At 64.7% G+C, this 111,449-nt stretch carries 116 protein-coding genes, 1 tRNA gene and 1 other RNA gene (2 of these 118 cut by a window edge); 81 read left to right on the forward strand and 37 right to left on the reverse strand.

The genetic code is table 11. From position 1 onward, the window contains the following. Positions 1–646: the 3' portion of an AEC family transporter gene (locus DSD28_RS16970; protein ID WP_119257612.1), read on the forward strand. The gene continues 299 nt to the left of window position 1, outside the view; the window shows 646 of its 945 coding nt (coding positions 300–945); the start codon falls outside the window, past its left edge; it ends in the stop codon at positions 644–646. Between the two features lie 72 nt (positions 647–718). Here DSD28_RS16970 and DSD28_RS16975 read toward each other — a convergent pair whose 3' ends face one another. After that, positions 719–1,465: a c-type cytochrome gene (locus tag DSD28_RS16975; RefSeq protein WP_119257613.1), complete on the reverse strand. Its 747-nt coding sequence runs from the start codon at positions 1,463–1,465 to the stop codon at positions 719–721. Positions 1,466–1,617: 152 nt separating this feature from the next. Here DSD28_RS16975 and DSD28_RS16980 point away from each other — a divergent pair, with 152 nt between their 5' ends. The 3 genes from DSD28_RS16980 (at position 1,618) to DSD28_RS16990 (ending at position 3,559) form a co-directional block, all read left to right on the forward strand. Beyond that, on the forward strand, positions 1,618–2,373 hold the full coding sequence (locus tag DSD28_RS16980) for a 3-deoxy-manno-octulosonate cytidylyltransferase (RefSeq protein ID WP_119257614.1): 756 nt from the start codon (positions 1,618–1,620) through the stop codon (positions 2,371–2,373). 14 nt (positions 2,374–2,387) lie between these two features. Beyond that, the gene (locus DSD28_RS16985) at positions 2,388–3,239 is read left to right on the forward strand and encodes a prephenate dehydratase (protein ID WP_119257615.1); all 852 of its coding nucleotides are present in this window, start codon (positions 2,388–2,390) and stop codon (positions 3,237–3,239) included. An 83-nt stretch (positions 3,240–3,322) separates the two neighbouring features. Continuing rightward, positions 3,323–3,559 (forward strand): hypothetical protein, encoded by a 237-nt coding sequence (locus tag DSD28_RS16990; protein WP_119257769.1) that lies wholly within the window; start codon positions 3,323–3,325, stop codon positions 3,557–3,559. Here the strand turns inward: DSD28_RS16990 and nudC are convergent, their stop codons facing one another. Then, on the reverse strand, positions 3,560–4,534 hold the full coding sequence (nudC, locus tag DSD28_RS16995; RefSeq protein ID WP_119257616.1) for an NAD(+) diphosphatase: 975 nt from the start codon (positions 4,532–4,534) through the stop codon (positions 3,560–3,562). Then, a complete protein-coding gene (locus DSD28_RS17000; RefSeq protein WP_162911439.1) occupies positions 4,531–4,962 on the reverse strand; it encodes an HIT domain-containing protein in 432 nt (143 codons plus the stop codon). The genes nudC and DSD28_RS17000 overlap by 4 nt, the downstream gene beginning before the upstream one ends. A 138-nt stretch (positions 4,963–5,100) precedes the next feature. On the opposite strand from DSD28_RS17000, the gene ffs reads away from it, so the two are divergent. The 4 genes from ffs (at position 5,101) to DSD28_RS17020 (ending at position 8,115) form a co-directional block, all read left to right on the forward strand. Continuing rightward, positions 5,101–5,198, forward strand: an RNA gene (gene ffs, locus DSD28_RS17005) — signal recognition particle sRNA small type. A 44-nt stretch (positions 5,199–5,242) separates the two neighbouring features. Further along, positions 5,243–7,117 (forward strand): DNA polymerase III subunit gamma/tau, encoded by a 1,875-nt coding sequence (locus tag DSD28_RS17010; RefSeq protein WP_119257618.1) that lies wholly within the window; start codon positions 5,243–5,245, stop codon positions 7,115–7,117. A gap of 28 nt (positions 7,118–7,145) precedes the next feature. Next, positions 7,146–7,469 (forward strand): YbaB/EbfC family nucleoid-associated protein, encoded by a 324-nt coding sequence (locus tag DSD28_RS17015; RefSeq protein ID WP_119257619.1) that lies wholly within the window; start codon positions 7,146–7,148, stop codon positions 7,467–7,469. A 34-nt stretch (positions 7,470–7,503) separates the two neighbouring features. Further along, on the forward strand, positions 7,504–8,115 hold the full coding sequence (locus tag DSD28_RS17020) for a LysE family translocator (protein WP_119257620.1): 612 nt from the start codon (positions 7,504–7,506) through the stop codon (positions 8,113–8,115). Here DSD28_RS17020 and DSD28_RS17025 read toward each other — a convergent pair whose 3' ends face one another. Continuing rightward, positions 8,116–8,727, reverse strand: a complete 612-nt coding sequence (locus tag DSD28_RS17025) for an MOSC domain-containing protein (RefSeq protein WP_119257770.1) — start codon at positions 8,725–8,727, stop codon at positions 8,116–8,118. A 59-nt stretch (positions 8,728–8,786) separates the two neighbouring features. Here DSD28_RS17025 and recR point away from each other — a divergent pair, with 59 nt between their 5' ends. Next, positions 8,787–9,392: a recombination mediator RecR gene (gene recR / locus DSD28_RS17030; protein ID WP_119257621.1), complete on the forward strand. Its 606-nt coding sequence runs from the start codon at positions 8,787–8,789 to the stop codon at positions 9,390–9,392. A 189-nt stretch (positions 9,393–9,581) separates the two neighbouring features. Then, positions 9,582–10,787 (forward strand): lytic murein transglycosylase, encoded by a 1,206-nt coding sequence (locus tag DSD28_RS17035; RefSeq protein ID WP_245424862.1) that lies wholly within the window; start codon positions 9,582–9,584, stop codon positions 10,785–10,787. A gap of 19 nt (positions 10,788–10,806) precedes the next feature. Here DSD28_RS17035 and DSD28_RS17040 read toward each other — a convergent pair whose 3' ends face one another. Continuing rightward, positions 10,807–12,435, reverse strand: a complete 1,629-nt coding sequence (locus DSD28_RS17040; RefSeq protein ID WP_119257771.1) for an MFS transporter — start codon at positions 12,433–12,435, stop codon at positions 10,807–10,809. 347 nt (positions 12,436–12,782) lie between these two features. On the opposite strand from DSD28_RS17040, the gene rimP reads away from it, so the two are divergent. From rimP to DSD28_RS17095, 11 genes are all read left to right on the forward strand, one after another. Further along, entirely contained in the window at positions 12,783–13,397 is a 615-nt protein-coding gene (gene rimP / locus DSD28_RS17045) for a ribosome maturation factor RimP (protein ID WP_119257623.1), read from the forward strand. A gap of 114 nt (positions 13,398–13,511) precedes the next feature. Continuing rightward, positions 13,512–15,110 carry a transcription termination factor NusA gene (nusA, locus tag DSD28_RS17050; protein ID WP_119257624.1) on the forward strand — a complete coding sequence of 533 codons (1,599 nt, stop codon included), beginning with the start codon at positions 13,512–13,514 and terminating at the stop codon, positions 15,108–15,110. 75 nt (positions 15,111–15,185) lie between these two features. Then, positions 15,186–15,839 (forward strand): RNA-binding protein, encoded by a 654-nt coding sequence (locus DSD28_RS17055; RefSeq protein ID WP_119257625.1) that lies wholly within the window; start codon positions 15,186–15,188, stop codon positions 15,837–15,839. A 103-nt stretch (positions 15,840–15,942) separates the two neighbouring features. Further along, on the forward strand, positions 15,943–18,597 hold the full coding sequence (gene infB / locus DSD28_RS17060; RefSeq protein WP_119257626.1) for a translation initiation factor IF-2: 2,655 nt from the start codon (positions 15,943–15,945) through the stop codon (positions 18,595–18,597). Between the two features lie 72 nt (positions 18,598–18,669). Beyond that, positions 18,670–19,080 carry a 30S ribosome-binding factor RbfA gene (gene rbfA, locus DSD28_RS17065; protein WP_119257772.1) on the forward strand — a complete coding sequence of 137 codons (411 nt, stop codon included), beginning with the start codon at positions 18,670–18,672 and terminating at the stop codon, positions 19,078–19,080. A 12-nt stretch (positions 19,081–19,092) separates the two neighbouring features. After that, complete coding sequence (gene truB, locus DSD28_RS17070) at positions 19,093–20,025, forward strand: tRNA pseudouridine(55) synthase TruB (RefSeq protein ID WP_119257627.1); 933 nt, start codon at positions 19,093–19,095, stop codon at positions 20,023–20,025. 151 nt (positions 20,026–20,176) lie between these two features. Continuing rightward, complete coding sequence (locus tag DSD28_RS17075; protein ID WP_119257773.1) at positions 20,177–21,898, forward strand: sensor histidine kinase; 1,722 nt, start codon at positions 20,177–20,179, stop codon at positions 21,896–21,898. Positions 21,899–21,935: 37 nt separating this feature from the next. Beyond that, positions 21,936–22,262 carry an SH3 domain-containing protein gene (locus tag DSD28_RS17080; protein ID WP_119257628.1) on the forward strand — a complete coding sequence of 109 codons (327 nt, stop codon included), beginning with the start codon at positions 21,936–21,938 and terminating at the stop codon, positions 22,260–22,262. Positions 22,263–22,423: 161 nt separating this feature from the next. Next, positions 22,424–22,693: a 30S ribosomal protein S15 gene (gene rpsO, locus DSD28_RS17085; RefSeq protein WP_119257629.1), complete on the forward strand. Its 270-nt coding sequence runs from the start codon at positions 22,424–22,426 to the stop codon at positions 22,691–22,693. A 305-nt stretch (positions 22,694–22,998) separates the two neighbouring features. After that, positions 22,999–25,140: a polyribonucleotide nucleotidyltransferase gene (gene pnp / locus DSD28_RS17090; protein WP_119257630.1), complete on the forward strand. Its 2,142-nt coding sequence runs from the start codon at positions 22,999–23,001 to the stop codon at positions 25,138–25,140. An 89-nt stretch (positions 25,141–25,229) separates the two neighbouring features. After that, positions 25,230–26,246: a class I SAM-dependent methyltransferase gene (locus tag DSD28_RS17095; RefSeq protein WP_119257631.1), complete on the forward strand. Its 1,017-nt coding sequence runs from the start codon at positions 25,230–25,232 to the stop codon at positions 26,244–26,246. A 3-nt stretch (positions 26,247–26,249) separates the two neighbouring features. Here the strand turns inward: DSD28_RS17095 and DSD28_RS17100 are convergent, their stop codons facing one another. Continuing rightward, a complete protein-coding gene (locus DSD28_RS17100; RefSeq protein WP_119257632.1) occupies positions 26,250–26,708 on the reverse strand; it encodes an Lrp/AsnC family transcriptional regulator in 459 nt (152 codons plus the stop codon). Between the two features lie 130 nt (positions 26,709–26,838). On the opposite strand from DSD28_RS17100, the gene DSD28_RS17105 reads away from it, so the two are divergent. Then, positions 26,839–27,438, forward strand: a complete 600-nt coding sequence (locus tag DSD28_RS17105; RefSeq protein ID WP_162911440.1) for a LysE family translocator — start codon at positions 26,839–26,841, stop codon at positions 27,436–27,438. Positions 27,439–27,484: 46 nt separating this feature from the next. On the opposite strand, the gene fabI is transcribed toward DSD28_RS17105, so the two are convergent. The 3 genes from fabI to fabA form a co-directional block, all read right to left on the reverse strand. Then, positions 27,485–28,291, reverse strand: coding sequence for an enoyl-ACP reductase FabI (fabI, locus tag DSD28_RS17110; protein WP_119257634.1), 807 nt, complete (start codon positions 28,289–28,291; stop codon positions 27,485–27,487). A 5-nt stretch (positions 28,292–28,296) separates the two neighbouring features. Further along, positions 28,297–29,520, reverse strand: coding sequence for a beta-ketoacyl-ACP synthase I (gene fabB / locus DSD28_RS17115; RefSeq protein ID WP_119257635.1), 1,224 nt, complete (start codon positions 29,518–29,520; stop codon positions 28,297–28,299). 64 nt (positions 29,521–29,584) lie between these two features. Beyond that, positions 29,585–30,100, reverse strand: coding sequence for a 3-hydroxyacyl-[acyl-carrier-protein] dehydratase FabA (fabA, locus tag DSD28_RS17120; RefSeq protein WP_119257636.1), 516 nt, complete (start codon positions 30,098–30,100; stop codon positions 29,585–29,587). 337 nt (positions 30,101–30,437) lie between these two features. Between fabA and irrA the strand changes: the two genes are divergently transcribed. Further along, entirely contained in the window at positions 30,438–30,857 is a 420-nt protein-coding gene (gene irrA, locus DSD28_RS17125; RefSeq protein WP_119257637.1) for an iron response transcriptional regulator IrrA, read from the forward strand. A gap of 6 nt (positions 30,858–30,863) precedes the next feature. Here irrA and DSD28_RS17130 read toward each other — a convergent pair whose 3' ends face one another. After that, the gene (locus DSD28_RS17130) at positions 30,864–31,496 is read right to left on the reverse strand and encodes a trimeric intracellular cation channel family protein (RefSeq protein WP_119257638.1); all 633 of its coding nucleotides are present in this window, start codon (positions 31,494–31,496) and stop codon (positions 30,864–30,866) included. Between the two features lie 183 nt (positions 31,497–31,679). On the opposite strand from DSD28_RS17130, the gene DSD28_RS17135 reads away from it, so the two are divergent. Continuing rightward, entirely contained in the window at positions 31,680–32,153 is a 474-nt protein-coding gene (locus tag DSD28_RS17135) for a hypothetical protein (protein ID WP_119257639.1), read from the forward strand. A 1-nt stretch (position 32,154) separates the two neighbouring features. On the opposite strand, the gene DSD28_RS17140 is transcribed toward DSD28_RS17135, so the two are convergent. Together DSD28_RS17140 and DSD28_RS17145 are read right to left on the reverse strand one after the other, a co-directional pair. Beyond that, complete coding sequence (locus tag DSD28_RS17140; protein WP_119257640.1) at positions 32,155–32,946, reverse strand: YdcF family protein; 792 nt, start codon at positions 32,944–32,946, stop codon at positions 32,155–32,157. A 24-nt stretch (positions 32,947–32,970) separates the two neighbouring features. Continuing rightward, on the reverse strand, positions 32,971–34,140 hold the full coding sequence (locus tag DSD28_RS17145; RefSeq protein ID WP_119257641.1) for a TMEM43 family protein: 1,170 nt from the start codon (positions 34,138–34,140) through the stop codon (positions 32,971–32,973). Between the two features lie 121 nt (positions 34,141–34,261). Between DSD28_RS17145 and DSD28_RS17150 the strand changes: the two genes are divergently transcribed. Together DSD28_RS17150 and DSD28_RS17155 are read left to right on the forward strand one after the other, a co-directional pair. After that, a complete protein-coding gene (locus DSD28_RS17150) occupies positions 34,262–34,549 on the forward strand; it encodes a DUF2934 domain-containing protein (protein ID WP_245424867.1) in 288 nt (95 codons plus the stop codon). A gap of 101 nt (positions 34,550–34,650) precedes the next feature. Further along, complete coding sequence (locus tag DSD28_RS17155; protein ID WP_119257643.1) at positions 34,651–35,184, forward strand: acyloxyacyl hydrolase; 534 nt, start codon at positions 34,651–34,653, stop codon at positions 35,182–35,184. A gap of 57 nt (positions 35,185–35,241) precedes the next feature. Here the strand turns inward: DSD28_RS17155 and DSD28_RS17160 are convergent. Together DSD28_RS17160 and DSD28_RS17165 are read right to left on the reverse strand one after the other, a co-directional pair. After that, positions 35,242–35,317 (reverse strand) — tRNA-Ala (locus DSD28_RS17160). Positions 35,318–35,462: 145 nt separating this feature from the next. After that, a complete protein-coding gene (locus DSD28_RS17165; RefSeq protein ID WP_119257644.1) occupies positions 35,463–35,852 on the reverse strand; it encodes a TIGR02300 family protein in 390 nt (129 codons plus the stop codon). A 256-nt stretch (positions 35,853–36,108) separates the two neighbouring features. On the opposite strand from DSD28_RS17165, the gene aroA reads away from it, so the two are divergent. The 3 genes from aroA to rpsA all read left to right on the forward strand — a co-directional run bounded on the left by aroA (position 36,109) and on the right by rpsA (position 39,980). Beyond that, positions 36,109–37,476 (forward strand): 3-phosphoshikimate 1-carboxyvinyltransferase, encoded by a 1,368-nt coding sequence (gene aroA, locus DSD28_RS17170; RefSeq protein ID WP_119257645.1) that lies wholly within the window; start codon positions 36,109–36,111, stop codon positions 37,474–37,476. Next, positions 37,476–38,111 (forward strand): (d)CMP kinase, encoded by a 636-nt coding sequence (gene cmk, locus DSD28_RS17175; protein WP_119257646.1) that lies wholly within the window; start codon positions 37,476–37,478, stop codon positions 38,109–38,111. Before aroA ends, cmk begins: the two co-directional genes overlap by 1 nt. Positions 38,112–38,273: 162 nt before the next feature. Further along, on the forward strand, positions 38,274–39,980 hold the full coding sequence (gene rpsA, locus DSD28_RS17180; RefSeq protein ID WP_119257647.1) for a 30S ribosomal protein S1: 1,707 nt from the start codon (positions 38,274–38,276) through the stop codon (positions 39,978–39,980). A 66-nt stretch (positions 39,981–40,046) separates the two neighbouring features. Here the strand turns inward: rpsA and DSD28_RS17185 are convergent, their stop codons facing one another. Continuing rightward, positions 40,047–41,549: a hypothetical protein gene (locus DSD28_RS17185; RefSeq protein ID WP_119257648.1), complete on the reverse strand. Its 1,503-nt coding sequence runs from the start codon at positions 41,547–41,549 to the stop codon at positions 40,047–40,049. Between the two features lie 391 nt (positions 41,550–41,940). Between DSD28_RS17185 and DSD28_RS17190 the strand changes: the two genes are divergently transcribed. Further along, the gene (locus tag DSD28_RS17190) at positions 41,941–43,323 is read left to right on the forward strand and encodes a nicotinate phosphoribosyltransferase (RefSeq protein WP_119257649.1); all 1,383 of its coding nucleotides are present in this window, start codon (positions 41,941–41,943) and stop codon (positions 43,321–43,323) included. 58 nt (positions 43,324–43,381) lie between these two features. Beyond that, positions 43,382–43,717, forward strand: coding sequence for a DUF6665 family protein (locus DSD28_RS17195; RefSeq protein WP_119257650.1), 336 nt, complete (start codon positions 43,382–43,384; stop codon positions 43,715–43,717). A gap of 3 nt (positions 43,718–43,720) precedes the next feature. On the opposite strand, the gene DSD28_RS17200 is transcribed toward DSD28_RS17195, so the two are convergent. From DSD28_RS17200 to DSD28_RS17210, 3 genes are read right to left on the reverse strand one after another with little or no spacing between them, the layout of a single operon-like run. Continuing rightward, positions 43,721–44,959: a hypothetical protein gene (locus DSD28_RS17200; RefSeq protein WP_119257651.1), complete on the reverse strand. Its 1,239-nt coding sequence runs from the start codon at positions 44,957–44,959 to the stop codon at positions 43,721–43,723. Between the two features lie 51 nt (positions 44,960–45,010). Next, positions 45,011–45,883 carry a DUF817 domain-containing protein gene (locus DSD28_RS17205; RefSeq protein WP_205536211.1) on the reverse strand — a complete coding sequence of 291 codons (873 nt, stop codon included), beginning with the start codon at positions 45,881–45,883 and terminating at the stop codon, positions 45,011–45,013. An 8-nt stretch (positions 45,884–45,891) separates the two neighbouring features. Then, positions 45,892–46,518 carry a ribonuclease D gene (locus DSD28_RS17210; protein ID WP_119257775.1) on the reverse strand — a complete coding sequence of 209 codons (627 nt, stop codon included), beginning with the start codon at positions 46,516–46,518 and terminating at the stop codon, positions 45,892–45,894. A gap of 110 nt (positions 46,519–46,628) precedes the next feature. Here DSD28_RS17210 and DSD28_RS17215 point away from each other — a divergent pair, with 110 nt between their 5' ends. After that, entirely contained in the window at positions 46,629–46,913 is a 285-nt protein-coding gene (locus DSD28_RS17215; protein WP_162911441.1) for a hypothetical protein, read from the forward strand. Between the two features lie 21 nt (positions 46,914–46,934). Here DSD28_RS17215 and DSD28_RS17220 read toward each other — a convergent pair whose 3' ends face one another. Continuing rightward, positions 46,935–47,189 (reverse strand): GlsB/YeaQ/YmgE family stress response membrane protein, encoded by a 255-nt coding sequence (locus tag DSD28_RS17220; protein ID WP_119257653.1) that lies wholly within the window; start codon positions 47,187–47,189, stop codon positions 46,935–46,937. A 623-nt stretch (positions 47,190–47,812) separates the two neighbouring features. Between DSD28_RS17220 and DSD28_RS17225 the strand changes: the two genes are divergently transcribed. From DSD28_RS17225 to visR, 13 genes are all read left to right on the forward strand, one after another. Further along, entirely contained in the window at positions 47,813–49,396 is a 1,584-nt protein-coding gene (locus tag DSD28_RS17225; protein WP_245424863.1) for a globin-coupled sensor protein, read from the forward strand. Positions 49,397–49,513: 117 nt separating this feature from the next. Next, complete coding sequence (locus DSD28_RS17230) at positions 49,514–49,813, forward strand: STAS domain-containing protein (RefSeq protein WP_119257654.1); 300 nt, start codon at positions 49,514–49,516, stop codon at positions 49,811–49,813. Beyond that, entirely contained in the window at positions 49,810–50,175 is a 366-nt protein-coding gene (gene cheY1 / locus DSD28_RS17235) for a chemotaxis response regulator CheY1 (RefSeq protein WP_069059983.1), read from the forward strand. The genes DSD28_RS17230 and cheY1 overlap by 4 nt, the downstream gene beginning before the upstream one ends. Before the next feature lie 16 nt (positions 50,176–50,191). Beyond that, positions 50,192–52,468: a chemotaxis protein CheA gene (locus DSD28_RS17240; protein ID WP_119257655.1), complete on the forward strand. Its 2,277-nt coding sequence runs from the start codon at positions 50,192–50,194 to the stop codon at positions 52,466–52,468. Between the two features lie 3 nt (positions 52,469–52,471). Further along, positions 52,472–52,936, forward strand: a complete 465-nt coding sequence (locus DSD28_RS17245; RefSeq protein ID WP_119257656.1) for a chemotaxis protein CheW — start codon at positions 52,472–52,474, stop codon at positions 52,934–52,936. Continuing rightward, positions 52,933–53,838, forward strand: coding sequence for a protein-glutamate O-methyltransferase CheR (gene cheR / locus DSD28_RS17250; protein WP_119257657.1), 906 nt, complete (start codon positions 52,933–52,935; stop codon positions 53,836–53,838). Before DSD28_RS17245 ends, cheR begins: the two co-directional genes overlap by 4 nt. Continuing rightward, positions 53,835–54,893, forward strand: coding sequence for a protein-glutamate O-methylesterase CheB (gene cheB / locus DSD28_RS17255; RefSeq protein WP_119257658.1), 1,059 nt, complete (start codon positions 53,835–53,837; stop codon positions 54,891–54,893). Before cheR ends, cheB begins: the two co-directional genes overlap by 4 nt. Further along, a complete protein-coding gene (locus DSD28_RS17260) occupies positions 54,893–55,282 on the forward strand; it encodes a response regulator (RefSeq protein ID WP_119257659.1) in 390 nt (129 codons plus the stop codon). Before cheB ends, DSD28_RS17260 begins: the two co-directional genes overlap by 1 nt. Then, a complete protein-coding gene (cheD, locus tag DSD28_RS17265) occupies positions 55,279–55,833 on the forward strand; it encodes a chemoreceptor glutamine deamidase CheD (protein ID WP_119257660.1) in 555 nt (184 codons plus the stop codon). Before DSD28_RS17260 ends, cheD begins: the two co-directional genes overlap by 4 nt. Positions 55,834–55,916: 83 nt before the next feature. Then, complete coding sequence (cheT, locus tag DSD28_RS17270) at positions 55,917–56,306, forward strand: chemotaxis protein CheT (protein WP_119257661.1); 390 nt, start codon at positions 55,917–55,919, stop codon at positions 56,304–56,306. Positions 56,307–56,568: 262 nt separating this feature from the next. Further along, positions 56,569–58,263: a flagellar basal-body MS-ring/collar protein FliF gene (fliF, locus tag DSD28_RS17275; RefSeq protein ID WP_119257662.1), complete on the forward strand. Its 1,695-nt coding sequence runs from the start codon at positions 56,569–56,571 to the stop codon at positions 58,261–58,263. Between the two features lie 577 nt (positions 58,264–58,840). Continuing rightward, a complete protein-coding gene (gene visN, locus DSD28_RS17285; RefSeq protein ID WP_119257664.1) occupies positions 58,841–59,584 on the forward strand; it encodes a transcriptional regulator VisN in 744 nt (247 codons plus the stop codon). Positions 59,585–59,594: 10 nt separating this feature from the next. After that, positions 59,595–60,338 carry a transcriptional regulator VisR gene (gene visR, locus DSD28_RS17290; protein ID WP_119257665.1) on the forward strand — a complete coding sequence of 248 codons (744 nt, stop codon included), beginning with the start codon at positions 59,595–59,597 and terminating at the stop codon, positions 60,336–60,338. Between the two features lie 40 nt (positions 60,339–60,378). Here visR and DSD28_RS17295 read toward each other — a convergent pair whose 3' ends face one another. The 6 genes from DSD28_RS17295 to motA form a co-directional block, all read right to left on the reverse strand. After that, positions 60,379–60,822 (reverse strand): hypothetical protein, encoded by a 444-nt coding sequence (locus DSD28_RS17295; protein WP_119257666.1) that lies wholly within the window; start codon positions 60,820–60,822, stop codon positions 60,379–60,381. Between the two features lie 5 nt (positions 60,823–60,827). Next, positions 60,828–61,925 (reverse strand): flagellar biosynthesis protein FlhB, encoded by a 1,098-nt coding sequence (gene flhB / locus DSD28_RS17300; protein ID WP_162911446.1) that lies wholly within the window; start codon positions 61,923–61,925, stop codon positions 60,828–60,830. 102 nt (positions 61,926–62,027) lie between these two features. After that, positions 62,028–63,068 (reverse strand): flagellar motor switch protein FliG, encoded by a 1,041-nt coding sequence (gene fliG, locus DSD28_RS17305; RefSeq protein ID WP_119257668.1) that lies wholly within the window; start codon positions 63,066–63,068, stop codon positions 62,028–62,030. A gap of 30 nt (positions 63,069–63,098) precedes the next feature. Further along, positions 63,099–63,680, reverse strand: a complete 582-nt coding sequence (gene fliN, locus DSD28_RS17310; protein ID WP_119257669.1) for a flagellar motor switch protein FliN — start codon at positions 63,678–63,680, stop codon at positions 63,099–63,101. 63 nt (positions 63,681–63,743) lie between these two features. Beyond that, positions 63,744–64,688 (reverse strand): FliM/FliN family flagellar motor switch protein, encoded by a 945-nt coding sequence (locus DSD28_RS17315; protein WP_119257670.1) that lies wholly within the window; start codon positions 64,686–64,688, stop codon positions 63,744–63,746. A 3-nt stretch (positions 64,689–64,691) separates the two neighbouring features. Continuing rightward, positions 64,692–65,570: a flagellar motor stator protein MotA gene (motA, locus tag DSD28_RS17320; protein ID WP_119257671.1), complete on the reverse strand. Its 879-nt coding sequence runs from the start codon at positions 65,568–65,570 to the stop codon at positions 64,692–64,694. 170 nt (positions 65,571–65,740) lie between these two features. On the opposite strand from motA, the gene DSD28_RS17325 reads away from it, so the two are divergent. The 16 genes from DSD28_RS17325 to DSD28_RS17400 all read left to right on the forward strand — a co-directional run bounded on the left by DSD28_RS17325 (position 65,741) and on the right by DSD28_RS17400 (position 77,992). Next, on the forward strand, positions 65,741–66,520 hold the full coding sequence (locus DSD28_RS17325) for a DUF1217 domain-containing protein (protein WP_119257672.1): 780 nt from the start codon (positions 65,741–65,743) through the stop codon (positions 66,518–66,520). A 1-nt stretch (position 66,521) separates the two neighbouring features. Beyond that, entirely contained in the window at positions 66,522–67,247 is a 726-nt protein-coding gene (gene flgF / locus DSD28_RS17330) for a flagellar basal-body rod protein FlgF (RefSeq protein WP_119257673.1), read from the forward strand. 63 nt (positions 67,248–67,310) lie between these two features. After that, on the forward strand, positions 67,311–68,666 hold the full coding sequence (fliI, locus tag DSD28_RS17335; RefSeq protein WP_119257674.1) for a flagellar protein export ATPase FliI: 1,356 nt from the start codon (positions 67,311–67,313) through the stop codon (positions 68,664–68,666). After that, on the forward strand, positions 68,663–69,229 hold the full coding sequence (locus DSD28_RS17340) for a flagellar protein (RefSeq protein WP_119257675.1): 567 nt from the start codon (positions 68,663–68,665) through the stop codon (positions 69,227–69,229). The genes fliI and DSD28_RS17340 overlap by 4 nt, the downstream gene beginning before the upstream one ends. A 266-nt stretch (positions 69,230–69,495) precedes the next feature. Further along, the gene (flgB, locus tag DSD28_RS17345) at positions 69,496–69,876 is read left to right on the forward strand and encodes a flagellar basal body rod protein FlgB (RefSeq protein ID WP_119257777.1); all 381 of its coding nucleotides are present in this window, start codon (positions 69,496–69,498) and stop codon (positions 69,874–69,876) included. Positions 69,877–69,879: 3 nt separating this feature from the next. Next, positions 69,880–70,299: a flagellar basal body rod protein FlgC gene (gene flgC / locus DSD28_RS17350; protein ID WP_119257676.1), complete on the forward strand. Its 420-nt coding sequence runs from the start codon at positions 69,880–69,882 to the stop codon at positions 70,297–70,299. Continuing rightward, on the forward strand, positions 70,296–70,628 hold the full coding sequence (locus DSD28_RS17355; protein WP_119257677.1) for a flagellar hook-basal body complex protein FliE: 333 nt from the start codon (positions 70,296–70,298) through the stop codon (positions 70,626–70,628). The genes flgC and DSD28_RS17355 overlap by 4 nt, the downstream gene beginning before the upstream one ends. A gap of 9 nt (positions 70,629–70,637) precedes the next feature. Next, complete coding sequence (gene flgG, locus DSD28_RS17360) at positions 70,638–71,420, forward strand: flagellar basal-body rod protein FlgG (protein ID WP_119257678.1); 783 nt, start codon at positions 70,638–70,640, stop codon at positions 71,418–71,420. 20 nt (positions 71,421–71,440) lie between these two features. Then, a complete protein-coding gene (gene flgA / locus DSD28_RS17365) occupies positions 71,441–71,950 on the forward strand; it encodes a flagellar basal body P-ring formation chaperone FlgA (RefSeq protein WP_119257679.1) in 510 nt (169 codons plus the stop codon). Next, positions 71,950–73,062 (forward strand): flagellar basal body P-ring protein FlgI, encoded by a 1,113-nt coding sequence (locus tag DSD28_RS17370; RefSeq protein ID WP_162911447.1) that lies wholly within the window; start codon positions 71,950–71,952, stop codon positions 73,060–73,062. The genes flgA and DSD28_RS17370 overlap by 1 nt, the downstream gene beginning before the upstream one ends. Then, positions 73,059–73,592: a MotE family protein gene (locus DSD28_RS17375; protein ID WP_119257681.1), complete on the forward strand. Its 534-nt coding sequence runs from the start codon at positions 73,059–73,061 to the stop codon at positions 73,590–73,592. The genes DSD28_RS17370 and DSD28_RS17375 overlap by 4 nt, the downstream gene beginning before the upstream one ends. Continuing rightward, the gene (gene flgH, locus DSD28_RS17380; RefSeq protein WP_119257682.1) at positions 73,589–74,299 is read left to right on the forward strand and encodes a flagellar basal body L-ring protein FlgH; all 711 of its coding nucleotides are present in this window, start codon (positions 73,589–73,591) and stop codon (positions 74,297–74,299) included. Before DSD28_RS17375 ends, flgH begins: the two co-directional genes overlap by 4 nt. A gap of 35 nt (positions 74,300–74,334) precedes the next feature. Then, complete coding sequence (locus tag DSD28_RS17385) at positions 74,335–74,850, forward strand: flagellar basal body-associated FliL family protein (protein WP_119257683.1); 516 nt, start codon at positions 74,335–74,337, stop codon at positions 74,848–74,850. Further along, positions 74,847–75,593, forward strand: a complete 747-nt coding sequence (gene fliP, locus DSD28_RS17390) for a flagellar type III secretion system pore protein FliP (protein WP_119257684.1) — start codon at positions 74,847–74,849, stop codon at positions 75,591–75,593. Before DSD28_RS17385 ends, fliP begins: the two co-directional genes overlap by 4 nt. A 291-nt stretch (positions 75,594–75,884) precedes the next feature. Further along, complete coding sequence (locus tag DSD28_RS17395; protein ID WP_119257685.1) at positions 75,885–76,766, forward strand: flagellin; 882 nt, start codon at positions 75,885–75,887, stop codon at positions 76,764–76,766. 254 nt (positions 76,767–77,020) lie between these two features. After that, on the forward strand, positions 77,021–77,992 hold the full coding sequence (locus DSD28_RS17400; RefSeq protein ID WP_119257686.1) for a flagellin: 972 nt from the start codon (positions 77,021–77,023) through the stop codon (positions 77,990–77,992). A gap of 57 nt (positions 77,993–78,049) precedes the next feature. On the opposite strand, the gene DSD28_RS17405 is transcribed toward DSD28_RS17400, so the two are convergent. Then, entirely contained in the window at positions 78,050–79,207 is a 1,158-nt protein-coding gene (locus tag DSD28_RS17405; protein WP_119257687.1) for a UDP-galactopyranose/dTDP-fucopyranose mutase family protein, read from the reverse strand. After that, positions 79,204–81,249: a glycosyl transferase gene (locus DSD28_RS17410; protein WP_119257688.1), complete on the reverse strand. Its 2,046-nt coding sequence runs from the start codon at positions 81,247–81,249 to the stop codon at positions 79,204–79,206. The genes DSD28_RS17405 and DSD28_RS17410 overlap by 4 nt, the downstream gene beginning before the upstream one ends. Positions 81,250–81,587: 338 nt before the next feature. Between DSD28_RS17410 and DSD28_RS17415 the strand changes: the two genes are divergently transcribed. The 16 genes from DSD28_RS17415 (at position 81,588) to DSD28_RS17490 (ending at position 98,015) form a co-directional block, all read left to right on the forward strand. Further along, positions 81,588–82,550 (forward strand): flagellin, encoded by a 963-nt coding sequence (locus DSD28_RS17415; protein WP_119257689.1) that lies wholly within the window; start codon positions 81,588–81,590, stop codon positions 82,548–82,550. Positions 82,551–82,862: 312 nt separating this feature from the next. Further along, positions 82,863–83,516, forward strand: coding sequence for a hypothetical protein (locus DSD28_RS17420; protein WP_119257690.1), 654 nt, complete (start codon positions 82,863–82,865; stop codon positions 83,514–83,516). Further along, positions 83,513–84,775 carry a MotB family protein gene (locus DSD28_RS17425; protein ID WP_119257691.1) on the forward strand — a complete coding sequence of 421 codons (1,263 nt, stop codon included), beginning with the start codon at positions 83,513–83,515 and terminating at the stop codon, positions 84,773–84,775. Before DSD28_RS17420 ends, DSD28_RS17425 begins: the two co-directional genes overlap by 4 nt. A gap of 4 nt (positions 84,776–84,779) precedes the next feature. Further along, the gene (gene motC, locus DSD28_RS17430) at positions 84,780–86,105 is read left to right on the forward strand and encodes a chemotaxis protein MotC (protein ID WP_119257692.1); all 1,326 of its coding nucleotides are present in this window, start codon (positions 84,780–84,782) and stop codon (positions 86,103–86,105) included. Beyond that, positions 86,102–87,469: a flagellar hook-length control protein FliK gene (locus DSD28_RS17435; RefSeq protein ID WP_162911442.1), complete on the forward strand. Its 1,368-nt coding sequence runs from the start codon at positions 86,102–86,104 to the stop codon at positions 87,467–87,469. The genes motC and DSD28_RS17435 overlap by 4 nt, the downstream gene beginning before the upstream one ends. Further along, complete coding sequence (locus tag DSD28_RS17440; RefSeq protein ID WP_119257694.1) at positions 87,393–87,971, forward strand: transglycosylase SLT domain-containing protein; 579 nt, start codon at positions 87,393–87,395, stop codon at positions 87,969–87,971. Before DSD28_RS17435 ends, DSD28_RS17440 begins: the two co-directional genes overlap by 77 nt. Before the next feature lie 270 nt (positions 87,972–88,241). Next, positions 88,242–88,916: a transcriptional activator Rem gene (rem, locus tag DSD28_RS17445; RefSeq protein WP_119257695.1), complete on the forward strand. Its 675-nt coding sequence runs from the start codon at positions 88,242–88,244 to the stop codon at positions 88,914–88,916. A 99-nt stretch (positions 88,917–89,015) separates the two neighbouring features. Then, positions 89,016–90,257: a flagellar hook protein FlgE gene (locus DSD28_RS17450; protein ID WP_119257696.1), complete on the forward strand. Its 1,242-nt coding sequence runs from the start codon at positions 89,016–89,018 to the stop codon at positions 90,255–90,257. 41 nt (positions 90,258–90,298) lie between these two features. Beyond that, entirely contained in the window at positions 90,299–91,744 is a 1,446-nt protein-coding gene (gene flgK, locus DSD28_RS17455) for a flagellar hook-associated protein FlgK (RefSeq protein ID WP_119257697.1), read from the forward strand. A 2-nt stretch (positions 91,745–91,746) separates the two neighbouring features. After that, positions 91,747–92,799, forward strand: coding sequence for a flagellar hook-associated family protein (locus tag DSD28_RS17460; protein ID WP_119257698.1), 1,053 nt, complete (start codon positions 91,747–91,749; stop codon positions 92,797–92,799). Positions 92,800–92,837: 38 nt separating this feature from the next. Next, a complete protein-coding gene (flaF, locus tag DSD28_RS17465; RefSeq protein WP_119257699.1) occupies positions 92,838–93,188 on the forward strand; it encodes a flagellar biosynthesis regulator FlaF in 351 nt (116 codons plus the stop codon). Beyond that, positions 93,185–93,631 (forward strand): flagellar biosynthesis repressor FlbT, encoded by a 447-nt coding sequence (gene flbT / locus DSD28_RS17470; RefSeq protein WP_119257700.1) that lies wholly within the window; start codon positions 93,185–93,187, stop codon positions 93,629–93,631. The genes flaF and flbT overlap by 4 nt, the downstream gene beginning before the upstream one ends. Next, positions 93,625–94,041, forward strand: coding sequence for a flagellar hook assembly protein FlgD (flgD, locus tag DSD28_RS17475; RefSeq protein WP_119257701.1), 417 nt, complete (start codon positions 93,625–93,627; stop codon positions 94,039–94,041). Before flbT ends, flgD begins: the two co-directional genes overlap by 7 nt. Before the next feature lie 9 nt (positions 94,042–94,050). Next, entirely contained in the window at positions 94,051–94,317 is a 267-nt protein-coding gene (gene fliQ, locus DSD28_RS17480; protein WP_119257702.1) for a flagellar biosynthesis protein FliQ, read from the forward strand. Between the two features lie 197 nt (positions 94,318–94,514). After that, complete coding sequence (locus DSD28_RS17485) at positions 94,515–96,428, forward strand: glycosyltransferase family 41 protein (RefSeq protein WP_119257703.1); 1,914 nt, start codon at positions 94,515–94,517, stop codon at positions 96,426–96,428. A gap of 93 nt (positions 96,429–96,521) precedes the next feature. Next, on the forward strand, positions 96,522–98,015 hold the full coding sequence (locus tag DSD28_RS17490) for a glycosyltransferase family protein (RefSeq protein WP_119257704.1): 1,494 nt from the start codon (positions 96,522–96,524) through the stop codon (positions 98,013–98,015). A 114-nt stretch (positions 98,016–98,129) separates the two neighbouring features. On the opposite strand, the gene DSD28_RS17495 is transcribed toward DSD28_RS17490, so the two are convergent. The 9 genes from DSD28_RS17495 to rfbC all read right to left on the reverse strand — a co-directional run bounded on the left by DSD28_RS17495 (position 98,130) and on the right by rfbC (position 106,301). Then, a complete protein-coding gene (locus DSD28_RS17495) occupies positions 98,130–98,900 on the reverse strand; it encodes a TylF/MycF/NovP-related O-methyltransferase (RefSeq protein WP_119257705.1) in 771 nt (256 codons plus the stop codon). A gap of 63 nt (positions 98,901–98,963) precedes the next feature. Next, on the reverse strand, positions 98,964–100,190 hold the full coding sequence (locus tag DSD28_RS17500) for an acyl-CoA reductase (RefSeq protein ID WP_119257706.1): 1,227 nt from the start codon (positions 100,188–100,190) through the stop codon (positions 98,964–98,966). Next, positions 100,187–101,260: an acyl-protein synthetase gene (locus tag DSD28_RS17505; RefSeq protein ID WP_119257778.1), complete on the reverse strand. Its 1,074-nt coding sequence runs from the start codon at positions 101,258–101,260 to the stop codon at positions 100,187–100,189. The genes DSD28_RS17500 and DSD28_RS17505 overlap by 4 nt, the downstream gene beginning before the upstream one ends. Next, complete coding sequence (locus DSD28_RS17510) at positions 101,253–102,719, reverse strand: AMP-binding protein (RefSeq protein ID WP_119257707.1); 1,467 nt, start codon at positions 102,717–102,719, stop codon at positions 101,253–101,255. Before DSD28_RS17510 ends, DSD28_RS17505 begins: the two co-directional genes overlap by 8 nt. After that, positions 102,716–103,459, reverse strand: coding sequence for an SDR family NAD(P)-dependent oxidoreductase (locus DSD28_RS17515; protein ID WP_119257708.1), 744 nt, complete (start codon positions 103,457–103,459; stop codon positions 102,716–102,718). The genes DSD28_RS17510 and DSD28_RS17515 overlap by 4 nt, the downstream gene beginning before the upstream one ends. After that, positions 103,446–103,682 (reverse strand): acyl carrier protein, encoded by a 237-nt coding sequence (locus DSD28_RS17520; protein ID WP_119257709.1) that lies wholly within the window; start codon positions 103,680–103,682, stop codon positions 103,446–103,448. Before DSD28_RS17520 ends, DSD28_RS17515 begins: the two co-directional genes overlap by 14 nt. Positions 103,683–103,766: 84 nt before the next feature. Continuing rightward, positions 103,767–104,642, reverse strand: a complete 876-nt coding sequence (rfbA, locus tag DSD28_RS17525; RefSeq protein ID WP_119257710.1) for a glucose-1-phosphate thymidylyltransferase RfbA — start codon at positions 104,640–104,642, stop codon at positions 103,767–103,769. Between the two features lie 40 nt (positions 104,643–104,682). Beyond that, positions 104,683–105,738, reverse strand: a complete 1,056-nt coding sequence (rfbB, locus tag DSD28_RS17530; RefSeq protein WP_205536212.1) for a dTDP-glucose 4,6-dehydratase — start codon at positions 105,736–105,738, stop codon at positions 104,683–104,685. 2 nt (positions 105,739–105,740) lie between these two features. Then, positions 105,741–106,301, reverse strand: coding sequence for a dTDP-4-dehydrorhamnose 3,5-epimerase (rfbC, locus tag DSD28_RS17535; protein ID WP_119257712.1), 561 nt, complete (start codon positions 106,299–106,301; stop codon positions 105,741–105,743). A 187-nt stretch (positions 106,302–106,488) separates the two neighbouring features. On the opposite strand from rfbC, the gene DSD28_RS17540 reads away from it, so the two are divergent. After that, complete coding sequence (locus DSD28_RS17540) at positions 106,489–107,649, forward strand: DegT/DnrJ/EryC1/StrS family aminotransferase (protein WP_119257713.1); 1,161 nt, start codon at positions 106,489–106,491, stop codon at positions 107,647–107,649. On the opposite strand, the gene DSD28_RS17545 is transcribed toward DSD28_RS17540, so the two are convergent. Then, positions 107,621–108,136: a GNAT family N-acetyltransferase gene (locus DSD28_RS17545; protein ID WP_162911443.1), complete on the reverse strand. Its 516-nt coding sequence runs from the start codon at positions 108,134–108,136 to the stop codon at positions 107,621–107,623. The two genes, DSD28_RS17540 and DSD28_RS17545, sit on opposite strands and share 29 nt — an antisense overlap. A 283-nt stretch (positions 108,137–108,419) precedes the next feature. Here DSD28_RS17545 and flhA point away from each other — a divergent pair, with 283 nt between their 5' ends. The 3 genes in view from flhA to DSD28_RS17560 are tightly spaced (at most 1 nt apart) and all read left to right on the forward strand, a layout consistent with a single transcriptional unit that may run on beyond the window. Beyond that, positions 108,420–110,507: a flagellar biosynthesis protein FlhA gene (gene flhA / locus DSD28_RS17550; protein WP_119257715.1), complete on the forward strand. Its 2,088-nt coding sequence runs from the start codon at positions 108,420–108,422 to the stop codon at positions 110,505–110,507. Continuing rightward, positions 110,504–111,256: a flagellar biosynthetic protein FliR gene (gene fliR, locus DSD28_RS17555; RefSeq protein WP_119257716.1), complete on the forward strand. Its 753-nt coding sequence runs from the start codon at positions 110,504–110,506 to the stop codon at positions 111,254–111,256. Before flhA ends, fliR begins: the two co-directional genes overlap by 4 nt. A gap of 1 nt (position 111,257) precedes the next feature. After that, on the forward strand, positions 111,258–111,449 hold the 5' end (the start) of the coding sequence (locus tag DSD28_RS17560) for a hypothetical protein (RefSeq protein ID WP_119257717.1). 207 nt of this gene lie beyond the right edge of the window; only the first 192 of its 399 coding nucleotides appear in the window; it begins with the start codon at positions 111,258–111,260; its stop codon lies beyond the right edge, outside the window.

Raw genomic sequence — 111,449 nt, forward strand, 5'->3', positions numbered from 1 at the left:
CTCCTCCGCCTTCGCCAACACCATCTTCATCGGCCTGCCGCTCGTCTCGCGCATCGTCGGCAACGACGGCGTGGTGGCGCTCTCCGTCCTCATCTCCGTGCATCTGCCGGTCATGATGATCGCCGGCACGGTGCTGATGGAGCGGGCCGAGCGCAAGGAGCACACGCGCGAACCGCAGAGTTTTGCGGCGCTGCTGCTCGGCATCGGCCGGAGCCTCGTGCGCAATCCGCTGGTGATCGGCCTTGTCGCCGGCGCGCTGTTCCATACCGGCGGCGTTCCGCTCTCCGGCCCGGTGAAGGTGGTGATCGACCAGCTCGCGGCCCTTGCCGCGCCTGCCGCGCTCGTCTCCATCGGCATGGCGCTCAACAAGTACAAGGTCGGCGGCAATGCCGGCATCGCGCTCGCCATGACCGGCCTCAAGCTCCTCGTCCTGCCGGGCTCCGTCTATGTCGCCTGCCGGCTGCTCGGCCTTTCGCCGGAATGGACGGCGGCGATGGTGCTGACCTCTTCCGTGCCGACGGGCGTCAACGCCTGGCTGCTCGCCAACCATTTCGGCGTCGGCCACGCGCTCGCCTCCTCGACCATCACCATGACGACGGCGTTCGGCGTCTTCACCGTTTCCTTCTGGGCCTGGCTGCTCGGCTGAGATTCCCCTTCGCCGGCAACAAAAAACCCGGCGCGAAGGCCGGGTTTTCCAAATCCGTGGCTGGCGCTCTTTTTACTGAGCGGCCGGCTGTTCCGTCGTGGTGCCCTGCGTCGCGCCGCCTTCGGCCGGAGCTGCGCCCTCGGTCGTGGTTGCCGCGCCGCCTTCGGCCGGGGTCGCTGCGCCGTCCTGCGTTGCCGCAGCGCCGCCTTCGGTGGCCGCGCCGCCCTCAGCGGGGGCTGCGCCTTCCGTCGCGGCCGCGCCTTCGCTAGAAGCGGTCGGCAGCGGCGCCGGATTGTCGGAGAGCGTGCGCAGATAGGCGATCAGGTTGGCGCGCTCGTCGTCCTTCTTGAGGCCGGCGAAGCCCATGGCGGTGCCCGGAACGTGCTTCTTCGGCGCTTCGAGGAAGAAGTTCAGGTGGTCGAAGTCCCAGACGACCTTGTGGCCTTCGGAGAAGGTGGTCATGCCTGCGGAATAGCTGAAGCCCTCATGCGAGGCGATCGGGCGGTTGACGACGTCCCAGAGGTTGGGGCCGACCTTGTTCGGTCCGCCCTTCTCCCCGGTGTGACAGCTCGCGCACTTCTTGAAGACGGTTTCGCCTGCGCCCGCGTCGGCGCTGGCGAGCAGGGTCGCGATCGGAACGGCCTTCGCGGCTTCCTCGCCGCCCGCTGCCTCGCCGCCCGTTTCCTCGGCCACGATCGCGAAGCCTTCCTTCTCGGGAGCGCCCGAATGGAAAATGCCTTCAGAAGCGATCGACACGGACATCAGTACGAAGACGGTGCCCAGAAGGGCACCCACGCCCATGTTCACATAAGAGTTCATCCAAACGCTCCCCTAGCAACCGGCGGACCTGACACCGGCCAGTCTTGAAATCGCGCGGAACCTATGTCTTTTGCTGCTTCGTTGCAACAGTGATTGTAGCCCCCGCACTGAGACTTATTGACACTTTTCCAGGGGGTTTTGAAGGGCCTGAGATGAATCGCGCCAATTTTGACAAGAGCCTCGTCCTCATTCCTGCGCGCATGGCCTCGACCCGGCTTCCCGGCAAGCCGCTCGCCGACATTGCGGGCTTGCCGATGATCGTGCAGGTTGCGCGCCGGGCTGCCGCCGCCGATGTCGGCCGTGTCGTCGTCGCCGTCGATCACCAGGACATCTTCGACGCCGTCGTCGCGGCGGGCTTTGCCGCGGTGATGACCCGTGTCGACCACCAGTCCGGCTCCGACCGCATCCACGAGGCGTTGACCAAGAGCGACCCGGAAGGCCGCGCCGAGTTCGTCATCAACGTCCAGGGCGACCTGCCGACCATCGATCCGGAAACCATCCGCGCCGCCCTGCGCCCGCTGGAGAACGCCGCGACCGATATCGCGACGCTGACGACCGAGATCCGCGACGAGCACGAGAAGACCAACCCCAACGTGGTCAAGATCGTCGGCTCGCCTGTCGGCGAACGCCGCCTGCGGGCCCTCTATTTCACACGCGCGACCGCGCCTTACGGCAACGGCCCGCTCTACCACCACATCGGCCTTTATGCCTATCGCCGCAAGGCGCTGGAGACCTTCGTGACGCTGCCGCCCTCGACGCTGGAAAGGCGGGAATCGCTGGAGCAGCTTCGGGCGCTGGAGGCGGGCATGCGCATCGATGCGGAGATCGTTGACACCGTTCCGCTCGGTGTCGATACTCCCGCCGACCTCGAAAAGGCCCGCGCGATGCTCGCCGCCCATCCCATCTGATACGGATACCTGCCATGATCACGAAGACCAACAAGATCGCCTTCCAGGGCGAGTTCGGCGCGAATTCCGACATGGCGAGCCGCGACATGTTCCCGAACATGGAGCCGCTGCCCTGCCAGACCTTCGAGGATGCCTTCCTTGCCGTCGAGAACGGCGATGCCGATCTCGGCATGATCCCGATCGAGAACACGATTGCCGGCCGCGTCGCCGACATCCACCATCTCCTGCCGGAATCGCGCCTGCACATCGTCGGCGAATATTTCATGCCGATCCGCTTCCAGCTCATGGTGCTGCCGGGCGTGACGAAGGACGAGGTCCGCACGGTCCACAGCCATATCCACGCGCTCGGCCAGTGCCGCAAGATCGTCCGCCTCAACGGCTGGAAGCCGGTGATCGCGGGCGACACGGCGGGCGCGGCCAAGCTCGTCTCTGAGACCGGCGACCGCACCATGGCGGCGCTCGCCCCGCGCCTTGCCGCCGATCTCTACGGCCTGTCGATCATCGCCGAGAATGTCGAGGATACGGAAAGCAACGTCACCCGCTTCGTCGTGCTCTCGCGCGATCCTGTGCCGGTCGTGCGCGACGGCGACGAGACCATCGTCACCACCTTCGTCTTCAACGTGCGCAACATCCCCGCCGCGCTCTACAAGGCGATGGGCGGCTTCGCCACCAACGGCATCAACATGACGAAGCTGGAAAGCTACCAGATCGGCGGCAAGTTCTACGCCACGCAGTTCTATGCCGATATCGAGGGCCATCCGGACGACCTGCCGGTGCGGCGCGCGCTGGAGGAGCTGCGCTTCTTCTCGGAAAAGGTCCGCATCCTCGGCACCTATCGCGCGCATCCGATGCGCAGCGCGTTCTGAGCGATCCGCCGGGAACTTGACGATCGTCAGGCGGCGCGGAACCGCGCCGCCGCGCGGGCATTTTTCATGGAAAGGAGATGCCCATGCGCACGATCACCTATATTACCATTCTCGTATCGATGATGGTGAATGCCGTCGTCTTCGGTGCCGGCACCATCGCCATCCTCACCGTCCCGGTCCTCAACGAGCACGCGAAATACCTGCTGCCGGCCTGGATCGTCGTCACCTTCCTCGTCAGTCCGGTCATCGCGCGCTTCGTGGCGCCGAGCCTCAGGCTGCGCGAGCATCCCGGCGACCAGCCGCATCTCGGCCTGCGCTGATCAGCCGTCCCAGTCGAGCCAGTCGCGCATCAGCCGGTGCGCGATGGCGCCCTTCGGCGGTGGCGTGGTCATGCCGGGCGCGACGCCCGAAAGTGCGCCGCGCGCCACCATCGCCGCCGTCTCCTCGCGGGTGAACCAGCGGCAGTCCTCCAGTTCCGTTTCGTCGCGGCGGATGTCGAAGGAGATCGCCTCGCCATAGCAGCCGATCATCAGCGAATGCGGCATCGGCCAGGGCTGCGAGGCGTGGTAGCGCACGCGGCCGACCCGGATGCCGGATTCCTCGAAGGTTTCGCGGCGCACGGTATGCTCGATCGTCTCGCCCGGCTCCAGGAAGCCGGCGAGGCAGGAATACATGCCCTCCGGGAAATGCGGCGAGCGGCCGAGCAGGCACAGGTCCCGCTCGAGATCGATGACCAGCATGATGGCGACCGGGTCGGTGCGCGGAAAGATCGTGTGGCCGCAGGCCTCGCAGACGCGGCGGTAGCCGCCGATCTCCGAGCGGGTCGGCGAACCGCACTTGCCGCAGAAGCGGTTGTTGCCGTTCCAGGTCATCAGGCTGGAGGCCTGGGCAAACTGGCCGAGCAGGTCGTCGTCGAGCATCTGCTGGCGGTAGAGCGTGCGCCCGTCGGCTGCCTTCAGCGGCTCCTGCAGCGTATCGGGATCGGCCTTGACGGGGATCGCCAGCCGCGGCTCGCCGTTCTTCAGGTAGCCGAGCAGGATGGCGTCCTCCGGCATCGGGCCGAGTTCGGCGAGCTCGTAGGGGGCGAAGAGCGGATCGATGATCTTCTCGTCGTGCTTGACGACCAGCTTGCCGCCGGCCAGCGCGAAGGCATGCACGTTCTGCGCCCTGAAAGCCTGCTCCAGGCAGTCCGGCGCACGGTGCTCCGACTGGCGGTCGAGGCTGTTTTCCGCAAAGGCCACCATGGTGCTGGGTTCCGGATGCGGGCGGTAGAGATCGAAAAGCGATGGCTTCATGGGGTCAGTGCGTCCAGCAGCTTGGCGGTGAAGGCCTTGGTTTCCTCGGCCGAGCGCGGCTCGGCGGTGCCGTGGCCCCAGATGGGGCCGGGCCAGTTCGGGTCGCCCTCGCTGCGCGCGACGACATGGACATGGAGCTGGCGGACGATGTTGCCGAGCGCGCCGGTGTTGATCTTCGTCGCGCCGGTCACCGTCTTCAGCGCCTCGGCCACGAGATTGGTCTCGAAGGTCAGCATGGTCTGGTCGAGCGGCGTCAGGTCGAAGACCTCGCTGACATCCGCGCGCTGTGGCACGAGCACCAGCCAGGGCCAGCGCCTGTCCTTCATGAGGCGCAGCTCGCACAGGCCGATCCTCGTTACGAGATCGCTGTCGCGAACCAGCCGTTCGTCAGGTCGAAAATCGCTCAAGGGGTCCTCCCGAATGCTCATTGCAACGCACTACCAGCAAAAGCGTAAAGCGGATTTACGTCCGGTACAGACGATTCATGCCACGCACCCGATTTCGCTCCAACAGTTTTTTATCGCCTCCGCTTGCATTCGGATGGAATATTGCCGATATGGGGAGCGGGAGGTTGGTGGTGGACGAGCCACTCGCCAACCGGGTCAGGTCCGGAAGGAAGCAGCCCTAACGAGCCCCGGCACGGGTCATCGTGCCAGCCTCCCACCTTTCCGTCCTGTCGGGACAGACGTTCGATTAACGGCAGGGTCGATGAGCGACGCAACCTCAAATCCGTCCACCGAGAAGCCGGCCGCCTACCGGGTGCTTGCCCGCAAGTATCGCCCGAAGGATTTCTCCGACCTCATGGTCGGCCAGGAGCCGATGGTCCGCACGCTGACCAACGCCTTCGAGACCGGCCGCATCGCCCAGGCCTATATGTTGACCGGCGTGCGCGGCGTCGGCAAGACGACGACCGCCCGCATCCTCGCCCGCGCGCTGAACTACAAGGCGCCGGAGATCGACAAGCCGACCATCGACCTTCGTGTGCCCGGCGAGCATTGCCAGGCGATCATGGAAGGCCGCCATGTCGACGTCATCGAGATGGATGCCGCCTCCCATACCGGCATCGACGATATCCGCGAGATCATCGAGCAGGTGCGCTACCGCCCCGTCTCGGCGCGCTATAAAGTCTATATCATCGACGAAGTGCACATGCTCTCCACGCAGGCCTTCAACGGCCTGTTGAAGACGCTGGAAGAGCCGCCGGAGCATGTGAAGTTCATCTTCGCGACGACGGAAATCCGGAAAGTGCCGATCACCGTCCTGTCGCGCTGCCAGCGCTTCGACCTGCGCCGCATCGGCGCGTCGGATCTCGTCGGCCTCTTCACCACCATCCTCGGCAAGGAAGGCGTCGAGTTTGAGCCGGACGCGCTCGCCATGGTCGCCCGCGCGGCCGAAGGCTCGGCGCGTGACGGCCTGTCGCTGCTCGACCAGGCAATCGCCCATGGCGCGGGCCGTGTCGAGGTGGAGGCCGTGCGCTCCATGCTCGGCCTTGCCGACCGCGCCCGCATCGTCGATCTCTTCGAGCACATCGTGAAGGGCGACGCGGCGGCGGCGCTGGCCGAATTCGCCGCACAGTACGAGGCGGGCGCCAGCCCCTCGGTCGTGCTGACGGACCTTGCCGACTTCACCCATCTCGTCACCCGCATGAAATATGTGCCCGATGCTGCCGGCGACCAGTCGCTGAGCGAGATCGAGCGCACGCGCGGCGTCGAATTCGCCAATTCCATCGCCGTCACAGCGCTTTCGCGCATGTGGCAGATGCTGCTCAAGGGCATCCCGGAAACGGAAGCCTCCAGCCGTCCTGCGGGCGCCGCCGAGATGGTCATCATCCGCCTTGCCCACGCCGCCAACCTTCCCTCGCCGGAAGAGGCCGCGCGCCGCCTTACCGAGCTTTCGAGCGGCGAGGGCGGCGGCAATGGCGGCCGCGCGCCGCAATCCGGCGGTTCTTCCGGCCAGCCTTCCGCGCAGGCGTCCGTTTCCGCCGTCGCGCGCCAGCCGGATGCACCGCTGCGCGCCCAGTCGAACGGCGCGACTATGCTGCGCGCCGTGCCGCAGGCCGAGCCGGCGCCCCAGCCCGTCGGCCGCACCGAGGCCGCGCCTGCCGAACAGCCGGCCGTCACGCCGAAAGTGCCGGTCCAGTCGATCTCCGACATCGCCGATCTCTGCACGAAGAACCGCGACATCCGCCTGCGCGCCCTCGTGCGCGCCTTTGTGCGCCCCGTCAGCGTCGAGCCCGGCAAGCTGGAAATCGGCCTTGCTCAGGATGCCCCCAAGTCGCTTATCCCCGATCTCCAGAACCGGCTTCTGGAATGGACCGGCATCCGCTGGCTGGTGATCCTTTCGCGGGAGGCCGGCGGGCCGACCCTGTCGGAAGCCGAAACCATGGCGCAGGAAGCGCGTGTCGCCGATGCGCGCCAGGACCCCGACGTCGCCGCCATCCTGCAGCGCTTCCCCGGCGCCAAGATCACCGACGTGCGCATCAAGGTGCAGGAAACGGAAGACGAGGCCGAGACCGTCGAGGCCGTGGCCGCTGCCGAATCCGCCGAGGGCGACATCCTGCCCGGCGACGATATCGAACATTAAGATAGCTAGAGACGAAGAGGAGAGGCCGATGCGCGACATCATGGGCATGATGGGCAAGGTCAAGGAAATGCAGGCCAAGATGGAGAAGATGCAGGAGGAGATCGCCGCGCTCGAAGTGAGCGGCACCTCCGGCGGCGGCCTCGTCTCCGTAACGCTCGACGGCAAGGGCACGCTGAAGGGCCTGAAGATCGCCCCCTCGCTCTTCAAGGAAGACGATGTCGAGATCCTCGAGGACCTGATCGTCGCCGCCCACAAGGACGCCAAGGAAAAGGCGGAAGCTCAGGCCGCCGAGAAGACCAAGGCGCTGACCGCCGGCCTGCCGATCCCGCCCGGCTTCAAACTGCCGTTCTGATCCTGTAGGTTTAGGGCTCAGAGGAGGAATTCCCATGAGCCTGACGACCCTGCTTGTCTTTGCCGGCGCGCTGATGATGGCGGCCGGCTCGCCCGGCCCGAGCATCGCCGCTCTTGTCGCCCGCGTCTTGTCCCGCGGGCCGAGGGACGTGCTTCCCTTCCTCGCCGCCATGTGGATCGGCGAGGGCGTCTGGCTCACCTGCGCCGTGCTCGGCCTTGCCGCCATTGCCGAAACCTTCCAGGCCGCCTTCGTCGCCATCAAGTGGCTCGGCGTCGCATACCTGCTCTATCTCGCCTGGAAGATGTGGTCCGCGCCGACCGATACGGGCGAGGAGGCCTTGCCTGAGGCGCGCTCGGGCGTAAAGCTCTTCTTCGCCGGGCTGACGGTGACGCTCGGCAATCCCAAGATCATGATGTTCTATGTCGCGCTGCTGCCGGCGATCATCGATCTTGGCGCCGTCACGCTCGCCGGCTGGGCGGAACTGGTGGCGACGATGTTCGTCGTGCTCGTCGCCATCGATCTTGCCTGGGTCTTCCTCGCGTCGCGCGCCCGGCTGTTCCTGAAAAGCCCGCGCGCCGTGCGCATCGCCAACCGTGTCAGCGCCGGCACCATGGCCGGTGCCGCGGCCGCCATCGCCACCCGCTGATCAGCCGGTGAGCGCCGCGCGCAGCTTGTCGTTGATCGGCGCGGCGAGGTAGCGGAGGCGGTCCTCCTCGGCAAGGTTTCGGCCGTAGGTGCGCAGCAGTTCCGGCATGGTGACGGGCTCGCCGTCGAAGGGCGTGTAGGTCACGGCATCGCCGGCCTGGATGACGCCGTCGCGCAGGACGCGGCAGTAGAAGCCCGGCCGGCCCGCCTGCATGAAGCGTTTCGCAAAGGCCGGATCGCCCATCCGGGCGGTCAGCGTGTTGCAGGGAATGCGGGTGGAGGTCACTTCGAGGAGCACGCTCTCCGTCTCGAACCGGTCGCCGACGGAAACGCTGCGGCTGTCGACGCCCGAGATGACGAGGTTTTCGCCGAAGGTGCCGGGCGCGACGGTGCGGCCGAGTTCCTTCGACCACCAGTCGAGATCGACGGAGCCGAGGCCGTAGACCGCCTGTTCCGGCCCGCCATGGTGCTTGCGGTTGCAGATGGCGTCGCCCAGAAGGCCCTCGCGGTCGACGACCAGCGCCGCATCGGTCGGCGTCTTGAAAATGCCGGTCTTGTAGCTTTTGCCGGGAACCGGCCGGGCAAGGCCCGTGCATACCGCGACTATCCTGATCAGCGCTGCCTCCCGGGAGGTGGATTCCGTTTCTCCTTGATATGGGCTAGATACCGGCAATGGCAAAACGAGTCACCGGCCCCGAAATCGAAAAACTCATCCAGCTTCTGGCGAAGGTGCCGGGCCTCGGGCCGCGCTCGGCGCGCCGCGCGGCGCTGCATCTCGTCAAGAAGAAGGACCAGCTTCTCGGCCCCCTCGCCGAGGCGATGGGCGAGGCGCATCGCAAGGTGCGCATCTGCTCGTGCTGCGGCAATGTCGATACCAGCGATCCCTGCACCGTCTGCACGGATGTGCGGCGCGACCAGTCGGTCATCATCGTCGTCGAGGACGTCTCCGACCTCTGGGCGCTGGAGCGCGCGGGCGCGATGAACGCGGCCTACCACGTTCTCGGCGGCACGCTCTCGCCTCTCGACGGCGTCGGGCCGGACGATCTCAACATCCGCGGCCTCGTCGACCGGGTGGCGAAGGGGGACGTGCGCGAGCTGATCATCGCCGTCAACGCGACCGTCGAGGGCCAGACGACGGCGCATTATATCACCGACCAGCTCACCGGCCTCGACGTGAAGATTACACGCCTCGCCCATGGCGTGCCGGTCGGCGGCGAGCTCGACTATCTCGACGAAGGCACCCTGACGGCGGCGCTGCGCGCCCGCACGGCGATCTGAGGAAGGTTTTTGACGATGCTTGGATGGCTGCGGCGTTTCACCCCCCTCTGCCCTGCCGGGCATCTCCCCCACAAGGGGGGAGATCGGCTGGGGGTAAGGCGGTGCCACGATTCAATCTCCCCCCCTGTGGGGGAGATGCCCGGCAGGGCAGAGGGGAGTATCGCAACCCGCCTCGTACTCGCAATTGCCATGACCCTTGCCGCTCTCCCCGCCCATGCCGCCTCCAAGGCCGAGGTGGAGAAGATGTTCCGCACCTGGATCGACAAGGACCTCTGGCCGTCCGCGCAGAAGGCCGGCGTCGGCGAGAAGACTTTTCGCGCTGCGATGGAGGGTGCGACACTCAACTGGGACCTGCCCGACCTCGTTCCGCCCGGCTCCAGGCCGAAGAAGGAGCAGGCGCAGAGCCAGGCGGAGTTCTCCTCGCCGGGCGCCTATTTCTCCGAAAAGCGGCTACAGAGCCTTGCCGGCCGGGGAGGCAGCCTTGCCAGCACCCATGCCGCCACGCTGCGCAGGATCGAGAAGCGCTTCGGCGTGCCGGGCGAGGTCGTCCTTGCCGTTTGGGGCCGCGAATCCGGCTTCGGCAGCGCGAAGATCCCCTATTCGGCCGTGGACGTGCTGGCGACGAAGGCCTTCATGTCGACGCGCAAGGACATGTTCCGCAAGGAGCTGATCGCCGCCCTCCATATCGTCGACGGCGGCGACCGCACGGTGGACCAGCTCAAGGGCTCCTGGGCCGGCGCGCTCGGCCAGCCGCAGTTCATGCCGACGAGCTTCCTGAAATATGCCGTCGATTTCGACGGCGACGGCGTGCGCGACATCTGGGGCTCGGTGCCGGACAGCCTCGCCTCCATCGCCAATTACCTGGCGCAGAAGGGCTGGCAGGCCGGCCGCGGTTGGGGTTACGAGGTCTCCATTCCGGATGGCGTCTCCTGCGCGCAGGAAGGCCCGGACCTCGCCAAGCCGATCTCGGCCTGGGCATCGGGCGGCATCACGCGCATTTCCGGCAAGGCGTTTCCGGCCGGCGAGGCGAAGGCATCCGGCATGATGCTGGTGCCGGCCGGAACGCACGGACCGGAATTCATCGTCACGCCGAATTTCTACGTGATCAAGGAATACAACAATTCCGACCTCTACGCCCTCTTCATCGGCAATCTCGCCGACCGCATCGCCTTCGGCAGCGGCCCGTTCCGGGGCGAATGGGGCGATGTCGGCAAGATGCTGCGCTCGGACGTGCTGGCCATGCAGAAGGCGCTCGTCGCCAAGGGCTACGATGTCGGCAAGGTCGACGGCCTGCCCGGCTACAAGACGCGCCGTTCGCTCGGTGACTGGCAGGCCAAGAGCGGGCTTGCGCCGACCTGCTATCCCGATGCCTCGCTGAAATCCCGGCTTCGCTGATGCTTGAGGCGGCTCCGCCTCAATGGATTTCCATCTGCTGCTTGAACCGCTCGTATTGATGCGGAACGATCGTCTGCCGCTCGATCATGCGGTGGACGCGCGGCGGCTCGGTGCCGCGATGCAGGAGGCTCAGCTTCTCGCCGTTGGCGGCGTCCGCATGGGTGCGGCGCTGGTTGTGGCGCACATATTCCACCCAGGTCGGCACGTGGTAGGTCTCCGTCCAGACCGTCGGGTTCTCCAGGTCGCGCATCAGCGCCCATTGGCCGGCGCCGTCGCGGATGCGGATGCGCCGCCGCTCGGTCATGGTCTCCAGGAATTCGGGGATGTCCGCTTCCGCGATCTCGTAGTCGATGAGGATGACGATAGGCCCGCTGCGCGGCTTCAGGTCGAGCGGCAGGTCCGGTTCGCTGAAGCGGCCCAGCGGGTCGACATTGAGGCTCTGCAGTTCCGGCAGGCCGTAGCGAAGGCCGAGCGCCGCACCGGCGATCATGACGACGGCGGAGGCGAGAAGCGCGGCCTGCGCGCCATGCGTGTCGGCCGTCGTGCCCCAGATCCAGCTTCCGGCGGCGATGCCGCCGAAGGTCGTCGTCTGGTAGAGCGAGAGCGCGCGGGCGACGACCCAGCGCGGCGTCGAGAGTTGCACGGTCGTGTTGAACAGAGAGAGCGCCATCACCCAGGAGGCGCCGGCGATGAGGAGCACCGCGCCGGTGAGGATGGCGGACGAGCTGAGCGCGCAGACGCTCGCACTCACCGCAAAACCCGCAAAGGCAAGGCGCGCGATGGTCTCGCTGGTCAGGCGCTCGCGCACCGCGGCATTCATCAGCGCGCCGCTGATGGCGCCGAGCCCGAAACAGCCGAGCAGCACGCCGAAGGTGAGCGGCCCGCCCGCCACGAGGTCGCGGGCGATCAGCGGCAGCAGCGAGAGGATGGAGCTGGTCGCAAGGCCGAAGGCGAAGCCGCGCAGCAGCACCTTGCCGATGTTCGGCGACATGGAGACGTAGCGCAGGCCCGCCGAGATGGCGCGGCCGAAATCCTCGCGCGGCAAGGCGCGCGGCGAGATGTTGGGCTGCCAGCGGAAGAGCGCATAGAGCAGGGCGAAATAGCTGAGCGCGTTCGCGGCGAAGGCCGCCGCCGCGCCCGCCGCCGCCACGATCACGCCGCCGATGGCGGGGCCGACGCTGCGGGTGATGTTGAAGCCCATGCTGTTGAGCGAGACGGCGGCCGGCAGGTCCTCGCGCGGCACCATGTCGCCGACCGAGGCCTGCCAGGCCGGGTTGTTGAGCGCGGTGCCGCAGCCGATCAGGAAAGTGAAGGCAAGGAGCAGCCAGGGCGTGATGAGGCCGTACCACGCAAAGACCGTCAGGGCGATCGAGACCGCGAACATGAAACACTGCGCCGTCAGCATCAGCCTGCGCCGGTCGAAATTGTCGGCAAGCGCCCCGGCGGCGACGGAGAAGAGCATGATGGGCAGGGAAGTCGAGGCCTGCACCAGCGCCACCATGTTGGCGGAGGAGGAGATCGAGGCCATCATCCAGGCCGCGCCGACGGACTGGATGAGCCCGCCGAAATTGGAGATCAGGCTTGCCGCCCAGATCAGCCGGAAGGTTTCGTTTCGGAAGGGGGCGAGGGGGGATGTCCGGTCCGGCACGATGGGCACTCATTCTCGATGCAGTGTTGTGTGCAATCTAGTCCATGGGACGAAAGCGGCAAGCCGGTGGCGGCGATTGTCTCGAAACTGTTCGTTTGTGGATTGGGCCGCCCCTCACCCTAGCCCTCTCCCCGCAGGCGGGGAGAAGGTGGCCGGCAGGCCGGATGAGGGGTCATCATTGGGCGCTGGTGGGGACGGACGGAATGCCGAACTTGCAATTCCGGCGAACCCGGTCTATATCACCCTCAAATTCTTGATCGTCAGATGAAGAGTGGGCCCGCGAGGACCCGCTCTTTTTTATTGCCCCGATCAAGCGCATCATAACGACTTTCCCGGGAGGGCATGTCATGACCGACACGACCCAGACAGAAATCGCCGCCGAGCCGCGGCTCGTCGTCGAGACCGGCCTCGACCGGCGCGTTGCCGACATCATCGAGCCGACCATCGAGCAGATCGGCTACCGCCTCGTGCGGGTCCGGCTTTCCGCGCAGAACGGCGCGACGCTGCAGATCATGTGCGAGCGCCCGGACGGCACGATGACCGTGGAGGACTGCGAGCAGGTCTCCATGGCCGTCTCGCCGGTGCTCGACGTTGAGGATCCGATCGACAAGGCGTATCATCTGGAAGTGTCGTCGCCCGGCATCGACCGGCCGATGGTCCGCAAGTCGGACTTTTCGCGGTGGCTCGGCCACCTGCTGAAATGCGAGACGTCGATCCTCGTCGACGGGCGCAAGCGCTTCCGCGGCAAGATCGTCGCGACCGACGAGAACGGTTTCACGCTGGAACGCGACCAGCCCGCCGCCGGCGACGAGCCGACGGTCGTCATCCCCTTCACGGCGCTTGCCGAGGGCCGGCTGATCCTGACCGACGAGCTGATCCGCGACGCGCTGGCCGCCGACAAGAAGGCGAAGGCGGCGCAGGCCGCCAACCAGAACGACGAAGACGGCGACGACGAAGAATAGTTTGTGAGTGCGTTCCGCCCTTGCGGCGGAGCGGAGAGGACGGAACCGGAGCGGCGCGCCGCTCCAGATATTGCCGGCGGCGATGCCCCGGCCTGAGACCATGGAGACCTGAAAATGGCAGTCAGTGCGAACCGGCTTGAGCTTCTGCAGATCGCGGATGCCGTGGCCCGTGAAAAGGTCATCGACCGCGAGATCGTGCTTGCCGCGATGGCCGACGCCATCCAGAAGGCGGCCCGCTCGCGTTACGGCACGGAATCCAACATCCGCGCCGACATCAATTCCAAGACGGGCGAAATCCGCCTCCAGCGCCTGCTGGAAGTCGTCGAGCACGCCGAAGATTACTCGACCCAGATCCCGCTGGAACTGGCGCGCGACCGCAACCCGGACGCCAAGCTCGGCGATTTCATCGCCGACCCGCTGCCGCCGATGGATTTCGGCCGCATCGCCGCCCAGTCGGCCAAGCAGGTCATCGTGCAGAAGGTGCGCGAAGCCGAGCGTGACCGCCAGTACGACGAATACAAGGACCGCATCGGCGAGATCGTCAACGGCACGGTCAAGCGCGTCGAATACGGCAACGTCATCGTCGATCTCGGCCGTGGCGAAGGCATCATCCGCCGCGACGAGATGATCCCGCGCGAAAACATGCGCTACGGCGACCGCGTCCGCGCCTATGTCTACGACGTGCGCCGCGAGCAGCGCGGCCCGCAGATCTTCCTGTCGCGTACCCATCCGCAGTTCATGGTGAAGCTCTTCACCATGGAAGTGCCGGAAATCTACGACGGCATCATCCAGATCAAGTCGGTTGCCCGCGACCCCGGCTCGCGCGCCAAGATCGCCGTCATCTCGAACGACTCGTCGATCGATCCGGTCGGCGCCTGCGTCGGTATGCGCGGCTCGCGCGTCCAGGCCGTCGTCGGCGAGCTTCAGGGCGAGAAGATCGACATCATTCCGTGGTCGCAGGATCCGGCCTCCTTCATCGTCAACGCCCTGCAGCCGGCGGAAGTCGCCAAGGTCGTTCTGGACGAGGATGCCGAGCGCATCGAAGTCGTCGTTCCGGATGAGCAGCTTTCGCTCGCCATCGGCCGCCGCGGCCAGAACGTGCGCCTCGCCTCGCAGCTCACCGGCTGGGATATCGACATCCTGACGGAAGCCGAAGAGTCCGAGCGCCGCCAGAAGGAATTCAACGAGCGCACCAACCTCTTCATGGAATCGCTCGACGTCGACGAGATGGTCGGTCAGGTTCTGGCTTCGGAAGGCTTCGCCGCCGTTGAAGAGCTTGCCTATGTCGATCTCGACGAAATCGCCTCCATCGACGGCTTCGACGAAGACACGGCCCAGGAAATCCAGACCCGCGCCCGCGAATATCTCGAGCGCATCGAGGCCGAGATGGATGCCAAGCGCAAGGAGCTCGGCGTCGCCGACGAGCTGCGCCAGATCGACGGCATGACGGGCCAGATGCTCGTCGCCCTCGGCGAGGACGGCATCAAGACGATCGAGGACTTCGCCGGCTGCGCCGCCGACGACCTCGTCGGCTGGACCGAGCGCAAGGACGGCGAGACGAAGAAGTTCGAGGGTCTCTTCTCGAAGTTCGAGGTCTCCCGCGCCGAGGCCGAAGCCATGATCGTGCAGGCCCGCCTTGCGGCCGGCTGGATCACGGAAGAGGACCTCGCCACCGAGGAAGAGGCCGTGGAAGGCGCCGAGCAGGACGCCTGACCGGCGTCCCGCGCGGTTCGACATGCCGTTGGCCACGTTGCACAGCGGTTTGCGTTGGCAAGAGCGGAAACCTATATGGGCAAGAAGGACGACGGCGTGAACGACCGCATGTGCATCGTGACGCGCGAAAGCGGCGATGCGGATGATCTCATCCGCTTCGTCGCAGGTCCCGACGGCAGCGTCGTGCCGGACCTGAAGCGTGAACTCCCCGGACGTGGATGCTGGGTGAAAGCCGAACGGGCGATCGTCGACAAGGCGGTCGCCAGGAAGCTTTTCGCGCGTGCGCTGAGGGCGGACGCCAAGGCGGGCCCGGAGCTCGGGGCCGATGTGGACCGGCTTATCGCGGCCCAGCTCGGCGGCATGATGAACATGGCGCGCAAGGCCGGCCAGTTCATCACCGGCTCGACGAAGGTCGATCAGGCGGTGCGCTCTTTGGCCGCCCTTGCGGTGTTCCATTCGACGGACGCGGCAGAGGACGGCGTGAGAAAGATAGACCAGGCGAGGAAGGCTGCAAGCTTCCTCACCGAGGACGAAACGGAAATACCCTCCTTCAGGCTCTTCTCCGAGGGCGAATTGGAGGGCCTTTTGGGCCAGAATGCTTTTATCCATGCCGCAGCGCTTGCAGGGCAGGCGGGTGAGGGTGTAGTGAAGCGCGCAATCATGCTCGAAAAATACCGGGGCGGCGCCCGGGTGGGAGCACATGGCGGCGCTGGCCAGCCAAACCAATGACGCGGTCACCGGCTTTCGCCGGCCGCTATCGCATTGGACGAAAACAATTGAACGACAGGGTCTGGTGATACGCATCCGGCCCTGATCTTAGGAACGGAACGGAATGACCGACAACAAAGACGACAAGACGATCAGCGTGGCGGGCAAGAAGACCCTGAGCCTGAAGCCTTCCGGCGTCCAGCAGGGCACCGTGCGCCAGGACATGGGTCGTGGCCGCACGAAGGCCGTTGTGGTCGAGACCCGCAAGCGCCGCATCAACCGCCCGGAAGACGAGCGTCCCGTGACCCCGGTCGCGCCGGTGCAGCGCCAGCCCGAGCCGCAGCAGTCGCGTCCCGTGCAGCAGCCCTCGCGCCCGGCCCACCAGCCGCAGGCCGAGCAGAGCCGCCCGCGCGTCGGCGTCGTGCTGAACCAGCTTTCGCCCGATGAGGTCGAGGCCCGTCGCCGCGCGCTTGCAGAAGCGCAGATCCGCGACGCCGCCGAAGCGCGCCAGCGCGCCGAGGACGAGGCCCGCCGCAAGGTGGAAGAGGAAGCCCGTCAGAAGGCCGAGGAAGAAGCCCGCATCATCCGCGAGAAGGAAGAGGCCGAGCGCCGCGCCGCCGAGGCCGCCGCACCGGCGCCTGTCGCCGCGGAAGAGGTTGCCCCGCAGCCGGTGGCAAAGCCCGCCGCTGCCGCAGAAGCCCGCCCGCAGCCCGGCCGCACGCCGGTCCCGGCGCCTGCCGCAACCCCGCTCGCCGGCCGTGGCCGCCGCGAAGCCGATGAGGACGATGACAAGCGTCCGCGCGGTGGCGCGCCTGCCAACCGCGGCGCCGTCAAGCGCCCGGAACCGGCAAAGGTCCCGGCTCGTCCGAAGGCCGACGACGGCCGTCGCCAGGGCAAGCTGACGCTGACCACCGCGTCGAGCGACGAGGACGGCGCGCAGCGCGGTCGTTCGCTGTCGGCCATGCGCCGCCGCCAGGAGAAGTTCAAGCGCAGCCAGATGCAGGAGACCCGCGAAAAGGTCATGCGCGAAGTCATCCTTCCGGAAACCATCACCATCCAGGAACTGTCGCAGCGCATGTCCGAACGCGCCGTCGACGTCATCAAGTACCTGATGAAGGAAGGCCAGATGATGAAGCCCGGCGATCTGATCGACGCCGACCTGGCTGAACTCATCGCCGGCGAATTCGGCCACACGGTCAAGCGCGTCTCGGAATCCGACGTCGAAGAAGGCATCTTCAACGTCGCCGACGAAGAAGGCGATCTGGAATCCCGTCCGCCGATCGTGACCATCATGGGCCACGTCGACCACGGCAAGACCTCGCTGCTCGACGCCATCCGCCACGCCAACGTGGTTGCCGGCGAAGCCGGTGGCATCACGCAGCATATCGGCGCCTACCAGGTCGAGCAGGACGGTCACAAGATCACCTTCATCGATACGCCCGGCCACGCCGCCTTCACCGCCATGCGTGCCCGCGGCGCGCAGGCGACCGACATCGCGATCCTCGTGGTGGCGGCCGACGACAGCGTGATGCCGCAGACGATCGAGTCCATCAACCACGCCAAGGCGGCTGGTGTCCCGATCATCGTGGCGATCAACAAGGTCGACAAGCCGACGGCGGACGTCCAGCGCGTTCGCACGCAGCTCCTCCAGCACGAGGTCTTCGTCGAATCCATGGGCGGTGAGACGCTCGACGTGGAAGTGTCGGCCAAGAACGGCACGAACCTCGACAAGCTGCTCGAAGCCATCCTGCTGCAGGCCGAAATCCTCGATCTCAAGGCGAACCCGAACCGCACGGCGGAGGGCGTCGTCGTCGAAGCTCAGCTCGACCGCGGCCGTGGCTCCGTGGCGACGGTTCTCGTCCAGACGGGTACGCTCAAGCCGGGCCAGATCATCGTCGCCGGCGACCAGTGGGGCCGTGTGCGCGCGCTCGTCAACGACAAGGGCGAACACGTCAAGGACGCCGGCCCCTCCATGCCGGTCGAGGTTCTCGGTCTTTCCGGCACGCCGGCTGCGGGCGACAAGTTCGCGGTCGTCGAGAACGAAGGCCGTGCCCGCGAGATCTCCGAATACCGCCAGCGCCTCGCCCGCGAAAAGCAGGTGGCGCGCCAGACGGGTTCGCGCGGCTCGCTCGAGCAGATGATGAACCAGCTCCAGAATTCCGGCCTCAAGGAATTCCCGCTGCTCATCAAGGGCGACGTGCAGGGCTCCATCGAAGCCATTGCCGGCGCGCTCGACAAGCTCGGCACGGACGAGGTGCGGGTCCGCATCGTCCATTCCGGCGCCGGCGCCATCACCGAGTCGGACATTTCGCTCGCCGAAGCGTCCAACGCCGCCATCATCGGCTTCAACGTCCGTGCGAACGCACAGGCCCGCTCGCTTGCCGAGCGCCAGGGCATCGAAATCCGCTACTACAACATCATCTACGACCTGGTGGATGACGTGAAGGCGGCGATGTCGGGTCTCCTGTCGCCGGAGCGCCGCGAAACCTTCCTCGGCTATGCCGAGATCCTCGAGGTGTTCAACATCACGAAGATCGGCAAGGTCGCGGGTTGCCGCGTCACGGAAGGCAAGGTCGAGCGTGGTTCGGGCGTCCGCCTCGTGCGCGACAACGTCGTCATCCACGAAGGCAAGCTCAAGACGCTCAAGCGCTTCAAGGACGAGGTCTCGGAAGTCAATGTCGGCCAGGAATGCGGCATGGCCTTCGAGAACTACGAAGACATCCGCGTCGGCGACCAGATCGAATGCTTCCGCGTGGAGCACGTCACGCGCACGCTGTAAGCTGCCGGCGATCAGATCATCATGCGGGCGCCGGACATTTTCGGCGCTCGCATTTTTTTGAAGGTGACCACCATGACCAGAGCAACATCCTCGGCGCCGTCGCAACGCATGCTGCGCGTGGGCGAGCAGGTGCGCGCGGCGATCACCCAGGTGCTCCAGCGCGGCGAAGTGCGCGATCCGCTTCTGGAGAAGACCGTGATCTCCATCTCGGAAGTGCGCATGTCGCCCGACCTGAAGCACGCGACCGCTTATGTCACGCCGCTCGGCGTGAAGGACCACGAGGCGGTGATCGAGGCGCTGAACCGCAATGCGAAGTTCATCCGCGGCCGTCTCGGCCCGCAGCTTCGCCAGATGAAGTACATGCCGGACGTGCGCTTCCGCGACGATACCAGCTTCGACAACTACAAGAAGATCGACGACCTCCTGCGCTCGCCGGAAGTCGCCCGCGATCTTGACGCCGAAGACGGCGACGACGATCAATAATCCAGGATACAGATGTCCAGACCCCGCAAACCCAAGGGCCGGCCGGTTTCCGGCTGGCTGATCCTCGACAAGCCGTTCGACTTCGGCTCGACCGAGGCCGTCTCCAAGATCAAGTGGCTGTTCAAGGCGCAGAAGGCCGGCCATGCCGGCACGCTCGATCCGCTCGCCTCCGGCATGCTGCCGATCGCGCTGGGCGACGCCACCAAGACCGTTCCCTATGTCATGGACGGCCGCAAGATCTACGAATTCACGGTGACCTGGGGCGAGGAGCGCACGACGGACGACCTCGAGGGCGAGGTGACTGAGACATCCGAAAAGCGCCCGACCGCCGACGAGATCAAGGCGATCCTCGGCGACTATACCGGCGTCATCCGGCAGGTTCCCCCGCAATTCTCCGCCATCAAGATTGACGGCGAGCGCGCCTATGACCTCGCCCGTGAGGGCGAGACGGTCGAGATCCCCTCCCGCGAGGTGGAAATCCATCGCCTGACGCTGGTGGGCTCGGACGAAAATACGGCCGCCTTCGAGGTCGAATGCGGCAAGGGCACCTATGTGCGCGCGCTTGCCCGTGACTTCGGCCGCCAGCTCGGCTGCTACGGCCACATCTCGGCGCTACGCCGCACCTTCGTCGCCCCCTTCGGCGAGGACGATATGGTGCCGCTCGCGGACCTGACGGCACTGGAGAAGATCGAGGACGACGCAGAACGGCTTGCGGCGCTCGACGTCTTCCTCATCGATACCGGCGAGGCCCTGTCGAGCCTGCCGCAGATCGTCGTCAACGATGACCAGGCGCACCGCCTGCGCATGGGCAACCCGATCATCGTCCGCGGCCGCGATGCGCCCGTTTCGGCGGACGAGGCCTATGCCACGGCGCGCGGAAAGCTGATCGCCATCGGCGAGATCGGCGGCGGCGAGTTCCGTCCCAAGCGGGTTTTCGCAGGCTAATAATAAGGGGGCGGAACGAAACGCCTCCGACTTGATTTCACCACAAGCTATTGGCTTTATGGGCCGGCGAGGTCCGTTCGAGGACGGGCGCGACGGCGCTTGGCCGCCGGGCCGGCTCGCAGGCGAGGGGTGAAGGGGCTGGCCGTTGACGATGACGCCGAACGACCGAACGGTATCCGCCGGAAATGTGGAGAGCGGCGCTGGCGAGGCCCGCAGGCGCATGCATCATCCGGTCGCCTTCTATCTCGTCTGCCTCATCCTCGTCGCCGTCATTCCGGCCTTCCTGTTCTCGATCATCGTCCTCAAGCGCACCAACGAGGCGCAGGAGCGCATCTTCGAATCGCTGCTGCGCACCTCGACGAGCGCCGTGAACCGCGCCGTCGAGCGCGAGATCTCCGGCATGTTCTCGACGCTGAATTTCCTCTCGACGTCGGACAGCCTGCAGAAGGGCGACTACGCCGCCCTGCACAGGCAGGCGAGCAAGGCGCTCGAAGGCACCGACATCTATTTCATCCTCATCGACCCGACGATGCACCAGATCCTCAACACGCGCGTGCCCTACGGCACGGCGCTGAGCGCGGCGTCGGAGCCGGTTTCGGCGGGGCTCGCGCTGTCGCGCGGCGAGCGCATGGTCTCCGACCTCTTCTTCGGCAAGACCGCCCAGCAATGGGTCTTCAACGTCTACCAGCCGATGCGCCTTCACAACGGCCAGCAGGTGCTGCTGACGCTGACCAAGAATGCCGAAGCGCTGCGGCGCGCGGTCAATCCGGATATCCTCTCGCCCGGCTGGAATGCGGCGGTGCTCGATACCGAGGGCAAGGTCATCGTCTCGACGGACGAGAAGCAGAAGGCGGGTCAGCCGTTCTTCCTGCGTGTCGTGCCCTCGCTTCGCCTCGGCGTCAGCACGATGCGCCAGGACGATGTCAACTACCAGGTCGTCACCGAATTCTCCTCGCTGGCCGGCTGGCGGATGATCGCCTGGGCGAAATCCTCCGATGTGCAGGCACCCGCGGTCTCCTCCTTCCTCTGGCTCACCATCGGCGGGGCGGTCTTCGCGGCGCTGGCGGCGGCGGGCGCCGTCGGCATCGCGCGCGTCCTATCGCGCGACGTGCGGCTGCTGGCGCATGACGCGCGCCGGCTTGGCCGCGGCGAGCGCGTCGCCTCGCGCCGCTATGCGATCTCCGAGCTGGAGACGGTCTCCCGCGCGCTCGCCGAGGCGGCCGATGCCCGCGTGAAGTCGGAAAACGAGGTGCGCTTCCTGATGCGCGAAGTCGCCCACCGCTCGAAGAACCAGCTCACCGTCATCCAGGCCATGCTGAACCAGTCGGTGGCGGGCGCGGAGAATGCCGGCGACTTCGCCGAGACCTTCCGCCGGCGCGTTTCGGGCCTTGCCCGCTCGACCGACCTGATGATCGCCAATGCGACGCAGGGCGTGAACCTCGCCGAACTGGCCCGCAACCAGCTCAAGCCCTTCACGCCCGACGATACGAGCCGGGTGCGCATCGCCGGCCCCGCCGTGCTGCTCGATCCGCAGGCCTCCCAGACACTCGGCATGGCGCTGCACGAGCTGTCGACCAATGCCACCAAATACGGCGCGCTTGCCAACGACACCGGCATCGTCTCGCTGAGCTGGGTGACGGCCGGCGAGAACCTCGACCTCGTCTGGCTCGAAAGCCGCGCGACGATCGACAAGCAGGCCATAGCGGACAGCCGCAAGGGCTTCGGCAGCGTGGTGCTGGAGCGCATGCTCGGCATGGCGCTCGACGCGACGCTGGAATTCATCGTGCACGACGACGGCATCGAATGGCGGGTGACGATCCCGCTCGCCCGCCTGCGCGACGAGGAGGCTCACCAGCCGGGTTCCTCCGAATGACGAAAGTTGGTCCTTCCTCCCTGCCGGGGTTCACGCCATGACGCCTCTCCTGCGGGCGGCCACCGCCGCCGCCATCCTTGCGGCCGCCGTAACGCCCGCCCTTGCCGCCGGCGAATGCGTGGTCGACGATCCGACCGGCACGCCGCTCAATGTCCGCTCCGCGCCGAACGGGCCGATCCTGACGACGCTGCGGAACGGCACGCGGCTGGAGGTGATCGAGGAAACGAGGGTCGGCGCCAAGCGCTGGCTTTTCGTCTCGCGCGGGGGCGAGCGGCTCGGCTGGGTCTTCGGCGCCTATGTCGTCTGCCCGAAGGGCGGCGATGCGCCCGATCTGGCGCCGAGCCAGCCGGCCAGCCGCTTCTGACGGGCGCCGGGCGGCGGTTGATCGCGGCCCCTTCCATTTCGCCCGCTAATGGTTTATAGGCACCGCCAGCAATGCGGGCCTGCCCGCTTGCCTTCACGGCCATCGCTGGACGACATCCCGGCTTTTGGCGACCTTTGTTCCCATTCATGAAAGGACATACGATGTCGATCACTGCTGAGCGCAAGGCTGCGCTGATCAAGGAATACGCCACCAAGGAAGGCGACACCGGTTCTCCGGAAGTACAGGTCGCGATCCTGACCGAGCGTATCAACAACCTGACCGGCCACTTCAAGGACCACAAGAAGGACAACCACTCCCGTCGTGGCCTTCTGACGCTGGTTTCCAGCCGCCGCTCGCTTCTTGACTACCTCAAGAAGAAGGACGAAGCCCGTTACAGCAAGCTGATTGCTGCCCTCGGTATTCGCCGCTAAGCAATTTCGGCGGGCGTTCCTCGTGAACGCCCGCCGCTTTCTTTTGCGGAAGAAATTTCCGCCGTACCGCTTCGTCAGTGCCGGCTGCGGCCGCCTCGCGGAACGGGATTTTCCAGCAGGCCGGATGGGCCGGTCCTGCGGAACCAACCGATGGCCTGTCATGGGGCAGGATTGCAGGATGCTTCGGGCGCGGAACGCCACCACGGAAGCCTCCCGCTGTCTTGCCCATGATGCGTCACGAACACGGATAGACCACCTGCGCCTTTTCGGGCGGCGGTGCGCGTATCCGTCAAGAAGGACAAGACATGTTCGATACCCATACGGTTGAAATCGAGTGGGCCGGCCGTCCGCTCAAGCTGGAAACCGGCAAGATCGCCCGTCAGGCTGACGGCGCGGTTCTCGCGACCTACGGCGAAACCGTCGTTCTCGCCACCGTCGTTTCCGCCAAGGCGCCGAAGCCGGGCCAGGATTTCTTCCCGCTGACCGTCAACTACCAGGAAAAGACCTACGCCGCCGGCAAGATCCCGGGTGGCTACTTCAAGCGTGAAGGCCGTCCGTCGGAAAAGGAAACGCTGGTTTCCCGCCTGATCGACCGTCCGATCCGCCCGCTCTTCCCGGAAGGCTACAAGAACGACACGCAGGTCGTCGTCACGGTCGTCCAGCATGACCTCGAGAACGATCCCGACGTCCTGTCGATGGTTGCCGCTTCCGCCGCACTGACGATCTCCGGCGTTCCCTTCATGGGCCCGGTCGGCGCCGCTCGCGTTGGCTACATCAACGGCGAATACGTCCTGAACCCGCATCTCGACGAGATGGACGAGTCGGTTCTCGACCTCGTCGTCGCCGGCACGCAGGACGCCGTCCTGATGGTCGAATCCGAAGCCAAGGAACTGAACGAAGACGTCATGCTCGGCGCCGTCATGTTCGGTCACAAGGGCTTCCAGCCGGTCATCGACGCGATCATCAAGCTCGCTGAAGTGGCCGCGAAGGAACCGCGCGACTTCCAGCCGGAAGACTATTCCGAACTCGAAGCCGAAATGCTCGGCCTTGCCGAAACGGAACTGCGCGCCGCCTACAAGATCACCCAGAAGGCTGATCGCTACGCCGCCGTCGACGCCGTCAAGGCCAAGGTGAAGGCACACTTCCTGCCGGAAGGCGTCGAGCCGAAGTACACCGCCGAAGTCGTCGGCGCCGTCTTCAAGCACCTGCAGGCCAAGATCGTTCGCTGGAACATCCTCGACACCAAGAGCCGCATCGACGGCCGCGATCTCGAAACCGTTCGCGCCATCGTTTCGGAAGTCGGTATCCTGCCGCGCACGCACGGCTCGGCTCTCTTTACCCGCGGTGAAACCCAGGCCGTGGTCGTTGCCACGCTCGGCACCGGCGAAGACGAGCAGTATGTCGACAGCCTGACCGGCATGTACAAGGAACGCTTCCTGCTGCACTACAACTTCCCGCCCTACTCGGTCGGTGAAACGGGCCGCATGGGCTCCCCGGGCCGCCGCGAAATCGGTCACGGCAAGCTCGCCTGGCGCGCTATCCGCCCGATGCTGCCGACGGCGGAACAGTTCCCCTACACGCTGCGCGTCGTCTCCGAGATCACCGAGTCGAACGGCTCGTCCTCGATGGCCACCGTCTGCGGCACCTCGCTCGCTCTGATGGACGCCGGCGTTCCGCTGGCAAAGCCGGTTGCCGGTATCGCCATGGGCCTCATCCTCGAAGGCGACCGCTATGCGGTTCTCTCCGACATCCTTGGTGACGAAGACCACCTCGGCGATATGGACTTCAAGGTCGCCGGCACCGCCGACGGCATCACCTCGCTGCAGATGGACATCAAGATCGCCGGTATCACCGAAGAGATCATGAAGGTCGCGCTCAGCCAGGCGCAGGGCGGCCGCAAGCACATCCTCGGCGAAATGGCCCACGCCATCTCCGAAGGCCGCAGCCAGCTCGGCGAATTCGCACCGCGCATCGAAGTCATGAACATCCCGGTCGACAAGATCCGTGAAGTCATCGGCACGGGCGGCAAGGTCATCCGCGAAATCGTCGAGAAGACCGGCGCCAAGATCAACATCGAAGACGACGGCACGATCAAGATCGCATCCTCGTCCGGCAAGGAGATCGAAGCGGCCCGCAAGTGGATCCACTCCATCGTCGCGGAACCGGAAGTCGGCATGATCTACGAAGGCACGGTCGTGAAGACCGCCGACTTCGGCGCCTTCGTCAACTTCTTCGGCCCGCGCGACGGCCTCGTGCACATCTCGCAGCTCGCTCAGGAGCGCGTTGCCAAGACCTCCGACGTCGTCAAGGAAGGCGACAAGGTCTGGGTCAAGCTGATGGGCTTCGACGAGCGCGGCAAGGTTCGCCTCTCCATGAAGGTCGTCGATCAGGCGACCGGCAAGGAAATCGCCGCCGACAAGAAGGGCGACGGCGAAGCCGCCGAGTAATCGGACAACAATGCATGAAGGGGGCGCGGAGCGGCACGTTCCGCGCCCCTTTTCTTTTTAGTAGACCAATCATCCGCCGAAAGCCGACCATGACCCGCGACGCCCTGAAAACTCTGTTCCATCCCTTCGCCTCCGGCACGCTCGGCCTGCCGGGTGAGGGGGAACGCTACCTCTTCCTCGGCGCGGAAGCCGGCCAGCGCCCGCCGGAAGGCTTTGGCGCGTCCCTGGAGGCGGTGCAGCCGCTACGCTCGCTCTATCGCGGGCTGGAAGCCGTGCGCGCACCGGTCAAGCCCGTCATCGAGGGCGAGGATTTCGACGGCGCGCTCATCCTGATGACCAAGCACAAGGGCGAGAACGAGAACCGTATCGCCGAAGCCCTGCGCCGTGTGCGCACGGGCGGCCTGATCGTCGTTGCCGGCGGCAAGGAAGACGGCGTGCAGTCCATGCGCAAGCGTCTCGACCAGCTCGGCCTGACGGGTGACTCCATGCCGAAGTACCACGGCCTCGCCATCTGGTTCGCCCGGCCGGAAGATCCGGCGGAGGCAATCTCCAAGCTCGCGGCCAAGCCGGTGCGCATCGCTGGCCGCTTCACCGCGGCGCCCGGCATGTTCTCGCATGATCGCATCGATGAAGGCTCCGAACTGCTCGCCACGCGCATCCCGGAGGATTTCAACGGCCACGCCGCCGATTTCGGCGCGGGCTGGGGCTATCTCTCCGTCATGTTCGGCGGCCGCGCGCCGCACGCGAAGGGCATCGATGTCTTCGAGGCGCATTACGAGGCGCTGGAAGCCGCCAAGGAGAACATGGCGGAGAACTGCCCGAACATCCCGGCGCGCTTCTACTGGTTCGACCTGACGGCGGAAACGCCGCGCGACCACTACGACCTCATCGTCATGAACCCGCCCTTCCATGAGGGCCATGCCGCCGACCATTCGCTCGGCGCCGGCATGATCCGCATGGCGGCGAAGTCGCTGAAGATCGGCGGCCGCCTGCTGATGGTCGCCAATCGCGGCCTGCCCTACGAGCCGGTGCTGAAGGAAGCCTTCAAGGAAAGCGGTGAGCTTTGCCGCAACGCCCGCTTCAAGGTGCTGTGGGGCAAGCGCTGAGCCTTACAGAGGCAGCGCGAAGCTCTGCTTGACCGTTTCGCTCGGCATATCCGTCTTGACGGTCTGGATGCCGTTCCTGCGGGTGAGATGCGTCGACTGGAAGCGACGATAGTCTTCCAGATCCGAGACGACGACGCGCAGCAGTGCGTCGCTCTCGCCGAGCATGATATAGCACTCCACCACCTCCGGCAGCCGCTTCATCGCGGCGATGAAATGGTCGATGGTCTCGGCATCCTGCGCCGTCAGGGAGATGCGCGCGAACATGGAAAGCTGCAGCCCCACCTTCGCCTGATCCACGACCGCGACATAGCGGTCGATGATACCGGCCTCCTCCAATAGCTTCACCCTGCGCAGGCAGGGGGAGGGCGACAGGCCGACCCGTCTTCCAAGCTCGACATTCTGCAGGCGGCCATCCTGTTGCAGCTCGCGCAGGATACGGCGGTCGATATCGTCGAGCTGCATTGAAATCCTCACAAACGTTCAAGCCATCCAGCGGCATCGAATGCCAAATTCTTCTCCATTGCTGGCATCTTCGCAACCCCGTTGCGCATGGGGCGGCATAGGCTGCCGATGTCTGGGTGAGGAGAGCAGGATGGACTGGGCTTGGATAATGGCGGCATCGGGCTTTGCCTTCGCCATGGCGGGCACGCCGGGGCCGAACAATACGATGGTGACGGCATCGGGCGCCAACTACGGCTTCCGTCGCACCCTCCCGGTCGCAATAGGCATGGGCATCGGCGTGGCAGCCATCATCTTCACTGTGGCGGCGGCAGGCGGCGCGGTTGTCTCGGACCCGCGCGTGCATCTGGTGCTGAAATGGATCGGCATCGCCTATCTGCTCTGGCTCGCCTGGCGCATCGCGACGGCTCCGGTCGGCCTCTCGTCCGGGAGCAGCCGGCAGCGACCGTTCACCTTCGTCGAAGGCGCATTGCTGCAGCTCGTCAATCCGAAGCTCTGGGTGATGGTCGCGGGCGCTGTGGTGACTTATGGCGGGGGCGTTGCCGGGGACCTTGCGATCCCATTCGCCTTCGCCGTCATCTTCGGCGGTGCGACACTGATAAGCACGCTGGCTTGGGCCGGTATCGGCGTCGGCGCGGGGCGCTTCATGACGGGGGAGCGCAGCCTGAAACTGTTCAACAGAGCCATGGCGCTGCTGCTGGTGCTGTCGCTTGTGCCGGTCGTGTTCGACTGAGCACAAAGAGAAACGGCGCGAAGGAGACCTTCGCGCCGTGTGTGCCTTATTCGCTGTCCGCTTTCGCCAGCCGCTCCAGCGTCGGCATGGAGGTGATGTTGTAGCCGGCATCCACATAGTGGATTTCGCCGGTAACGCCGCTCGACATGTCCGAGAGCAGGTAGAGCGCCGAATTGCCGACATCCTCGATGGTGACGGTGCGGCGGAGCGGGGCATTCTTCTGCTGCCAGGAGAGCATGGCGCGGGCGTCGGAAATGCCGGCGCCGGCCAGCGTGCGGATCGGCCCGGCGGAGATCGCGTTGACGCGAATGCCTTGCGGGCCGTAGTCGCCGGCAAGGTAGCGCACGGAGGCTTCCAGCGCGGCCTTGGCGACGCCCATGACGTTGTAGTTCGGCATGATACGAACCGAGCCGCCATAGGTCAGCGTCAGCATCGAGCCGCCGTCCGTCATCAGGTCCGCCGCGCGCTTGGCGATCTCCGTGAAGGAGAAGCAGGAGATGACCATGGTGCGCGAGAAGTTGTCGCGCGAGGTGTCGGCGTAGAGGCCCTTCAGCTCGTTCTTGTCGGAAAAGCCGATGGCGTGCACGACGAAGTCGAGCTTGCCCCACTTTTCCCGGATCGCGTCGATCGTCGCATCCACCGAGGCGATGTCCTCGACGTCGCAGGGAATGACGAAGTCCGAGCCGAGTTCGGCGGCGAGCGGCTTCACGCGCTTGCCGAGCGCTTCACCCTGGTAGGTGAAGGCGAGCTCGGCGCCCGCGCCGGCCAGCTTCTGGGCGATGCCCCAGGCGATGGAGTGGTTGTTCGCGACCCCCATGATGAGGCCGCGCTTGCCGTTCATGATCCCCGTCATGCGTGTCATCCGTTGTGACGCTGGAAGACCAGCGTGGCGTTCGTGCCGCCGAAGCCGAAGGAGTTGGAGAGAACCGTGTCGATCTTCGCATTGTCGATGCGCTTGCGCACGATCGGAACGCCGTCGAATTCCGGGTCCAGTTCGGTGATATGCGCGCTTTCGCCGATAAAGCCGGCCTGCATCATCAGGAGGCCGTAGATCGATTCCTGCACGCCGGCAGCGCCCAGCGAATGGCCGGTCAGCGACTTGGTCGACTGGATATGCGGAATCTTGTCGCCGAAGACTTCGCGGATCGCGCCGATCTCCTTCGAGTCGCCGACGGGCGTCGAGGTGCCGTGCGTGTTGATGTAGTCGACATCGCCCTTCACCGTGGCAAGCGCCTGGCGCATGCAGCGCATTGCGCCTTCGCCGGACGGGGCCACCATGTCGTAGCCGTCGGAGGTCGCGCCGTAGCCGACGATCTCGGCATAGATCTTCGCGCCGCGGGCCTTGGCGTGCTCCAGATCCTCGAGGACGAGGACGCCAGCGCCGCCGGCGATGACGAAGCCGTCGCGGCTGATGTCATAGGCGCGCGAGGCGGTGGACGGCGTGTCGTTGTACTTGGAGGACATGGCGCCCATGGCGTCGAAGAGGTTCGACATGGTCCAGTCGAGGTCTTCGTGGCCGCCGGCGAACATGATGTCCTGCTTGCCCCACTGGATCATCTCGGCGGCATTGCCGATGCAGTGCGCCGAGGTCGAGCAGGCCGACGAGATGGAATAGTTGACGCCGTGGATCTTGAACCAGGTGGCGAGCGTCGCAGATGCCGTCGAGGACATCGCCTTCGGCACGGCGAACGGGCCGATGCGCTTGGGCGAGTTGTTCTTGATGGTGATATCGGCCGCCTCGATCAGCGTGCGGGTGGACGGGCCGCCCGAACCCATGATGATGCCGGCGCGCGGATTGGCCGAGTATTCGGTCTCTTCAAGGCCGGAATCGGCGATCGCCTGCTTCATGGCGACGTGGTTCCACGCACCGCCCTGCGAGAGGAAGCGGGCCGCGCGGCGGTCGACGAGATCGGTCGTGTCGATGTTGGGCGAGCCCCAGACCTGGCACTTGAAGCCATGGTCGGCGAAGTCCTGGCTGAAGCCGATGCCCGAGCGCGCATCGCGCAGCGATGCCGTCACTTCGTCCGCATTGTTCCCGATGGAGGATACGATCCCCAGACCCGTGACAACTACCCGTCTCATATTCCTGACCTTTTCTTGAACGTCTCGTGGCGGGGGCGGCGCGCCGCCCCCGAGGCTTTCCGCCTCAGGCTTCCTTGTCCTTCGACAGGCCGACGCGCAGGTCGGTCGCCTGGTAGATGGTCTCGCCGTCGGCCTTCAGCCAGCCGTCCGCCGTGCCGAGCACGAGGCGGCCGCGCATGACGCGCTTGAAGTCGATGCCGTATTCCAGAAGCTTGGTGTCCGGCCGGACCATGCCCTTGAACTTCACCTCGCCGGTGGAGAGCGCCATGCCGCGGCCGGGCTCGCCGAGCCAGCCGAGGAAGAAGCCGGTGAGCTGCCACATGCCGTCGAGGCCGAGGCAGCCGGGCATGATCGGGTTGCCCTGGAAATGACAGGGGAAGTACCAGTCGTCGGGCTTCACGTCGTATTCGGCGCGGATATAGCCCTTGTCGAAGGCGCCGCCCGTCTCGGAAATGTCAGTGATGCGGTGGACCATCAGCATCGGCGGCAGAGGAAGCTGCGCATTGCCCGGGCCGAAAAGCTCGCCGCGGCCGCAGGACAGGATTTCCTCGTAGTTGTAGCTGGATTGCCTGGTCGTCATCGAATGTCTCATCCCCGGTCTTGTACACGCTTGTTCAGCGCTAGATTTAGAGGAGGCGAGGCGGAATTTAAAGCGCCCGATCCCTCCCGTTTTGTCGCCGCACCCGTTTTGGGCGAGACGTTAATTCAGCAGTCCGCATACATGATGCGTGCGGTGACAGCCAGCGCAAATTGCCTTGGGCGGGGCCAAGGCCCCGGTTTTCCGCATGTTGCGCGCCCATCGGGCGCTGCAATCCTGGCCCATTGGGCGTTGCAATCCTATTGAATCCCGGCAGCGCTAAAGTTATATCGAAAGCTCAAGATTGTTGTTCAAGGCCAGACAAGCGGATCGCTCGCCCATGACGCATGCACACGAGTTGCCCATCGAAGAGCGCCTGCGCCATTCCGGCCTGCGCCCGACGCGCCAGCGCGTGGCCCTTGCCGACCTCCTGTTCGCCAAGGGCGACCGCCACCTGACGGTGGAGGAACTGCACGAGGAAGCCGTCACGGCCGGCGTGCCGGTCTCGCTGGCGACGGTCTACAACACGCTGCACCAGTTCACCGAGGCCGGCCTCATCCGCGTCCTGGCGGTGGAAAGCGCGAAGACCTATTTCGACACCAATGTCTCGGATCATCACCATTTCTTCGTGGAGGGCGAGAACCACGTCCTCGACATCCCGGTGAGCAATATCGAGATCGGCAACCTGCCGGAGCCGCCCGAGGGCATGGAGATCGCGCATGTCGACGTGATCATCCGCCTGCGCCCGCGCAAGGCCTGATCCTTCTCACATGACATCGTCCGGATGCCGCCCCGGCCGGGGCTTGTAGACCGGAAAGCGCCAGCCGAAGCGCAGGGCCCCGCCGCGAACGATGAAGGCGGCGCCCATGCCGATCGCCGAGGCGACCCACAGCGGCGCCCCCGCGACGGTGGCCCCCGTGAAGGCCGCGGCGCCGATCAGCGCTGCCGTGATGTAGACCTCCGGCCGCAGCAGCACCGAGGGCTCGTTGGCGAGGAGATCGCGGATGATGCCGCCGAAGCTTGCCGTCAGCACGCCGGTGGTGATGGCGACGGTCGGCGAGCCGGTGGCCGCATAGCCCTTCGCCGCGCCCATCACGCAATAGGCCGAGACGCCCATGGCATCGAGCCAGAGCAGCAGCCGGTAGCGCGACTCGATGCGGTGCGCGAGCACGAAGACGACCAGCGCCACCGTCACGCAGACGATGAGATAGGTCGGGTTCACCACCCAGAAGACGGGTATCCCGAGGATGACATCGCGGAACGTGCCGCCGCCGATGCCGGTCGCGGCGGCGAGGAACAGGAAGCCGATGATGTCGAGCTGCTTGCGCGAGGCCGAAAGCGCGCCCGTCGCGGCGAAGACGGCAACGCCCGTATAATCGAGCAGTTCAAGGATCGTCACGTCTTCCCCCTTATTCGCCGGGCCCCCAGCAGGCCAAGCCTCGCGACAGCTTTGCTGCCTAAAGCTGTTCCGGCAAGGTGCGTCCGGAATCGCCGACTGCAAAGGTGCGCGCGGCAGAATCACGCCGCATGCCGCACCCGGCCGCATAATGACCGAATCGCCCGCCATGGAAAGGTTTGAGAGATGGCCATCCGCATGAGTTTCCTCGCGCTCCTCTGCGCCGCGCTCGTCGCGGCCGCCACGCCCGTTCGCGCGGCCGAGATCGTGCCGGATGCCATGGCCGCCGTTCAGGCGGAAGTTGCCAAGCGCTGCAAGACGGCCGTCTATGGCGAGGACTTCGCCGAGAGCGTCGATTTCAACAACGACCGGCAGACGGACGCGATCTTCAATCTCGGGGCGGTGAACTGCGACGGCGTCCCGGGCGGCCTGTGCGGCAATGTCGGCTGCCCGCACGAATTCTATATCCGCGTGGCCGAAGGCGGCTATTTCCTCGCCGCCACGGCCGATCTCTACGGCTACGAGATGAAGAAGCGCTTCGGCAACATGGTGCTGGAGCTCAAGGCCAATGCGGCAAGCTGCGGCCGGAGCGACGACGAGTATTGCATCATGACCATCCGCGTGCGGAACACCCGCTTCGAGACGATCTCGAAGAAGTGACCTATTGCGGAAGCAGCGTATGCGTGCGGCCCGCGAGGTAATAGAAGAGCAGTCCCGTCCATTCGCGCAGCGCCGTCGTCATGAGCTGGCTGTTGGCCGATGGCTGGGAGAAATCGAGCCCGAGGCCCGCCCGCCCGCTCGTGCGGTAATCCGTCGGCCAGGGCTGCACGGCAAGGCCGAGCTTGCGGAAGAGGCCGACCGACCGCGGCATGTGGAAGGCTGACGTCACCAGCAGGCAGTTCCCGAGATTGTTATCGGCAAGCAGCGCCTGGGTATTGGCGGCGTTCTCGAACGTGTCGCGGGAGGCTTCCTCGCGGATCAGCCGTGTCGCGGGCACGCCGAACGCCTCGAAGAAGCGCATGCCGACCACGGCGTCACCCTCATAGGCCCCGCTGAACGATCCGTCGCCGCCGGAAATCAGGATGCGCGCTTCGGGAAACTCCCGCGCCAGCCGCAGCGTTTCGACGAAGCGGTCGCCGGCCTGCGTCATCTCGAAGCCGCCGCGCGCCGCGATGATCTCCGATTCGAACCCGCCGCCGAGCGTGATGATGCAGGAGGGTCCTCCGCTGGCAAGCTCGGCGCGCGGAATGCGGTCTTCCAGCACCTGCAGGAGCACCGAACCGGTCGAGGTGAAGAGCGTCACGAAGAGGAGGAGCGCGGCCATCGTCCCCGCCAGCGTCCCGATGCGCCGCCAGCCCAGCCGGCCCGCGGCAAGGCCGATGACGAGCAGCGTAAAGGTGAGGGAAAGCGGCTGGGCGAGAAGCCAGAAGATCTTCGAAATGTAGAAGGTCACGTCACGCCCATCCTACCCGTTCCGTCATGCGGGTGCGGTCGCTGGGGCCGCCCCCTTGCCGCGCCGCAGATAGAGGATGCCGGCGGCAAGCGCAATGCCGGCGGCAAGAACCGCGATGGCGACGAGCGGCCGATAGGCGATCCACGCTATGGCGATGACCGCGGGGCCGACGAGCAGGGTGAGGATGAGCGCGATCGCCGTGGTGCCGAAGCGCACGATGGAACCGACGAAGGGCACGATGTCGGCGACCACGCCGAAGATGGAGAGGATGAAGGCGAAGCCGACGAGGAGCCCGATCAGCCCGCCGATGCGCACCGCCCAGGTGATGATCGTGTTTTCGCTCTGCGCCGCGTCGAACATGGCGGCCGCGTCGGAAATGCCGGCCTCGCTGAGGAAGAGCTCGCGCCCGTTCGTCGTCTTGTAGGGAACGAGACCCGTGCCTCGCTGCGCGCCGACGAAGCTCGCCTCGGAAACATCCGAGCGTTCGAAGCGGATGCGGATGTCGCCGATCTGCGGATCCTGCGGGTTGAGCGAGAAGACGGCCGCGCCGGCCACCACGGAGACGGGCTTGCCGAGCGAAACGGCCTCGCCGAGCCGGCTCGCCTCGGCCGCGCCGAGCGGCACGGTACGTTCCTCGCCGAGGCGGGCGACCGCGCGGCCCTCGATGCTGAAGGCGCCGATCGTCGCCGAGGGAACGGAGAAGCGCGCATCCGCGACCGGCTTCCGCGGATTGTCGTGGCCCGGCTGGCGGAAGCTGCCGGAGCTGATCTCGTCGCGGCTCCATTCCTTGCGGTAGGAATAGGTGGTGACGGTTTCCTCGCTGCCGCCGAGTTGCTTGCGCGTCTCGGACTGCGAGCTTTCGGCCCATTGATACATCTCGACGATGCGCTCGAGGCCGGCCGCGCCCTCGGCGGAAATGCCGAGCATATCGTCCTGCGGCACGCCGACCGGCTTCACCGGCCCGGAAATATGCACGAGCCTGCCGTCATTGGCCGGATCGACGCTGCCATTGTCGAGGGAAACGACGAGCCCGGCGCCCTCGACGAGGGCCCGGTAGGTCTTCACCGAGCGGCCCTCGTTCCAGAAGAGAAGCCAGATGCAGGCGACAAGCAGGATGAAGCCGACCAATATCTTGATCAGCGCCCCCTTCAGCCTGGAAAACCAGGAGGTGGTCGTCGTTTCCGTAAAGCTCATGAAGTCCCCCGACAAGCCCGGCATTTTCCCCTGAAACGCGTAGCACGCCATGCTTATTCGCGGTTCCTGAATTGCGCAAGACGGGAACTTTCAGGCCGGCTCATCCGTTTATTCGACGCGAATAAAAGGGAGCACATCCATGACCGAGAACCGGGAAGACCGCATCCGCAGACGCGCCTACGAACTCTGGCAGCAGGAAGGCTCGCCCGAGGGCAAGCCGGACGACCATTGGCTGCAGGCGGAGCATGAAATCGACCATGGCGACGGCGAGATCGGCGGCGACGACGAGCCGAATCTCGCAGCGCTTCGCGAAGCCGCCCGCCAGCACAACGACACCTTCATCGTAAAGACCGACCTGGAGGACGCCGACCAGCGTGAGGCGACGCCCGGCATGCGCGAGCAGCCGTAAGGCGGCGAGGACATTTTCGGGCCCTTCGACATCCGATCCGTTTCTGGCTGTACAATCGCGACAGTCACGGCGAGACTTTTGCCGATGATTCGGGGGGCACTATGAAAAATGTTCCGGCAACCGCGCTCGTGCTGGCCTTCGCCGGCCTCGGCATCCAGCCCACCATGGCAGGCGACCTTGTCGATGAGGTCCGCCTCGGCGTGAGCGGGGTCGTAAAGGGCGATCACGACAAGGGTGCCGTCGGCTCGGCCGAAATCTACTTCGCGCCTTTCCACTCGTCCGAGACCGGTCTTGCCAAGGCCCTGCTCGAACCGCGCGTCCAGGTCGGCGTGTCGGGTGGCGCGGACGCGACGGACCAGGCCTATCTCGGCCTCAACTGGCACGTGCCGATCACCGAGACCTTCTTCGCCGAGGTCGGCGCGGGCGGCACGGTGCATAACGGCAATCTCGACAGCGGAACCGGCCCGCTCCTCGGCTGCCGCCTCCTCTTTCGCGAGCACGCCGCGCTCGGCATGCGCGTCACCGACAACGTCAACCTGATGGCGACCGTCGACCACTCGTCCCACGCCAACCTCTGCGACGGCCCCAACGACGGCATCACCCACGCCGGCGTGAGCATCGGGGTAAAGTTCTAGGACGGAATACGGCAGCGGTTGTGTAGCGCTGTAGAAAGATCATTCTGCGGGAAGGTTTGGTGGAGCTAAGCGGGATCGAACCGCTGACCTCTTGCATGCCATGCAAGCGCTCTCCCAGCTGAGCTATAGCCCCATAACGGGTCCGGCAGAGCCGGTTTCCGGGAACCGAAGCGGCGTTGCCGTTCGGTGTGCGGCTTATTACTTCCGGGTTTCGGAGATGGCAAGCCGAAAAATGAAATCCGGCCGATTTTTTTGAAACCGGCCGGATTATCAAGGTCTTAAGCTTCGTCTTCGTCGCCGGTGACGCCGATGAGGTCGCTCATGTCGTCATCGTCGTCGTCTTCGTCCTGTTCCAGGAACGTGTCGTCGTCGTCGCCGTCGATTTCGACGTCGTCATCGCCGAGATCCGGCAGGTCGTCGCCGCCGGATGCATCCTCGTCGGCATCCTCGAGCGAGACGAGTTCGACTTCCGTGTTCTCGGTATCGACTTCGTTGGTGTCCTCTTCCTCTTCCTTTTCGAGGACGGCAGCAGCCGAGGTCTCTTCGAAGAAGGAGAGCGGATAGGTCTTGCCCGTGTAGGGCGAAACGATCGGGTCGCGGTTCAGGTCGTAGAACTTCTTGCCCGTTTCCGGGTCGATGCGCTTGGTGCCGAGTTCCGGTTTTGCCACTGTCAAAGCCTCTCAGGTGCCGTTCGTTTGTCGGCGGGGCCGGTGTTTCCGGCGTGTTGAAGGGGAAAATGATTAGCCGGTCCCCTTAATCGTCTTGGGCTATCCTGTCAAAGCCAAACTTCGCGGGACCCGGTGACGGCCTTTCTGCCGAATGTTTTCGGGCAGGATGATGACGCTTTAAATCGTTTGTGATAGCAAGCCCGCACTTTCCCGGGCGATCCCGCCGGGGAACCGTGGAACTACAAGGAAGACGCCCATGTCGCACGGCGCTGTCGCACGGCCCGCAATCGCCCGCAAATCCTCCGGCCTTTCCGGAACCGTCCGCATTCCCGGCGACAAGTCGATTTCGCACCGTTCCTTCATGTTCGGCGGCCTTGCCAGCGGCGAGACGCGCATCACGGGCCTGCTCGAGGGCGAGGACGTCATCAATACGGGCAAGGCCATGCAGGCCATGGGCGCCAGGATACGCAAGGAAGGCGACACCTGGATCATCAACGGCGTCGGTAATGGCGCTCTGCTGGCACCGAAGGCGCCGCTCGATTTCGGCAATGCCGGCACCGGCTGCCGCCTCACCATGGGTCTCGTCGGCGTCTACGATTTCGATTCCACCTTCATCGGCGATGCCTCGCTGACCAAGCGTCCGATGGGCCGTGTGCTCAACCCGCTGCGCGAAATGGGCGTGCAGGTCACCTCTGCAGAAGGTGATCGCCTGCCGGTGACGCTGCGCGGGCCAAAAACGCCGACGCCGATCACCTATCGCGTGCCGATGGCCTCCGCTCAGGTGAAGTCCGCCGTGCTGCTCGCCGGCCTCAACACGCCCGGTATCACGACCGTCATCGAGCCGATCATGACGCGCGACCACACCGAGAAGATGCTGCAGGGTTTTGGCGCGAACCTGACGGTCGATACCGATGCCGACGGCGTACGCACCATTCGTCTCGAAGGCCGCGGCAAGCTCACCGGCCAGGTCATCGACGTGCCGGGCGACCCGTCCTCGACGGCCTTCCCGCTGGTTGCCGCGCTGCTCGTTCCGGGCTCCGACGTGACCATTCTCAACGTGCTGATGAACCCGACCCGCACCGGCCTCATCCTGACGCTGCAGGAAATGGGCGCTGACATCGAGGTCCTGAATGCGCGCCTTGCCGGCGGCGAGGACATGGCGGACCTGCGCGTCCGCTCGTCCGCGCTGAAGGGTGTTACGGTGCCGGAAGACCGCGCGCCGTCGATGATCGACGAATATCCGGTCCTCGCCGTGGCGGCCGCCTTTGCCGAAGGCACGACCGTCATGAACGGCCTCGACGAGCTGCGCGTCAAGGAAAGCGACCGCCTTTCGGCCGTCGCCGATGGCCTCAAGCTCAACGGCGTCGATTGCGACGAGGGCGAAGCATCGCTCGTCGTGCGCGGCCGCCCGGACGGCAAGGGTCTCGGCAATGCCTCGGGCGCTGCCGTCGCGACCTATCTCGACCACCGCATCGCCATGAGCTTCCTCGTCATGGGTCTCGTCTCGGAGAATCCGGTGACGGTCGACGACGCCACGATGATCGCCACGAGCTTCCCCGAATTCATGGACCTGATGACCGGCCTCGGCGCGAAGATCGAGCTTCACGATACGAAGGCCGCCTGATGACCTTCACCATCGCCATCGACGGTCCCGCCGCCGCCGGCAAGGGCACGCTCTCCCGCCGCATCGCGGAGGTGTACGGCTTCCATCACCTCGATACGGGGCTGACCTATCGGGCGACGGCGAAGGCCCTGCTGGATCGTGGCCTGCCGCTCGACGACGAGGCGGTCGCGGCCGATGTGGCGAAGAACCTCGATCTAGGCGGGCTCGATCGTTCCGTGCTGTCGGCCCACGCCATCGGCGAGGCGGCCTCGAAGATCGCTGTCATGCCCTCGGTGCGCCGGGCGCTGGTCGAGGCGCAGCAGGGTTTTGCCGCACGCGAACCGGGCACGGTGCTCGACGGGCGCGATATCGGCACGGTCGTCTGCCCGGATGCGCCGGTGAAGCTCTATGTCACGGCCTCGGCCGAAGTGCGCGCCAAGCGCCGCTTCGACGAGATCGTCGCCGGCGGCGGGGTGGCCGATTACGGGACGATCCTTGAGGATATCCGCCGCCGCGACGAGCGCGACATGGGCCGGGCGGACAGTCCGCTGAAGCCCGCTGACGATGCGCACTTGCTCGATACCTCGGAAATGAGTATAGAGGCGGCGTTTTCCGCGGCAAAGTCGTTCATCGACGCCGCGCTTAAGCACCAGTAACGCCAGGAAAAGTGCGCAAGCGGTTTTCCGTCCGGTGTTGCGAAACATAAGAACAAGGCCTGTCCCCGCGCCGGATTTGCTGCCCAAGGGTAGCGGATTGAGCCTCGTTCATCACCAACGCTAACCCCCGGCGCTCGTGCCTTTGGCACATCAGGAGTTTCAATGTCTCAAGCAAACCCCACGCGCGAAGATTTCGCAGCCCTTCTGCAGGAATCCTTCGCCGCTAACGATCTCGCCGAAGGCTATGTCGCCAAGGGCATCGTTACCGCGATCGAAAAGGACGTCGCCATCGTCGACGTCGGCCTCAAGGTTGAAGGTCGCGTTCCGCTGAAGGAATTCGGCGCCAAGTCCAAGGACGGCACGCTGAAGGTCGGCGACGAAGTCGAAGTCTACGTCGAGCGCATCGAAAACGCGCTTGGTGAAGCTGTTCTCTCGCGCGAAAAGGCTCGCCGCGAAGAAAGCTGGGCCAAGCTCGAAGTCAAGTTCGAAGCCGGCGAGCGCGTCGAAGGCGTCATCTTCAACCAGGTCAAGGGTGGCTTCACCGTCGATCTCGACGGCGCCGTTGCCTTCCTGCCGCGTTCGCAGGTCGACATCCGTCCGATCCGCGACGTCACGCCGCTCATGCACAACCCGCAGCCCTTCGAAATCCTCAAGATGGACAAGCGCCGCGGCAACATCGTCGTTTCGCGCCGCACGGTTCTGGAAGAGTCGCGCGCCGAGCAGCGTTCTGAAATCGTTCAGAACCTCGAAGAAGGCCAGGTTGTTGACGGCGTCGTCAAGAACATCACCGATTACGGTGCGTTCGTCGACCTCGGCGGCATCGACGGCCTGCTGCACGTCACCGACATGGCCTGGCGCCGCGTCAACCATCCGTCGGAAATCCTGTCCATTGGCCAGCAGGTCAAGGTTCAGATCATCCGCATCAACCAGGAAACCCACCGCATCTCGCTCGGCATGAAGCAGCTCGAGTCGGATCCGTGGGATGGCATCGGCACGAAGTACCCGGTCGGCAAGAAGATCTCCGGTACCGTCACGAACATCACCGACTACGGTGCGTTCGTCGAGCTGGAGCCGGGCATCGAAGGCCTGATCCACATCTCCGAAATGTCCTGGACCAAGAAGAACGTACACCCCGGCAAGATCCTGTCCACGAGCCAGGAAGTCGACGTTGTCGTTCTCGAAGTCGACCCGACGAAGCGCCGCATCTCGCTCGGTCTCAAGCAGACCCTCGAGAACCCGTGGCAGGCCTTCGCGCACAGCCACCCGGCTGGCACGGAAGTCGAAGGCGAAGTCAAGAACAAGACCGAATTCGGTCTGTTCATCGGCCTCGACGGCGACGTGGACGGCATGGTTCACCTGTCGGACCTCGACTGGAACCGTCCGGGCGAGCAGGTCATCGAAGAGTTCAACAAGGGCGACGTCGTCAAGGCTGTCGTTCTGGATGTGGACGTCGACAAGGAGCGCATCTCGCTCGGCATCAAGCAGCTCGGCCGTGACTCGGTCGGCGAAGCTGCTGCTTCCGGCGACCTGCGCAAGAACGCAGTCGTTTCGGCTGAAGTCATCGCGGTCAACGATGGCGGCATCGAAGTGAAGCTCGTCAACCACGAAGACATCACCGCGTTCATCCGTCGCGGCGACCTGTCGCGTGACCGTGACGAACAGCGTCCGGAGCGTTTCTCGGTCGGCCAGACCGTCGACGCCCGCGTCCTGAGCTTCTCGAAGAAGGATCGCAAGATCCAGCTTTCGATCAAGGCGCTGGAAATCGCCGAAGAGAAGGAAGCCGTCGCACAGTTCGGTTCGTCCGACTCGGGCGCTTCGCTCGGCGACATCCTCGGCGCGGCTCTGAAGAACCGCAACAACGCCGAGTAAGCCTTCGCTTACGAAATGAAGAGCCCGCGGGGAGCGATCCCCGCGGGCTTTTTCTTTGGAGATTTGTCAGGTCCAGTAGTCGCCGAGCTTCTGGTAGAAGACGAGGCCGGGCTCCAGAACGCCGACCATCTCCGCCGTCTTCTCGCGACGGCGCGCCATGTCTGCGCTTTCGGGCTCTTCGCCCGGGGCGTCGCCCTCCGCTTCCGCTTCCGCCTCGCCGCCGCCGTCTTCGCCTTGGTTTTCCTCGCCAGCCTCGTCCTGCTCCGCCTCGCGCGGTTCCGGCCATTCGACATTCTCTTCGGCCGGCAGGTAGGGCACGAAGGCGAGCGGCACGCCCTCGCGCAGCATCGGCGTTGCCACAAGCCTTTCCGGCGTGGCGTCGGCGAGCACCACGGCGGGGGCGGCCCAGCGCGCCTGCTGCAGGGGCAGCGGCTTGTCGGGCTCGCCCGCCGGGCGCGGCTGTGTCGAATGCGTCGTCTCCGGCTGTGCCTTGCCGCCTGTCCGGGCGCCGTCCTCGGCCTGACCGCGGACCATCTGGGCGAGCTCCTGCTCGACCTCCGGCCCGAAGGGGCGTTCGAGCAGCGTGCGCAGGAAGCTCGCCTCTTCCGGCGAAAGGTTTTCCATCAGATGTGCGACGGCCTGCATGAGCATTTCGGGCGGCATGTCCCGCGTCACGGCCTGCAAGACGCCACGCGCGAGCGCCTGGCCGGCTGCATTGGCGATCTGCGCCCGCACCGGCGTCTCGGCGCGCTTCGCGATGGGGGCGGGTGCATCCAGTTCTTCGGCGCTGCCTTGATGGCGGAGCGTCGCGGCGGCGGCTTCCAGCGGTTCCTGTCCTGCGGCCTTTGCGGCGGGCAGGCGCGGTTCCGCGCGGGCCGACCCGCCGGTCGCGACGGCGGCTCGGCTCTGGAGGGGCAGCGGCTCGTCGGCCTCGGCCGTGTCGGCGGGCAGGGCGCGTGGCCTGCTGTTGCCGTCGAGATCGAAGATGCGCTTCAGCACGGTCTGGAGCGCGCGGGCATCGCCGGGCGTCTGCCCGGCCTGCTGCGTGCCGTCGTGGCGCGCGACCGCGGCAAGCTGCTGGGCGGTGAGCGCGACCGGCTTCTGCTGGCGTTCGGCAGCGCCGCCGGCAAGCGTCTCGGCCGGCAGGCTGGTTGTCAGGAGATTGGCGAGCTTCTGCGCTTCCGGCCCGTTCGGATTGCGCACGACCTCGACGAGGCTGCGCGTCGGCATGGCGGAAAGCACGGTGCCGATCAGCTTTTCCACGCTCGGGCGCAGCTCCGGCGGCAGCCTTGTGATGATGTCGGCGAGCTTGCGGCCGCCTTCCCCGCCGGGCATGGACTTCAGGAGGGTAAGCAGCGTCTCGAGGAGATCGCGGCCGGGATCGGTCCCGCCGGCCGGCGGCATGTGCTTCAGCATGGTCTCGATGAGGCGCAGGAGCACTTCGGCGCGCAGATTGGCAAGGGCGGCGGCGGAAAGCTGCGGCTTGACGGCGGCATCGGCCGTCCCGCCCGCCTGAAGGGCAGGGGTGGACTGCGCTGTGCCGGTCGTCGGTGCCACATGCGGCAGCATGCCCGCCTCCTGTTCGCCCTGCCGATGCCGTCCATCGCAAGGGCCTGCCAATGTTCCATCGTCCGTCGGATGGCGCATCATGCGCGACGCTGCGAAGTGACAAGCTGTCGGCCCGGCGAACCGGGCATTCATGCGGGGGCGGCGGGAAGAACCGGCAGAGCACTGGACCGCTGACTGTGCGGGACGGGAAACCCGGAACGCCGAACAACGCTTTGGTTCCTACCATTGGCATTTTATGGTTAACGAAATGCTAACGGACCATGAATACTTCGCAGATGCAGTAGAACGGCGAGGTTGCTTTCGCAGCGCCCTTGCCCCTTATGCTCGGCTCGCGTAAATCTTCCCGGCACTGTTGGCCGGAGGCGGGCGGCGGATGCGGCGGAGACCCCTGATGAACCTCACCAACCTCATCCTCAATACCGACAGCTACAAGTTCAGCCACTACCTGCAATATCCGCCGCAAACGCAGGCGATCTCCTCCTATGTCGAGGCGCGCGGCCATTCCGACCATGCCGAGGTGCTGTTCTTCGGCCTCCAGATGTTCCTCAAGGAATACCTGTCGAAGCCCGTGACGCTTTCGGACATCGACGAGGCGGAGGCGATCGTCACCGCCCATGGCCTGCCGTTCAACCGCGAAGGCTGGGAACATATTGTCCACAAGCACGGCGGCTACCTGCCGCTCCTCATCGAGGCGCTGCCGGAGGGCACGCTGGTGCGCCGCGGCGTGCCGGTGGCGCAGGTGGTCAACACGGACCCGGCCTGCTTCTGGCTGACCTCCTATATCGAGACCGCGCTGCTGCGCGCCATCTGGTATCCGAGCACGGTCGCTTCCAATTCGCGCAAGGTGAAGCAGATCATCCAGCCCATCCTGGAAAAGACCTGCGAAGACCCGGCCGCGGTGCTGCCCTTCCGCCTGCATGATTTCGGCGCGCGCGGCACGACGAGCTTCGAGCAGGCCGGCATCGGCGGCGTCGCCCATCTCGTCAATTTCATGGGCACGGATACGGTGACCGGCGTGCTCTATGCCCGCCGCTACTACGGCGCGGACATGGCCGGCTTCTCGATCCCGGCCTCCGAGCACTCGACCATGACCTCCTGGGGTCAGGACCGCGAGGCGGAAGCCTATGGCAACATGATCGACCAGTTCGGCAGCAAGGGGCTCTATGCCGTCGTGTCGGACAGCTACGACATCAACAATGCCGTTTCGGAGATCTGGGGCAAGCAGCTCAAGGACCGCGTGCAGGCGGCCGGCGGCACGCTCGTCGTGCGTCCCGACAGCGGCGATCCGGTGGAAACCCCGGTGCAGGTGGTGCGCCAGCTCGCCTATGCCTTCGGCACGCATCTCAATGCAAAGGGCTACAAGGTGCTCGACAACAGCGTGCGCGTCATCCAGGGCGACGGCATCTCGCCCGCCGATATCGGCCTCATCCTCGGCCGGCTGGAGGCCTTCGGCTTCTCGGCGGAGAACATCGCCTTCGGCATGGGCGCGGGGCTGCTCCAGCGCGTCAATCGCGATACCTATTCCTTCGCCATGAAGGCCAATGCCCGGCAGGACACCAAGGGCGCCTGGCACGACGTCTACAAGCGCCCGGCGACCATGAACGTCAAGGCCTCCAAGGCCGGCCGACAGGCGGTGGTCGAAGGCTATCTCGGCCCGGAAGCGGCGCGCGTCGACCAGCTTGCCGGCCGGCAGAACCTGTTGCAGCCGGTCTGGCGCGACGGAAGGCTGCTGGTGGACTGGACCCTCGACGAGGTGCGCGCCCGCGCCGTCTGAGGCCCTTGCGGTCCGGCCCCGGCCGCTCCATCTTCAGGTTCATGACTGGAGACGAGAGATGACGGTTCGCCCGCCGCAGGCGCTCGCCCCTTCCTTCACGAAGGATACGGGGCTCAATATCCTCGAATACGAATTGATGTCGGAGCGGGCGGACTCGCTCGGCCGGCATGGGCTGAAGGTGGAGAAGGCGCTGGCTCTCCTTGCTGAGCGGCTGGCCGCCGGCTGCGGCGGGCAGGAGCGCGAAGACCTCCTCGACGACGCGGCCGACAAGGTCTGGGCCTTCTTCATCCAGCGCGAAATGTGCGGCCTGCGCAGCCAGAAGGACGCGATCCGCCGCTACGGCATTCCGCCGGAGGTCATGGCGCGGCTTGGCATCGTGCGGCGCAAGCCGTAGCCGTCAGGCGACGAGCTGGCGGGTGATGAGGTCGTAGATCCCGTTGTCGTCGACGCGCAGCACGAAGATATCCTTCCTCGCCTCTTCCCGTTCCTGCTGCTCGCGGGTGCCGGCCGTATCGAGATTGCGCACCGCCTCGCCGCTGGTTTCGGCCGGCGTGTCCGTGCCGGATGTAGCATTGTCGTGAGGTTTCTCTGCCGTCCTGTCGGCGATCGCCGTCGCCTCGGCGCCTGAGGCCAGAAGCTGGATCGTGTCGAGCACATCGCCGAACGCCTTGTCGCCCGTCTCGCCCTTTGCGGCGTCCTCATGGGCGCGGCCCACGGCATCCTGAAGCTTCCGGACGTCCTCCAGCCTGTCGCCGGCTTCGAGCTTGCCGATCGTTTCCTCGCGCTCCTTGCGCGTTTGCGCATCCTCGATGCGAGTCGGGTCGCGCTTGCTCCGGTCGAGCCTCAGTTCCTCCAGCGATTTCGGCTTCGCCGTATCTTCGAGGCGCGCCAGCACCTTGCGCATTTCCGGCGTCAGCGCTTTTTCTGCCTCCGCCTTGTCGGCCAGCGCTTCCTTCACGCGCTGGGCGCTTGCCCCATAGGGGTCGCGGATCGCCGCGACGAGGTCGCTCGCCCTGAGGCCGAGATCGGAAAGGCCGGTGGTTTTTTCGAGCGTCGCCACGTCCGCCGGCAATTCGCCGCGCTGGCGCGTGAGCATGGCGGAAAGGCGCTGCTGGAAATCGGCATCCGCCTCGTCTTCGCCCTGTGTCATGCCGGTCGCGAGGGCAAGGCGGGCGACGAGGTTGGCGGCCGCGTCGTCCGAGGCGCCGCTCATCGCCTGCTTTACGGCAGAAAGGGTGGTGCCGAGCGAAAGCAGGGTGACGCCGGACGTGCCGTCCTTGGCCGGAAGCCCGACGCTGTCGATGAGGGTGAGCTTGTCGGCGAGGCGCTGGGCGAAGGCACGGGCGGTCTCGCCGTCCTGCTGGCTGACGCCGAGCGTCTCGCTGAAGCGGGAGATCAGCTTGGCGAGCGTGTCGCCGCCGCGGGCATTGCTGCCGAAGAAATGCTCGTTGATGCGGGCATTGGCCTGGCGTGCGGTATCGTCCGAGCGCAGCTCGGCCTGGGCGCGGATCTCGTCCTTCTTCTGCCCGCTCGCTTTTTCCGCTTCCTCGCGGCGGCGATCCTCGATCGTCTCGACGATCGACTGCATGGCCGAGACGGCGGCGGTGGACTGCGCGCTCTGCAGGGGTGTCAACATGGCAACCTCCGGTCTTGCCCGGAGAATACCGTCGAGGCCGTTAACTGGACGTTAAGCCTGTCCCGCCCGGGCCGGCGCGGCATCCGGCGGCTCCGGCCGGCAGACGATCGTCACGAGCACGAAGCTGACATAGAGCAGCAGATACCACGAGCCGAGCTTGGTGAAGGGCACCATGTGCCATGTCTGCTGGCCCGGATAGAGCCAGACGCCCGTTGCCGTGCCGATGTTCTCGGCGATCCAGAGGAAGATGCTGGTGAAGAAGGCGGCAACCACGAGCGGCATCCAGCGCGGCTTTTCCTCCACCGTGTAATAGATGCGCACGCGCCCGAAAAGCAGCACCGTCGCGGCGAAGAGGGCGATGCGGATATCGGCGAGGAAGTGGTGCAGGTAGAAATTGGCATAGATCGCGGCCGCCAGCAGCGCCGTCGCCCAGAAGGGTGGATAGCGCGTGAAGCGCATGTCGAAGATGCGGATGGCGCGCGCCATGTAGCTGCCGACCGAGGCATACATGAAGCCGGAAAAGAGCGGCACGCCGCCAAGGCGGATGATCGCCGCCTCCGGATAGGCCCAGGACCCCATATGGACCTTGAAGATCTCCATCGCTGTGCCGACGAGGTGATAGATCAGGATGACCTTGGCTTCCTCGACGGTCTCCATCTTCAGCGCGAGGAAGGTGACCTGGATCGCGAGCGCCGACACGAACAGCGCGTCGTAGCGATGGATCGGCCAGTCCGGCTGCCAGACGAGCTTGGTGAGGATGATGAGGCCGAGCATCAGGCCGGCGAAAAGGCAGGCCCAGGCCTGCTTGAGGCCGAACAGGATGAATTCGGCAAGCCCGGGGGGAAGCCTTTCGAGCCGGCCGCGGATCAGCCGGCGCAGCGGCTCCAGCGTCGGCCCGGTCTGGTGCGGCCTGTCGCTCTCCACGAAGGGGCTCAGCTATGGGCGAAGATGTCGGTCTCGTCCCAGCCGAGCAGGTCGAGCTTGGCGCGGGTCGGCAGGAAGGCGAAGCACGCATCCGCATGCTCGGCGCGGCCGTCGCGCAAGAGGCGGGCGGTGAGCTTGTCGCGCAGCGCATGGAGATGCAGCACGTCCGAGGCGGCATATTCGAGCTGCGCGGGCGAGAGCGTCTCGGCGGCCCAGTCGGAGGACTGCTGCTGCTTGGAAATGTCGACCTCGAGCATTTCCTTGAGATTGTCCTTGAGGCCGTGGCGGTCGGTATAGGTCCGGGTCAGGCGCGAGGCGATCTTGGTGCAGAAGACCGGCGTGGTGGTGACGCCGAAGGTGTGGAACAGCACGGCGATGTCGAAGCGGCCGTAATGGAAGATCTTCTGGCGGGCCGGATCTTCCAGCATGGCGGTGAGGTTCGGCGCCTCCTTCTGGCCGGCGGCGATGCGGATGACGTCGGCGGTGCCGTCGCCCGGCGAGAGCTGCACGACGCAGAGCCGGTCGCGGCGCGGCACGAGGCCGAGCGTTTCGGTGTCGATGGCGATGGCGCCGGTATAGCGGGCGGCGTCGGCGGCGGGGATGTCGCCTTCGTGATACCGGATTGCACTTGCCATGAAAAACCCCATCTAAGCTATCTGAATATCCGCTGGCCTATAGCGCATGTTGCCCGCCTGCGGTACCTCTTTGTGAAATGCGGAAGGCCGGCACGCTGCCGGAAAAGACGATGAAGACACCAGCGATCCTTGCCCTCCTTGCGGTCCTGCTGCCCGCCGCCGCCGGTCACGCGCAGGCCTTCAAGGACCTTCCCGGCGTCGTCCCGTCCGACGCCACCGAGGAATACAGCAACAGCAACGGCATGAATTGCCGGCAGGCCATCGAGGTGCCGCGCAGCACGAAATCCCGCTGGATGCCGCGCAATGTCTATGTCTGCGAGGAAAACGGCATCACCTCGAGCAGCACGAGGCTGCCGCCCTCCAGCATCCGCGCCCTGCGGGGCCTCAACTGGTAGGCGGCAGCGCCCGCTGCGTTGTCAGGCGCGCTTGATGACCTTGATGAGCACGAGCAGGATGACCGCGCCGATCGTGGAGTGGATGATCGCGGCGACGATGCCGCTGCCGAGGCTGATGCCCAGCGCGGGGAAGAGGTAGCCGGCGATGAACGCGCCGACGATGCCGACGACGATGTTGCCGATCAGCCCGAAACCGAAGCCCGAGACGATAAGGCCGGCAAGCCAGCCCGCGATCGCGCCGACGATGAGGAATACCAGAATGCTTTCAATGCCCATGATGTGCTCCCTTTGACGGTCTCATTCCGTCGCCTCCCAGAATGTGGCAGGCGCGCGGGGGAAAGCAAGGGGGCGCGTGACGGGGCTTCCGGCGCGATGCGCTAGAAAACCCGTGCCCTCATCGGCGCGCGCCCCGCATCGATCCCGATGAGAAGACAGATGGCCGCGAGCGTTGCCGAAGCGATGGCGGTGGCGCCCAGTCCCAGAACAATCATTGCCCGTTCCTCCTGACGACATTGTCAGTGTGCATGGCCGTCCTACGCGCGCGAGCTTGCCCGTGGCTTGTGCAACGTCGGGTCGAGTTAATTTTAGCGATGCCAGAAGTGGACTATGAACCATTAACCTTCAGGCAAGGAATTAACCATAAACATGGGCTCTACACGTCGGAATGGGAAATTCGCCGTTTCTCACCCAGGCATGACGCCGAACCGCCGTACCGGAACCGAGCCGGTATTCGAGTTTCACCGAATTTGATCATGGATCGTCGAGTGGTGCCGCAGGCCGCTTTGCCGGCGGGGCGCCGCTCCGTGAGCACGGCTCGGCCAGCCCTCCTCCATGAAAGAATTCAGCGGTCGCCGCGAGGCGGCCGGGCATCATGGTTTGGGAGCAGATTGGTGCAGGAAATGCCGGCAGAACAGGCACGAACGGGACAGGCAGCCAGCCTGCGCGACCGTTTGCGCTTTGCCGGCGTCGAGGCCGACCAGGGCGAATTGCTCCGCCGCCACCGCCAGACGCTCGAACGGCATGTCGAAACGGCCCTTCGCGATCTCTTCCAGCGCTTCCAGACCTTTCCCGATGCCGCCCGCCATTTCCAGAGCGAGCGCCAGATCGACCGCTTGCACGACCTCCAGAGTTCCCACTGGAGCGTGCTGACCGACGCCCGCTTCGACGGGCTCTATGCCGAGCGCGTCAAGGTTCTTGCCGACAGCGAAAGCCAGATGGGCCTCGACCCGCGCTGGCGCATTGCCGGCCATTCGGTCGTCGTCGAGACGGTCGTCACCGGTCTCATCGAGGAATATTGGCCGAAATCCATCCTGCCCGGCGGCAAGGCCCGCCGCAAGGAACTGACCGATCTCGTCTCCGCCTTCCTGCGCACGGCCATGGTCGATGCGGAGATCGGCGTCTCGCTGCGCTTCAACCAGATGCGCCACGCGCATAACCGCGCGCTTGGCGAACAACGCAAGGAAGACCAGGCCGAACTCGACCGCGTCTTCGGCGATGCCATCCGTGGCCTTTCGCAGCTCGATTTCTCCGCCCGCGTCACCGGCGAGATGCCCGAAGCCTGGCGCGATCTTGCCGGGACGCTGAACGACGCGCTCGCCGAAATCCAGGCGCGCCTCACCGCCGTCGCCGACAATGCGAACGAGAGCGACCGGCTCGTTGCGACGCTCGCCTCCGGCGCGGGCACGCTCTCGGCGCGCTCCGCCGAGCAGTCCGCCAACCTCATCGAAACCGCCAACGCCCTCGGCGCCATCGTCGAGCGCGTGCGCAACACGCTCGGCGAAACGCGCAAGGCGCAGGGCGCCGCCGCCTCGACCCAGCAGTCGGTCGCGCTCAGCGGCTCCATCGTCGGCGAAGCGATGTCCGCCATGGCGGATATCGAGGCATCGGCGGAGAAGATCGGCCAGATCATCGGCGTCATCGACGAGATCGCCTTCCAGACCAACCTGCTGGCGCTCAATGCCGGCATCGAGGCAGCGCGTGCCGGCGACAGCGGCCGCGGCTTTGCGGTCGTCGCGCAGGAAGTGCGCGCGCTCGCCCAGCGCTCGGCCGATGCGGCGCGCGAGATCAAGCAGCTCGTCACCGGCACCAAGGCGCAGGTGGAGGTAGGCGTCGAGCATGTCCACCGCACCCAGGACGCGATCGGCAACATCGTTCGCCAGGTCGAGGGCATCAACGAGGCCATCACCGGCATCGCGCGCGAAAGCGCCGCCGACGCCGAAGGATTGGAAGGCGTTACCGCCGAGATCGGCCGGACCGGCCGCGCGCTGGAGGCCGATGCCACGGACGCCGGCCGCGTCGGCGCGATGGGCGGCGATCTCCAGACCGTCATTCTCGAACTCGGCCGCACGGTGCGGCAATTCCATCTTGCCCAGCGCGATCCGCGCCCGGCCCGGCCCGCTGCGCGCGCCGTGCCCGAGCGGATCGAGACGCCGGCCTCTCCTCTCGATTTCCTGACGGCGCGCGCCGCCGGCTTTGGAGGCTGAGATGGTCGAAAGGCGGCCCCGGCACTGGTTCTCGACGGCGCGCAGCCGGCTTTCCGATGGAAGCCAGCCGCCCGCGGCCAAGACGATTTTGGACAGACGCAGACAAGGAACACCCTAATGGCGAGCAAGAAAGCCGCTCAGAAAAGTCTAAGCCTTGCCCCCGTTCTCGATCTCAACGAGGCCTCGGCCCTGCACGCGCAGCTCATGAGCCTCAAGGGCAATCCGCTCGTCATCGACGCCTCGGCGGTCGAGCGGGTCGGCGCGCTCTGCGCCCAGGTTCTGATGGCGGGCGCCAAGAGCTGGGAAGAGGACAGGCAGCCCTTCACCTTCAACAAGGTGTCCGACCCTTTCATCAAGACGCTGCAACTCATCGGCGTGAACATCGATCACCTGCTGGCACAGGAGGCTAGGCAATGAAGAAGAAAGTCCTGACCGTGGACGATTCCCGGACGATCCGGAACATGCTGCTGGTCACCCTCAACAATGCGGGCTTTGAGACCATCCAGGCCGAAGACGGCATCGAGGGCCTGGAAGTGCTGGAAAACGCCAACCCGGATGTCATCGTCACCGACATCAACATGCCGCGCCTCGACGGCTTCGGCTTCATCGAGGGCGTGCGCCGCAACGAGAAGTACCGGGCGATCCCGATCCTCGTCCTCACCACTGAGAGCGACGCCGAGAAGAAGAACCGCGCCCGCCAGGCCGGTGCGACGGGCTGGATCGTCAAGCCCTTCGATCCGACCAAGCTGATCGACGCAATCGAGCGCGTAACCGCCTAAATCCAGGATTCTCCCGATGGATATGAACGAAATCAAAGAGATATTCTTCCAGGAGTGCGAGGAGCAGCTCGCGGAACTGGAATCCGGTCTCTTGAAGCTGAACGACGGTGATCGCGACCCCGAAACGGTCAATGCCGTGTTCCGTGCCGTCCACTCGATCAAGGGCGGCGCCGGTGCATTCGGTCTCGATGATCTCGTCTCCTTCGCCCATGTGTTCGAGACGACACTGGATTGCGTTCGATCCAACAAGCTGGAGCCGACCCAGGATGTCCTGAAGGTCATGCTGAAGTCCGCCGACGTGCTGGCGGATCTCACCAATGCGGCGCGCGACGGCGGAAGCGTCGACGAATCGCGCAGCCGTACCCTGATCCGCGAACTGGAAGCGCTGGCCCATGGCGAGGCGCCCGCCGCCGCCGAGCCCGCGCCGAAGCCTGCCGCAGCCCCCAAGGCCGCCGCGCCGGCGCCCGTGGTGGAGCAGCCGCCGGTCAACGACGAAGGCTTCCAGCCGATCCCCTTCTCCTTCGGCGATTTCGACGAGGAACCGGCCGACCATTACGTGCCGACCGTCCAGGTCGCGTTCAAGCCGAAGAAGGACCTCTACGCCAAGGGCAACGAAGCCGTCCTCCTGCTGCGCGACGTTTCCCGCCTCGGCGAGATGAGCGTCTATTGCGACATGGACGCCCTGCCGACGCTCGACAAGATGAACCCGGAGGAAGCCTATTTCTCCTGGAAGATCTCGGTGACGACCGAGAAGGGCGAGGACGGCGTGCGCTCCGTCTTCGAATTCGCCGAATGGGACTGCGACCTGGATATCCAGACCATCGAGGAAGATGTGGTCAGTGAGGCGACCGGTGACGAGGAGCTGCCGATGCAGCCCGTTCCCTTCGACCTTTCCATGCTCGACGACGGTGGCGCCGCTGCCGCCGATGAGCCGGCCGTCATCGAAAGCGATGCCGCCGCTGCCGTCGCCGCCGCCGAAACCGCCACCAAGGTTGCACAGGTTGCAAGCCGCGCCGCGGAAAACGCCAAGGCCGCTGCCGCCGCCTCGGCCGCCAGCGCCGCGCAGGCGAACCAGGCCGCCGCTGCAGGCCAGACGATCCGCGTCGATCTCGACCGCGTCGACCGCCTGATCAACCTCGTCGGCGAGCTCGTCATCAACCAGGCGATGCTCTCGCAGAGCGTGGTCGAGAACGACACGAACGGCACGTCCTCCATCAACATGGGCCTCGAGGAGCTGCAGCAGCTCACCCGCGAGATCCAGGATTCGGTGATGGCGATCCGCGCGCAGCCGGTGAAGCCGGTCTTCCAGCGCATGGCCCGCACCGTCCGCGAAATCGCCGACATCACCGGCAAGTCGGTCCGCCTCATCACCGAAGGCGAGAACACCGAAGTCGACAAGACCGTCATCGACAAGCTCGCCGAGCCGCTGACGCATATGATCCGCAACGCGGTCGACCACGGCCTCGAAATGCCGGAGAAGCGCGAAGCCCTCGGCAAGAACCCGGAAGGCACCGTCCGCCTCACGGCAAAGCACCGCTCGGGCCGCATCGTCATCGAGCTGGCCGACGACGGCGCCGGCATCAACCGCGAGAAGGTGCGCCAGAAGGCCATCGACAACGACCTGATCGCGGCCGATGCGAACCTGTCGGACGAGGAGATCGACAACCTGATCTTCCACGCCGGCTTCTCCACCGCCGACAAGGTGTCGGACCTGTCCGGCCGCGGCGTCGGCATGGACGTGGTCAAGCGCTCGATCCAGGCGCTCGGCGGTCGCATCTCGATCTCGTCCAAGCCGGGGCAGGGCTCCGTCTTCACCATGAGCCTGCCGCTGACGCTCGCCGTCCTCGACGGCATGGTGGTCACGGTCGCCGGCCAGACGCTCGTCGTGCCGCTGACGGCCATCGTCGAGACGCTGCAGCCGGAAGCCTCCGCCATCCATTCCTTCGGCGCCTCGCAGCGGCTGATCTCGATCCGCAACTCCTTCTGCCCGCTGGTGGATGTCGGCCGGATCCTCAACTTCCGCAACACGCAGGCCAACCCGATGGACGGCGTCGCGCTCCTCGTCGAATCGGAAGGCGGCGGCCAGCGCGCCCTGATGGTCGATGCGATCCAGGGCCAGCGCCAGGTCGTCATCAAGAGCCTGGAGGCGAACTACACCCACGTCCCGGGCATTGCCGCCGCCACCATTCTCGGTGACGGGCGCGTCGCCCTCATCCTGGACGTCGATGCGGTCGTCGCCGCCTCGCGCGGCCAGTCCCTGAAACAAGACATCTCGCTTGCTGCCACCGGTTAAGCCATGACGAATGCGGTCAAGACTCTCACCCACGGACGCGAACTGATCGCCTTTCGGATCGGCGACCAGGAGTTCTGCGTGAACATCATGTCGGTCAGGGAAATCCGCGGATGGACCCAGGCGACGCCGATGCCGCATGCGCCCTCCTACGTGCTGGGCGTGATCAACCTGCGCGGCGTCGTGCTGCCGATCGTCGACATGTCGCTTCGCCTCGGCATGAAGCCGGCCGAGCCGACGGTGCGCCACGTCATCATCGTCGCCCAGGTCGGGCCGAAGGTGGTGGGCCTGCTGGTCGATGCGGTCTCCGACATCCTGACCGTGACCCCCGAGAATATCCAGCCGACGCCGGATATCGCGAACGAGGTCGAGAAGGCTTATGCGCGCGGCATTCTCGCCATCGAGGGCCGCATGATCTGCCTCATCGAACTGGACTCCCTGTTCCCGCATACGGAAAGCGAAGCCGCATGACCTATTCCCCGGCCATCGATGTCAGACAATCTCCGGACGAGTGCCTGGCGAGCGGCGAATACCCGCTGACGCGCCGGGACCTCTCCGAAATCGCGGCCATGATCTATGCGGATGCGGGCATCTATCTCAACGAGACCAAGGCCTCGCTCGTCTATTCGCGCCTGTCCAAGCACATCCGCCAGCTCGGCCTCAAGGGCTTCCGGGATTATTGCGCGCTCGTCTCCTCGCCGGCGGGCGCAGCCGCGCGCCGCGAGATGCTGTCGCACCTGACGACGAACTTCACGCGCTTCTTCCGCGAGAACCACCATTTCGACCATATGCGCACCGACGTCCTGCCGGAGCTTCTGGCCCGAGCCCGCAACGGCGGGCGCGTGCGCATCTGGTCGGCGGCCTGTTCCGACGGGCAGGAACCTTATTCCATCGCGCTCACCGTGCTGTCGCTGATGCCGAACGTCGCGGATTACGATTTCCGCATCCTCGCGACGGACATCGACCCGAAGATTCTCGCCATCGCCCGCGCCGGCGCCTATGACGCGACCGCGCTCGAAACCGTCAGCCCCGCCATGCGCAAGCAGTTCTTCCGCGAGAGCGAGAGCGGCGGCCGGCAGAAATGGCAGATCGATGACCGGGTGAAGCGGCTCATCACCTTCAACGAATTGAACCTGATGGCCCAGTGGCCGTTCAAGGGCCCGTTCGACGTCATCTTCTGCCGCAACGTCGTCATCTATTTCGACGAACCGACGCAGATGAAGATCTGGTCGCGCTTCGCCGGCATGCTCGGCGAGAACGGCCACCTCTATATCGGCCATTCCGAGCGCGTCTCGGGCGAGGCCAAGCACCAGTTCGACAATATCGGCATCACCACCTACCGCTATACCGGCAAGCACAGGAGGGGCGCATGATGGCACCCGCGCGCGTCCTCGTCGTCGACGATTCGCCGACCATGCGCGGCCTGATCACGGCCGTGCTCAATGCCGACCCGGACGTCAACGTCGTCGGGCAGGCGGGCGATGCCATGGAAGCCCGCAACGCGATCAAGCAGCTCAATCCGGACGTCGTGACGCTGGATATCGAGATGCCGAACATGAACGGGCTCGAATTCCTCGACAAGATCATGCGGCTGAGGCCCATGCCGGTCATCATGGTCTCGACGCTCACCCATCGCGGCGCAGAAGCCTCGCTGATGGCGCTGGAGATCGGCGCCTTCGATTGCGTCGGCAAGCCGCAGCCGGGCGACGCCCGTCCCTTCGGCGACCTTGCCGAGAAAGTGAAGGCGGCCGCCCGCTCGCAGCGTCGTTTCATCCGCACCGACGTGCCGCCGCTCGCGCCGACCGTCGCCAACATGAACGCGGCGGCAAGCTACAAGCCGGGCCGGCGGATCGTCGCCATCGGCGCCTCGACGGGCGGCGTGGAAGCGCTGATCGCGGTCTTGCAGAAGTTCCCGGTCAACTGCCCGCCGACGGTCATCACGCAGCACATGCCGCCGACCTTCACGAAAAGCTTCGCCGAGCGGCTGAACCGCCTCTGCGCGCCGGTCGTGGAGGAAGCGAGGGACGGTGCGCGGCTGGAGATCGGCAAGATCTATCTGGCGCCGGGCGGCGACCGTCATCTCCAGGTCGCCAATCCGCATGCGCCCTGCTGCCGGTTGCTGGATCGGGATCCGGTCAACGGTCATCGGCCCTCGGTCGACGTGCTGTTCGATTCGGTTGCGGAACTTGCCGGGCGCAATGCCGTCGGCGTCATCCTGACCGGCATGGGCCGGGACGGGGCGGCGGGCTTGCTGAAGATGCGTCATGCAGGGGCGCGAACCATCGGCCAGAACGAAAAAACCTGCATCGTATATGGAATGCCGAGAGTGGCTTTCGAGCTGGGCGCCGTCGAGCACCAGTTTCCGCTCTCCTCCATAGGGGAGGAAATCTTGAAGATCACTGCGGCCCGTAGAGAAGGGAGCGAATAATGTCTATCGCTGAAAAAATCAAAGTACTCATCGTTGACGACCAGGTGACGAGCCGCCTGCTGCTGGGCGACGCCCTGCAGCAGCTCGGCTTCAAGCAGATCACCGCGGCAGGCGACGGCGCGCAGGGCATGGCCATCATGACCCAGCAGCCGCACCACCTCGTCATCTCCGACTTCAACATGCCGAAGATGGATGGCATCGAGTTCCTTCAGGCGGTTCGGTCCAACCCGAACACCAAGAAGGCGGCCTTCATCATTCTGACGGCGCAGGGCGACCGCGCGCTGGTGCAGAAGGCGGCGGCGCTCGGCGCGAACAACGTCCTGGCCAAGCCCTTCACCATCGAGAAGATGAAGGCAGCCATCGAAGCCGTGTTCGGGGCATTGAAATGACATCAGACGCCGGGGCGCGCCGCGTCCATGTCATTCAGGGCGAATACAAGGTCGTCAACGATCCGGATGTGGTGCTCACCACCATTCTCGGCTCGTGCGTGGCCGCCTGCATGCGCGACCCGGTCCTTGGCGTCGGTGGCATGAACCACTTCCTGCTGCCCGGCTCTGCCGAGGCGCTCGCCTCGGGGGGCGATGCCACACGCTACGGCGTTCATCTGATGGAGCTCCTGATCAACGGTCTCCTGAAGCAGGGCGCGCGTCGCGACCGGCTGGAGGCGAAGATCTTCGGCGGGGCGAGGACAATTGCGCGCTTTTCCAATGTCGGCGAGCAGAACGCGCTCTTCGCGCGCCAGTTCCTGATGGACGAGGGCATCAAGGTGGTGGGTGAGAGCACGGGTGGCGAGCACGGGCGCAAGCTGGAATACTGGCCGTCGAGCGGCCGGGCCCGGCAATATGCCCTGACGGGCGTCGAGACGCAGAAGACGGTGGCGCTGGAGCAGCGGCCGGTCCGCCCTGCAAAGCCCGTCGAGAGCTCGATCGAATTCTTCTGAGCGGCGTCTTCGCCGCGAGGAAAAAAGTACGAACTGTATTGCGTTGCCGGCCTTCGCCGGCCGTACGGGAAAAAGGGTAATCCATGCAAGCCGACTATCTGAGTGCCGCGACCGCCATGGAGGAAGCCCTTCCGGATGTCCTGATGCGAATCGTGTCCGAACTGCACGACGTCGCCTACCTGATCGAGCGCATCGAGCCGCAGCTCGCGGCCGTGCACGGGGACACAGCCGAACACGCCAACGAGCGCATGATGGTGATGCAGGGCATCGACCTTGCCGTCCAGAAGACGCGCGGCCTTGCCGAGTTCATCGACACGATCACCGCCAGCATTCCCGAAAACTGGGTCGTCGACGTCACCACGGCGCTGAACCTGGTGAAGCTTGCCGACATGCAGAAGGCGCTGAGCAACGGCATGCGCCACGGCCATTCCCAGCCGATCGGCAAGGCGGCCGGCGATTTCGAGGCCTTCTGAGAGAACTCGATAAAAACACGATCTGTCCGGCGGCGCCCTCGGGGCGCCGTTTTGCGTTCGCCCGCCGGCTCCGCGTGGCACGAAATGCTCGCGCAAGTTTCACGGTCTAGTTTCCGGCCCGGATCAGTCAGGTCCGCGTATTCCATGGGGCAGGTCGGCGCGTGCGGAAATGTGCCGGCTCTATCTCACGAGATTGAAAATGCGTCTGATCGCGCCGGCATGGTAGTCCGGTGTCCAGGCGACTAGTCCGTGCGGGAACAGAATGAATCTGTTGGAACAGTTGACGAAAGTCTACAAGAACCTGGCATCGCTGGGGCAGGCGAAACTCGCGATGCTGGCCGGAGCCGCCGTCGTGTCGATCGGTCTCGTGCTCGCCGCCGGGATCCTCGTGAACAAGCCCGCCTACGAGACGCTCTATGTCGGGCTGGAAAAGGCCGACCTGAACCAGATCGGCCTGGCGCTCGCCGAGGGCAATATCGACTTCAACAACGGAACGGACGGATCGAGCATCGCCGTTCCCGTCGGCCAGACCGGCAAGGCACGGCTCTATCTCGCCGAGCGCGGCCTGCCGAGCAGCGCCAATGCCGGCTACGAGCTCTTCGACAAGGTCGGCTCGCTCGGCCTCACCTCCTTCATGCAGGAGGTGACGCGCATCCGGGCCCTCGAGGGCGAGATCGCCCGCACCATCCAGCAGATCAACGGCATCGCCGCCGCCCGCGTCCATGTCGTGATGCCGGAGCGCGGCAATTTCCGCAGGGCCGACCAGGTGCCGACGGCCTCCGTCATGATCCGCGCCAGCGCGCAGGCCGGCCGTGAATCGGCCGCCGCCATCCGCCACCTCGTCGCCGCCTCGGTTCCGGGGCTTGAGGTCGACGGCGTGACGATCCTCGATTCCGCCGGCCAGCTCCTCGCCTCTGGCGACGATCCGGAAAACGGCCAGCTCAACCGTTCGCTGAACACGGTGCAGACCGTGCAGGGCGAGATCGAACGCAATATCGAGAAGGCGCTCGCACCCTTCCTCGGCATGGATAATTTCCGCGCCAGCGTCACTGCCGCCCTCAACACCGATACGCAGCAGATCCAGGAAACGGTCTACGATCCGGAATCGCGCGTGGAACGCTCCGTCCGCGTGACCCGGGAGAGCCAGAAGTCCAGCCAGCACGCCTCGAACAAGGCGACGACCGTCGAGCAGAACATTCCGCAGGGCGGCCCCAAGGGCGACGGCAACGGCCCGCAGTCGAACGACGAGGCGGACAAGAAGGAAGAGCAGACCAACTACGAGATCAACAGCAAGACGGTCGCCACCGTTCGCAACGGCTTCGCGGTCGAGAAGCTCTCCGTTGCCGTCGTGGTGAACCGCGCCCGTGTCGCCGCCATGGTCGGCGAGCCGGCCGACCAGGCGAAGATCGATGCCTATATCGCCGACATGCAGAAGATCGTCTCCTCCGCCGCCGGTCTCAACCCGGACCGCGGCGACGTCGTGACGATCACCGCCATGGAATTCCTCGACCACCAGCTTCTGAACGACGCGGTGCCGGGCCCCGGCTTCGTGGAGACGCTGACGCGCAATATCGGCGGCATCATCAATGCGCTCGCCTTCGTCGCCGTCGCCGTCCTCGTCGTCTGGTTCGGTCTTCGTCCGGCGGTTCGCTCCGTCACCGGCGGCGGCGCCGCAGCCGGCGCGCTGGAAAGCGATGCGGCGGGCCTCGAGCTCCCCGACTTCTCGCCGGCCGGCGGCATCGGCGGCCCCGGGGCGACGCTCATGGACGGCTTCGGCGCGGACTTCGGCTTCGACAGCACGGACGACCTGCTCAATGCCGGCGACGATGGCGACGGTTCCTTCAACCGCCGCGTCAAGGAAGGCCCGGAGCGCCGCCTCAGCCGCATGGTCGAGATCAGCGAGGAGCGCGCCGCCAAGATCCTGCGCAAGTGGGCGGTGGAGAAGGAAGCCGCCTGACGGCTCCCCACGAAGCAAGACATTCGGGACGCGGCCGGAAACGGCCGCGTCTTTCGTTTTGGTGTCCGGAAAAGTCCGACTTTTCGGTAGGGGTGTCGCTTTTCGGCAACGCTCGTTCAATCCGGTTGCAGCAATTCCTTCGCAATTGATCGGTGCCGAAAGAAAATGACGTTCGTGGCGGCGTGGGCTTGGAAAAAATTTCACGCTCCTGGCCGTTGCGCGCCGTCGCACCCGACCTGCAATTTTACGCGCATGAGCGGTCGCTCATATGGCTGATTGACGGGCGCTTCTTCAAATATTCCATGGTTAACAAGAATTTAACCGACGCTGCCCCGGCGCGGCTGGCATTCGCACGCTGTAAGGCAAATCACTTGCACCGGGCCGACTCACAGAAGCCGGCGAAAGTAAATCCCGAGAAGATGCCGTGGTTTTTAGCGAGGGGAGATGTACACTTTAGTCACTGATTCGTTTGGTGATTCTTGCCGATGCGGCCTGACCGGAGAGGGGTTTGGACGGTTCCAGATCTTTGGCGGAAGGGAGGCAGGATCTCCGCTTGGAATTGGAACAGGGGGCTATCATGGAATCGATCCGGCCGGATGTCGCGGCCTGGGAATCCTATGGATTCTCTGCCGAGTCAGGTGAGCGTAAGAGTGCGCGTGAACTGCTGGTTCAACATCTCGCGCGCTGCGCGGGCCGCGCCGGCCTTCCCGCCGGCCTGAAGGCGCTGACCGATTATGTGAGCGCCTCGCATTATTTCCTCGTCCGTCACGACGTGTCGCCCGAAGCGGGGCTCGAGGCCGTGGTCGCATCCGACTGGCCGTTCGACCTGGTGCGCAACATTGCAAGCGCCATCGTCGTCCGCCAGTCGCGCATGAGCGAGCTGGACAAGTGCCTGACGCTGCTGAAGCCGAGCTTCAGCCATCTTGCCGACGACGTGGCGGTGCCGGCCGGCATCAGCCGGGAATATTGCGTCATCGCCTTCCATGTCGGGCGAGTGCGCATGTCGCTGCTGCTCCTCTTCCCGGAGCATTTCATCCTTTCCCAGAGCAAGCTGCGCGATGTCGGCGTCATGACCGGCTATTTCGCCAGCGTCTGCTGCCGCGGCGCGATCCTGCGGCATGACCGGGAGATGGAGCTGACGGACCGCGAGATCGAATGCCTCTACTGGATCGCCGAAGGCAAGACGAGCGACGAGATCGCCGTCATCCTCGGCATCTCCCGCAACACGATCAACAACTACATCACCAGCGTGATGCGCAAGACGGCCACCAGGACGCGATCGGAAGCGATCGCCTGGGCCGTTCGCAACAACCTGGTCTGAGGAGGGACGGATGGCCGGTCAGTTTTCCGCTCCCGCTGCAGCGGAGCCAGAGATTCGCATTGCGCGTCCCCAGAAGAGCGCGAGCGCCGCGGATTTCGTGTCACGCCTCCTGGTAATGCAGACGATCCTCGGAGCCGAGCAATTCGCGGTCCTGCGTCTCAGCGGCCAGGGCCTGCCGTCCGCCCGCAAGCTGGCGCTTTCGCTGCACAACTGGGCGAGCGACGTGGAGGGCAATGCCCGCCTGCTGCTGGAAGCCTACGGGCAGACGATGCTCGCGCATCTTGAAGCCTCCATGCTGCCGCTGATCTGGGAAGGGGCGGGCGACAGCCAGTTTATCGAGGCGGCCGCCGATCCTTTCGTGGCGCGCCTTCCCGCGCGTCTCCTGCCCTGGTCGGGCATGGCGTTCCCGGTCCGCCTCGGCGCGCATGGCAACGGCTATGTCCTCTTCCTCGGCACCTTCATCGCGCCGGCCGCCGATCTCATCATCGACATGCACATGAAGAGCTGCCAGGTGCTGATCGACATGCTGGCCGGCGAGGAGCGCAAGCTGGCGCCCTCCGCATCGCTCAGCGAGCGCGAGATCGCCTGCCTCCAGATGGCCGGCGACGGCTGCATCTCAGAGGCGATCGCGGAAAAGATGGGCCTCTCCGTGCATACGGTGAACGCCTATCTCGGCACGGCGACGACGAAGCTCGACGCCGTAAACCGCATCCAGGCGATCGCGAAGGCGATCCGCCTCGGCTATATTACCTGACAGGGGAGGGGACGGCCGGCGAACCGGCCGTTTTCGGCGCTCAATGCGCGTGCTGTGGCGCCGAGCCGGATGTCACATAGCGCGCCTCGGCAAGGCTCCTGCGCAGGAAGGCCGTGTTGTCGTCGGGATCGGCGGCCGGATCGTTGAAGGCCACATGGGTGACCTCGACGCCCGCCTTGTCCTTCTGCAGCATCAGCTTGGCATAGACCGTCACGCCCTGCGGGCGCAGCTCCATGTCCAGCGTCACTTCCGGCTCCGTGTCCCAGTCGAGGCGATAGTCGCCGCCGGCGCCGAAATTGACCGTGCCGGGCAGGAAATAGAGTTCGGCCGCCGAGGAGACCAGGTCGGCCAGGTTACCGTAGCACTCGAAACGCAACAGCGAGACGAGATCGGCCGCGTCGAGCAGTCTCAGCTCGGTGGCGACCGGGCAGATTGCTTCTGCGACAATCTTCTCGCGCTCGGCGGAATAGGTGCATTTTCTCATCGGATCTAGTTTACCCGTCTGGTCTGGGGCGAGGCTGCGTAAACCCGGTGAATCAGCTCCGCCACGGCCTTGTAGAACACCGGCGGAATGACACTATCCACCGAGACTTGCGCAAACATTGAGCGTGCGAGCGGCGGATCCTCGAAAACGGGAATGCCGTTCTCCTCCGCGAGCTCGCGAATCTTGAGCGCGATGAGATCCTGGCCCTTGGCGACGACCACCGGGGCATCGCCTTCCTCGCGCACATAGCGCAGCGCCACGGCGAAGTGGGTCGGGTTGGCGATGACGAGGGTCGCGCGCGGCACGGCGGTCATCATGCGGCGACGGATGCGGTCGCGCTGGATCGAGCGCATGCGGGCCTTGACGATCGGGTCGCCCTGGGCCTGCTTCATTTCCTCCTTCACCTCCTGCTTCGTCATCATGAGTTCGGTGAACCAGTGATGGCGCGTCCAGGCGAAGTCGATGGCGGCGATGAGGGCGGTGGCGAAGAGGATGATGAGGAGGACCTTGTTGATGTCCGTCGTCATCATGTAGAGCAGCGCCTGCGGCTCGGAGAACATCGTGTCGAGCGAGGCGAAATAGTTGCCGCGCATGGCGATCGCCACGACCAGCGACACGAGCAGGATCTTGATCAGAGACTTGCCGAATTCGACGAGGCCCTGCTTGCCGAAGAGGCGGCCGAGGCCCTTCATCGGGCTCAGCCGGCTGATCTGCGGGCGCACGCGCTCCAAGACCGGGCTCGGCAGGTTCTGGAACACCGACGAGGCGATGCCGAAGATCATCATCATCAGGAGGATCGGCATCAGCAGCGCACCGGCCTCCCAGCCGAGATGGCGGAAGATGGCGATGACGTCCGTGCCGGTCTTGAGGTTCCAGGCCTCCGGCTGCTCGAAGAAATCGCGCAGCGTCTCGCTCATCCGCGCGATGCCGCCCGGCAGGAAGAAGACCAGGAAGAGGTAGATCGCCAGCGTCGAGGCGAAGATCGTGATCTCGCGCGAGAAGGGCGTGTTGCCCTTTTCCATCGCATCGCGAATCTTCTTCTCTGTCGGGAGTTCTGTTTTACTGTCCTTGTCGTCGTCCGACACGTCGCGCTCCGGGGCAATTCCGGCAGGAGGCTCCGGCCGAAAGCAAACGGCCCGAACCGCCTGTTTGGAGATTCGGGCCGGAAATACGCTCCGCCTGCGGCACTATCGTGTCAAGAAGGATCAGGCGGCCTGCTGCGCCTCTTCCTTCTCCTTCAACTGGATTTGTCCGGCGGCGGCGAGGCGGATGGCTTCCTGCGTGATCGAGCGGCGGGCGATCGCCACCTCGCGCGGATTGACGCCCTGGTCGCCCGCGGCGAGGTCCGATTCGATCATGCGGCGCTGGCGCGCGCCGATCGAGGAGAGGACGGCCTCGCGCAGCTCCATCGAGGCGCCGCGCAGCGCCGCCGTGATGATGTCGCCCGACACGTCGTTGAACAGCGACACCCGGCTTCTCTGCGGCATGAAGAGCACGTCCTCGAAGAGGAAGATCTTCGGGCGCACCTTCTTGACCGATTCGGTCGAGACCGTTTCGAGCGAGGCGAGCATCTCGTCGACCTGCGACTTCTCCAGCTCGTTCATGAGGTCGGCGACCTTGTTCGTGCCGATAGAGTTGCGGTCCGCATCCAGCGCGTTGATCATCTCGATGACGCGCGCCTCGACGATCGCGGTGGCCTTGGGGCTCGCGTCCTTCAGGTTGACGGTGCGGTTGATGATATCTGCACGATGGGCCTCCGGAATCTCCAGAAGCACCTTGGCGCCGAAGGAAGAGGGCATCATCGAGAGGATGTAGGCGATGGTCTGCGGGTGCTCGTTGAGCAGGAACTGCGAGACGAAGACCGGGTCGGCGTCCTGCAGGCGGTCCCAGATCGTCGTCTCGAAAGCCTGGAAGGCGGCGCGGCGGCCGAGCAGGCCGTCCACCTCGTCGGGCGTCAGGCCCTCCTCGAGGATGCCTTCCATCATCTTGGCGTTGTCCATCAGGCCCGCGCCCTCGGTGAACAGGTCCTCGAACTCGTTGACGAGGTCGATCAGCTCATGAGGGGGGATGGCGCGCAGGTTCTGCGCGGCTGCGATGATCTGCTGCAATTCGCTCTGGGTGAAATATTTCAGCAGCTTGCCGGCGACGCCCTTGCCCATGGCGAGAAGGACGGCTGCTGCCTTCTCGACCTGCGAAAGCGGTGTCCCGACCGCCGTGGACGTACCGAAATTTTCGAAATCCATCATGGATTCATCTCCCTGAGACCTAACCGGTCGTCAGATTTTGCGTGTACTCTTTACTTCGATGAGCTTGACCCCGAAGCGGGTGTCGTCGTTTTCAAGAACGGTGATCTCGCCGCGACCGATCACCCGGCCGTTGACCATGACCTCGACCGGCTCGCCGATGCGGCGGTCGAGCGCGATGGTGGCGCCCTCGCTGAGGTTCATCAGGCTGGAGACCTGCATCTGCGAGGAGCCGAGGACGATCTGCAGATCGATCGGGATGTCCATGATGAGGTCCATGTTGGACTCCATCGCGCTGCCCGGACGCGGCGCCTCGCCGAGGCTCTCGGAGAAATCGGCGCCGCCGCCGAAGTCCGAACCGCCGAAGCCGGTATCCGCGCCGAAATCCGACGCGGCCGCGCCGCCGCCGAAATCGCTGCCGGCGCTGAAATCCGTGCTGCCGCCGAAATCGCCGCCGAATGCGGCCAGCGGATCGTCCTCCGCGGTTGCGTCTGCGCCCGAAGCATCCTTCTGAAGAACGCCGCGCAGGTCGTCGATCGCCTGCTCCAGTTCCTGGTCGCCTGCGTTGATGGAAGACATGATGTCGTCAGCGATGGGTGTTTTCTTCGGTGCCATAAGACCACTATTCCATTCGAAACTTGCCTGAGGCGTGCCGCCCCGCAGGCTTCATCCGCAAAACTATCCGATGATGTGCTGGAGAAGCTCTTCCTCCGAGCCGTAGGTATCCTTGACGCGAACCGTGTAGCGGGCGCCCGAGCGGCCGAATTCGCAGACATAGAGGTTGCGGCCGTTCGCATTGACCTCCACGCGCACGTCGCCCGCCTCGTTGAACGGGATGATGTCGCCCGCCTGCAGGCGGCTGATCGTGTCCAGCGTCTGCGCCTCGAGGCGGATGCGCGCCTCCAGCGTCACCTTGGAACGGCGGACCTGCTCGCCGAGCTGCTCGCTCCATTCGACGCGGGTCCTGGCCGCATTGGCCGGCTTCGGCGCAGTGATGACCGATTTCAGCAGCACGCTCTGCGGCACGACGACATGGAAGGTCGAGAGGACCGGGCCGATGCCGACGGCCATGTTGATCATGGCGACGAAGGCCTCGTCGGAACCGTCCTCCGCCGACTTGCGGATCTCCGCATTGTGCGCCGGGCCGAGGAAGGGCTCGAAGCCGTTCGCGCCGTTGACGGAGGTCTTCAGCACGCCGGAGATCCGGTCGAACATCATGGCCGCGACGTCCAGCTCGATCTTGGAGAGCGGGCGCGGCTCGGGATCCTCGACGGCATCGCTGAGCGCGCCGAGCATGTTCTCGACCAGCGTGATGATCAGCGGGCTGTCGCAGATCAGCGTGAAGCGGTCGCACCAGTCGCGCAGCGACGCATCGCAGAAGGCCATGGCGCCGCCGAGCCCCTGGGTGACCTCGGCATATTTTCCGGTGACGAAACCGGCATAGGAAACCGCGACCTCGAAGCCGAGCTCGCTTTCCAGCATGTCGGGCAGGAATTCGGCGAAGACCTCGCCGAGGCTGGCGCAGAGCCGGGAGACCGTGGCCTGGTCGCCAAGCCGGCCGGTCAGCCGTGCGAGGACGACGGGATCCATGGTGGGAAGGGACGTCACGGTTGCTGCGCTCATCTCTTAGGCCGCCTTCGAATCGCCGCCGCCGCCGGGATTCATCATTTCCTGCTCCACCGCGTCGATCGACGGGCGCTCGTAGGAAGAGATGGTCTTGCGGCCGTATTCCAGCGCCACCTGCGGCACGGAGCCGTTCATGTAGGCCAGGAGCGTCTGCTTGACGATGACATAGAGGCGGTTCTGCTTCTCACGCACGGCCTTGATGTTGGCGGTGATCGGCGCGACCACCGAATAGGACAGGAAGATGCCGAGCATGGTGCCGACGAGCGCCGAGCCGATGAGGCCGCCGAGGACCTCCGGCGATTCGTTGATCTTGCTCATCGCCTTGATGACCCCGAGAACGGCGGCGATGATGCCGATGGCCGGGAAGGCGTCGCCCATCGTGGTCATGGCGTGGTAGGGCTTCATCTTGTCGCGCGTGATCGTCTGGATCTCCTCGTCCATCAGCGCCTCGATCTCGTGGGAGCGGGCATTGCCGATGATGATGAGGCGGACATAGTCGCAGATGAAGGCGGTGAGTTCCTTGTTCTTCAGCACGGTCGGCGCGGACTGGAAGATCGGCGATTCTTCCGGATTGTCGATATGCGCTTCGATCTCGTTGCGCGACTTGGTGCGCAGGTCCCGCATCAGGCTGTAGAGCACGCCGAGCGTATCGAGATAGTCGCGTTCCTTCGGCACCTTGTGCTTGAAGGCCTCGCCCAGCGCCTTGCCGGTTTCCTTGATCACCTTCATCGTGTTCGCCACGATGAAGCCGCCGACGCCGGCGCCGCCGATGATCATGAGTTCGAATGGCTGCATGAGCACGTCGACGTGCCCGCCCATGGCCATGAAGCCGCCCAAGACGCAGCCGACGGTGACGATGAGACCGATAATGATGTTCATGAGCGCAGGTGTCCCGACACAATTCTGACCGTTCCGGGATACGGTTCCAGCCTTGCGTGAAGCTGTACCTTACGGCGGGTTAACGGATCAGGTTCGCGCAAGCAAAAGCCCCGAAGATCGTGGTTCAAAACGGACATCCATGTCTTTTCGAACCTGATCGGCAGCCTATCGTGACCACCACCTATGCGAGTTACAAGCTGATTTCCGCCGACCTCCCGACGTCGCTGAAGCGCGTTTCGGAGCAGCCGGACGTCAAGCGCGAGACGGAATATTACCTCTCCAGGATCGGTGGCATTAAGTCGATCGACGCCTTCTTCGCCGATGACAGGCTCTATAACTACGTGATGAAGGCGCATGGCCTGGAGGACATGGCCTATGCCAAGGCCTTCATGCGCAAGGTGCTGACCGAGGGTGTCGACGACAAGGACGCCTTCGCCAACAAGCTCTCCGACAGCCGCTACAAGGAACTGGCGGAATCGCTGAACTTCGCCCGCCATGGCGAGCTCGCCACCACCTTCGACCGCGCCCAGAAGGGCGTCGCCGAGAAATATGCCCGCGAGACGCTGGAGGTCAGCGCCGGCGAGGACAATACGGGCGTGCGCCTGGCGCTCTATTTCGAGCGCATGGCCTCCTCCATCACCTCCGGCTATTCGATCATCGCCGACGACGCGCTGGCGCAGGTGGTGCGCACCGCCCTGCAGCTTCCCGCCGAATTCGCCGCCACCGATGTCGACCGGCAGGCGGCCTATTACGAAAACGCGCTCGATCTCGCCGATTTCAAGGATCCGTCCAAGGTCGGCAAGTTCCTCGAGCGCTTCACCTCGATGTGGGAGCTGGAAAATCCCTCGGGCAGCTACGATCCGCTGACGGTCTTCAGGTCGTCGAGCGTCACCGGCATTTCGACCGACCTTCTCCTTTCCATCAACAACCTGAAACTCGGAGGTCGCTGAGATGCAGACCGGGCTCTATGTATCGCTTTCGTCCCAGATCGCGCTCGACCGCCGCATGGCCACCCTTGCCGACAACGTTGCGAACTCGACCACGGTCGGTTTCCGCGCGACGGAGGTCAAGTTCAACCAGGTCGTCAGCGACCAGAAGAACGCCGACGTCGCCTTCGTCTCGCAGGGCGATGAATTCCTGTCGACCCGCAACGGCGGCCTGACGCAGACCAGCGGCCCGCTCGATTTCGCGATCCGCGGCGAAGCCTGGTTCCAGGTCGAGACGCCCTCCGGCCCGACGCTCACCCGCGATGGCCGCTTCACCCTGACGGATGCCGGCGACCTCGTCACGCTGAACGGCTATCCGGTGCTCGATCCGGGCGGCGGCCCGATCCAGATCGATGCGAATGCCGGCTCCATCACGCTCAGCGCTGACGGCCAGCTCAACCAGAACGGCCGGCCGGTCGCCGCGCTCGGCATCTTCGAGGCGGACCTTTCCGGCGGCTTCGTGCGCGCCGGCAACAGCGGTATCATCACCACCATCCCGCCGCAGCCGGTGACCGACCGCGTCGATGCGGGCGTGGCGCAGGGCTATGTCGAGGAATCGAACGTCAACGCCATCGCCGAGATGACGCAGCTCATCCAGGTCACGCGCGCCTTCGAGAACATCGCCGCGCTGACGCGCAGCAGTGAGGATTCGATGAGCGAAGCGGTCCGCACCCTCGGCGGAAGCAAGTAAGCGATGACAGGCGCTGGGGAAGGGCAGAGCGGAAAAGCGGCAGGCACGCCCGAGGGCGGGCGCATGATGAATGCGCTGGCGGGGCTCGTGCGGCGCTATTCCACGCCGGAATTCTCGGTCGCCCATGGCGGCCATGTGCAGACCATCGCGGCCGGCAACTACACGGTCGGCGGCCTGTCGCGCCATGTGCGCCTCGGCGAGTTCGTGGCGCACAAGAGCGCCACGGGCGTCCATCTCGGCGAGGTGGTGCGCGTCGAACCGGAAACGGTCGTCGTCTGCCCCATCGAGCCGGGCGAGCCGATCGGCATCCACGACACCGTCATCCGCAAGGGCGCCTTCCGCGTCGCGCCGGCCTCGTCCTGGTGCGGCCGCACGATCAACGCGCTGGGCGAGCCCATCGACGGGCTCGGACCGCTGGTGCAGGGCGACGTGCGCCGCTCGATCTCCAATTCCGCGCCGCCCTCGATGACGCGCAAGCGTGTCGAGAAGGGCTTCCATACGGGCGTGCGCGCCATCGACATCTTCGCCCCGCTCTGCCTTGGCCAGCGCCTCGGCATCTTCGCCGGCTCCGGCGTCGGCAAATCGACGCTGCTGTCGATGCTGGCAAGGGCCGACGCCTTCGACAAGGTGGTGATCGCGCTGGTCGGCGAGCGCGGCCGCGAAGTGCGCGAATTCATCGAGGATACGCTCGGCGACAACCTCGCCAAGTCCGTCGCGGTCGTCGCGACCAGCGACGAGAGCCCGATGCTGCGCAAGATGGCGCCGCTGACGGCGGTCACCATTGCCGAGCACTACCGTGACCAGGGCGACAACGTGCTCCTGATCATCGACAGCGTGACGCGCTTTGCCCATGCGATCCGCGAGGTGGCGACCGCCTCCGGCGAGCCGCCCATCGCGCGCGGCTATCCTGCCTCCGTCTTCACCGAGCTGCCGCGTCTTCTGGAGCGCGCCGGCCCCGGCGCGGAAGGCACCGGCACGATCACGGCGATCATCTCGATCCTCGTCGACGGCGACAACCACAACGACCCGATCGCCGACTCGACGCGCGGCATCCTCGACGGCCATATCGTGCTGGAGCGCAGCCTTGCCGAGGAAGGGCGCTATCCGCCGATCAACCCGCTCGCCTCCATCTCGCGTCTTGCCCGCAAGGCCTGGACGCCGGATCAGGAAAAGCTGGTCTCGCGGCTGAAGGCGCTCATCCACCGCTTCGAGGAAACGCGGGACCTCCGCCTCATCGGCGGTTATCGCCCCGGCGGCGATCCCGATCTCGACATGGCGATCAAGCAGGTGCCGATCATCTACGAGGTTCTGAAACAGACGCCGGGCGAAAGGCCCGCCGGCGACGCCTTCGCCGATCTCGCGATCGCGCTGAAGAATGCGGCCGGGCAGGGCGGTGCGCCGGCCATGCGAAGGGGATGACAGTGACCGATTTCGACGCGGACGAAACCATCCAGCCGCTGCGGCGGCCGGGACGGGCGCGGGGCTACAGCTTCGGGGACAAGCTGCTCATGGGCACCGGCGTGATGCTGGCGGCGGGCGCGGCCTTCTTCCCGTGGTACGTTTTCCTCAACCCGGAAAAGTTCTCGGTCCCGACCCTCTGGAAGGGCACGACGCGCAACCTGCCGGAAATGGCGGGCAAGCAGGTGGTGAGCGTTTCGCCCGCCGCCATGGTCGATGAAGACAAGGATCCGGCGCCCGTAAGCCTCGACCCGGTCGCGACAGCCACCACCTCCAGCCTCGGCGCGGAGAAGAAGCTCGGCGTCCCGGTGGAAACCGGTCTTAACCAGCCGCTGCCGGTCAGCTCCGGCTTCCGCCTGATGCATGTGGCGAACGGCCGGGCGCTCATCGAGGACGCCCGTGGCATGTATATCGTGCGCGTTGGCTCGATCCTGCCGGACAACAGCCGCCTTGCCACGCTGGAACAGCGCGAAGGCGCCTGGGTCATCGTGACCTCGAACGGCGAAGTCATCAAGCGCAACTGAGCGCGGGGGAAGCCTCCTTCCCAATCCCTCCCCACAAGGGGGAGGGGCCCGGCGTTGCCGCACCCTTACGCATTCGATTTCGAACGATGGGCAAGCCTCTGACTTTCTCTCCCTCGCAGGGAGAGGCCGGCGGGCAGAGGGAGGGTTCCCTCCTTCGCGATATTTATTCCTCCACGAAATCAGGTGGTTGGCGGGAAACCGCCGCACAGCAAGTCTGACGCAAGATTGGCTCCGTAGGTTCGCCTCGAACAAGGATGGAGCTTGTCATGCAACCGATACAACTGTTTGAACTGGCAACGAAACAGGCCGAATGGCTCGCCGTCCGCCAGAGCGTGGTTGCAGGCAACATCGCCAACGCCAACACCCCCGGGTTCAAGGCGAAGGACGTGACCCCCTTCCAGTCGGTGCTCGAGACGACGGGCATCCGCATGGCGGCGACGCAGCCCGGCCACTTCACCGAAACCGAAATGGCCAGCCGTGTCATCGAGACGAAGCCCACCGAGGAGATCGGCGTGCAGGAGTCCGGCAACACCGTCGGCCTTGCCGAGGAACTCATGAAAGAGGGCCAGGTCAAGCGTGAGTTCGAGTTGAATGCCGGCCTCGTCAAGGCCTTTCATCGCATGATGCTGATGACAGTAAAAAGGTAAGAAATGGATCCGCTCGTAGCTTCCCTGAAAGTCGCAGCCTCGGGACTCGAGGCGCAGTCCACCCGTATCCGCATCGTTTCGGAGAACCTCGCCAACGCCCGTTCGACGGGCGATACGCCCGGCGCCGATCCCTTCCGCCGCAAGACCGTGACCTTCGCCGCCGAGCTCGACCGCGCGACCAACGCCTCGCTCGTCGAAGTCTCGCGCCTCGGCTTCGACGAGACCGACTTCTCCAGCGAATACGATCCGGGCAACCCGGCGGCCGACGAGAAGGGCTACGTCAAGATGCCGAATGTCAACGTCATCGTCGAGATGGCCGACATGCGTGAAGCCAACCGCTCTTACGAGGCGAACCTCCAGAGCATCAAGCAGTCGCGCGACCTGATCAGCGCGACGATCGACCTCCTGAGGGCCTCGCAATGATCGAAAGCGTAAAGAGCATCAATTCCCTCCTGTCCGGCAACGCCGCGACCGGCGTCGAGATGGGGGGCGCCAGCAGCGTTTCCGCTGCGGCCGCGCAGGGAACGGGCACCCAGATGTCCTTCGCCCAGGTCATGGGCGACATGGCCGGCGAGATGGCGAACACGCTGAAGCTCGGCGAGACCAAATCCTTCGAAGCCATCCAGGGCAAGGCCTCGACCCGCGAAGTGGTCGACGCCGTAATGAACGCCGAGCAGACGCTGCAGACCGCCATCGCCATCCGCGACAAGGTCGTCACCGCCTATCTCGAAGTCGCAAGAATGCAGATCTGAGGACCGGACATGAAAGCCCTTGCCATCGCCGCGACCGGCATGAACGCGCAGCAGACCAATCTCGAAGTGATCGCGAACAACATCGCGAACATCAACACGACGGGCTTCAAGCGCGCTCGCGCCGAGTTCTCCGATCTGCTCTACCAGACCGAGCGCGCCGCCGGCGTGCCGAACCGCGCCAACCAGGCGGTCGTGCCGGAAGGCGCGATCATCGGCCTCGGCGTGAAGACCGCCGCCGTGCGCAACCTGCACCTCCAGGGCGGGCTCGTGTCCACCGGCAACTCCTTCGACCTCGCGCTGATCGGCCGCGGCTGGTTCCAGATCGAGGCGCCGGACGGCTCCACGCTCTATACCCGCGCCGGCGCCTTCAACACCAATGCCGACGGTCAGCTCGTCACGCTCGACGGCTACACGGTCGTCCCCGGCATCACGGTGCCGCAGGACGCGACGGAAGTGAACGTCACCAAGTCCGGCCAGGTCTTCGCGACCGTCGCCGGCCAGCAGCAGGATCTCGGCCAGATCACGCTGGCGAATTTCGTCAACGAAGCCGGCCTCGAGCCGCTCGGCGAGAACCTCTTCCGTGAAACCGCCGCCTCCGGCCCGGCCACGGTCGGCGCGCCGGACGAAGCGGGCTTCGCCTATATCCAGCAGAACTACCTCGAAGCGTCCAACGTCGATCCGGTCAAGGAAATCACCGACCTGATCTCCGCCCAGCGCGCCTATGAAATGAACTCCAAGATCATCCAGGCAGCGGACGAAATGGCGGCGGTGGTCAGCAAGAACCTGAGATAGCAACCGGACATGCGGGGAACATGATGTTTCGCCTGATAGCAGCTCTTCGTACGGGAAAGACCCTTTCGGCCCTCCGGCGCGCGGCCCTTGCCGCGCCGGCGGTGCTGCTCGGCCTTCTCGTCGCCGATGCGGCCCTTGCCGATACGCGCACGGCCGTCGTGCCCAAGCGCATCATCTACCCCGGCGAGGAACTGGATGCAGGCCAGCTCGAAGAGGTCGAGGTCACCAATCCGAACATCGTCAACGGCTTTGCGGAAACCATCGCGGCCGTCAACGGAATGGTGACGAGGCGCACGCTGCTGCCCGGCCGGGTCATCCTCACCTCGGCGTTGCGCGAGCCTTTCGCGGTTTCCCGCGGCACCACCGTCCAGCTCGTCTTCGAAAGCCGTTCGATGGTGCTGCGCGCTGCCGGCACGCCGCTGCAGGATGCGGCCGTCGGCGAACTCATCCGGGTCCGCAACAAGGATTCCGGGGTCATCGTTTCCGGCACCGTCATGGCGGACGGAACCGTACATGTGGTGGCGAAATGATGCAGTCCTTCCTTTCCCGCGCGGTCGTCTTCCTCGCCTGCTTCCTGCTGGCGACGGGTCCGGCCCTGCCGGCCGCCCGCATCAAGGACGTCGCCTCGCTGCAGGCCGGCCGCGAGAACCAGCTCATCGGCTACGGCCTCGTTGTCGGCCTCCAGGGCACGGGCGACAGCATGCGCTCCTCGCCCTTCACCGAGCAGTCGGTCCGCGCCATGCTGCAGAATCTCGGCATCTCGATGGTCGGCACGCAGACGCGCGCCAAGAACATCGCGGCCGTGCTCGTCACCGCCAACCTTCCGCCCTTCGCCAGCCCCGGCAGCCGCATCGACGTGACCGTCGGTTCGCTGGGCGACGCCACCTCGCTGCGCGGCGGCACGCTGGTCATGACCTCGCTTTCCGGCGCGGACGGCCAGATCTACGCGGTCGCGCAGGGCTCGATCGTCGTCACCGGCATCAATGCCAGCGGCGATGCCGCGAGCGTCCAGCAGGGCGTGACGACCGCCGGCCGCGTGCCGAACGGCGCCATTATCGAGCGCGAGCTGCCCTCGCGCTTCAAGGATGCGTCCGACCTCGTCCTCCAGCTGCGCAATCCGGACTTCTCCACCGCCGTCGGCATGGCCGACGCGATCAACCGCTATGCGGCCGCCCAGTACGGCTCGCCGATCGCCGAATCGCGCGATTCCCAGTCCGTCTACGTCTCCAAGCCGAAGATGGCGGATCTCGCCCGTCTGATGGCCGATATCGAGAACCTCGTCATCGAGACGGACGCGCCGGCGCGCGTCGTGATCAACGAGCGCACGGGCACGATCGTCATCGGCCAGGACGTGCGCATCTCGCCCGTCGCCGTCAGCTACGGCTCGCTGACCGTACAGGTCAACGAGATGCCGCAGGTGATCCAGCCCGAACCCTTCTCCAAGGGCGTGACGGCGGTCCAGCCGAGCACGGACATCCTCGTCCAGCAGGAAGGCGGCAACGTCGCCATGCTCGACGGCTCCAGCCTGCGTTCGCTGGTCTCGGGTCTCAACAGCATCGGCGTGAAGCCGGATGGCATCATCTCCATCCTGCAGAGCATCAAGACGGCCGGTGCCCTCCAGGCGGAACTGGTGCTGCAATGAGAACAGGCATGACCCTTTCCACGATCGCCCGCAGGCTCGCGCTCCCCGTCGCCGGCTTCGTCATGATGGCCATTCCCGGTGCCTTCGCCGAGGATCGCCCCGTCATCACGACAACCAATGCAAGCGCCGACGAGATCCGCGAGTTCTGCACCAATATCGCGGACGCGGCGCGCGACCAGCGCTATCTCCTCCAGAAGCAGGAGCTTGAAAACCTGCAGAAGGACGTCGACGAGCGCATCAAGACGCTGGAAGCCCGCCGCGCCGAATACGAGGACTGGCTGAAGCGCCGCAACGATTTCCTGAAGACCGCCGAAGGCGGCCTCGTCGAGATCTACAAGAAGATGAAGCCGGACGCGGCCGCCGCCCAGCTCGCCGAGCTCGATCCGGAAATCGCCTCCGCCATCGTCATGAAGCTGGCGCCGCGCCAGTCGAGCACGATCCTCGGAGAAATGCCGGCCGACAAGGCCGCGGCGCTGACCCGCATCCTCACTGCGGCAAGCGATCCGAATACGTCAAAGGACCCGTCATGAAGAAGACCGCCTTCGCACTCTCCGTGGCGCTGGCCCTGTCGGGCTGCTCCAGCCAGGCGATCAACGAGATCGGCAAGGCCCCGGCGATGAGCCCCATCGGCAGCGGCCTCAACTATGCCGAGACGCCGCAGATGGCGGCCTATCCGAAGCAGCCGCGCACGGCGGTTTCCGGCTATTCGATCTGGAGCGACCAGCAGTCGGCGCTTTTCAAGGATTCCCGCGCCTTCAAGGTCGGTGACATCCTGACGGTCAATATCCGTGTCAATGACAAGGCGACGTTCGACAACAAGACCGACCGCTCGCGCACCAACAAGAGCGGCATCAATTTCGGTCTCAGCGGCTCGACCGCCGACAGCAGCGTCGATGCCAAGGGCGACCTGGCCTTCGGGTCCTCGACCAGCACCAAGGGCGACGGCTCGACGGAGCGTTCGGAGAAGCTGAACCTGCTCGTCGCGGCGGTCGTCACCGGCGTCATCGAGAACGGCAACCTGCTCATCAGCGGCTCGCAGGAAGTGCGCGTCAACCATGAACTGCGCATCCTCAACGTTGCCGGCATCGTGCGGCCGCAGGATGTCGATGCCAACAACATGATCGCCTACGAGCGCATCGCGGAAGCCCGCATTTCCTACGGCGGCCGCGGCCGCCTGACCGAAGTGCAGCAGCCGCCATGGGGTCAGCAGGCCATCGACCTGTTCTCGCCGATCTGACGATCTCGGCATCCTCGCAACACGGGAAGAAGACAATGGCGGACGAAGAAGAGGGCGGGAAGAAGAAGCCGTCGCTCGTCATCACCATCGCGGCCATCGCCGTCCTGACGCTGCTTGCCGCCGGCGGCGGCTGGTTCGTCGGCAACATGCTCGCCCCACCGCCGGCCGAAAAGCCGGTCGAGGAGGCGAAGGCCGCGGCACCCGCCGGCGGCGAGCATGGCGCCGCGGGAGAGAAGGGGCAGGAACTCGCCCATATCTCCACCGAGGCCAACGGCATCGTGCTGCTCGATCCGATCACCAGCAATCTCGCCTATCCGTCCGACAACCGCGTTCGCCTCGAGGTCGCGCTGATGTTCAAGGGCGCGCCGGACGTCAAGCTGGCGGAGGAAATCCATCAGGACATCATGGCCTATATGCGCACGGTCTCGCTCCAGCAGGTACAGGGCCCGCGCGGCTTTCAATATCTCAGGGAAGACCTTGAGGAGCGGGTTGACCTCAGGTCGGAAGGGCGCGTAACCAACGTCATGTTCCGGACCTTTGTGATCGAATGATTCGAGCCCTTCTGACCTTCGTCGCCATGATGGCGATGACCGGTATGGCCTACGCCCAGCAGCAGCTGCAGCTGCCGGGCGGCCTTCTCAACGCACCCGTCGATGGCTCGGTCGCCGGCTGGATCATCCGCACCTTCGGGCTGCTGACGGTCCTTTCCGTCGCGCCCGGCATCCTGATCATGGTGACGAGCTTTCCGCGCTTCGTCATCGCCTTCTCCATCCTTCGTTCCGGCATGGGGCTCTCCACCACGCCGTCGAACATGATCCTCGTGTCGCTGGCGCTCTTCATGACCTTCTACGTCATGGCGCCGACCTTCGACCGGGCCTGGCAGAACGGCGTCCAGCCGCTGATGGCCAACCAGATCGACGAGGCCGAGGCCACCAAGCGGATCGCCGAGCCCTTCCGCGACTTCATGGTCGCCAATACCCGCGACAAGGATATCGAGCTCTTCATTTCGCTCGCCGAGGAACGCGGGCAGAAGGTCGTCGAGAACAATGTCGCGGACCTGCGCGTCGTCATCCCGGCCTTCATGATCTCGGAAATCCGCCGCGGCTTCGAGATCGGTTTCCTCGTCGTTCTGCCCTTCCTCGTCATCGACCTGATCGTCGCCACCATCACCATGGCCATGGGCATGATGATGCTGCCGCCGACCTCGATCTCGCTGCCCTTCAAGATATTGTTCTTCGTGCTCATCGACGGCTGGAATCTCCTCGTCGGCAGCCTCGTGCGCTCGTTCAACTGAACGCCGGCCGGGAAGACGCGCGTGCGCGTTTTTCCCGAACCGGCGCGCGCTGAATATCTCTTTAACCATAGCGTTTTACCCCCCGTTCACCCTGTTCTCCGACCTCTCGGATGCGACCTTCCGATTTAAGAAGTTGGCAAGGATTGGCTGCGAGTTTTGGCTCAACACGACGGGTTTGGTATCCCTTCACACGCTGAAGAAACCGAGTTGGCATGATGCCGAACCGCCGTAACCGGTAAGTAATCAGTCCGGTATGTCCCCATCAGTATTTCGTTCAAAGGGACAACTAGAATGTCGAGCATTCTCACCAACACGTCTGCACTGTCCGCCCTGCAGACCCTGCGCTCCATCAACAGCAGCATGGAAACGACGCAGGACCGTATCTCCTCGGGCATGCGCGTCGGTGCAGCCAAGGACAACGCCGCCTACTGGTCCATCGCGACCACCATGCGTTCGGACAACGCCGCCCTTTCCGCCGTACAGGACGCAATGGGCCTCGGCGCGGCGAAGGTTGACGTTGCCTACGGCGGCGTCGAAGCTGCCATCGACGTAGTCAAGGAAATCAAGGCCAAGCTCGTCACCGCCACCGAACAGGGCGTCGACAAGACGAAGGTCCAGGAAGAAATCACGCAGCTCCAGGATCAGCTCAAGAGCATCGGCGCCAGCGCAAGCTTCAACGGTGAAAACTGGCTCGCCGGCGGCGCCAGCGACGCCACGGTTGTCACCGGCTTCGTTCGCGACACCGGCGGCACCGTCAAGGTCACGACCGCCTCCTACGATGCCGAATCCAACTCCCTCTTCGGCGCCTATGACTCTTCCACGGGCGAAGTGGGCACGACCGACGGTATCCTCAAGGACGTTCTTGCGATCGATCTGTCCTCGGCTTCGGACTCCGACGTCGCCGGCTTCCTCGATAATGTCGAAACGGCCCTGACGGACATGGAAAAGGTCGGCTCGACCCTCGGCTCGCTCTCCAAGCGCATCAGCCTGCAGGAAGACTTCGCCCAGAAGCTTTCCGACGCCATCGACAAGGGCGTAGGCCGCCTCGTCGACGCCGACATGAACGAGGAATCGACCCGCCTGAAGGCGCTGCAGACCCAGCAGCAGCTCGCCATCCAGTCGCTGTCGATCGCGAATTCCAACTCGCAGAACATCCTCTCGCTGTTCCGTTAATCGACGGATGGAGGAGGGCGCGGAGGCTGACCCGCGCCTGCCTCGACAAAGGCCGCTCCCGGCAACGGGGGCGGCTTTTTGCATTTTTATTTCCCGGGAAAGATTTCCTTAACTTTATTGCGGTTTTCTTAGGCCATCGAAACGGTGGGTTAACCAAGAAACTTAACCGGTTAGCAGGCATGATGCTGACCACCGTCGCCCGGCGAACCCGGAATGTCCCTTTCTCAGTCAGCCATTCAAGGGGCACCTATACTATGACGAGCATTCTGACCAACGTTGCGGCAATGTCCGCTCTCCAGACGCTGCGCTCTATCGGCAACGACATGGAAACCACGCAGGCCCGCGTTTCCTCCGGCATGCGCGTCGGCGAAGCCAAGGACAATGCAGCCTACTGGGCCATTGCCACGACCATGCGCTCCGACAACCTCGCCCTTTCCGCCGTGCAGGACGCCCTCGGCCTCGGCGCTGCGAAGATCGATACGGCCTATGCCGGCATGAACGCGGCCATCGACGTCGTGAAGGAAATCAAGGCCAAGGTCACCGCCGCCACCGAACAGGGCGTCGACAAGGCCAAGGTCCAGGAAGAAATCACCCAGCTGCAGCAGCAGCTCGTCTCGATCGCCTCCGGCGCGTCCTTCAACGGCCAGAACTGGCTCGTCTATGACAGCACGGACACGAGCGCCGACAACGTCGCCGACAAGACCATCGTTTCGGGCTTCATCCGCGACGCCAGCGGCACGGTCAAGGTCAACACCACGACCTACACCCTGGACGAACTCGCCACCGACGGCCAGAACGTTCTGTTCGGCACGGTCGATACGGACGATCACACGCAGAGCGCCGGCGGCATTCTCGGCACCGCAGGCGATGACATCGACGCAACGGGCAACACCTACACCATCACCGACAGCGTCGTGACCCTCGACATCACCAACTTCTCCGACAGCGACATGGCCGAGGCCCTGAACCTGACGGAAGCCGCGATCCAGCTGATGACGAAGGCCGCTTCGCAGCTCGGTTCGATCTCCATGCGCATCGACCTGCAGGTCGATTTCGCCAACAAGCTGACCGACGCCATCGACTCGGGCGTAGGCCGCCTTGTCGATGCCGACATGAACGAGGAATCGACCCGCCTCAAGGCACTGCAGACCCAGCAGCAGCTCGGCATCCAGTCGCTCTCGATCGCCAACTCCTCGGCAGAAGGCATTCTCCAGCTCTTCCGTTAATCGCAAGCCGCAAGGCAGATATGGAAAGGCCCCGGTTTACCGGGGCCTTTTCGCATGTCAGAGCGGCGATTTGAGAAAGGCCGGCATCGCCGCCCCCGCCGCCCGCCGCTCCATGAAAAGCCGCGCCGTATCCAGCGCCTCGCGGATCGTCACGTCCATGTCGAGATAGCGGTAGGTGCCGAGCCGCCCGACAAAGGTGACGCCTTCCTCCCGTTCCGCCAGCCGCACATAGTCGGCAAGCTGCGCCTTCTCCTTCACGAGGCGAACCGGATAGTAGGGAATGTCGCCGGGCTCGCAGGCCCGCGAGAACTCGCGGTAGCAGACCGAGCCGTCATGCTCTTCCCAGGACGAGAAATGCTTGTGCTCGGTGATCCGCGTATAGGGCACGGAAAGATCGCCGTAGTTCATCACCGCGCAGCCCTGATAGTCGCCGTCATGGGTGAAGCGCTCGAAATCGAGCGTCCGGTAGCCGAGCCGCCCGAGGTCATTGTCGAAATAGCCGTCGAGCGGGCCGGAATGGAAGACATGCGCGAAGCCGTCTCTCGCGTTCCGGCGGAAGTCCGTTTCGAGCCTCACCGCGATGTTCGGATGGTCGAGGATGCGTTCGACCATCGCGGTATAGCCGTGCTCCGGCATGCCCTGGTACCTGTGGAAGAAGTAGTTGTCCTCGTAGTTGAAGCGAACCGGCAGGCGCTTCAGGATCGAGGCGGGCAGCTCGGTCGGAGCGCAGCCCCACTGCTTCTGCGTGTAGCCCTTGAAGAAGGCCTCGTAGAGGTCGCGGCCGACGAAGCGGAGGGCCTGCTCCTCGAAGGTCCGCGGATCGGCGATGGTGCGGTCCGCCAGCGCGTCGATGAAGGCGCGGGCTTCGTCCGGCCGGAAGCACTTGCCGAAGAACTGGTTGATCGTGTGGAGATTGACGGGAAGCGAATAGACCTGCCCGCCGCTCGTCGTCTTCACGCGGTTCTTGTAGGGCAGGAAGGTCGCAAAGCCGTTCACATAGGCCCAGACCTCCGCATCGTCCGTATGGAAGATGTGCGGGCCGTAGACATGCACCATCACGCCCGTCGCCGCATCCCGCTCCGTGTGGCAGTTGCCGGCGACATGGGCGCGCGAATCGACGATCTCGACGCGCCAGCCCTCCTGCGCGAGCGCGCGCCCGATCACCGCGCCGGAAAGCCCGGCGCCGACGATGAGGATGCGCTCCCCTTCCTTCATGGGGCGGCAGGCCAGAGGCGGGCGTCCGGGGCAAGCGGCGCGAAGTCGTCGAGGACGATGAGCTCTTCCCGGTAGCGCGCGCGATAGGCCGTGTCGTCCTCGAATTCGATGCCGCGCGCCGCGAGCGTCGCGCCGATCTCGTAATAGACGTCGAGATTGCGAAGATCCGGCACGGGCGTCTCGCCGCGCTCCGCCTCGCCCTGCATCTGCCAGAAGAGTTCTTCCAGCCGACGGGCAAGGCCCGGCATGTCGCGCAAGGCGCAGGTCTCGCGCTGCTGCGCGAGCGATTCGCGCACGGCGGCAAGGCGATCCGGGCTTTCCGCAAGGGCGATGGCCATGCGCACATAGTCGTCCGGATCGCCGCAGACGAGCTCGGGAATGCCGGCCGCCGTCACGATGCTGGCGCAGAAGCGCGACGCGAAGCTCTTGCCGGCGATCGTCAGGACGGGAAGTCCCTGCGTGATGGCGTCCGCCGCCGTCGAATGGGCGCCGTAGGGGAAGGTGTCGAGGAAAAGATCGGCAAGGCCGATCCGCGCAAGATGATCGGGATTCTGTGCCTTGCCCGCGAAGATGAGACGTTCCTTCGCGACGCCCGCCTCCTCGGCCAGCCGGCGCAGGCGCTCATTGGCGCTCTCGTCGCCGGAAAGCAGCCAGAGCACGCTGCCCGGCGTCGCGGTCAGGATGGCCATCCAGCGGGCAAAGCACGGTGCGGTGATCTTCTGCATGCCGTTGAAGCTGGCGAAGACGAAGGCGTCGTCGGGCAGGCCCGCGTCTGCGCGGGCCGGGCGCTCGCTGACGGCCCGCTTGCGGTCCACCGGCTGGTTGCAGGCGATGCGCAGCACCTTCTCCGTATAATAAAGTTCGTTTTCCGGCGGCACGATCACGTCGTCGGCGATCATGTACTGATGGTAGGGGCTCGCCATCGTGCCGGGATAGCCGCAGAAATTCACGATGACCGGGGCAGGGCGGTAGGCGAAGATCTTCGTGCGGGCATGCTTCGTGTAGCCGTTGACGTCGATGAGCACGTCGATCCCGTCCGCGGCGATCTTTCGGGCGGCCTCGATGTCGCTGAGCGCGGCGATGTCGCGCCAGTGATCGACGGCCTCTTTGATGCGCGCCTGCGTCGGATCGATCGGCGCGGGGTCGCCGCAATAATAGGCGAAGATCTCGACGGACGCCTTGTCGTGCAGTTCGAGGACCTCGCTGAGCGCAAAGCCCACGGCATGCTGGCGCAGGTCCGAGGAGACGTAGCCGACCCGCAGGCGCTCGCCGGTGCCGGTCTCGCGCCGCACCGCCTTGCGCTCGAAGGCGCTGAGGTCGTCGGGCCGGCCGATGGTCTGGCGGCAATAGCGGTGGGCCTTTGCCATCTGGAACAGGGGATCGTCCGCATAGCAGGCGATCGACATGGCGGACATGGCATCCATGAAATGGCGCGGCGTGACATGCAGCGACGGCACGACGACGGGCCACTTGCACTGATGCATCCGCAGGGAGATCCAGTGCTGCGCGGCCTCCGTGCGGGACGGCTGCAGTTCCATGGCCTGCCAGAGCGCGGCTTCCGCCTCTTCGAGATGGCCGGCGCCTTCCAGGACGCGGCCGATATGCTGGAGGCTGAGCAGCCGGTTGCTGATCCGGTCGGGGTTCACCTCCGTCGTCGCATCGACGAAAGTGCGCCACTGCTGCACGGCCTGGCCGGTGAGCCCGCAATCCTCCAGCGTCCGGCCCAGGTTGATATGCGCCTGCCCGAAAAGCGGCTCGATCCGGATCGCCGCCCGCAGCGCATGGAGCGTCGCGGCGACGTCGCCCGCCTTGGAAAGCGAGACGGCATAGTTGAAATAGGCAAGGTGCAGCAGCGGGTTGGCGTCGTTGAAGGCGATCCACGTCTTGTAGAGCTCGATCGCCGCCGCCATCTGTCCTGCTGCGGAAAGAACCTCCGCCGTCTGGAACAGTTCCGCCAGCGAAAGCTGCTGCGTGCGTGCGCGCAGCAGGAGCTGGAGAAGGGGGGCGTTCGGATCCGGGGCGGTGGAAAGGCTGGCGGTCATGGATATCCTGCGGCAAGGGGCCGTCTGGCCGGGGGCATTACACAAGTCTCGGCGAAGTCTACCCTGTAGCGCGGCAGACTTGTCCAGGGCTGTCGTATCCGCGGAGGGCCACGCCTGCAAATTCTGGCCATGAAAAATTCAGGCTTTCTCCATCTGTCTTACCGGTTTCTTAACGCTATTAACCATTTGTTAACCATTGCCCATTAACCAGTCGTTAAGAACGACGGACCGGCGCCCAGGGCAAACGAGCGGCGCCGGCAGCATGAAGCCCTCGGTCGTTACCGGTCTCCGCCTCACTCCGGCATGTCCCGACGAACTCTTTTTCAGGGCAAGTGCCAATGACCAGCATTTTGACCAACTCCGCCGCCATGGCGGCGCTGCAGACGCTCCGTTCCATCGATAACAGCCTCGAAACGACGCAGGCGCGCGTTTCCTCCGGCCTGCGGGTCGAGACCGCGGCCGACAACGCGGCCTATTGGTCGATCGCGACCACGATGCGCTCCGACAACCGCGCGATCTCGACGGTCGCCGACGCGCTCGGCCTCGGCGCCGCCAAGGTGGACACGGCCTATACCTCGCTGGAAAGCGTCATCGAGGTGATGAGCGAGATCAAGGCCAAGCTCGTGGCCGCCCGCGAGCCGGGCGTCGACAAGAGCAAGATCAACGAAGAAATCAAGGAGCTGAAGAACCAGCTCGTCTCCGCCGCGCAATCGGCGTCCTTCTCGGGGGAGAACTGGCTCTACAATACCGGTTCCGACGCCCTCGGCGTGAAGTCCGTCGTCGCCTCCTTCGTTCGCACCGCGGGCGGGAACGTGAAGGTCGCCACGCTCGATTTCGACACAGAGAACTCCGTTCTCGTCGACGAGGGCGATGCCAGCCGCGGCTATCTGACCAAATCCATCGATGCCGACGCGTTGAGCGAAAGCCCGGCCGGCACCGCGCGTGAATACTATCTGATCGACATGGGCTCGCCCGGTGCCGGTTCTCCCATAGAGATCGACACGAACACGAGCTACGACGATCTGGACGACATGATCAGCGTCACGGACTACATCATCAAGGACCTGACGAACGCTGCCTCGACGCTCGGCGCCATCACCAAGCGCATCAACATGCAGGAAAGCTTCGTCGCCACGCTCGGCGACGTGATCGACAAGGGCATCGGCCGCCTGGTGGATGCCGACATGAACGAGGAATCGACCCGCCTCAAGGCGCTGCAGACCCAGCAGCAGCTCGGCATCCAGTCGCTCTCGATCGCCAATTCGAGCGCCGAGAACATCCTCCAGCTCTTCCGCCAGTAAGGGCTTCGGGGACCTCTATCCGCCCGGCCGCAGGTCATCGGCCGAGGCGGGCGGTTGGGCCGCGCTATTTGCCCTGGCGCGGCCCAACACCTTCATCTTCATCCTCGCACAAGTTTGGCCTTCTAGGTTCGGCGGCACGATCAGGAAGATTGTGCGCCTTTCACCTCCCGGAAGGCGCTTTGTCCGGGGAGACAGGTCAGCGGTGTTGTCAGGTAAAAGCGTCTTTGCGAATGAACGTCGAAGCGGCCCGCGGCCTTGCCGCCGGGCCTTCTCTGCATTCATCCGGCACGCAACGGGGCCGGAGGGCGCGCGATGAGCGTTCACCTTGCCCGCTACCTCAAGGATTTCGGCGCGCCCCCGCGCATGAAGCCGCCCGTATTCCCCTCCGCGCGCTTTGCGCCGGAAGCCGAAAGCGCCGAGGCGCAGGCCTTCACGATGGCGCCGGCCCTGCCGGAGGTCGATGTCGAGGCGGAGCGCGCGGAAGCCTTCGCCGAAGGTCGCGCCGCAGCGGAGGCTGAGCTGCAGGCGAAGCACGAGGCGGACATGGCCGCACTCAAGGAAGCGCACCGCGCCGAGATCGAGGCCCTGTCGATGCGCTACGAGCAGGATTATGCGGCGGCGCTCGCCGAGCGGTTCGCCACGCTGACGGGCGAGGTCGCCGACCTCGTCGCCGCGCAGGCGGCCCAGGTGCTGGCGCCCGTGATGAGCCAGGTGCTGACGAAGGGCGCGATCTCGGATCTTGCCCGCCTCGTCGACGAGGGACTCAAGGAAGGCGAGGGCATGACGATCACGGTGAAGGGGCCGCTGGACCTCTTCGAGCAGTTGAAGTCGCATTTCGAGGAGCCAGCGCCGGTCTTCCGGCATGTCGAGATGCAGGATGTCGATCTGACGGTGGAGTTCGGCGACGCCGTCCTGGTAACGCGGATGGCGGCCTGGGCTGACACCGTGCGCAAGGTGCTTGCATGAGCGAAGGCGAAAATCACCACCACGGCAAGAACGAGATCATCATCGTCAAGCGTCATGGCGATCACGACGGCGACCACCATGCGGCCGCCTGGAAGATCGCCTATGCCGACTTCATGACGGCGATGATGGCCTTCTTCCTCGTGATGTGGCTCGTCAATGCCGCGAACGAGGAAACGAAGGCCTCGGTCGCCTCCTATTTCAACCCGATCAAGCTGACCGACGACAAGCCGGCGGAAAAATCCGTCAAGAAGCCCGCCAACAGCAAGGACGGCGAGGCGACGCAGGACAAGTCGAAGGAAGAGGGCCAGCAGCAGGCGAGCGGCAACGGCGCGGAAAAAGGCCGCGACGAGAACACGACCGCCGGCGAGGAAACGAAATATTCCGAGGCCGATTTCTTCAGCAATCCCTATTCCGTCCTGTCCGAGATCGCGCAGGAAGTCGGCCAGCAGGCCAATGTCAGCGCCAAGGGCGAGGGTGGCGCGGCCAATTCCGGCCCCGCCACCGGCGCCGACGGCGGCGAAGCCTACCGTGACCCGTTCGATCCCGATTTCTGGACGCAGCAGGTCGAAATCTCGCAGGCGACGAGCGCCGGCAGCGAGGGCAAGGCCAAGGCCAAGGATGCCAAAGCAGGCCAGCAGCAGATGGCCGCGGTGGACACCGACCGCACGGTAGAGGAAGCGCTCGCCAAGGCCGACGCCGATGCGGCGGCACAGCAGGCGCAGGACGCGAAGGCTGAGGCCGGGAAGGCTGCCGCTGAGGAGACGCAGGCCAAGGCCGAGGCCGAAAAGGTCGAGGACCAGAAGAAGGCGGACGAGCTGAAGCAGCAGATTTCCAGGGAGATCGGCACGCTCGGCAAGCTTGCCGAAGGCCTCAGCGTCACCCCCTCCGAAGGCGGCCTTCTCGTCAGCCTGACCGACCAGCTCGATACGCCCATGTTCAATATCGGCTCGGCCGTTCCGCGGCAGGAGATGGTGCTGGCCATGGAGAAGATCGGCAAGATTCTCGAAGGCCGGGCCGGCGCGATCGCCGTTCGCGGCCATACCGACGGCCGTCCCTTTGCCGGTGGCAAGAACGACAACTGGCGCCTTTCGATGGACCGTGCGCAGAGCGCCTATTACATGCTGGTGCGCGGCGGGCTGGAGGAAAAGCGCGTGAGCCAGGTGTCCGGCTTCGCAGACCGCCGCCTCAAGGTGCCGGACGATCCGATGGCGGACGCCAACCGCCGCATCGAGATCCTCATCCAGGCCGAGGGTGGCTGATACGATGGGCTTCCTCCGGCGCATTCTTCTGACGGGAACGGTGTTCGGCGCGGCGCTCGCCGCGGCCGCGCCCGTGCGCGCCGACAGTCCGGACGATCTTGCGCCCTACAAGATGATCCGCTCGCTGCAATATGTGCAGGATACGGTGGTGCTCGGCGACCATTCCGCCATGGAGATGCAGCGCTTCCTGCTCGGCACCATCGACGAGCGGCTCCGCACGGCCGATTCCGCGATCTTCGACGATCCGCGCAATGTCGATGCCGCGCTCGTCTATGCCATGAGCGGCGGCAATCCCGACACGCTGGAGCTGCTGATCCGCAAGGACATTGCCGGCCATTTCGATTCCCGCCTGACGGATGCGCTGCGCAGCTATCTCGGCGGCCGGGGCAGCCAGAGCGTCAAGTCGCTCGCGGAGATATTCCCGGAATACAAGCGCTCGCGGGTCGGGCCCTATCTGGCGCTCGTCTCGGCCAATTCGGTCATCCGCAAGGATCCGAAGCTGGCGCTCAGCTATTTCGACTGGGCGCGCCTCGTCGCGCCCGGAACGATCGTCGAGGAGGCGGCGCTGCGCCGCTCCATCTACATCGCCAGCGAGGCCGGCTGGACCGACAAGAGCATGGCCTATGCCAACCGCTATGCCCGCCGCTTCCTGCGCTCGCCCTATGCCAGCCAGTTCGCCGACCTCTTCGTGAAGCTCGCCGTCGATCATTTCGATGCTCTCAGGCAGGAGGACATCCTCGAGGTCCTGTCCTTCATGGACGTGCCCCGCCAGCGCGAGGTCTATCTGCGCATGGCGCGGCTGGCGGCGATCTCGGGCAAGAACAAGCTGGCCTCGCTTGCCGCCGAGCGCGCCCAGGCCCTGACGGGTGACGGCGAGAGCGTTCCGAAGGTGCTGGCGGACCTCTATTCGGGCCTCGCCTCGGTGCCGTCGGGCGATGTCGCCTCGGCGATGGAATCCATCGTGGCGATCCCCGACGACAAGCTCTCCGCCAAGGATCAGGCGCTGAAGGCCGCCGCCCGGGCGGTCGCCGAAGAGGTGCTGCGCCTGCCGGAGGGCGAGGGCGCCCGGACGATCGCGAAGGAAGACAGCGTGCCCGCCGAGGCCGATAACGCCTCCTACAAGGGGCTGAGCGAGGCGGAAGCGGCGGACCGGTCGATGGACCCGCAGGCGGGCGGCGAGGAAAAGCCGGTCGCGGCGGCAAGGCCGGAAAAGGAAACGACGGGGCAGCAGGAAAAGGCGGGCATCGACCCGGCATTCGACAATTTCGTGTCGACCGGCCGGTCCAAGCTCGACGAGATCGACGCGCTCTTGAAGGGAGAAGGCAGTTGAGCACCATTGCTAGCGGAGTTTTGGGCATCGCGCAGGGCCAGGCGCCGGCCAAGGGCAAGGCCGCCGGTTCCTCCGAGAACGGTGATTTCGAAAAGACGATCGCCAGCCTCCATGCCAAGGACGGCGAGAGCGGCCACAAGGGTGGCCGCACCTCGATCTCCGGCCATGGCGGGAAGGAAGGCGAGGCGATGAACGGCACGCGGACGCATGCCGCGCATGGCGACATCTCCGCGCTCGCCGATGCGCTTGAGAAGGCGGGCGCCAAGGCCGGCAAGGCTGGTGAGGGGAAGGCTTCGCACGCCGAGAGCACCGGCCGTACGGGCAGGAAAGGCCATGCCGAGACGGTCGAGGGTGTCGATGCCGACGCGGAGAAGGTTGCCGTGACCGTCGCCGAAAGCGGCGGGGAGGCGGCAGCCGCGAAGACGGATGTCGGCAACCTCCTCGAACTGCTGAACGCGGCGAACACCGCTTCCCACACGGCCGCGGGCCATGGCGCGGCGAAGGCCACCGCCACGGATGGCAACAAGGCGCAGGCCGGCGGCAAGGTCGCGGGCAAGGCGGACCTCGTGTCGGACCGTACGGGTTCGGCGGGGGAAGCCTCCGAGCTTGCCGGCGCCGAGGGCGGCGAGGTGCCGCAATCGGATACGGACAAGCTCTTCCGCCTGATCCGCGCCGACGGCAAGGGCCGTGGCCTCGACATGAGCCTTTCCGGTGCCGGCGATCGCGCGACCTTCAAGGATGCCGATATCAATGCCGCGCGGGGCGAGACGGTGACGGTGGTCGATGCGCGCCGCTATATCGGCCTCGCGCAGACCGGCAACGCTGCCGCCGTGACGGGTGCGATCACGCAGGACCCCGAATGGGCGGCCTCGCTGAGCGCCACCGGCGGCCTTGCGCCTTCGGAAGCGGCGGCGACCGGCAAGGTCGTCAACACGCTGAAGATCCAGATGCATCCGATCGAGCTCGGCCTCGTGACGGCGACGCTGCGCCTCCATGGCGAGGAGCTCGTCGTCTCGCTGCAGGTGGAGACGGGCGAGGCCTATCGCCAGCTCCTCGACGACAAGGACACGATCGTGCGGGCGCTGCGCGGCCAGGGCTTCGCCGTCGACCAGGTCAGCGTCCAGCTTGCGCCGGCCGACCGCGGCGCCGGCACGCAGCAGGGCGACAGCCAGGGCCAGCAGGCGCAGCAGCAGCAATTCTCCAGCCAGCCGCAGGCCCGCGAAGGCGGCGGCGGCCGTGAGCACGGCGGCGAGCGCGCAGGCTCGTTCGGACAGGAAGGAACGTCTCATGAGGGCAACATCGCGGAAGCCGCTTCTGGCCTTGCTGGCGGGCAGTCTGTGCGCTCTGGCGGCGTCTATCTCTGACGCCGCCGCGTCGACGGGCTCCTGCGAACGGGAAATCCTCGCCGCCGCCGCCAAGTACGACATCCCGGCCGGCATCCTCTATTCCGTCGGTCTCACGGAGACCGGGCGGAAGGGATCCCTCCAGCCCTTCGCCCTCAACATCGAGGGCAAGGCCTATTTCGGCGCGAGCCGGGAAGAGGCGCTGCGCACCTTCGAGGCGGCGCGCGCCCGCGGCGCCAGGCTGATCGACCTCGGCTGCATGCAGATCAACCACCACTTCCACGGCGAGCATTTCGCCTCGGCGGCGGAAATGTTTGACCCGCACAAGAACGTGGAATATGCAGCCGCCTTCCTGGCGCGTCTGCATGCCCGGCACGAGACCTGGACCATGGCCGTCGCGCGCTACCATGCCGGCCCGAACAACGACCCCGCGCAGAAGCGTTATGTCTGCCGGGTGATCGCGAACCTGGTTGCAACCGGCTATGGAAGCTGGACACCGAATGCGAAAGCGTTCTGCCAGTAATTCAATCAAAGATAGAAAATTCAGCCTGTGCCACAATGTGGCAGGAATGCGCCCTATTTTAGAACGACAAGGCTGGGCTGTTAACCTTTGTTAACTTTTCCACGAAAAATTTGTGCCGCCCATGGGTGGAGCTACTAGATGTAGATCAAATCGGCACGCAATCCTTAATCAACTGTTAAAATCTGCCAATTAGTTCCTCTAGTTGCCGGTGATTCGCCCGATTCGTACCACTGCCTGAACGAGGCACCACACTGATTCGGAGGCGGACGAATGATCGTAGTGGTTGATGAGCGCGAGCTCGTTAAAGACGGCTATACTTCTCTTTTCGGGCGCGAGGGCGTGCCCTCGACGGGGTTCGACCCCCGCGAATTCGGCGAGTGGGTGAACACCGCCGCCGATTCGGACATCGACGCGGTCGAGGCGTTCCTGATCGGCCAGGGCCAGCTCTCCATGGAGCTGCCGCGCGCGATCCGTGACCGGTCGCAGGCGCCGGTCATCGCGGTCAGCGATACGCCTTCCCTTGAAACCACGCTCGCCCTCTTCGACAGCGGCGTCGACGACGTGGTGCGCAAGCCGGTTCACCCCCGGGAAATCCTGGCCCGTGCGGCGGCCATCCGGCGTCGCCTGAAGGCGCTTGCCAATCATACCGACATCGGCCCGATCCGCGTCTTCTCGGACGGCCGCGACCCGGAAATCTCCGGCGATGTCTTCCCCCTGCCGCGCCGCGAGCGCCGCATTCTGGAATATTTGGTCGCCAATCGCGGCCGCCGGCTTTCCAAGACCCAGATCTTCAACGCGATCTACGGGATATTCGACGAGGACGTCGAGGAGAACGTCGTCGAAAGCCATATCAGCAAGCTGCGCAAGAAGCTGCGCAAGAAGCTCGGTTTCGATCCGATCGATTCCAAGCGCTTCCTTGGCTACTGCATCGACTGGCAGAGCTGAAACGAACCGCCGGCTGACGGGGAAGGCGGACCCCGGCAGCCAGCTTCACGCAAGGCCCGTCCCATAGGGTCGCGGTGACGAGATGAACGGGGAAACCACATGAGCCTCTACGGTACGATGAGAACGGGTGTTTCCGGCATGAACGCGCAGGCCAATCGCCTGAGCACGGTTGCCGACAACATCGCCAACGCGAACACGACGGGCTACAAGAAAGCCTCGACCCAGTTCTCTTCCCTGATCCTGCCCACCACCGGCGGCGCCTACAATTCGGGCGGCGTGACCACGGACGTGCGCTATTCGATTTCCGCGCAGGGCACCTTCACCTACACGACCTCGGCGACGGACCTTGCCATCAACGGCAAGGGCTTCTTCATCGTCACCGGTTCGGACGGCGTGGAATACCTGACGCGCGCCGGCGCCTTCACCGTCATGGACGACGGCACGCTGCGCAATTCGGCCGGGTTCACCCTCATGGGCTACGAATATTCCTCGACCGAGGATCCGACCATCGTCATCAACGGCTTTGCCGGCCTCTCCGAGATCAATCTCGCTTCGGGCGATCTCAGCGTGAAGGCGTCGGAAAGCGGCTATCTCAACGTGAACCTGCCGGCGAACGAAGAGGACGGCTATTCCAAGGCCACCTCGCTCGTCGCCTATGACAGCCTCGGCAACACCCGCAAGCTCGACTTCACCTACACGAAAGTGGGCGTGACGGCGGGCCCGCCGCCGACGACGCAGTGGGATCTGCGCGTCAGCTACACCGATCCGGAAACCGGCACCGAAACGGAACTCCTCGCGCCGACGACGCTGACCTTCGGCTCGGACGGCAAGCTCCAGACGCCGGAAAGCATCACCACGGACGCCATGACCATCGGCGGCGCGGAACTCAACGCCCTCGAGATCTCCATCGGCGGCAACGCCAAGGGCACGACGCAGCTTGCCGCTGCCTTCGCCGCCAGCGGCGACATCGACGGCATCGGCCCGAGCGGCGTTTCCGGCTACGAGATCAGCGACGACGGCATCGTCTATCTCAAGTACGAGAACGGCGACATGGCGCCGAAGTATCGTATCGCCATGGCGAACGTGCAGAGCCCGGACAATCTCAAGCCGCTTCCCGGCAACGTCTATTCGCAGAGCAGCGATTCGGGCGTCATCGTCATGGGCTATGCCGGCAATGGCGGCTTCGGCACCATCCTTTCCGGCGCGCTGGAGGATTCCAACGTCGATATCGGTGAAGAGCTGACGGCCATGATCGAGTCGCAGCGAAACTACACGGCGAACTCCAAGGTCTTCCAGACCGGTTCGGAACTGATGGAAGTCCTCGTCAACCTCAAGAGATAAGCCGGTCCGGCCCGCACGCGTTCGAGAATTAGGTAGATCCGATGTCGCTTTCAGCAGCAATGAAGACTGCTCAGTCCAGTTTTTCCAACGTAGGCCTGCAATCGGCCGTCGTTTCGAAGAACATTGCCAATGCAAGCAACCCGGCCTACGCGCGGCGTGCGGCGGTTCTCGCCACGGCCGCCTCGGGCGCGACGGTGGTCGAGACCCAGCGTGCCCAGAACGAGGCGCTGCTCAAGCAGAACCTCCTCAGCATCTCCAAGACCGCCGGGCAGGACACGCTGCTCGCCGGTCTCACGCAGATGAAGACGATGCTCGGCGGCGAGGGTTACGAACTCGCCCCGTCCACCTATCTCGCGAAGCTGCGCGACAATCTCCAGGCCTTCGCCGACAAGCCGAACGAGGTCTCGCTCGCCGAGACCGTGGTGGCCGACGCGACCGACGTCGCCAATTCGCTGAACAGCACCTCCGCCGCGCTCCAGAAGCTGCGCGCCGAGGCGGATGCGGATATCGATACGGCGGTGACGGAGCTCAACCGGCTCCTCAAGGAATTCAAGACCTATAACGACAAGGTCAAGCAGAGCACGGCCGCGGGCACGCAGGACAACGACGCGCTCGACCAGCGCGACAAGCTCCTGACGCAGATCTCCGAGATCGTCGGCGTCACCACCGTCACCCGCACCAACAACGACCTTGCGCTCTATACCAGCGACGGCACGGTGCTGTTCGAGACGGTGCCGCGCACCGTGAGCTTCGAGGCGACCACCACCTATACGGCGGCCGTCGACGGCAACCAGATCCTGATCGACGGCGTGCCCGTCCAGGCGGGCGCCGGCGGCAACACCAGCGCGCAGGGTTCGCTCGCCGCGCTCCTCCAGCTTCGCGACCACGCCGCCCCGACCTTCCAGAAGCAGCTCGACGAGATGTCGCGCACGCTCGTCTCCATGTTCTCCGAGAATGTCGAGACTCCGCCCGGCTCCGGCACCTTCCTGCCGACGGACGGCCTCTTCACCTGGAGCGGCGTACCGACGGTCAATTCGCCGGGTCTTGCCGGCGTCATCAAGGTCAATCCGGCGGTGATCACCAGCCAGGGCGGCAATTCGATGCTGCTCAGGGACGGCATCAACGAGACGTTCAACGTCGACAACAATGCGAGCTTCTCGGAGCTCCTGAACGGCTATGCCGCGGCTTTCGAGACGCCGCAGACCTACGACCCGGACGCGGCGATCGACACGACCGGCACGATCCTCGCCTTCTCGACCGGCTCGGTCGGCTGGCTGGAGCAGATCCGCAGCGCCGCGACCACGGCGAGCGACGACAAGAACGCGCTGCTCGGCCGCACCCAGGACGCGCTGCAGAACGTGACGGCGGTCAGCCTCGACGAGGAACTGGCGCTGCTCCTCGATCTGGAGCAATCCTACAAGGCGTCGGCGAAACTGGTTTCGGCGGTGGATGAGATGATCACCGCACTCCTCCAGGCGGCGGGCTAGTCATGAAGGCTTCTTTCGTTTCCAACCTGTCCCTTCAGAACACCATGCGGCTCACCGTCGCGAAGGCTCAGAAGGAGATGCAGCAGCTCCAGGAAGAGACGGTCACCGGCCGCCACGCCGATGTCGGCACCGCGCTTGGCGCCAAGACGGCACGCACGCTCAACCTGCACCGCGACCTCCAGCGCATGGAATCGCTGAAGAGCACCAATGCGCTCACCACCCAGCGGCTCGCCGCCTCGCAGGAAGCCCTCGGCCAGATGTCGTCCGCGGCGAACGACGCGATGGAGGTGCTGATCGCGCTCTCCGGCATCACCTCGGCCGACCAGCTCGATCTCGCCAAGCAGAATATCGGCAACGCGCTGTCGACCTTCACGGCCGCCGCCAACACGTCCTTCAGCGGTGAATATCTCTTCGCCGGCATCAATTCGGACGTGATTCCGTTCAACGATTATTCGGAAGCGCCGCTCTCGGCCGCCAAGACGACGTTCGACAACGCCTTCTTCGCCCATTTCGGCATCACGCAGACCGATCCGGCCGTCGCCAATATCGCCCCGGCGGACATGCAGGCCTTCATCGACGATCTCGAAACCAGCTTCATGGGTTCGGACTGGGAAGCGGACTGGTCGAACGCCTCGGACGAGAACATGCAGAGCCGCATCAGCGCGGCCGAGACCGTCCAGAGCTCGACCAATACCAATGCGACCGGCATGCGCTACATGGCGCTCGGCCTCGTTATCGGGCAGGAACTGCTGGCACTCGGCATTTCGGAGCAGACGCGCAAGACGGTCAGCGATTCGGCGATCGACTATATGGGTCGGGCGATCTCGGGCATCGACGGCGAGCGCTCCAAGCTCGGCATCTCCGAATCCCGCGTCACGCAGGCCAACACGTCGCTGGACGCCCAGATCACCATCCTGAACACCAGCATCAAGGACATGGAGGGCATCGATACCTACGAGGCCGCGACGCGCGTGACCACGCTCGAGTCGCAGCTTTCGCTCGCCTACACGCTGACGTCGAGGATCCAGAATCTCAGTCTGCTGAACTACCTCTGATGAACCAGAGGGTACGGACACACATGAAGGATGTCTGAATGTACCAGTTTTCCTATGCCGAGATCATGGAGGAGGGCGTCGCCGTCTCGAAGGATCGGGAACGGCAGGTCCTCGAAAGGTCCATCGCGCTGTTGCAGGCCGCGGTGGCTGCCGGGGGCAGTTACGGCAAGGAGGCGGTGGAAGCCGTCTATTACACCCGTCGGGTCTGGATCCGCTTCATCGAGGATCTCGGAAATCCCGAAAACCAGCTCGAGGACGAGATCAGGGCCAATCTCATCTCGATCGCCATCTGGATTCTCAAGGAGATCGAAAGGATACGCAAACGCGAATCCACGAACTTCCAGGGCATCATCGACATTACCACCATCATCAAGGATGGCATCAAATGAAAAGTACGCTGCGTATATCGCTGAAATCCGGTGAGCGCATTTTCGTCAACGGCGCAGTTCTGAGGGTCGACCGCAAGGTCGCCGTCGAATTCCTCAACGACGTGACCTTCCTTCTGGAAAACCACGTCCTGCAGCCGGAACAGGCCACGACGCCGCTCCGCCAGCTCTATTTCATCGCGCAGATGGCGCTGATCAACCCGGAAGGCGCCGAGCAGTCGATCGCCATGTTCCGCAAGTCGGTCATCATGCTGCTCTCCTGCTTCAAGAACGAGGAAGTGCTGGCCGAGCTGAAGCGCGTCGACGCGCTCGTCACGCAGGGCCGCGCCTTCGAGGCCCTGAAGGCCATCCGCGCCCTCTACCCGATCGAAGACCGCATCCTCAACAACCACGAGATGGCTCCGGCCACCATCGAACAGATCCGCAGGGAGATCGCACCATGGTAGACGCAGTCGGCACCGCGACCTCTTCCGGCTACATTCCCGGCGTCACCGGCGCGGAATCCGGCGGCGACTCCAAGACCGCGACGCTGAACTACGAGAGCTTCCTCAAGCTCCTCGTGGCGCAGATGAAGAACCAGGATCCGACCGAGCCGATGGACGCCACCCAGCAGATGGCGCAGCTTGCGACCTTCTCGCAGGTCGAGCAGACCATCAAGACGAACAAGAACCTGGAAAGCCTGCTTCAGCGCACCTCGCTGCAGGAGGCGAACTCCGTCATCGGCCGCACGGTCACCAGCGACGACGGCAAGGTTTCTGGCGTCGTCAAGGAAGTCACGCTATATAATGACGGTATCGTAGCAACGCTTGAGTCGGGTGAGAAGATCATCGTCGGCCCCGGCGTAACCGTGAAGTGACCCTATCCCGTGAATGAGGCAGACGCCCTCGACATAGCGCAGGCAGCCATCTGGACTGTCATCGTGTCCTCCGGACCGGCCGTGCTCGCGGCCATGGTCGTGGGCGTCGTCATCGCCTTCATCCAGGCGCTGACGCAGGTGCAGGAAATGACCCTCACCTTCGTCCCGAAGATCCTCGCGATCTTCGTCACCATCGCCATTTCCGCGCCCTTCATCGGCGCCCAGATCTCCATCTTCACCGACCTCGTCTTCTCGCGAATACAAAGCGGGTTCTGACGCTTTTCCGCATTCTGCTTTCCGGCATGTCCGACGCGCCGTCGCCACGGCGCGAAGGTGCTGCGCGCCTGGCTGCCCCCGGTCTTCGGCGCCTCACGTTCCGAGCAAGCTTCAAGTGCGATGACCGGAAATATCCAGATCGTCAGGAATTGAATCGCCATCGTTCACGGCTCGATTCAATCTTCAGGGAGTGCCGAATGAACATTCACACCGGTTATGCTGCCGCTTCTCAGCAATACAAGAAAGGTGAATATCTGGGGGCCCTCCGCACGCTCAACAGTTTGCTCGATACGACCCGGGACGCGAGGACATACTCCCTTCTCGCCAAAACCTTCCTGAAGCTCGACATGAAATCCGAGGCGGCGGAAGCCTATGCCCTCGCCGGCCGCGAGGAAGGCAGCAGGAAGGAAGAGAACCTTCGCAATGCCATGCAGCTTCATTTCGAATGCGGCAATGAAGATCAGGTTCTCGTTCTGGCGAGGAACTTCATATCGATCGCTCCGAAGGACCCGGAGATCGCCTATATCATCGCCTCCATCTTCCTGAGGCGAGGCGAGAAATCCATCCTCCAGGGCCTGCGCAAGCCCCTTCTCGAAAGCAACAATCCCTCGCATATCGCGCTTGCGATGCGCCTCCTTGCCGACGACCCCAGGGACGAGGAGAACCTGAGGACGCTCAAGCGCGCTATCAAGCTCTTCCCGAACCATATCGCCATGCAGCTCTTCTATCTGGTGCATGCGCGCGAATTTGGCGAGTTCGACGACGTGCGGCGTGGCCAGGCGCTCATCGAGAACGAAATCGCGAAGGGCAACCGGGAGGTCGTGCGGAACGACAACCCCTTCCACCATCTGATGTGGTGCGGCGACGAGAGTCTCAACGGAACGGTCGGCTTCTCCGCCAGCGCCTACGATCCGGCCCTGCCGGAGAAGCGACGCGGCATGCCGCATGACTGGTCGGGAAGGAAGATCCGCATCGGCTATCTGTCGAACGATTTCTGGGAGAACCATGCGACGATGAAGCTCGTCGGAAACGTCCTGGAGCAGCACGACAGGGACCGTTTCGAGATCACGCTCTTCTGCTACACCGCCCCGCATCACCTCGAAACCAACAGTTTCGATCGCGGCCGCTGGGGCAAGGTCATTTCGGTTGCCGACGTGTCGAATGCGGAAGCTGCCGCCCTGATCCGCAAGGAGAAGATCGACATCCTCGTCGACCTCAAGGGACACACCAAGGGTACCAGGTCGCATATCCTCAACGAGGCGACCGCGCCGGTCCACGTCGCCTGGCTCGGTTTTCCCGGTACGACCGTCAATATCGATCTCGACTACGTTATCGGCGACCCGATCGTGCTGCCGGAAGCCTCGCGCCCGCACTATTACGAAAAATTCTGCCGCCTGCCGGAAACCTACCAGCCGAACGACCCCGTCAGCCGCCCGCGCCTGCAGCCGTGCAGCCGCGCCGATTTCGGCCTTCCGGAGGACGCCTTCGTCTTCGCATCCTTCAACGGCAACCGGAAGATCAGCCTGAAGGCGATCGATGCCTGGATCAGTATCCTCAAAAAGACCGAGAATTCCGTCATCTGGATTCTCGGGGCGAACGCGCGTTTCCAGACGAATATCCGCAAGGAATTCGAGAAGAACCGCATCTCGCCCAAGCGGGTCTTCTTCACGACGAAGGTCGGCTACGAAGAGCACATCAATCGTATCCAGGTGGCGGATCTCGGGCTCGATACCTATCCCTATAACGGCCACACGACGACGTCCGAACAGCTCTGGGCCGGCCTGCCGGTCCTGACGCTCAAGGGCACCAACTTCGCGTCGAGGGTGAGCGAAAGCCTCTTGAACGCAATCGGCCTTCCCGACCTCGTGGCAGCAGACCAGGCCGACTACATCGACATGGCCGTATCGCTCGCCAAGGACCGGACGCGGATCGCCGAATACAAGAAGCGTCTCTCTGACAACCGCTTCCTGAAACCCTTGTTCGACAGCGAACGGTTCTGCCGCCACCTCGAAAAGGCTTACGAGATGATGGCCGACCGCGCCAAGAGCGGGCTCGGGCCCGATCACTTCGACGTCCCCGTCTTGCCGGAGCGAACGGCCAGCTTCGCCTAGTCCAGGTCCTTGCCGGGCGGCCCACGTCGGGCGCCCGGCAATAGTGATCCGAAACCTGCCTGCTTCAGTGAAACCCGATAATCGAGCGTACCGGTGACGACTTTTCCCCGCACTATCAAACTTGGTCTCGGCAAGGATTTCAGCGAAGATTGCTTCAATATCGACGTTGCCGCGAGCGCAACCGGCGATGCGGTCCTCGACTTTCGCGTCGCGCCGTTTCTGTCGTCGGAAAAGGCTCTGCCCACCCGCCGCTTCGGAACCGTCACCCTCAAGAAGAACAGTTTCCGGGAGATCCTGGCGCCCGGTGTCCTGCAGCAGGTGGATGACTTCCAGGCCTTCATGACCTCATGCCTGGACCTGCTCGTGGTGGGCGGCGTCATGAAAATCACCGTTCCCTACGATCTGTCCTTCGGAGCCTGGGCCGATCCGAGAAACCGGCGTGCTTTCAACGAGCTGACATTCGCCAGCTATATCGACGATCAAGGCCATGCCGCCGGCAGCATGCACTGCTTCGAAATGGTATCCCTCGATTACATACCGGGCCAGATAGCCATGGAGCTTCAGGCGAAGGAAATTCCCGCGCCGGAGATTGCGCGCTATCCTCGTGCCATCGACGGTCTCAGCGTCCAGCTTCAGAAGGTTGTCGACCGGAAGGCCGTGGCGACGCCCGCATCAGCGCAGGATACCAGCCTTCCCCGCACGGCCTCCGGGCCTCAGGCGTTTGCCGGAAGCTGGAGCCAGTTGAAGGACCGCTTCTGCATCTGGATCGTCACGCCTGAAAACTACATTCACACGCGCGCGTTCTACGAGCCGGCCGTCAGCCTTTCCAGTGCGTTCAGGCAGCTTGGAGGCTCGGCGCCGATTACGACGCAACCGGCCGAGTGGAAGGGCCGGATTCCCATCATCTATGGCGCCAATGTCCTGACCAAGGACATCGCCGAGAAGCTGCCGCGCGGCTCGGTGATCTTTAACATGGAGCAGGCGACGACGGATTCGGTGTGGATGTCGTCCAACTATTTCGCATTTCTCAAGACGTTCGCCGTTCTGGAAAGCAGCGCGGCCAATCTCGAGCGCCTGGCAGGCGTGGGAATAGATCATGCGCAGTTGCTGCAGCTCGGCTATTGCCCAGAATGGACCTGCATCGAACCGGAGCCGGTCCAGGACATCGACGTTCTCTTCTACGGATCCATGAACGAGCGGCGGCGCGCTATCCTGCTTGCGCTGCATGAGCGGGGCCTGAAGATCAAGCACCTTTTCGGCGTCTATGGCGCGGAGCGGGATGCTGCGATCGCCCGCGCGAAAGTCGTGATGAACATTCATGCCAAGCCGAACTGGGTTTTTGAAACCGTCCGGGTTCTCTACCTGCTTGCCAATCGCACCTGCGTCCTCACCGAGGCGGAAGGCGACGATGACGAAGCGGAAGCCTATCGCGGCGGTCTGGCGATGGCGGCCTATGACGATCTCGTCGAAAGGTGCGTGGAGCTGGTCGCAAACGAAGAAGAACGCCGCCGGCTGGCGGACACCGGCTTCGAGCTCGTCAAGCGCCGTTCGCAGGCTCAAATCCTCTCCGAAGCATTGGGAATCTGAGCGTCTTTCCTCCGGCCGAAGACCGTTCGTAGCGCCGGCTATGGCGCGAAAGCATGGAAGCGGCCTGCCCTTCGCTTTCGCGCAAGTCCGCAGGCCGCTCGGCATCCCACCTGGTTAAGCTTCCGGGCTTGGCCTTTCCCGCTTTTCCCTGTTCCAGCGCATCAGCACCTCGGGTGTCACCCGGCAATAGGCCGTGGGGCCGAAGGCCCACGGAATGCTTTCCAGCTCCAGCCCCCAGCGTCCGATGAACTCGTCGGCAGCCAGGGTTTCCCCGGGCCATTCAGGCTGTGCATATTCATCGAACACGATGATGCCGTTCGGGACCATATGATCGAGAATGTGGTCGAGCACCGCCTTGGTGGGCTTGTAGACGTCCATGTCCAGCAGAACGAAGGCGAATTTCACGCCCTTCTTTTCCGCGTTGAAGCGGGGGAATGTTTCCGAAACGTCGCCTTCGACGAGGTGGACGCGTTCCGCAATTCGGCTGACCTTCTTGAAGTGTTCGAACGTATGAATGAACACATCCCGGTTCGTCGCCAAGCCTCCGACCCGTCTCTGGTCGTGCGGCGTGGACGATAAATCCTCCTCGCTGATTTCCGCAAAGCCGCCAAATCGCTCGAAGCCGTACAGATGGCGTTGCGAAATGGGCAGCCTCTCGTGCTGGGCGGCGTGGAAGGTCTCGATCAGGCGTGCCAGGAAGAAGAATGTCGAGCCTTTCCAGACACCGAATTCGGCGAGACTGCCGGGTAACCCCGTCGTCTTTCCATAAAGCTCGTACAAGGCCATCAGGCGCGCGAATTCCGACTGGCGCATATATGCGGAAAACTTCGTCACCTCGGTAAAGAAGTCGATGTTTTCCCCTTGGCTGTTCTGCAGGCTGAACAAACTGATTCTCCTATGGTCGAATTACGAAATGCAGGGATGCCGTCGCTACGGGCGGCATGGCGATCAGGACACGCGGACGAAACGGCTGAGTTCGAACGGGATGTCGTAACCGTCCCAGATGAAATCGAAGTCGAGAGCGGTGCCGGCCGGGCACCAGCGGGATACGCCCTGTCCGATATGGCTTGCGGCCATCGCGTTCAGTTCCGTCGATGAGAAGCCGAAATGCACGACGGCCTGGTCGTATTCCTCTATCAGCGAGGGAACGTCATCGGTCGACGGCAGAAAGACGACCTGCAGGAAACCGCCTCCGACACGAAGCTCACGCCGCCCCGGGCCTTCGGCAAAGACGCCGGTCATCGCATCGTCCTGCCAGAGGACCGACGAGACTTCGCCGGTGCTCGCCAAGGCGAACGCTTCGGTCATCTTCCGGATGGCGAGCCCCGCGGCTGCCGGCGGCTGCTTTTCACGGATGCTTCTGCCCAGATCGGTGAGAAACGCTCTCACCGCCTCCGCATGTGTCTCGGCGTCGCCGACGACATAGAGCGTATGAGGCGAGGCGCAGGCCATCTGGTCGAAGACGGCGACATCGTTGGCAAACCGCTGCGCGAGCACATGGCGTTCCTGCGGTGTCAAGGCGGTGAGGGCCTCGCCCTTGAACAGGGCCCAGGAAAACCTGTCGCCGAACCAGAGGGCCTTGCCGCCTTTGCGCAGCGGTAGGGATGCAAAGAGATCGACCTTGGCATCGCCGCCCCAGACGACGCGCGCATCGCTGCAGGACGAAATCCCGGCGCTTATTTCCGATACTGCATCGTAGCGAACGAACAACTGGGCTTCCTCAGCGCGTGCCTCCAGTTCCTCGAGAAACAGGTCGCAGACGGATTGCATCGCGCCGCTGATCGTCGAGGGCAGGCGCACCACATTCGCGTTGCCGACCAGATAGGAAAGTATCCAGGAATAGAGAAACACCGTCTCGACATTCTGGGGTGGCAGATGAAACACGAGGCCCCGGGCGCGGGCCTGGGTCGTTTCCGGCATCCGCCGCAGATAGCTCTCCTTCAACCGCTGAAGGGCGGATTTGCGCGTCCAGAAGGCGAAATGCGTGACGAAGGCGGGCAGGCTCGCCTGTTTTTCGAGGAGCTTCGTGCTGACGGCGGCGACGGCGGCAAGCCTGTCGTCGGAAAAGGGCAGGGCGGTGCGGTGCCGGATGCGCCTATCGAGATCCTTGACGAAGTTCGCCTCGGATATCTCACGGACGGCTCCTTTCGTGCCGAGAACCTGCACATCCGTCATCGCATCGCCCTCGTTGTCGCGGCCACCACGTCGCTGCAGCCCCGCAGCTCGGCTCTTGCCACGCGGCCGGTTATCCGGACGGCCTTGCCGAAACGCCCGCCGATGCCGCTGTCCACCTCGACGATGACGCCGCGATCCTCCGTCAGGATGCTGTGCCCCGGATAGGAGAGGGGGAGCAGGGAAAGCGTCTGGACGACGCCTTCCTCGCCGGGAGCGGCCGGCTGCCAGTCGCCCGGCCTCCGCACGATAATGTCGGTGAAATTCGGCGGATGGAGCAGGCCGTCCTCGCCTTCCGTGAAGACGGAACCGATCTGTTCCACGAAGCCGTAGAAATTGCAGATGTTTCTCAAGCCGAACCGCCGGCCGAGGGCCGCACGGAAGTCGAGGTTCGAGACTTTCTGCTCCTCGAGGCTCTTCCACCCGCCGGAATGGACGAGAATCCCGTTCGACAGGTCGAATTCCCCATCGGCGCACATCTGGTAGAGCCTCGACCATACGAGGAAGGTGAAGCCGAAGATCAGGAAGGGCTGTCCCTGGTATTTTTCGATGAAGGACAGAAGCGTATCGCGTTGCAGGTCGAGCTCGCTGTCGAGGGCGAATGTCGCGTTTGCGCCGAATTTCATCATGCCGAGCACGCCGGCACCGCGCGCACTGAGATCGTCCGGCTTGAGGACATCCTTCGTGTCGATGACGAGAAATGGCTGGCGCCTTTCCCCGAGAATGGAGCGGAAGGTCGACACCAGGGCCTGCGACTGGCGTGCGGCGGTGGCCTTGTCGACGACGATGCGGCTTGGCACCTGTCCCGACGTGCCGCTTGAGCGCAGGGTCATCAGCGGCGCATCCGTCGACGACAGTTCGAGCTTCTTGAAGAGGCCGACGGGAAGGAACGGAATGTCTTCCAGGCGCTCGTAGCGTCGTGGCCCGCCCCAGGCGGCATCGATCATGCGGGCATAGGGAGCGCAGCGCTCGTAGTGATACCGTACGAGATCGTTCAGCTCCGGCAGAAGGAGCGCTTCCTTGCTTGCCTGCCTGTGGGAATGCGCCGGTGCCTGGAGCAGTTCTTCAAACATCGCCGATTTCCCGAAGCCGGGCATAGTCCGTCTTGCCGTTCTCCTTGCGGGGAATGGCGGAGACGCGCCGAAGGACGAATGCCGTGGAAGGGATGCGGTATCGACCCGCCAGTATCCGCAGGAACGCCTTTATCGCGCGGGCATCGCCGCTCTCGTGGCAGACGACGATCTTCTCGTCATCGTCGAAACAGCTCACGCTCGCGACTTCGCCGATATCGAGCTCTACCGCGTCGAGAGCGATCCGCAGGCCCGAAACCTTCGCAAATCGCTTCACGCGTCCCTTCAGGAACAGGAAGCCATCGGCGTCGAGCCAGCCTATGTCGCCGGTTGTAAGAACGCCTGCGAGCTCGTCCCCTCGCGCAAGATCACTGCGCGAGGACGCATAGCCCAGCATGACATTCGGCCCGTCATAAATCACATTCCCGACGTTGCCGGCCGGAAGGGCGTTGCCCTGATCGTCGAGGATACGGATTTGCCCGCCCGCCAAAGGCTTGCCGACGGAGCCCAGCTTTTCGGGCAATGCCCCGCCGGGTGTCGTGGTCATGCGCGGCGAGGCTTCCGTCTGGCCGTACATCACGTGAAAATTCCCGTTGCGGTGCCGGACATTCTCAAGGATGCGGTCTTGAATGCGCGTGTCGAGGCCGCCGCCGGCTTGTGTGAACGTCGTGACCGATGCTGGCACCAGCTCGAAGCCGAAACGCGCCAGGGTCGCGTAATGGAAAGGCACACCGGGGAAGTGGGTGCATTCCGCCCCGGCAACCTTCTGCCAGAAGCTCGGGGAGGTGACCGCGTCGTTCATGACGAAAACGCGTCCCCCGACCTGCAGATGGGAGGTGACTACCGACAGGCCGTAGGAATAGTGCAAGGGCAGGTGGGCGATCGCAACGCTCCGGCTGTCGATCCGCAGCACGTCCGCTATCTGAAGCGCATTCGTGACGACGGCGGCCCCGGACAGCCGGACAAAGCGCGCGCTTCCCGTCGTTCCCGACGTCGCCAGCATCAGTTGAAGGTTCGGTGCGATCGGTGCGTTGCCGCGTTCCTCCTGCTGTCTGACGGCCCAGTACGCGGCTGACGCGCTGTCGAAACCCCGGGCGAACCCCTCGGCCTCCGCGATCGGGCTGGAAGACAGCAGGATATCCGGCCGGTATGCGTCGATCAGACCCGAGAGCTTCTCATCGGGCAGGGCCGGATCGACAAGCATGACCGCGTGTCCCGCCGCTGCCGCGGCCAGGATGGAGATCACGGTGGCCGAGCGGTTCTCGCTCGCCAGAAAAACCAGCCCCTTTTCGGGCCGGGCAATGATCTTTGCCAGCGCAATGCTCAACGCGCGCAGCTCTTCCCGGCTGATCCAGGCGCCACCTGTGTCGTCCTGCAGGGCGGGCGCCTTCTCCACCGCGGGAAGGACAGGCAGCAGGCCGCCGCAGAGGGGATCGGGTCCAGCGGGAATGCGCTCCATCATATCACCATGCCGCCATCGACGCCGATGACCTGGCCGGTGACATACCGGGAGAGGTCGCTTGCGAGAAAGAGGATGACATCGGCGACCTCCTCGGCCGTTCCAGGCCGCGCCAGGCCGATGCTGCGCAAGGTCTCCGCCTTGATTTCCGGGCTGAGGCCCTCCGTGAGCGCTGTCTCGATGAAACCCGGAGCGACCGCATTGACGCGAATATTATGGCGGGCGAGTTCCTTGGCCGCTGCCAGCGTCGCACCGATAACGCCGGCCTTCGATGCGGCATAGACGAGTTGTCCCGCAACCCCGCGCACGCCGACGATGGAAGACAGGTTGACGATGCTGCCGCCCGTTCTGGCCATGAGGCGCGCGGCGGCCTGCGTGAAATGTACGACGCCCGCGACATTGGTCTGCAGGCTCTCGTGAATATCCGCATCGGAAATCATGCCGGTCATTGCAGGTCGCATGATGCCGGCATTGTTCACGAGGATATCCAGGCGACGGTAGCGGGAGAAAACCTGCTTCACCGCGGCTTGAGAAAAATCCGCGACGCCGACGTCGCCTTCGATCAGGAGAAGGCGCGCGGGATCGACGCCGGCGAACATGTCGAGGACCGGCTCGCCGATCTGCCGCGCTACGAGGACGACCGATGCCCCTTGGTCCGCGAGCCTTCGGGCGGCGGCAAGGCCGATGCCCCGGGAGGCGCCGGTAACGAGTGCGACACGTCCGGTAAGATCAGCCGGCGTCATATCGCGACATGATTTCGACGGCCTTGTCGAAATTGCTCATGCTCAAGATCTCGCTGGTCTCCAGCATCGCGTCGAATTCCTCCTCCAGCGCCGCCACCAGTGTCATGTGACCCACCGAGGTCCATTCCGGATATTCGAGATAGGCCAGCTCGGACGTCTCTATCGGCTCTTCGAGGTCGAAGGCGCGGATAAACGTTTTCAGGACTCTACTCTGCGTGTTCATCGTGGCTCCTCATTGGCCGAATGAGGCGCGGTGCCCCATTGAGAGCGGTAAAGGGAATGGCTTGCTTGAAACTGGACCGCCCGTTCAGCGGCCCGCCCCAAGTATCTTCTCGGCGAGGTAGCGGCCGTAGGAGCTTCCCCTCATGCCATGCGCAAGCGCCGCGAGCTGTTCCGCATCGATAAAGCCGTTGGCATAGGCGATCTCTTCCGGACTGGAGATCTTGAAGCCCTGCCGTCGCTCGAGCGTGGCAACGAAATTGCCGGCTTCCAGGAGGCTGTCGGTCGTTCCGGTATCGAGCCAGGCATAGCCGCGCCCCATCAGGGTCACGCTCAGGCGCCGCTGATCCAGATAGACCCGGTTCACATCGGAGATTTCCAGCTCCCCGCGCGCCGAGGGTTGCAGGTTTCTCGCTATATCGACGACGTCCGCGTCATAGAAATAAAGGCCGGTTACCGCCCAGTTGGATTTCGGCACGGCGGGCTTCTCCTCGATGGAGACGGCCCGGACCTGCTCATCGAACTCGACGACACCGTACCGTTCGGGATCGTGGACCTGATAGGCGAAGACCCTGGCTCCCTCGCGAAGATGGACGGCTTCCTTCAGCAGGTCGGTCAGGCCATGCCCGAAGAATATGTTGTCGCCCAGAATGAGGCAGGACGGCTTGCCGCCGACGAAGTCGGCCGCGATGACATAGGCCTGCGCGAGGCCGCGGGGCTCGGGTTGTTCCGCATATTGGATCGAAATCCCCCAGGCGGAGCCATCCCCGAGAAGATTCTGGAAGTGGGGCAGGTCCCGGGGCGTCGAGATCAGGAGTATGTCCCTGATCCCCGCGAGCATCAGCGTCGATATGGGATAATATATCATCGGCTTGTCGTAGATCGGCATCAGCTGCTTCGACATGGCGAGCGTCATCGGATGAAGACGCGTGCCGTTACCGCCCGCCAGAATGATGCCTTTCATCGACTGGAACCCCGAAGAATATTGAAGGGAAAATGCTGCATCAGCTGGCGTAAGCTTTCTGGGCGGTTTCCGCGAAGGTATTGTCCGCGACAAGCGGTCCCCACCAGGCCTCGTTCTCGAGATACCAATGGACGGTCGCGCGTATGCCGCTATCGAAGTCGTAAGCTGCCTGCCAGCCCAGTTCGGCCTCCAGCTTCGAGGCGTCGATCGCATATCGGAAATCATGCCCGGGCCGGTCGGCGACGAAGCGGATCAGGTCGGCATGCGGGCCGGATGCCGGGCGCAGTTCGTCCATGATCGCGCAGATGCGGTTTACGACATCGATGTTCCGGCGCTCGTTGCGTCCGCCGACATTGTAGGTGGATCCCGCTCTGCCCTTGCGGGAGATGAGGTCGAGTGCGCGGACATGGTCCGAGACGTGGAGCCAGTCGCGTATGTTGCGGCCCGTGCCATAGACAGGCAGCGGCGCGCCCCTCGATGCCTTGACGATGATCGACGGTATCAGCTTCTCCGGATGCTGGTGCGGTCCGTAGTTGTTCGAGCAGTTGGAAACCAGAACGGGCAGTCCGTAGGTCCGTCCCCATGCCGCGACGAGGTGGTCGGAAGCGGCTTTCGATGCGGAATAGGGCGAGCTGGGATCGTAAGGCGTCGTCTCGTCGAAAAGGCCGTCGCTTCCCAGCGAGCCAAAGACCTCGTCCGTCGAGACATGCAGGAAGCGAAAGGCTTCCCGCTCCGCGCCGGAGAGCGAGGACCAATAGGACCGCGCCTGCTCCAGAAGCACGAAAGTCCCCATGACATTCGTCTCGATAAAGGCGCGCGAGCCGCTTATCGAACGGTCCACATGGCTCTCCGCCGCGAGATGGATGACACGGTCCGGCCGGAAATCCTGAAACGCCAGCCGCATGAGAGGAGCGTCGCAGATGTCGGCTTTCAGGAAGCGGTAGTTGCCCTGCCCGCTTACGGCCGCCAGGGAGGCGAGATTGCCGGCATAGGTGATCTTGTCGACATTCAGGACCTCGGCGCCCTTGTCCAGGACAAGGTGGCGCACCAGCTCGGAGCCTATGAAACCCGCGCCTCCCGTTACGAGCGTCCGCATGATCAGTTTTCCTTCTCAAGGATCGCCAGATCCCGCAACCGCGGATGGCGACCGTCTTTTTCCGAGAGCGTTGCCTGCCGGACGTCGAAGGGCCAGTTTATGCCGAGATCGGGGTCGTCCCAGGCGAGGCCCCGATCATGTTCGGGGCTGTAATAGGCGGTCACCTTGTAGGCGACGAGGCAATCGGGCGTGAGGGTGCAGAAGCCGTGGGCGAACCCCGGCGGAATCCAGAACTGAACGGCATCCCCGCCGCTCATGACGGTGGAAACGTGCTGACCGAAGGACCGCGAGCCCGGCCGGATATCCACGGCCACGTCGAAAATGGTCCCGGCAAGACAGGTGACGAGCTTGCCCTGGGCGCATGGATCCATCTGGAAGTGCAGCCCGCGGACGGTGCCGGGATTCTTGGAATGGGACCGGTTGTCCTGGACGAAGACGTGGTCACCGGCCGCCTCCCGAAACGCGTCCTGCCGAAACGTTTCGGTGAAGTATCCCCGCTCGTCCTGAAACAGGCGCGATTCAAAAAGCAGGGGCCCTTCGATATTCAGGCGTTTTATGTGCATGCGCTCGGCGGACCTCTGGATGACGCTGCCGTTTTATAAACAGCGGCTTGTTTGAAGCTGACCAAACGCATCCTGCGCACCGCCGTCGTCCTTCGGCGGCCGTCGCGGCGGTGCGAGAGGTTCAGCCTCGCGTAAGGGAGCGTTGAAAGAATGATCGGGCTCCCCTCATTCTATCCGGAAGATCGCCTTGGCAATTCAGCTCTTCGTTCCCCGCTTTCATGTCGACGAATGCCTCGAGCAGATTCGGGAGTGCCTTGAGAAGGGCTGGACCGGCATGGGCTTCAAGACCCTCGAAATGGAAGCCGCGTGGAAGAGCTATACGGGGCTGGCGAACGCGCATTTCCTGAGCTCCAACACCGCCGGCCTTCATCTCGCGCTCGAGGTTTTCCGCCGCCGCTTCGGATGGCAGGAGGAAGACGAGATCATCACGACGCCGCTGACCTTCGTCTCCTCCAACCACGCCATCCTCTATGCCGGCCTGAAGCCCGTCTTTGCCGATGTCGACGAGTATCTCTGCCTCGATCCGCAGAGCGTGCGCGACCGGATCACCCCCAGGACCCGTGCCGTGATGTTCGTCGGTCTCGGCGGCAACAGCGGGCAATATGAGGCGATCCGGGGCCTCTGCCGCGAACACGGGCTGAAGTTCATTCTGGACGCGGCGCATATGAGCGGCACGCGGATCGACGGCAGGCATGCCGGGCATGACGCGGACGTCTCGGTCTTCAGCTTCCAGGCCGTCAAGAATCTCCCGACGGCGGATTCCGGCATGATCTGCTTCGCTGAGGAAGAAGATGACGCCGCCGTCAGGAAGCTAAGCTGGCTCGGCATCAACAAGGATACCTTCTCGCGCACCGCAGCGCAGGGCGACTACAAGTGGATGTATGACGTCGAAACGCTCGGCTACAAATACCACGGCAACTCGATCATGGCCGCCATCGCGCTCGTGCAGTTGAAGTATCTCGACGAGGAGAACACGTATCGCCGGCAGCTTGCGGCCTGGTATGAGGAGGCGCTGCAAGGCGGTGATATCGGCCTTGTGCGGGTCGCCGCCAATTGCCAGTCATCCCGCCACCTGTTCCAGGTCCTCGTCCCCCGGCGCAACGAGACATTGGCGCAACTGAATGCCCGCCAGATATTCCCGGGCGTCCATTACCGCGACAATACCGAATACAGCCTCTATGCGTCCGGTGCCGGAACCTGCCCGCGCGCGGCGCAGGCGAGCAATTCCATAATCTCCCTGCCGCTGCATCTTTCCATGACCCGGGAAGATGTCGGGACCGTCGCGGAAAACCTCAGGGACATTGTGTCCCAGGCCTCGCCTACAGGAACCGGGCGTATTTCTGCCTGATCCTGTCCCAGTCGGGGCGCAGGATTTCATGCTCCACCATGCCGTGCCTGCGGTCGCCGATCTGCAAGGCGGCGGGATGGAGGCCGCAGCGGCGCGCGCCATAGATCTCATGAAATGTCAGGACGCGGATATTGCCCTCGGCCGTGTGGGAAAACAGCCGTTTCATGTCCAGCGTCTCGAAGATGAAACGGTGCAGAAGCAGGACCGATTCCAGGAGTACGGGGCTGGATTCCCCCATCACCCAGCGGCCCCACTCCATCTCGCCGTCGCCCACCGGATTGTAGGCGGCGAAAAAGCCGATGGGCGTGTCCCTGTCCAGCGGCTGGATGGCGAACATGTAGTCGTCCGGGCGGGTCATCTGGCGCCTTACCCAGGCGCGCTGCTCGTCCAGCGTAATGTCGAGCGGCGGCAGGAATTCGGTCAGATCGGGACGCTGGCGAAGGGAGAGCATCAACGCTGCGTCCGCCTCGTCGATGGGCCTCAGCATTACTTTCCGTCCGACCAAGGCTGACTGCGTCGCCATTATCCCACCGCTTGAAAACTGGAAGACCGTGCACCGGACCAAATCAGGTCGATGGTCCGGCCGCACTCTAGTTTCTTCTGCAGCTTGGCGAAAGGATTGCAAGAGGCTATCCGGCCGGCGCCGGGACATCGGGGGCCACGCGCCGGCCTGCCACCCTCGCGCAAGCTTCGCCCTCTATGTCGTCATGTGAAATGGGCGACGCGTGTGATGCGTCGCGGCCTCTCATGACGAGACGGGACGCATTCAGATGGCGCAAGTACCGGCAATCAACCTTCCGAAGGTAAGCCCCAGCGGCCGCGATATCGCGTTCGCCGTGGGCATCCTGACGATCCTGTCGATCCTCTTCCTGCCGATCCCGGCCTTCATGATCGACATCGGCCTTGCCTTCTCGATCGCCTTTTCCGTGCTCATCCTCATGGTGGCGCTGTGGATCCAGCGGCCGCTCGATTTCTCGTCCTTCCCGACGGTCCTCCTCATCGCGACCATGGTGCGCCTCGCGCTCAACATCGCGACCACCCGCGTCATCCTTTCCCACGGCAACGAGGGGCACGATGCGGCGGGCGGCGTCATCGCCGGTTTTGCCAGCCTCGTCATGTCCGGCGACTTCGTCATCGGTATCATCGTCTTCATGATCCTGATCGTGGTGAACTTCATCGTCATCACCAAGGGCGCGACGCGTATCGCCGAGGTCGGCGCGCGCTTCACCCTCGATGCCATCCCCGGCAAGCAGATGTCGATCGACGCCGACCTTTCCGCCGGCCTCATCGACGAGAAGCAGGCGCAGCTCCGCCGCCGCGAGCTGGAGGAGGAAAGCTCCTTCTTCGGCTCGATGGACGGTGCCTCCAAATTCGTGCGCGGCGATGCCATCGCGGGCCTTCTCATCACCGCCATCAACGTCTTCGGCGGCATCGTCATCGGCTATTTCCGCCACGGCATGGAGCTTGGCGAGGCGGCCGACGTCTTCGTGAAGCTGTCGGTCGGCGACGGTCTCGTCTCGCAGATCCCCGCCCTTATCGTCTCGCTCGCCGCCGGCCTCATCGTCTCGCGCGGCGGCACGGCCGGCTCCACCGACCAGGCGGTCGTCAACCAGCTCTCCGGCTATCCGCGCGCGCTCTTCGTCGCCTCCGGTCTGATGATGCTGCTCGCGGTCATGCCGGGCCTGCCCTTCTTCCCCTTCATGGTCCTCGGCGGCGTGATGGCCTTCGGTGCCTGGATCATCCCGCGCCGTATCGAGGAGGAGAACCGCCTCAAGCGCGAAGCGGAGGCCCAGCAGGTCCAGGCGACGCGCGAGCAGGAGAAGGATTCCGTCAAGTCGGTGCTGAAGACCGCCGAGATCGAGCTGCTGCTCGGCAAGCAGGTCTCCACGCGCCTTCTCGGCGCGCATCAGGAGCTGGCCTTCCGCGTCGGCAAGATGCGCAAGAAGTTCGCCGCGCAATACGGCTTCGTGGTGCCGGAGATCAAGGTCTCCGACGACATCACCATCCCGGACAAGTCCTACCAGATCCGCATCCACGGCACGACGATCGCCTCCAACATCGTGCGCGTCGGTGAAGTGCTGGTCGTCACCGGCGGCGGGCGCAAGCCGAGCGTGCCGGGCGACGACATCCGCGAGCCCGCCTTCGGCATGCCGGCCGTCTCGATCCTCGAGACCTTCGCCGACGACCTTCGCCGCGAGGGCTTCCACCCGATCGACAACGTCTCGGTGGTGCTCACGCACCTTTCCGAGGTCATCCGCAACAACCTGCCGCAGCTTCTCTCCTACAAGGACGTGAAGATCCTGATCGAGCGCCTCGATCCGGAATACCGCAAGCTCGCCGACGAGATCTGCTCCTCGCACATGTCCTATTCGGGCCTGCAGGCGGTGCTGAAGCTGCTGCTCGCCGAGCGCGTCTCCATCCGCAACCTGCATCTCATCCTCGAAGCGGTCGCCGAGCTTGCCCCGCATGTGCGCAAGACCGAGCAGATCGTCGAGCATGTACGCATCCGCATGGCGCAGCAGATCTGCGGCGACCTCACCGACAACGGCGTGCTGCCGGTGCTGCGCCTCGGCAACAAGTGGGACATGGTCTTCCACCAGGCGCTCAAGCGCGATTCGAAGGGCGAGATCGTCGAGTTCGACATCGATCCGCGCCAGCTCGAGGAGTTTTCCGAGCAGGCGACCCGGGTTATCCGCGAGTTTCTCGACCGCGGCACGCCCTTCGTACTGGTCACGTCGCCCGAATCCCGCTCTTATGTGCGCATGATCATCGAGCGCCTCTTCGCCACATTGCCGGTTCTCTCGCATGTCGAGCTTGCCAAGGGCATCGAGATCAAGATTCTCGGCTCCATTTCATGATCTCCGACCCGCAGGGCACGGTGCTGGCGCTGTTCGCCGCGTTCTGCCGTGTCGGCGGGTGTTTCATGCTCCTGCCGGGCTTTTCCTCCGCGCGCATGTCGATGCAGATCCGCCTGTTCCTGGCGGTCGCCGTGTCCATGGCGGTGCTGCCGCTGATGTGGGATACGATCTATCCGCGCGCCTCAGGCCCGCTCGACGGCTATCTGACGATGATCACCTTCGAGACGCTGACCGGCGCGGTGATCGGCCTGATCGCCCGCTATTACGTGCTCGGCCTGCAGTTCGCCGGCACGGTGCTGACCATGATGATGGGCTTCAACTCGCCGCCGACGCCGGACGTGCTGGAAGACGCGGCCGAAAACCAGCTGACGAACCTTCTCTCCTTCACCGGCCTGCTGATACTCTTCCTTCTGGATTTCCACCACATCGTCCTTCGGGCGCTGATCGATTCCTACAATGTCATGCCGCTCGGCGGCGGCTTCAATCCGCAGAGTGCGCTCATCACGCTCACCGATACGCTGAGCCAGACCTTCATGATCATGCTGCGGCTCGCCAGCCCGTTCATCCTCTACGGTCTGGTGTTCAACGTCTCCGTCGGCCTCGTCAACAAGCTGGCGCCGCAGATCCCGATCTACTTCATCTCGCTGCCCTTCATCATCATGGGCGGCATGCTGCTGCTTTATTTCGGCGTGTCCTCGCTCCTGGAAATCTTCACCGCCGGCTTCCTGCCGGTCTTCCGGGGAGGCTGACATGGCGCAGAACCGCTCGGACAAGCTCAAGCGGCTGGTGACGGTGCAGCGCCATCTGGAGAAGATGGCGGAGATCGACCTTGCCGGCACCACCCGCCAGCGGCAGGAAGTGGCGGAGACGATGACCGTGGTGGTCGATGCGATCAACTCGCTCGATCCGGTGCACCGCAGCTTCTCGCGGCACTATTCCGGC

Source organism: Shinella zoogloeoides (assembly GCF_003574625.1).
GTDB lineage: Bacteria > Pseudomonadota > Alphaproteobacteria > Rhizobiales > Rhizobiaceae > Shinella > Shinella zoogloeoides_A.

Coding starts and splice junctions, on each gene's coding strand:
- DSD28_RS16975 (WP_119257613.1), bottom strand. CDS start 1,465: ATGAACTCTTATGTGAACATGGGCGTGGGTGCCCTTCTGGGCACCGTC.
- DSD28_RS16980 (WP_119257614.1), top strand. CDS start 1,618: ATGAATCGCGCCAATTTTGACAAGAGCCTCGTCCTCATTCCTGCGCGC.
- DSD28_RS16985 (WP_119257615.1), top strand. CDS start 2,388: ATGATCACGAAGACCAACAAGATCGCCTTCCAGGGCGAGTTCGGCGCG.
- DSD28_RS16990 (WP_119257769.1), top strand. CDS start 3,323: ATGCGCACGATCACCTATATTACCATTCTCGTATCGATGATGGTGAAT.
- nudC (WP_119257616.1), bottom strand. CDS start 4,534: ATGAAGCCATCGCTTTTCGATCTCTACCGCCCGCATCCGGAACCCAGC.
- DSD28_RS17000 (WP_162911439.1), bottom strand. CDS start 4,962: ATGAGCATTCGGGAGGACCCCTTGAGCGATTTTCGACCTGACGAACGG.
- DSD28_RS17010 (WP_119257618.1), top strand. CDS start 5,243: ATGAGCGACGCAACCTCAAATCCGTCCACCGAGAAGCCGGCCGCCTAC.
- DSD28_RS17015 (WP_119257619.1), top strand. CDS start 7,146: ATGCGCGACATCATGGGCATGATGGGCAAGGTCAAGGAAATGCAGGCC.
- DSD28_RS17020 (WP_119257620.1), top strand. CDS start 7,504: ATGAGCCTGACGACCCTGCTTGTCTTTGCCGGCGCGCTGATGATGGCG.
- recR (WP_119257621.1), top strand. CDS start 8,787: ATGGCAAAACGAGTCACCGGCCCCGAAATCGAAAAACTCATCCAGCTT.
- DSD28_RS17035 (WP_245424862.1), top strand. CDS start 9,582: ATGACCCTTGCCGCTCTCCCCGCCCATGCCGCCTCCAAGGCCGAGGTG.
- rimP (WP_119257623.1), top strand. CDS start 12,783: ATGACCGACACGACCCAGACAGAAATCGCCGCCGAGCCGCGGCTCGTC.
- nusA (WP_119257624.1), top strand. CDS start 13,512: ATGGCAGTCAGTGCGAACCGGCTTGAGCTTCTGCAGATCGCGGATGCC.
- DSD28_RS17055 (WP_119257625.1), top strand. CDS start 15,186: ATGGGCAAGAAGGACGACGGCGTGAACGACCGCATGTGCATCGTGACG.
- infB (WP_119257626.1), top strand. CDS start 15,943: ATGACCGACAACAAAGACGACAAGACGATCAGCGTGGCGGGCAAGAAG.
- rbfA (WP_119257772.1), top strand. CDS start 18,670: ATGACCAGAGCAACATCCTCGGCGCCGTCGCAACGCATGCTGCGCGTG.
- truB (WP_119257627.1), top strand. CDS start 19,093: ATGTCCAGACCCCGCAAACCCAAGGGCCGGCCGGTTTCCGGCTGGCTG.
- DSD28_RS17075 (WP_119257773.1), top strand. CDS start 20,177: ATGACGCCGAACGACCGAACGGTATCCGCCGGAAATGTGGAGAGCGGC.
- DSD28_RS17080 (WP_119257628.1), top strand. CDS start 21,936: ATGACGCCTCTCCTGCGGGCGGCCACCGCCGCCGCCATCCTTGCGGCC.
- rpsO (WP_119257629.1), top strand. CDS start 22,424: ATGTCGATCACTGCTGAGCGCAAGGCTGCGCTGATCAAGGAATACGCC.
- pnp (WP_119257630.1), top strand. CDS start 22,999: ATGTTCGATACCCATACGGTTGAAATCGAGTGGGCCGGCCGTCCGCTC.
- DSD28_RS17095 (WP_119257631.1), top strand. CDS start 25,230: ATGACCCGCGACGCCCTGAAAACTCTGTTCCATCCCTTCGCCTCCGGC.
- DSD28_RS17100 (WP_119257632.1), bottom strand. CDS start 26,708: ATGCAGCTCGACGATATCGACCGCCGTATCCTGCGCGAGCTGCAACAG.
- DSD28_RS17105 (WP_162911440.1), top strand. CDS start 26,839: ATGGACTGGGCTTGGATAATGGCGGCATCGGGCTTTGCCTTCGCCATG.
- fabI (WP_119257634.1), bottom strand. CDS start 28,291: ATGACGGGGATCATGAACGGCAAGCGCGGCCTCATCATGGGGGTCGCG.
- fabB (WP_119257635.1), bottom strand. CDS start 29,520: ATGAGACGGGTAGTTGTCACGGGTCTGGGGATCGTATCCTCCATCGGG.
- fabA (WP_119257636.1), bottom strand. CDS start 30,100: ATGACGACCAGGCAATCCAGCTACAACTACGAGGAAATCCTGTCCTGC.
- irrA (WP_119257637.1), top strand. CDS start 30,438: ATGACGCATGCACACGAGTTGCCCATCGAAGAGCGCCTGCGCCATTCC.
- DSD28_RS17135 (WP_119257639.1), top strand. CDS start 31,680: ATGGCCATCCGCATGAGTTTCCTCGCGCTCCTCTGCGCCGCGCTCGTC.
- DSD28_RS17145 (WP_119257641.1), bottom strand. CDS start 34,140: ATGAGCTTTACGGAAACGACGACCACCTCCTGGTTTTCCAGGCTGAAG.
- DSD28_RS17155 (WP_119257643.1), top strand. CDS start 34,651: ATGAAAAATGTTCCGGCAACCGCGCTCGTGCTGGCCTTCGCCGGCCTC.
- aroA (WP_119257645.1), top strand. CDS start 36,109: ATGTCGCACGGCGCTGTCGCACGGCCCGCAATCGCCCGCAAATCCTCC.
- cmk (WP_119257646.1), top strand. CDS start 37,476: ATGACCTTCACCATCGCCATCGACGGTCCCGCCGCCGCCGGCAAGGGC.
- rpsA (WP_119257647.1), top strand. CDS start 38,274: ATGTCTCAAGCAAACCCCACGCGCGAAGATTTCGCAGCCCTTCTGCAG.
- DSD28_RS17185 (WP_119257648.1), bottom strand. CDS start 41,549: ATGCTGCCGCATGTGGCACCGACGACCGGCACAGCGCAGTCCACCCCT.
- DSD28_RS17190 (WP_119257649.1), top strand. CDS start 41,941: ATGAACCTCACCAACCTCATCCTCAATACCGACAGCTACAAGTTCAGC.
- DSD28_RS17195 (WP_119257650.1), top strand. CDS start 43,382: ATGACGGTTCGCCCGCCGCAGGCGCTCGCCCCTTCCTTCACGAAGGAT.
- DSD28_RS17200 (WP_119257651.1), bottom strand. CDS start 44,959: ATGTTGACACCCCTGCAGAGCGCGCAGTCCACCGCCGCCGTCTCGGCC.
- DSD28_RS17210 (WP_119257775.1), bottom strand. CDS start 46,518: ATGGCAAGTGCAATCCGGTATCACGAAGGCGACATCCCCGCCGCCGAC.
- DSD28_RS17215 (WP_162911441.1), top strand. CDS start 46,629: ATGAAGACACCAGCGATCCTTGCCCTCCTTGCGGTCCTGCTGCCCGCC.
- DSD28_RS17220 (WP_119257653.1), bottom strand. CDS start 47,189: ATGGGCATTGAAAGCATTCTGGTATTCCTCATCGTCGGCGCGATCGCG.
- DSD28_RS17225 (WP_245424863.1), top strand. CDS start 47,813: ATGCCGGCAGAACAGGCACGAACGGGACAGGCAGCCAGCCTGCGCGAC.
- DSD28_RS17230 (WP_119257654.1), top strand. CDS start 49,514: ATGGCGAGCAAGAAAGCCGCTCAGAAAAGTCTAAGCCTTGCCCCCGTT.
- cheY1 (WP_069059983.1), top strand. CDS start 49,810: ATGAAGAAGAAAGTCCTGACCGTGGACGATTCCCGGACGATCCGGAAC.
- DSD28_RS17240 (WP_119257655.1), top strand. CDS start 50,192: ATGGATATGAACGAAATCAAAGAGATATTCTTCCAGGAGTGCGAGGAG.
- DSD28_RS17245 (WP_119257656.1), top strand. CDS start 52,472: ATGACGAATGCGGTCAAGACTCTCACCCACGGACGCGAACTGATCGCC.
- cheR (WP_119257657.1), top strand. CDS start 52,933: ATGACCTATTCCCCGGCCATCGATGTCAGACAATCTCCGGACGAGTGC.
- cheB (WP_119257658.1), top strand. CDS start 53,835: ATGATGGCACCCGCGCGCGTCCTCGTCGTCGACGATTCGCCGACCATG.
- DSD28_RS17260 (WP_119257659.1), top strand. CDS start 54,893: ATGTCTATCGCTGAAAAAATCAAAGTACTCATCGTTGACGACCAGGTG.
- cheD (WP_119257660.1), top strand. CDS start 55,279: ATGACATCAGACGCCGGGGCGCGCCGCGTCCATGTCATTCAGGGCGAA.
- cheT (WP_119257661.1), top strand. CDS start 55,917: ATGCAAGCCGACTATCTGAGTGCCGCGACCGCCATGGAGGAAGCCCTT.
- fliF (WP_119257662.1), top strand. CDS start 56,569: ATGAATCTGTTGGAACAGTTGACGAAAGTCTACAAGAACCTGGCATCG.
- visN (WP_119257664.1), top strand. CDS start 58,841: ATGGAATCGATCCGGCCGGATGTCGCGGCCTGGGAATCCTATGGATTC.
- visR (WP_119257665.1), top strand. CDS start 59,595: ATGGCCGGTCAGTTTTCCGCTCCCGCTGCAGCGGAGCCAGAGATTCGC.
- DSD28_RS17295 (WP_119257666.1), bottom strand. CDS start 60,822: ATGAGAAAATGCACCTATTCCGCCGAGCGCGAGAAGATTGTCGCAGAA.
- fliG (WP_119257668.1), bottom strand. CDS start 63,068: ATGATGGATTTCGAAAATTTCGGTACGTCCACGGCGGTCGGGACACCG.
- fliN (WP_119257669.1), bottom strand. CDS start 63,680: ATGGCACCGAAGAAAACACCCATCGCTGACGACATCATGTCTTCCATC.
- DSD28_RS17315 (WP_119257670.1), bottom strand. CDS start 64,688: ATGAGCGCAGCAACCGTGACGTCCCTTCCCACCATGGATCCCGTCGTC.
- motA (WP_119257671.1), bottom strand. CDS start 65,570: ATGAACATCATTATCGGTCTCATCGTCACCGTCGGCTGCGTCTTGGGC.
- flgF (WP_119257673.1), top strand. CDS start 66,522: ATGCAGACCGGGCTCTATGTATCGCTTTCGTCCCAGATCGCGCTCGAC.
- fliI (WP_119257674.1), top strand. CDS start 67,311: ATGATGAATGCGCTGGCGGGGCTCGTGCGGCGCTATTCCACGCCGGAA.
- DSD28_RS17340 (WP_119257675.1), top strand. CDS start 68,663: ATGACAGTGACCGATTTCGACGCGGACGAAACCATCCAGCCGCTGCGG.
- flgB (WP_119257777.1), top strand. CDS start 69,496: ATGCAACCGATACAACTGTTTGAACTGGCAACGAAACAGGCCGAATGG.
- flgC (WP_119257676.1), top strand. CDS start 69,880: ATGGATCCGCTCGTAGCTTCCCTGAAAGTCGCAGCCTCGGGACTCGAG.
- DSD28_RS17355 (WP_119257677.1), top strand. CDS start 70,296: ATGATCGAAAGCGTAAAGAGCATCAATTCCCTCCTGTCCGGCAACGCC.
- flgG (WP_119257678.1), top strand. CDS start 70,638: ATGAAAGCCCTTGCCATCGCCGCGACCGGCATGAACGCGCAGCAGACC.
- flgA (WP_119257679.1), top strand. CDS start 71,441: ATGATGTTTCGCCTGATAGCAGCTCTTCGTACGGGAAAGACCCTTTCG.
- DSD28_RS17370 (WP_162911447.1), top strand. CDS start 71,950: ATGCAGTCCTTCCTTTCCCGCGCGGTCGTCTTCCTCGCCTGCTTCCTG.
- DSD28_RS17375 (WP_119257681.1), top strand. CDS start 73,059: ATGAGAACAGGCATGACCCTTTCCACGATCGCCCGCAGGCTCGCGCTC.
- flgH (WP_119257682.1), top strand. CDS start 73,589: ATGAAGAAGACCGCCTTCGCACTCTCCGTGGCGCTGGCCCTGTCGGGC.
- DSD28_RS17385 (WP_119257683.1), top strand. CDS start 74,335: ATGGCGGACGAAGAAGAGGGCGGGAAGAAGAAGCCGTCGCTCGTCATC.
- fliP (WP_119257684.1), top strand. CDS start 74,847: ATGATTCGAGCCCTTCTGACCTTCGTCGCCATGATGGCGATGACCGGT.
- DSD28_RS17395 (WP_119257685.1), top strand. CDS start 75,885: ATGTCGAGCATTCTCACCAACACGTCTGCACTGTCCGCCCTGCAGACC.
- DSD28_RS17400 (WP_119257686.1), top strand. CDS start 77,021: ATGACGAGCATTCTGACCAACGTTGCGGCAATGTCCGCTCTCCAGACG.
- DSD28_RS17405 (WP_119257687.1), bottom strand. CDS start 79,207: ATGAAGGAAGGGGAGCGCATCCTCATCGTCGGCGCCGGGCTTTCCGGC.
- DSD28_RS17410 (WP_119257688.1), bottom strand. CDS start 81,249: ATGACCGCCAGCCTTTCCACCGCCCCGGATCCGAACGCCCCCCTTCTC.
- DSD28_RS17415 (WP_119257689.1), top strand. CDS start 81,588: ATGACCAGCATTTTGACCAACTCCGCCGCCATGGCGGCGCTGCAGACG.
- DSD28_RS17420 (WP_119257690.1), top strand. CDS start 82,863: ATGAGCGTTCACCTTGCCCGCTACCTCAAGGATTTCGGCGCGCCCCCG.
- DSD28_RS17425 (WP_119257691.1), top strand. CDS start 83,513: ATGAGCGAAGGCGAAAATCACCACCACGGCAAGAACGAGATCATCATC.
- motC (WP_119257692.1), top strand. CDS start 84,780: ATGGGCTTCCTCCGGCGCATTCTTCTGACGGGAACGGTGTTCGGCGCG.
- DSD28_RS17440 (WP_119257694.1), top strand. CDS start 87,393: ATGAGGGCAACATCGCGGAAGCCGCTTCTGGCCTTGCTGGCGGGCAGT.
- rem (WP_119257695.1), top strand. CDS start 88,242: ATGATCGTAGTGGTTGATGAGCGCGAGCTCGTTAAAGACGGCTATACT.
- DSD28_RS17450 (WP_119257696.1), top strand. CDS start 89,016: ATGAGCCTCTACGGTACGATGAGAACGGGTGTTTCCGGCATGAACGCG.
- flgK (WP_119257697.1), top strand. CDS start 90,299: ATGTCGCTTTCAGCAGCAATGAAGACTGCTCAGTCCAGTTTTTCCAAC.
- DSD28_RS17460 (WP_119257698.1), top strand. CDS start 91,747: ATGAAGGCTTCTTTCGTTTCCAACCTGTCCCTTCAGAACACCATGCGG.
- flaF (WP_119257699.1), top strand. CDS start 92,838: ATGTACCAGTTTTCCTATGCCGAGATCATGGAGGAGGGCGTCGCCGTC.
- flbT (WP_119257700.1), top strand. CDS start 93,185: ATGAAAAGTACGCTGCGTATATCGCTGAAATCCGGTGAGCGCATTTTC.
- flgD (WP_119257701.1), top strand. CDS start 93,625: ATGGTAGACGCAGTCGGCACCGCGACCTCTTCCGGCTACATTCCCGGC.
- DSD28_RS17485 (WP_119257703.1), top strand. CDS start 94,515: ATGAACATTCACACCGGTTATGCTGCCGCTTCTCAGCAATACAAGAAA.
- DSD28_RS17500 (WP_119257706.1), bottom strand. CDS start 100,190: ATGACGGATGTGCAGGTTCTCGGCACGAAAGGAGCCGTCCGTGAGATA.
- DSD28_RS17505 (WP_119257778.1), bottom strand. CDS start 101,260: ATGTTTGAAGAACTGCTCCAGGCACCGGCGCATTCCCACAGGCAGGCA.
- DSD28_RS17510 (WP_119257707.1), bottom strand. CDS start 102,719: ATGATGGAGCGCATTCCCGCTGGACCCGATCCCCTCTGCGGCGGCCTG.
- DSD28_RS17515 (WP_119257708.1), bottom strand. CDS start 103,459: ATGACGCCGGCTGATCTTACCGGACGTGTCGCACTCGTTACCGGCGCC.
- DSD28_RS17520 (WP_119257709.1), bottom strand. CDS start 103,682: ATGAACACGCAGAGTAGAGTCCTGAAAACGTTTATCCGCGCCTTCGAC.
- rfbA (WP_119257710.1), bottom strand. CDS start 104,642: ATGAAAGGCATCATTCTGGCGGGCGGTAACGGCACGCGTCTTCATCCG.
- rfbB (WP_205536212.1), bottom strand. CDS start 105,738: ATGCGGACGCTCGTAACGGGAGGCGCGGGTTTCATAGGCTCCGAGCTG.
- rfbC (WP_119257712.1), bottom strand. CDS start 106,301: ATGCACATAAAACGCCTGAATATCGAAGGGCCCCTGCTTTTTGAATCG.
- DSD28_RS17545 (WP_162911443.1), bottom strand. CDS start 108,136: ATGCTGAGGCCCATCGACGAGGCGGACGCAGCGTTGATGCTCTCCCTT.
- flhA (WP_119257715.1), top strand. CDS start 108,420: ATGGCGCAAGTACCGGCAATCAACCTTCCGAAGGTAAGCCCCAGCGGC.
- fliR (WP_119257716.1), top strand. CDS start 110,504: ATGATCTCCGACCCGCAGGGCACGGTGCTGGCGCTGTTCGCCGCGTTC.